General features: G+C 38.4%; 110 protein-coding genes, 5 tRNA genes and 1 other RNA gene (1 of these 116 running past the window's edge). 46 read left to right on the forward strand and 70 right to left on the reverse strand.

Annotated features, from left to right (window positions below):
* The 7 genes from IE867_RS02015 to IE867_RS14870 form a co-directional block, all read right to left on the reverse strand.
* On the reverse strand, positions 1-278 hold the beginning of the coding sequence (locus IE867_RS02015; protein ID WP_192483104.1) for an oligosaccharide flippase family protein. The gene continues 1,021 nt to the left of window position 1, outside the view; the window shows 278 of its 1,299 coding nt (coding positions 1-278); its start codon is at positions 276-278; its stop codon lies off the left edge, out of view.
* A 38-nt stretch (positions 279-316) separates the two neighbouring features.
* The gene (locus tag IE867_RS02020) at positions 317-1,297 is read right to left on the reverse strand and encodes an SDR family oxidoreductase (protein ID WP_192483105.1); all 981 of its coding nucleotides are present in this window, start codon (positions 1,295-1,297) and stop codon (positions 317-319) included.
* Between the two features lie 12 nt (positions 1,298-1,309).
* Positions 1,310-3,373 carry an acyltransferase family protein gene (locus IE867_RS02025; protein WP_192483106.1) on the reverse strand — a complete coding sequence of 688 codons (2,064 nt, stop codon included), beginning with the start codon at positions 3,371-3,373 and terminating at the stop codon, positions 1,310-1,312.
* A 12-nt stretch (positions 3,374-3,385) separates the two neighbouring features.
* The gene (locus IE867_RS02030) at positions 3,386-4,636 is read right to left on the reverse strand and encodes a nucleotide sugar dehydrogenase (RefSeq protein WP_192483107.1); all 1,251 of its coding nucleotides are present in this window, start codon (positions 4,634-4,636) and stop codon (positions 3,386-3,388) included.
* A gap of 266 nt (positions 4,637-4,902) precedes the next feature.
* Positions 4,903-5,187: a hypothetical protein gene (locus IE867_RS02035; protein WP_192483108.1), complete on the reverse strand. Its 285-nt coding sequence runs from the start codon at positions 5,185-5,187 to the stop codon at positions 4,903-4,905.
* Complete coding sequence (locus tag IE867_RS02040; RefSeq protein WP_203249613.1) at positions 5,184-5,507, reverse strand: nucleotidyltransferase domain-containing protein; 324 nt, start codon at positions 5,505-5,507, stop codon at positions 5,184-5,186. Before IE867_RS02040 ends, IE867_RS02035 begins: the two co-directional genes overlap by 4 nt.
* 39 nt (positions 5,508-5,546) lie before the next feature.
* Complete coding sequence (locus tag IE867_RS14870) at positions 5,547-7,220, reverse strand: ATP-binding protein (RefSeq protein WP_192483219.1); 1,674 nt, start codon at positions 7,218-7,220, stop codon at positions 5,547-5,549.
* 401 nt (positions 7,221-7,621) lie between these two features.
* Here IE867_RS14870 and trxB point away from each other — a divergent pair, with 401 nt between their 5' ends.
* A complete protein-coding gene (gene trxB, locus IE867_RS02050; protein WP_192483109.1) occupies positions 7,622-8,572 on the forward strand; it encodes a thioredoxin-disulfide reductase in 951 nt (316 codons plus the stop codon).
* 9 nt (positions 8,573-8,581) lie between these two features.
* Here the strand turns inward: trxB and IE867_RS02055 are convergent, their stop codons facing one another.
* The 4 genes from IE867_RS02055 to IE867_RS02070 form a co-directional block, all read right to left on the reverse strand.
* Positions 8,582-10,789, reverse strand: coding sequence for a RelA/SpoT family protein (locus IE867_RS02055; protein WP_192483110.1), 2,208 nt, complete (start codon positions 10,787-10,789; stop codon positions 8,582-8,584).
* Positions 10,790-10,946: 157 nt separating this feature from the next.
* Positions 10,947-11,296, reverse strand: an RNA gene (gene rnpB, locus IE867_RS02060) — RNase P RNA component class A.
* A 10-nt stretch (positions 11,297-11,306) separates the two neighbouring features.
* Complete coding sequence (locus IE867_RS02065; RefSeq protein ID WP_192483111.1) at positions 11,307-11,990, reverse strand: DNA-binding protein; 684 nt, start codon at positions 11,988-11,990, stop codon at positions 11,307-11,309.
* Positions 11,991-12,277: 287 nt separating this feature from the next.
* Entirely contained in the window at positions 12,278-13,462 is a 1,185-nt protein-coding gene (locus IE867_RS02070; RefSeq protein ID WP_225629921.1) for an amino acid permease, read from the reverse strand.
* 198 nt (positions 13,463-13,660) lie between these two features.
* Here IE867_RS02070 and IE867_RS02075 point away from each other — a divergent pair, with 198 nt between their 5' ends.
* Entirely contained in the window at positions 13,661-14,050 is a 390-nt protein-coding gene (locus IE867_RS02075; RefSeq protein WP_192483113.1) for an acyl-CoA thioesterase, read from the forward strand.
* A 133-nt stretch (positions 14,051-14,183) separates the two neighbouring features.
* Here the strand turns inward: IE867_RS02075 and tsaD are convergent, their stop codons facing one another.
* From tsaD to clcA, 3 genes are all read right to left on the reverse strand, one after another.
* The gene (gene tsaD / locus IE867_RS02080) at positions 14,184-15,197 is read right to left on the reverse strand and encodes a tRNA (adenosine(37)-N6)-threonylcarbamoyltransferase complex transferase subunit TsaD (protein ID WP_192483114.1); all 1,014 of its coding nucleotides are present in this window, start codon (positions 15,195-15,197) and stop codon (positions 14,184-14,186) included.
* Positions 15,194-15,418 (reverse strand): lipopolysaccharide assembly protein LapA domain-containing protein, encoded by a 225-nt coding sequence (locus IE867_RS02085; RefSeq protein ID WP_192483115.1) that lies wholly within the window; start codon positions 15,416-15,418, stop codon positions 15,194-15,196. Before IE867_RS02085 ends, tsaD begins: the two co-directional genes overlap by 4 nt.
* Positions 15,419-15,656: 238 nt before the next feature.
* Positions 15,657-17,012, reverse strand: a complete 1,356-nt coding sequence (gene clcA, locus IE867_RS02090) for a H(+)/Cl(-) exchange transporter ClcA (protein WP_192483116.1) — start codon at positions 17,010-17,012, stop codon at positions 15,657-15,659.
* Between the two features lie 736 nt (positions 17,013-17,748).
* Between clcA and IE867_RS02095 the strand changes: the two genes are divergently transcribed.
* The 5 genes from IE867_RS02095 (at position 17,749) to IE867_RS02115 (ending at position 24,803) form a co-directional block, all read left to right on the forward strand.
* On the forward strand, positions 17,749-20,472 hold the full coding sequence (locus IE867_RS02095; protein WP_192483117.1) for an Rne/Rng family ribonuclease: 2,724 nt from the start codon (positions 17,749-17,751) through the stop codon (positions 20,470-20,472).
* Positions 20,473-20,698: 226 nt separating this feature from the next.
* Positions 20,699-21,274: a tetratricopeptide repeat protein gene (locus IE867_RS02100; protein ID WP_225629922.1), complete on the forward strand. Its 576-nt coding sequence runs from the start codon at positions 20,699-20,701 to the stop codon at positions 21,272-21,274.
* Positions 21,275-21,297: 23 nt separating this feature from the next.
* Positions 21,298-22,698: a signal recognition particle protein gene (ffh, locus tag IE867_RS02105; protein ID WP_192483118.1), complete on the forward strand. Its 1,401-nt coding sequence runs from the start codon at positions 21,298-21,300 to the stop codon at positions 22,696-22,698.
* A gap of 134 nt (positions 22,699-22,832) precedes the next feature.
* Positions 22,833-24,047 carry an amino acid permease gene (locus IE867_RS02110; protein WP_192483119.1) on the forward strand — a complete coding sequence of 405 codons (1,215 nt, stop codon included), beginning with the start codon at positions 22,833-22,835 and terminating at the stop codon, positions 24,045-24,047.
* Between the two features lie 18 nt (positions 24,048-24,065).
* The gene (locus IE867_RS02115) at positions 24,066-24,803 is read left to right on the forward strand and encodes a 16S rRNA (uracil(1498)-N(3))-methyltransferase (protein ID WP_192483120.1); all 738 of its coding nucleotides are present in this window, start codon (positions 24,066-24,068) and stop codon (positions 24,801-24,803) included.
* Here IE867_RS02115 and IE867_RS02120 read toward each other — a convergent pair.
* From IE867_RS02120 to aroK, 7 genes are all read right to left on the reverse strand, one after another.
* Positions 24,797-28,708, reverse strand: a complete 3,912-nt coding sequence (locus IE867_RS02120; protein ID WP_192483121.1) for a YhdP family phospholipid transporter — start codon at positions 28,706-28,708, stop codon at positions 24,797-24,799. The two genes, IE867_RS02115 and IE867_RS02120, sit on opposite strands and share 7 nt — an antisense overlap.
* 25 nt (positions 28,709-28,733) lie before the next feature.
* Positions 28,734-30,212 carry a ribonuclease G gene (rng, locus tag IE867_RS02125; RefSeq protein ID WP_225629934.1) on the reverse strand — a complete coding sequence of 493 codons (1,479 nt, stop codon included), beginning with the start codon at positions 30,210-30,212 and terminating at the stop codon, positions 28,734-28,736.
* Between the two features lie 97 nt (positions 30,213-30,309).
* Complete coding sequence (locus tag IE867_RS02130; RefSeq protein ID WP_192483123.1) at positions 30,310-31,071, reverse strand: class I SAM-dependent methyltransferase; 762 nt, start codon at positions 31,069-31,071, stop codon at positions 30,310-30,312.
* A 104-nt stretch (positions 31,072-31,175) separates the two neighbouring features.
* Positions 31,176-32,174: a RelA/SpoT domain-containing protein gene (locus IE867_RS02135; protein WP_192483124.1), complete on the reverse strand. Its 999-nt coding sequence runs from the start codon at positions 32,172-32,174 to the stop codon at positions 31,176-31,178.
* 109 nt (positions 32,175-32,283) lie between these two features.
* Positions 32,284-32,370, reverse strand: a tRNA-Leu gene (locus tag IE867_RS02140).
* Positions 32,371-32,499: 129 nt separating this feature from the next.
* The gene (gene aroB, locus IE867_RS02145; protein ID WP_192483125.1) at positions 32,500-33,588 is read right to left on the reverse strand and encodes a 3-dehydroquinate synthase; all 1,089 of its coding nucleotides are present in this window, start codon (positions 33,586-33,588) and stop codon (positions 32,500-32,502) included.
* A complete protein-coding gene (gene aroK / locus IE867_RS02150) occupies positions 33,585-34,109 on the reverse strand; it encodes a shikimate kinase AroK (RefSeq protein ID WP_192483126.1) in 525 nt (174 codons plus the stop codon). The genes aroB and aroK overlap by 4 nt, the downstream gene beginning before the upstream one ends.
* 240 nt (positions 34,110-34,349) lie before the next feature.
* Here aroK and IE867_RS02155 point away from each other — a divergent pair, with 240 nt between their 5' ends.
* Both IE867_RS02155 and IE867_RS02160 read left to right on the forward strand, forming a co-directional pair.
* Positions 34,350-34,838, forward strand: coding sequence for a DUF2062 domain-containing protein (locus IE867_RS02155; RefSeq protein ID WP_192483127.1), 489 nt, complete (start codon positions 34,350-34,352; stop codon positions 34,836-34,838).
* 93 nt (positions 34,839-34,931) lie between these two features.
* Positions 34,932-36,305, forward strand: a complete 1,374-nt coding sequence (locus tag IE867_RS02160; RefSeq protein ID WP_192483128.1) for an O-antigen ligase family protein — start codon at positions 34,932-34,934, stop codon at positions 36,303-36,305.
* Here the strand turns inward: IE867_RS02160 and IE867_RS02165 are convergent.
* From IE867_RS02165 to IE867_RS02185, 5 genes are all read right to left on the reverse strand, one after another.
* Positions 36,302-36,745 carry a pilin gene (locus IE867_RS02165; protein WP_318779300.1) on the reverse strand — a complete coding sequence of 148 codons (444 nt, stop codon included), beginning with the start codon at positions 36,743-36,745 and terminating at the stop codon, positions 36,302-36,304. The genes IE867_RS02160 and IE867_RS02165 overlap by 4 nt on opposite strands.
* Before the next feature lie 221 nt (positions 36,746-36,966).
* A complete protein-coding gene (locus tag IE867_RS02170) occupies positions 36,967-37,668 on the reverse strand; it encodes a 1-aminocyclopropane-1-carboxylate deaminase (protein ID WP_192483129.1) in 702 nt (233 codons plus the stop codon).
* 197 nt (positions 37,669-37,865) lie between these two features.
* Positions 37,866-38,045 carry a rubredoxin gene (locus IE867_RS02175; RefSeq protein WP_119327587.1) on the reverse strand — a complete coding sequence of 60 codons (180 nt, stop codon included), beginning with the start codon at positions 38,043-38,045 and terminating at the stop codon, positions 37,866-37,868.
* Positions 38,046-38,145: 100 nt separating this feature from the next.
* Positions 38,146-39,060, reverse strand: a complete 915-nt coding sequence (locus IE867_RS02180; protein ID WP_192483130.1) for an acyltransferase — start codon at positions 39,058-39,060, stop codon at positions 38,146-38,148.
* 218 nt (positions 39,061-39,278) lie between these two features.
* A complete protein-coding gene (locus IE867_RS02185) occupies positions 39,279-41,384 on the reverse strand; it encodes a DNA internalization-related competence protein ComEC/Rec2 (RefSeq protein ID WP_192483131.1) in 2,106 nt (701 codons plus the stop codon).
* Between the two features lie 283 nt (positions 41,385-41,667).
* Here IE867_RS02185 and IE867_RS02190 point away from each other — a divergent pair, with 283 nt between their 5' ends.
* The 11 genes from IE867_RS02190 to nhaA all read left to right on the forward strand — a co-directional run bounded on the left by IE867_RS02190 (position 41,668) and on the right by nhaA (position 52,230).
* Entirely contained in the window at positions 41,668-42,828 is a 1,161-nt protein-coding gene (locus IE867_RS02190) for a saccharopine dehydrogenase family protein (protein WP_192483132.1), read from the forward strand.
* A gap of 153 nt (positions 42,829-42,981) precedes the next feature.
* The gene (gene amaB / locus IE867_RS02195; RefSeq protein ID WP_225629924.1) at positions 42,982-44,472 is read left to right on the forward strand and encodes an L-piperidine-6-carboxylate dehydrogenase; all 1,491 of its coding nucleotides are present in this window, start codon (positions 42,982-42,984) and stop codon (positions 44,470-44,472) included.
* Between the two features lie 10 nt (positions 44,473-44,482).
* Positions 44,483-45,286 carry a DUF1338 domain-containing protein gene (locus IE867_RS02200; protein ID WP_192483134.1) on the forward strand — a complete coding sequence of 268 codons (804 nt, stop codon included), beginning with the start codon at positions 44,483-44,485 and terminating at the stop codon, positions 45,284-45,286.
* Between the two features lie 8 nt (positions 45,287-45,294).
* Positions 45,295-46,575, forward strand: coding sequence for an aspartate aminotransferase family protein (locus IE867_RS02205; protein WP_192483135.1), 1,281 nt, complete (start codon positions 45,295-45,297; stop codon positions 46,573-46,575).
* Between the two features lie 194 nt (positions 46,576-46,769).
* Positions 46,770-46,846, forward strand: a tRNA-Arg gene (locus IE867_RS02210).
* 7 nt (positions 46,847-46,853) lie between these two features.
* Positions 46,854-46,928 (forward strand) — tRNA-Gly (locus tag IE867_RS02215).
* 119 nt (positions 46,929-47,047) lie between these two features.
* Positions 47,048-48,730 carry a TolC family protein gene (locus tag IE867_RS02220; RefSeq protein WP_192483136.1) on the forward strand — a complete coding sequence of 561 codons (1,683 nt, stop codon included), beginning with the start codon at positions 47,048-47,050 and terminating at the stop codon, positions 48,728-48,730.
* A gap of 80 nt (positions 48,731-48,810) precedes the next feature.
* A complete protein-coding gene (locus IE867_RS02225; RefSeq protein WP_192483137.1) occupies positions 48,811-49,983 on the forward strand; it encodes a D-alanyl-D-alanine carboxypeptidase family protein in 1,173 nt (390 codons plus the stop codon).
* Between the two features lie 63 nt (positions 49,984-50,046).
* A complete protein-coding gene (locus IE867_RS02230) occupies positions 50,047-50,322 on the forward strand; it encodes a DUF6812 domain-containing protein (RefSeq protein ID WP_192483138.1) in 276 nt (91 codons plus the stop codon).
* Between the two features lie 97 nt (positions 50,323-50,419).
* Positions 50,420-51,022 carry a TetR/AcrR family transcriptional regulator gene (locus IE867_RS02235; RefSeq protein WP_192483139.1) on the forward strand — a complete coding sequence of 201 codons (603 nt, stop codon included), beginning with the start codon at positions 50,420-50,422 and terminating at the stop codon, positions 51,020-51,022.
* 62 nt (positions 51,023-51,084) lie between these two features.
* Positions 51,085-52,230: a Na+/H+ antiporter NhaA gene (gene nhaA, locus IE867_RS02240; RefSeq protein ID WP_192483140.1), complete on the forward strand. Its 1,146-nt coding sequence runs from the start codon at positions 51,085-51,087 to the stop codon at positions 52,228-52,230.
* Positions 52,231-52,269: 39 nt separating this feature from the next.
* Here the strand turns inward: nhaA and IE867_RS02245 are convergent, their stop codons facing one another.
* Positions 52,270-53,562, reverse strand: coding sequence for an MATE family efflux transporter (locus IE867_RS02245; protein ID WP_192483141.1), 1,293 nt, complete (start codon positions 53,560-53,562; stop codon positions 52,270-52,272).
* Positions 53,563-53,577: 15 nt separating this feature from the next.
* A complete protein-coding gene (gene kdsA, locus IE867_RS02250; RefSeq protein WP_192483222.1) occupies positions 53,578-54,411 on the reverse strand; it encodes a 3-deoxy-8-phosphooctulonate synthase in 834 nt (277 codons plus the stop codon).
* Positions 54,412-54,552: 141 nt separating this feature from the next.
* Between kdsA and plsY the strand changes: the two genes are divergently transcribed.
* The 3 genes from plsY to holA are packed head-to-tail and all read left to right on the forward strand — an operon-like array spanning position 54,553 to position 56,962.
* A complete protein-coding gene (gene plsY, locus IE867_RS02255; protein ID WP_192483142.1) occupies positions 54,553-55,146 on the forward strand; it encodes a glycerol-3-phosphate 1-O-acyltransferase PlsY in 594 nt (197 codons plus the stop codon).
* Positions 55,139-55,957 carry a bifunctional DNA-formamidopyrimidine glycosylase/DNA-(apurinic or apyrimidinic site) lyase gene (gene mutM, locus IE867_RS02260; RefSeq protein ID WP_192483143.1) on the forward strand — a complete coding sequence of 273 codons (819 nt, stop codon included), beginning with the start codon at positions 55,139-55,141 and terminating at the stop codon, positions 55,955-55,957. Before plsY ends, mutM begins: the two co-directional genes overlap by 8 nt.
* A 12-nt stretch (positions 55,958-55,969) precedes the next feature.
* Positions 55,970-56,962, forward strand: a complete 993-nt coding sequence (gene holA, locus IE867_RS02265; RefSeq protein ID WP_192483144.1) for a DNA polymerase III subunit delta — start codon at positions 55,970-55,972, stop codon at positions 56,960-56,962.
* Between the two features lie 45 nt (positions 56,963-57,007).
* Here the strand turns inward: holA and argH are convergent, their stop codons facing one another.
* From argH to IE867_RS02320, 11 genes are all read right to left on the reverse strand, one after another.
* Complete coding sequence (argH, locus tag IE867_RS02270; RefSeq protein ID WP_203249610.1) at positions 57,008-58,432, reverse strand: argininosuccinate lyase; 1,425 nt, start codon at positions 58,430-58,432, stop codon at positions 57,008-57,010.
* Entirely contained in the window at positions 58,420-59,538 is a 1,119-nt protein-coding gene (locus IE867_RS02275; protein ID WP_225629925.1) for a M20/M25/M40 family metallo-hydrolase, read from the reverse strand. The genes argH and IE867_RS02275 overlap by 13 nt, the downstream gene beginning before the upstream one ends.
* A 17-nt stretch (positions 59,539-59,555) precedes the next feature.
* Entirely contained in the window at positions 59,556-60,356 is an 801-nt protein-coding gene (gene argB / locus IE867_RS02280) for an acetylglutamate kinase (protein ID WP_192483145.1), read from the reverse strand.
* Positions 60,343-61,356, reverse strand: a complete 1,014-nt coding sequence (locus IE867_RS02285) for a Rossmann-fold NAD(P)-binding domain-containing protein (protein ID WP_192483146.1) — start codon at positions 61,354-61,356, stop codon at positions 60,343-60,345. Before IE867_RS02285 ends, argB begins: the two co-directional genes overlap by 14 nt.
* Before the next feature lie 197 nt (positions 61,357-61,553).
* Positions 61,554-62,729 carry an aspartate aminotransferase family protein gene (locus IE867_RS02290; protein WP_192483147.1) on the reverse strand — a complete coding sequence of 392 codons (1,176 nt, stop codon included), beginning with the start codon at positions 62,727-62,729 and terminating at the stop codon, positions 61,554-61,556.
* 9 nt (positions 62,730-62,738) lie between these two features.
* Positions 62,739-63,710, reverse strand: coding sequence for an N-acetyl-gamma-glutamyl-phosphate reductase (argC, locus tag IE867_RS02295; RefSeq protein ID WP_192483148.1), 972 nt, complete (start codon positions 63,708-63,710; stop codon positions 62,739-62,741).
* Positions 63,711-63,716: 6 nt separating this feature from the next.
* Positions 63,717-65,591 (reverse strand): argininosuccinate synthase, encoded by a 1,875-nt coding sequence (argG, locus tag IE867_RS02300; protein ID WP_192483149.1) that lies wholly within the window; start codon positions 65,589-65,591, stop codon positions 63,717-63,719.
* 123 nt (positions 65,592-65,714) lie between these two features.
* Positions 65,715-67,391, reverse strand: coding sequence for an SGNH/GDSL hydrolase family protein (locus tag IE867_RS02305; RefSeq protein WP_192483150.1), 1,677 nt, complete (start codon positions 67,389-67,391; stop codon positions 65,715-65,717).
* 21 nt (positions 67,392-67,412) lie between these two features.
* Positions 67,413-68,750: an OmpP1/FadL family transporter gene (locus tag IE867_RS02310; protein WP_192483151.1), complete on the reverse strand. Its 1,338-nt coding sequence runs from the start codon at positions 68,748-68,750 to the stop codon at positions 67,413-67,415.
* Positions 68,751-68,965: 215 nt separating this feature from the next.
* Entirely contained in the window at positions 68,966-69,895 is a 930-nt protein-coding gene (locus IE867_RS02315; RefSeq protein WP_192483152.1) for a bile acid:sodium symporter family protein, read from the reverse strand.
* Positions 69,896-70,022: 127 nt separating this feature from the next.
* A tRNA-Met gene (locus tag IE867_RS02320) sits at positions 70,023-70,099 on the reverse strand.
* 245 nt (positions 70,100-70,344) lie between these two features.
* On the opposite strand from IE867_RS02320, the gene IE867_RS02325 reads away from it, so the two are divergent.
* The 6 genes from IE867_RS02325 to IE867_RS02350 all read left to right on the forward strand — a co-directional run bounded on the left by IE867_RS02325 (position 70,345) and on the right by IE867_RS02350 (position 77,171).
* Positions 70,345-71,160, forward strand: a complete 816-nt coding sequence (locus IE867_RS02325; protein WP_192483153.1) for a ProQ/FINO family protein — start codon at positions 70,345-70,347, stop codon at positions 71,158-71,160.
* 241 nt (positions 71,161-71,401) lie between these two features.
* Positions 71,402-72,643 carry a multidrug effflux MFS transporter gene (locus IE867_RS02330; protein ID WP_192483154.1) on the forward strand — a complete coding sequence of 414 codons (1,242 nt, stop codon included), beginning with the start codon at positions 71,402-71,404 and terminating at the stop codon, positions 72,641-72,643.
* 88 nt (positions 72,644-72,731) lie between these two features.
* Entirely contained in the window at positions 72,732-75,737 is a 3,006-nt protein-coding gene (locus IE867_RS02335; protein ID WP_192483155.1) for an FAD-binding and (Fe-S)-binding domain-containing protein, read from the forward strand.
* 103 nt (positions 75,738-75,840) lie between these two features.
* Positions 75,841-75,917, forward strand: a tRNA-Arg gene (locus IE867_RS02340).
* 157 nt (positions 75,918-76,074) lie between these two features.
* Positions 76,075-76,413 (forward strand): hypothetical protein, encoded by a 339-nt coding sequence (locus IE867_RS02345; RefSeq protein WP_192483156.1) that lies wholly within the window; start codon positions 76,075-76,077, stop codon positions 76,411-76,413.
* Positions 76,414-76,883: 470 nt separating this feature from the next.
* Positions 76,884-77,171, forward strand: coding sequence for a hypothetical protein (locus IE867_RS02350; RefSeq protein WP_192483157.1), 288 nt, complete (start codon positions 76,884-76,886; stop codon positions 77,169-77,171).
* 7 nt (positions 77,172-77,178) lie between these two features.
* Here the strand turns inward: IE867_RS02350 and IE867_RS02355 are convergent, their stop codons facing one another.
* The 26 genes from IE867_RS02355 to IE867_RS02480 form a co-directional block, all read right to left on the reverse strand.
* Positions 77,179-77,853 carry a hypothetical protein gene (locus IE867_RS02355; RefSeq protein ID WP_192483158.1) on the reverse strand — a complete coding sequence of 225 codons (675 nt, stop codon included), beginning with the start codon at positions 77,851-77,853 and terminating at the stop codon, positions 77,179-77,181.
* Between the two features lie 10 nt (positions 77,854-77,863).
* Positions 77,864-80,029 (reverse strand): hypothetical protein, encoded by a 2,166-nt coding sequence (locus IE867_RS02360; protein ID WP_192483159.1) that lies wholly within the window; start codon positions 80,027-80,029, stop codon positions 77,864-77,866.
* Positions 80,022-81,320, reverse strand: a complete 1,299-nt coding sequence (locus IE867_RS02365) for a hypothetical protein (protein WP_192483160.1) — start codon at positions 81,318-81,320, stop codon at positions 80,022-80,024. The genes IE867_RS02360 and IE867_RS02365 overlap by 8 nt, the downstream gene beginning before the upstream one ends.
* A gap of 5 nt (positions 81,321-81,325) precedes the next feature.
* On the reverse strand, positions 81,326-82,519 hold the full coding sequence (locus tag IE867_RS02370; RefSeq protein WP_192483161.1) for a hypothetical protein: 1,194 nt from the start codon (positions 82,517-82,519) through the stop codon (positions 81,326-81,328).
* Positions 82,520-82,522: 3 nt separating this feature from the next.
* Positions 82,523-82,879, reverse strand: a complete 357-nt coding sequence (locus IE867_RS02375; protein ID WP_192483162.1) for a GNAT family N-acetyltransferase — start codon at positions 82,877-82,879, stop codon at positions 82,523-82,525.
* Between the two features lie 16 nt (positions 82,880-82,895).
* Positions 82,896-83,609, reverse strand: coding sequence for a hypothetical protein (locus tag IE867_RS02380; protein ID WP_192483163.1), 714 nt, complete (start codon positions 83,607-83,609; stop codon positions 82,896-82,898).
* Positions 83,606-85,747, reverse strand: coding sequence for a hypothetical protein (locus IE867_RS02385; protein WP_192483164.1), 2,142 nt, complete (start codon positions 85,745-85,747; stop codon positions 83,606-83,608). Before IE867_RS02385 ends, IE867_RS02380 begins: the two co-directional genes overlap by 4 nt.
* 1 nt (position 85,748) lies before the next feature.
* Positions 85,749-86,432 carry a phage adaptor protein gene (locus IE867_RS02390; RefSeq protein WP_192483165.1) on the reverse strand — a complete coding sequence of 228 codons (684 nt, stop codon included), beginning with the start codon at positions 86,430-86,432 and terminating at the stop codon, positions 85,749-85,751.
* Between the two features lie 5 nt (positions 86,433-86,437).
* Positions 86,438-86,812 carry a hypothetical protein gene (locus IE867_RS02395; RefSeq protein ID WP_192483166.1) on the reverse strand — a complete coding sequence of 125 codons (375 nt, stop codon included), beginning with the start codon at positions 86,810-86,812 and terminating at the stop codon, positions 86,438-86,440.
* A 21-nt stretch (positions 86,813-86,833) separates the two neighbouring features.
* On the reverse strand, positions 86,834-87,937 hold the full coding sequence (locus IE867_RS02400; protein ID WP_192483167.1) for a phage capsid family protein: 1,104 nt from the start codon (positions 87,935-87,937) through the stop codon (positions 86,834-86,836).
* A gap of 288 nt (positions 87,938-88,225) precedes the next feature.
* Complete coding sequence (locus IE867_RS02405; protein ID WP_192483168.1) at positions 88,226-89,233, reverse strand: hypothetical protein; 1,008 nt, start codon at positions 89,231-89,233, stop codon at positions 88,226-88,228.
* A 30-nt stretch (positions 89,234-89,263) separates the two neighbouring features.
* Positions 89,264-89,686, reverse strand: a complete 423-nt coding sequence (locus IE867_RS02410; protein WP_192483169.1) for a hypothetical protein — start codon at positions 89,684-89,686, stop codon at positions 89,264-89,266.
* On the reverse strand, positions 89,686-91,515 hold the full coding sequence (locus IE867_RS02415) for a portal protein (RefSeq protein ID WP_192483170.1): 1,830 nt from the start codon (positions 91,513-91,515) through the stop codon (positions 89,686-89,688). The genes IE867_RS02410 and IE867_RS02415 overlap by 1 nt, the downstream gene beginning before the upstream one ends.
* A complete protein-coding gene (locus IE867_RS02420) occupies positions 91,515-91,697 on the reverse strand; it encodes a hypothetical protein (RefSeq protein WP_192483171.1) in 183 nt (60 codons plus the stop codon). The genes IE867_RS02415 and IE867_RS02420 overlap by 1 nt, the downstream gene beginning before the upstream one ends.
* Complete coding sequence (locus IE867_RS02425; protein ID WP_192483172.1) at positions 91,690-93,627, reverse strand: tail fiber domain-containing protein; 1,938 nt, start codon at positions 93,625-93,627, stop codon at positions 91,690-91,692. The genes IE867_RS02420 and IE867_RS02425 overlap by 8 nt, the downstream gene beginning before the upstream one ends.
* A gap of 3 nt (positions 93,628-93,630) precedes the next feature.
* Positions 93,631-94,680 (reverse strand): patatin-like phospholipase family protein, encoded by a 1,050-nt coding sequence (locus IE867_RS02430; RefSeq protein WP_192483173.1) that lies wholly within the window; start codon positions 94,678-94,680, stop codon positions 93,631-93,633.
* A gap of 591 nt (positions 94,681-95,271) precedes the next feature.
* Positions 95,272-95,613 carry a hypothetical protein gene (locus IE867_RS02435; RefSeq protein ID WP_192483174.1) on the reverse strand — a complete coding sequence of 114 codons (342 nt, stop codon included), beginning with the start codon at positions 95,611-95,613 and terminating at the stop codon, positions 95,272-95,274.
* Entirely contained in the window at positions 95,604-96,539 is a 936-nt protein-coding gene (locus tag IE867_RS02440; protein ID WP_203249608.1) for a DNA cytosine methyltransferase, read from the reverse strand. Before IE867_RS02440 ends, IE867_RS02435 begins: the two co-directional genes overlap by 10 nt.
* Positions 96,536-97,915: a terminase large subunit domain-containing protein gene (locus IE867_RS02445; RefSeq protein WP_192483175.1), complete on the reverse strand. Its 1,380-nt coding sequence runs from the start codon at positions 97,913-97,915 to the stop codon at positions 96,536-96,538. The genes IE867_RS02440 and IE867_RS02445 overlap by 4 nt, the downstream gene beginning before the upstream one ends.
* Positions 97,893-98,270 carry a hypothetical protein gene (locus IE867_RS02450; protein WP_192483176.1) on the reverse strand — a complete coding sequence of 126 codons (378 nt, stop codon included), beginning with the start codon at positions 98,268-98,270 and terminating at the stop codon, positions 97,893-97,895. The genes IE867_RS02445 and IE867_RS02450 overlap by 23 nt, the downstream gene beginning before the upstream one ends.
* Positions 98,271-98,376: 106 nt before the next feature.
* Positions 98,377-98,886, reverse strand: coding sequence for a single-stranded DNA-binding protein (locus IE867_RS02455; protein WP_192483177.1), 510 nt, complete (start codon positions 98,884-98,886; stop codon positions 98,377-98,379).
* Between the two features lie 3 nt (positions 98,887-98,889).
* Entirely contained in the window at positions 98,890-99,255 is a 366-nt protein-coding gene (locus IE867_RS02460) for a hypothetical protein (protein WP_192483178.1), read from the reverse strand.
* Positions 99,252-99,665, reverse strand: a complete 414-nt coding sequence (locus IE867_RS02465; RefSeq protein WP_192483179.1) for a VRR-NUC domain-containing protein — start codon at positions 99,663-99,665, stop codon at positions 99,252-99,254. Before IE867_RS02465 ends, IE867_RS02460 begins: the two co-directional genes overlap by 4 nt.
* Positions 99,666-99,744: 79 nt before the next feature.
* Complete coding sequence (locus tag IE867_RS02470) at positions 99,745-100,077, reverse strand: helix-turn-helix domain-containing protein (RefSeq protein WP_192483180.1); 333 nt, start codon at positions 100,075-100,077, stop codon at positions 99,745-99,747.
* Between the two features lie 32 nt (positions 100,078-100,109).
* Positions 100,110-101,768 (reverse strand): winged helix-turn-helix domain-containing protein, encoded by a 1,659-nt coding sequence (locus IE867_RS02475; RefSeq protein ID WP_192483181.1) that lies wholly within the window; start codon positions 101,766-101,768, stop codon positions 100,110-100,112.
* Between the two features lie 180 nt (positions 101,769-101,948).
* Complete coding sequence (locus IE867_RS02480) at positions 101,949-102,320, reverse strand: Cro/CI family transcriptional regulator (RefSeq protein ID WP_192483182.1); 372 nt, start codon at positions 102,318-102,320, stop codon at positions 101,949-101,951.
* 137 nt (positions 102,321-102,457) lie between these two features.
* Between IE867_RS02480 and IE867_RS02485 the strand changes: the two genes are divergently transcribed.
* The 3 genes from IE867_RS02485 (at position 102,458) to IE867_RS02495 (ending at position 104,374) form a co-directional block, all read left to right on the forward strand.
* Positions 102,458-103,120, forward strand: a complete 663-nt coding sequence (locus IE867_RS02485) for a LexA family transcriptional regulator (RefSeq protein ID WP_192483183.1) — start codon at positions 102,458-102,460, stop codon at positions 103,118-103,120.
* A 403-nt stretch (positions 103,121-103,523) separates the two neighbouring features.
* Positions 103,524-104,006 carry a hypothetical protein gene (locus tag IE867_RS02490; protein WP_192483184.1) on the forward strand — a complete coding sequence of 161 codons (483 nt, stop codon included), beginning with the start codon at positions 103,524-103,526 and terminating at the stop codon, positions 104,004-104,006.
* A gap of 23 nt (positions 104,007-104,029) precedes the next feature.
* Positions 104,030-104,374, forward strand: coding sequence for a hypothetical protein (locus tag IE867_RS02495; RefSeq protein WP_192483185.1), 345 nt, complete (start codon positions 104,030-104,032; stop codon positions 104,372-104,374).
* 46 nt (positions 104,375-104,420) lie between these two features.
* On the opposite strand, the gene IE867_RS02500 is transcribed toward IE867_RS02495, so the two are convergent.
* The 5 genes from IE867_RS02500 to IE867_RS02520 are packed head-to-tail and all read right to left on the reverse strand — an operon-like array spanning position 104,421 to position 106,315.
* The gene (locus tag IE867_RS02500) at positions 104,421-104,855 is read right to left on the reverse strand and encodes a DUF29 domain-containing protein (RefSeq protein WP_192483186.1); all 435 of its coding nucleotides are present in this window, start codon (positions 104,853-104,855) and stop codon (positions 104,421-104,423) included.
* A gap of 14 nt (positions 104,856-104,869) precedes the next feature.
* Entirely contained in the window at positions 104,870-105,307 is a 438-nt protein-coding gene (locus IE867_RS02505; protein ID WP_192483187.1) for a DUF29 domain-containing protein, read from the reverse strand.
* Positions 105,308-105,323: 16 nt separating this feature from the next.
* Entirely contained in the window at positions 105,324-105,758 is a 435-nt protein-coding gene (locus IE867_RS02510) for a DUF29 domain-containing protein (RefSeq protein WP_192483188.1), read from the reverse strand.
* Positions 105,759-105,778: 20 nt separating this feature from the next.
* Positions 105,779-106,039, reverse strand: coding sequence for a DUF2442 domain-containing protein (locus tag IE867_RS02515; RefSeq protein WP_192483189.1), 261 nt, complete (start codon positions 106,037-106,039; stop codon positions 105,779-105,781).
* 15 nt (positions 106,040-106,054) lie between these two features.
* Positions 106,055-106,315, reverse strand: coding sequence for a DUF4160 domain-containing protein (locus IE867_RS02520; RefSeq protein ID WP_192483190.1), 261 nt, complete (start codon positions 106,313-106,315; stop codon positions 106,055-106,057).
* Positions 106,316-106,459: 144 nt separating this feature from the next.
* Between IE867_RS02520 and IE867_RS02525 the strand changes: the two genes are divergently transcribed.
* The 14 genes from IE867_RS02525 (at position 106,460) to IE867_RS02590 (ending at position 113,320) form a co-directional block, all read left to right on the forward strand.
* A complete protein-coding gene (locus IE867_RS02525; RefSeq protein ID WP_192483191.1) occupies positions 106,460-106,822 on the forward strand; it encodes a type II toxin-antitoxin system RelE/ParE family toxin in 363 nt (120 codons plus the stop codon).
* A complete protein-coding gene (locus IE867_RS02530; RefSeq protein WP_192483192.1) occupies positions 106,809-107,105 on the forward strand; it encodes a helix-turn-helix domain-containing protein in 297 nt (98 codons plus the stop codon). Before IE867_RS02525 ends, IE867_RS02530 begins: the two co-directional genes overlap by 14 nt.
* A 235-nt stretch (positions 107,106-107,340) precedes the next feature.
* A complete protein-coding gene (locus IE867_RS14935; RefSeq protein WP_192483193.1) occupies positions 107,341-107,967 on the forward strand; it encodes a KilA-N domain-containing protein in 627 nt (208 codons plus the stop codon).
* 103 nt (positions 107,968-108,070) lie between these two features.
* Positions 108,071-108,277: a carbon storage regulator gene (locus tag IE867_RS02540; protein WP_192483194.1), complete on the forward strand. Its 207-nt coding sequence runs from the start codon at positions 108,071-108,073 to the stop codon at positions 108,275-108,277.
* Positions 108,270-108,461, forward strand: coding sequence for a hypothetical protein (locus IE867_RS02545; protein ID WP_192483195.1), 192 nt, complete (start codon positions 108,270-108,272; stop codon positions 108,459-108,461). Before IE867_RS02540 ends, IE867_RS02545 begins: the two co-directional genes overlap by 8 nt.
* A 1-nt stretch (position 108,462) precedes the next feature.
* Positions 108,463-109,344, forward strand: coding sequence for a DUF1351 domain-containing protein (locus IE867_RS02550; protein ID WP_192483196.1), 882 nt, complete (start codon positions 108,463-108,465; stop codon positions 109,342-109,344).
* A gap of 1 nt (position 109,345) precedes the next feature.
* Positions 109,346-110,023 (forward strand): lambda exonuclease family protein, encoded by a 678-nt coding sequence (locus IE867_RS02555; RefSeq protein WP_192483197.1) that lies wholly within the window; start codon positions 109,346-109,348, stop codon positions 110,021-110,023.
* Between the two features lies 1 nt (position 110,024).
* The gene (locus IE867_RS02560) at positions 110,025-110,927 is read left to right on the forward strand and encodes a RecT family recombinase (protein WP_192483198.1); all 903 of its coding nucleotides are present in this window, start codon (positions 110,025-110,027) and stop codon (positions 110,925-110,927) included.
* Between the two features lie 95 nt (positions 110,928-111,022).
* Positions 111,023-111,523 (forward strand): hypothetical protein, encoded by a 501-nt coding sequence (locus tag IE867_RS02565; RefSeq protein ID WP_192483199.1) that lies wholly within the window; start codon positions 111,023-111,025, stop codon positions 111,521-111,523.
* Between the two features lie 10 nt (positions 111,524-111,533).
* A complete protein-coding gene (locus tag IE867_RS02570) occupies positions 111,534-111,797 on the forward strand; it encodes a hypothetical protein (protein ID WP_192483200.1) in 264 nt (87 codons plus the stop codon).
* Positions 111,798-111,800: 3 nt separating this feature from the next.
* Positions 111,801-112,043: a hypothetical protein gene (locus IE867_RS02575; protein ID WP_192483201.1), complete on the forward strand. Its 243-nt coding sequence runs from the start codon at positions 111,801-111,803 to the stop codon at positions 112,041-112,043.
* Between the two features lie 10 nt (positions 112,044-112,053).
* On the forward strand, positions 112,054-112,608 hold the full coding sequence (locus tag IE867_RS02580; RefSeq protein WP_192483202.1) for a hypothetical protein: 555 nt from the start codon (positions 112,054-112,056) through the stop codon (positions 112,606-112,608).
* Positions 112,608-112,883 (forward strand): hypothetical protein, encoded by a 276-nt coding sequence (locus IE867_RS02585; RefSeq protein ID WP_192483203.1) that lies wholly within the window; start codon positions 112,608-112,610, stop codon positions 112,881-112,883. The genes IE867_RS02580 and IE867_RS02585 overlap by 1 nt, the downstream gene beginning before the upstream one ends.
* Positions 112,880-113,320, forward strand: coding sequence for a hypothetical protein (locus IE867_RS02590; protein WP_192483204.1), 441 nt, complete (start codon positions 112,880-112,882; stop codon positions 113,318-113,320). The genes IE867_RS02585 and IE867_RS02590 overlap by 4 nt, the downstream gene beginning before the upstream one ends.
* Positions 113,321-113,441: the final 121 nt, after the last annotated feature.

Genomic DNA, 113,441 nt, shown 5'->3' on the forward strand with positions numbered 1-113,441 from the left:
AACAGCATTATCGAAATTAAATGGGAGACAAAAAATTCTTTTGCAGTCAGTTTGGTATTTTTAATAAAATAAATTGCTGATCGCCCTAAACTCCAACCAAATAATAACCCAAAAGTAGATACTATGGAGTAAGCAACAGCATATTCACCTCTGCCATACACACCAAATTTTGCAACGGTAATAATTAAACCACATACTCCAACGAGCATACTGACATATTGCGCAGAAGAAGTTGCTGCAAATAGTTTTAGCTTGCTAAAAATTTGTTTGTTATACATTGCTTAACAACCCCGCTCTTACCCAAAATAACATAACATTATTTTGCAAATGAAGCTTTATACCACTCGATTGCCTCATCAATACCCTTCATGAAGTCATACTCAGGATCATAACCAAACATTTTTTTAGCTTTTGCTATATCGGCATTACTATGTTTAATATCTCCTGCTCGCTCAGGTCCAAAAATCGGCTTAATATCTTTATCCAAGGCTTGACATAAGACGTTATATAAATCAATCAAATATTCTCGACCACCATAAGCGATATTAAAGGCCTCTCCAGCATATTGACTGTCCGCAAAGCATGCCTTTAAATTTGCCTGAATCACGTTTTCAATGTATGTAAAATCTCGCGAATGCTTGCCATCACCATTAATCGTTGGCGCCTGATCATCAAGAAGCTGCTTAATAAACTTAGGAATAACTGCCGCATAAGCACCATCTGAATCTTGCCTTCTGCCAAAGACATTAAAGTAGCGCATACCATAAGTATCTAAACCATAAACTTTAGCATATAATCTAGCCCATTCTTCATTTGCTTTTTTAGTAAAGGCATAAGGAGACAAGACATTACCTTCCTTACCTTCGACTTTAGGCAAATGAGGCTCATCCCCATAAACAGACGAACTTGAGGCATAAATAAATTTCTTAACATTTGATTGCCTTGCGGCTTCCAGCATATTTAATGTCCCTTTGACATTAATATCTTCATACACCAAAGGCATTTCAATACTTCTTGGAACACTACCCCATGCTGCTTGGTGTAAGACATATTTAACATCTTCACAAGCATTTAGGCAAGTTTCAAGATTCCTTATATCACCTTGTATAAAGGTATAACTAGCATGGCTTTCAAATAATTTGACATTTTCTATTTTACCGGTTGATAGATTATCAAGACATCTAACTTGCACACCTATTTTAAGCAATGCTTCACACAAATTGGAGCCGATAAAACCCGCACCCCCCGTAACTAAAACAGTATCAGACGCTTTAAAAGGTAAATTTTTATATTTCATTGGTTTCCCATCCTATACATCATCATCTTGTAACTTTAGCTTATTACCAGAGGTAAAACCCATAATCCCTAATAACTCTTTCTTAACATGTCGAATAAAATAAATCGAACCTGCTTTTGATAGATGAGCACCGTCAGAATATAAAGGGGTTCCTTGATCATCAACATTAATACAAAATCCTTTCTTGCAAAAAATATTATATGGATTGATAAAATATACATTTTTATGTTTATTAGCATACTCTTGAAGAATGTGATTAACATTAATTGCCCCTAAGTTAGTAGAGGTTTCAAGCTGCTTAGATAAGCAACTATTAGATGTGAACCATTTTAAACGAGTTATGCATGTCATTACATTGTATTCCGACGCTCCTGGCACATCTCCTATTAACACCAACTTATGATCATTAAGCTTTTTTCTTAGTCTATCCAGAGCAGCTATAAATGGCTCATATTTACTATATGAATCCGTATTTTGAGCATCAATATTCCAACTTTTATGTGTCCTCAAATCACCAGCCAAACTAATCTGCTGGTTATACGATGCAGAATAAACCAATATAGAGTCTTGAGATTCATCTAATTTTTTAATTGCTTCAATATACCCAGTTTTAGCTGATTCATCAAAAAAAGTTTGATTGGCATCTAATCTTGTTACTCCGGGAAGCAATAATGAACTAGCATATATTCCCGCTCCTCCTCCAGAAACTGTAAATATAGTTAAATCATTTGGCTGACCAATTTCCTTAACCATCCCTTCATCAAGCATGCCGCTATGACTATCACCCATCATTACAATAGCAGGCGCTCTTGACTTTCCTTTGTGTATATAGCCACCGTCAAAACCAGCTCCACCCCAGTTTTCTTGATGGTATTTAGAAATATCATCAATATGACTTACTGCAATAGGTGCATTAGCCCTCCAAAGCCACCCTTTGCTATAAAATATAGAAGCTCCAAGAGATGTTAGTAATAAAATAATTGCAAGCCACCTTACTATCAAAGACACTTGCATCGGTTTGCTTTTAGGAATTGATCTTCTAAAAGGCTGTTCTACAAAGTAATACATTAATGCTGCAATTAAAATTGACAATAAAACAATCAGAAACTTAGTGTTTAAAGAAATTGAAAAAGCAAGACCCATATTCTCATTATATGTCTTAAAAAATACAATTAATGGCCAGTGAACCAAGTATAGAGAGTAGCTAATTAATCCTATAAACCGAATAGGCTTTACTCTAAAAATTAAACCCATGTATTTTGCTGAGCCAGCATATATTATTAATGCTGAGCCTATCGCAGGTAGCAAAGCATTATAACTTGGAAATAATGTTTCAGAATCATATATGAAAACAGGATATAAAATAAACACGATCCCAATAAGGCAAAGTACTTCTAGAATACTATTTTTCATGTCTTTTGAAAACTTGAGTAACCAAACAATAAATGCACCAATACAAAATTCAAAAGCTCTAAATTGAACTAAATAATATAATGCAGTTAGGTTTTTGTTTTGGTAAATCAAGTTTAGCATTAAGCTAATTATAAATAATCCTAACAATACACTTATAAAATGCTTTCTGAAAAATTTAAAAGTAATAAGCAATAAAATTGGCCAAAAAATATAAAACTGCTCTTCAACACCTAAAGACCATGTATGGAGAAGAGGATTAGACTGTGAAAAAATATCAAAGTAACCAGCTTGTCTATAAAAGAATATATTTGATACTGATAACGATGCTGTCGCTAGCGATCCACCAAAAACTTTAAATTTAGCTAAATTTAATAACCACACAGACAAAATAAAAGAAAATACTAGCATAAACATAAGGGCTGGCATTATTCTTCTGATTCTCCTGACATAGAAGTTCAAAAAGCTAAATTTATTTGTTGATTCAAGCTCTTTAACTATTATTTTTGTTATGAGAAATCCACTGATAACAAAAAAAACATCCACACCAATAAAGCCACCACTAAATAGACTGAAATCTAAGTGAATTAGTAAAACTGCTATGACAGCTAAAGCTCTTAAGCCATCTATATGCTTGTAATAATGCTGAGAATGCAGCTCGCTCATCTTAATAAGCACCTATAACCTAAATTTAGACGACTCTTTTTCATATATTGACTTAACATCAACTAATATATCGTGCTTTGGTAATCGCAGAATATCCTTATAAGGAGTATGCGCTACCGCAACAATGCAAGCATCATAATGCACATTCATCATTTCTTGTGTTGTTTTTAATTGGATGCCTTGGTACCGTTCAACTTCAACTGGATCAGCATAGGCATCATACACATCTACATTAATATGATAATCTTTAAGCTCATCAATTAAATCAAAAACTTTAGAATTTCTTATATCTGGACAATCTTCTTTGAATGTCACTCCAAGCAGAGCAACTTTAGCATTTTTAATCAGTTTTCCTTCACGAATCATCGACTTGACAACTTGCTCAGCCACATATTTTGCCATACCATCATTAATCCTACGGCCTGCTAATAAGACTTCTGGATGATATCCAAGTTTTTCTGCTTTATGCGTTAAATAATATGGATCCACACCAATACAATGCCCACCCACCAAGCCAGGATTAAGTCTCACAAAGTTCCATTTAGTAGCAGCAGCATCTAAGACTTCTTGTGTGTCTATGCCCATTAAATGGAAAATTTTAGATAACTCATTGACAAATGCAATGCCCAAGTCACGCTGTGAATTTTCAATGACTTTACTCGCTTCAGCCACCTTAATTGAACTTGCTTTATATACCCCCGCCTTAACAACAGAAGCATAAACATTCGCAACAATATCACAAACTTGAGGGGTTTGTCCTGAAACCACTTTTAGAATCTTAGTAAAGGTATGCTCTTTATCACCTGGGTTAATCCGTTCAGGTGAGTAGCCAACAAAAAAATCAACACCGCATTTCAAGCCTGATTCTTTCTCTAAAATAGGCGCGCAGTCTTCCTCTGTGGCACCTGGGTATACTGTTGACTCAAAAACAACAATATCACCCTTTTTAAGCGCCTGACCAATAGTCTTTGATGCACTTAAAAGTGGGGTCAAATCAGGTTTGTTAGCATCATCAATAGGCGTTGGAACAGCAACTATATGAAAATCAGCATTTTTTAAATCATTAATTTCATTGGTTAAAAGCAAATCCGCTAATTGCAACTCATCATCAGATACTTCAAGTGTCGCATCATGCCCTGCTTTTAAAGCTTCTATTCTCTTTTCATTAATATCAAAAGCCACAACCTGATGTTTCTGCCCAAAAGCAACTGCCACAGGCAAGCCAACATAACCTAAACCAACAACCGAAATCTTTCTATCCACTTTATCTCATGTCCAATGTTTATTTTGAGATTTATAAGTTACTCACTCTAAAACCGTCGCTAATCTTATAAGATATTTCAATAATTCTCAATTTTTAATTTTTAGTTTTTAATTCTTAATTCTCAATTTTTAATTCAATATCAAGCCTCACCCTGCAAAACGTGCACACGCTTTCATAAATTTCTGCAAGCATATCACTTTTGTGATAAATAAGATTAATGCTATCGACAACTTCAGGCATATTAAATGAATATTCATGCGCTATTTCATTTCTGGCTTCTCTTAGATAAGGTCTTTTTCTTCACATCTTCCTTTGCCAACGACAAAATAGCAGGAAAAATTTTAACTCCCATCGTATCCTGAAGCTTTAAGAAACGATAGATTAACCCATCAATAAAACTCAAAATGACATCATCTAATGATTGATAAGCCTCAACACTAAGCGGCATATAATCAGCGATGTATCTTTTAGCAGTCTCAATCTTTTCAATGTGCTTATTGCATTCATATATTTTTTCTTGAAATGTATTCAACACACTATTACCACTCATAGCTTAACACCTTTAGTTAATGCCTCTTGCTCAATCAACCTATTTTCATTTGTGGCAATAATAACATCTATTTTCTGCTCACCTATCAAGCTTTTCACGCTAACCAAAAAATCTATTTTCTTCTCAAGCAATTGATCACGCGGCAACGCTTTATTAGGTGCAATATATAAATCAATGTCACCTCCTTTTTTACTATCTTCAACCCTACTACCAAAAAGATAAATACTACCGCCACCAAAAACATCTAAAAATGAGCTTTTGATTGCCTTAATCTCATACTCTGTGAGCCTCACACCGACCTCCTCATTTTTAATTTTCAACACTCACCCTACGGGGTTAATTCATAATTCATCATTAATTTAAAACCTTTCCACTGCCAAATCAGCCATATTGCGCTGTTTGTCATCAAAACTCATCCCAATTAAATAAATTGGTTTATTATAAGACTCATATTTTTGTGCATATTGACGTGATTTAATCTGTGCAACAGCCTCTTTGGCATCACCATATCTCTGTAGTTTAAACTCAATAATCAGCACCTTATCGGGCATCACAAGTGTTAAATCAATTTTCCCATGATTTGTTACATCTTCAGCAATTAAATCATAGCCAAGTGCGGCTAAAAAACTATAGACAATACCGGCATAAAATCCTTCGCCTAATGCATCCTGCGAGGCTTGTATTCCGGCCCTTTGCTCCGTGCTCCGGACGTCACTCGGCGAAGAGCAGTACTCTTCGTTTTCCCGAGATGACCCCTCGTATCTCTCAATATCATTATTGCGATACCAATCATGTGGAATGCTTGCAAAGTGACTACAGATAATTTCACCTAAGCGCTCAAAATTATTTTTTTCAAAAGCGCTAATCATATGATCTATTACTTGATTTTTCTTACTGTCATTTGTCGCTATCATTGCCAGACTATTATTAAGACTATATTTGACCTCATAATTTGGATAGCTCAATAGGTAAGCAATGACATGCCCACGGAGAAACATTTCTTTAATCGTTAAGTATCCTGTCTGAAATAAAAGTGTTTCAATAGGCATATTATCGATATCAAAAGTTTTTAAGACATCCTCACCAACAATGGCATTTTCAAGATTAGGAATAAAATAGCGATACTTCTCAATCATTTTAATTAAAAAAGTCGGAGTTGCCGTTTCAAACCAGTAATTTTGGTAATGATAGCCTTCATCAATAAATAATAAAATATCAAAGGGATTATAAACTTTTTGCTTGTCACTTCCTGCAAAGTTATAACCATTATACCAACTTCTTAACAGATTTCTGTCAACATCACCCTGATCTAAATGCGCTTTAAAAGATACTTCAAGCTCTAATTGCGTATAACCACAAATATCAGCATATTTAGCATCTACAGTAATATCTTTTAGATTATTTAAGTCACTAAACAAACTCACTTTACTAAACTTTGAAACGCCAGTTAGCATCACAAACTTAATATATTCATCTTGCGCTTTAATGACACTATAGAAATTTTTCAAACGTTGGCGCATTGCTATGGCCAGGTCGCTATTATCAATATTATCTAAGATTGGTTTATCATATTCATCGATTAAAATAACCACTTGCTGATACTTATTGCCAAGTGTATTAATGAGATAAGAAAATTTGCTACTGATTTCACTATAAGATTGTTCAACATTATAACGCTTATAATACGTATCGAGAAATGTACTAATTTTCTCATCCAACAGTTGAGGGTTTGATATATTTCCTTCTCCAAAACTAAAATGTAATACAGGATAAATGACTTCCCAATCCCAATTTTTCTCAAGATGCAATCCTTTAAATAATTCCCTATTGCCTTGAAAAGCTTGCTTAATCGTATCAATTAATAATGACTTACCAAAACGTCTAGGACGCGATAGAAAATAACGCCCTGCACCTTTGTTCACCAGCTTATCAATATGTTTGGTTTTATCGATATAAACATAGTTTTCAGTAATAATTTTCTCAAAACTTGAGATACCAATTGGGAGTTTTTCATATTTTTGCCTTTTCCCTATTTAAGCGGTTCATCAATATCGCTAAGTGATAATAGTTTATATTCAACATCATATCCATCATAAAGCTTAACCAAGCGACTGATGGTTCTCCGCATAAACTCTATCTAACCTCGTCTGAATCATTTTCACCACCGCTTAAGCCATCATTAACACGGCTACCAAACAAATGCACAGGCACTTCGCCAAAGCTTTGAGAAATAAACCCTTTTCATTCGCTCAGATAACCTCATTGTTTAAGCACTCTTTTACCACTAATTTTATGCCAAAGCATTCTAATACAGCCTCGATATAAATATCATCACCTTCCCTACATCAACTAATTTCAAATCGGCAATAGCTTCCAGCGCGCTTTCCGTTTACCATGTTGTCGTTTGATTATTTGACATTATGGAGTAAAAAAGATGGCACAAAATCATCACAAACTTATTATTTTAGGATCAGGACCTGCTGGCTATACGGCAGCTATTTATGCCGCACGCGCTAATTTAAACCCCGTGATTATCACTGGCATGCAACCCGGTGGTCAATTAACCACAACAACCGACGTTGACAACTGGCCAGGTGAGGAAAATGGTATTCAAGGGCCTGAGCTTATGCAAAAGCTGCAAGCTCAAGCTGAGCGCTTTAATACTCAGATGATTTACGATCACATCAATCAAGTAGAGCTTAACAATCGCCCTTTCAAATTAATTGGGGATAATGGTCAATACAGCTGTGATGCGCTGATTATTGCCACAGGAGCAAGTGCCAAATACTTGGGACTTCCCTCTGAGGAAGCGTTTATGGGCAAAGGCGTTTCTGCATGTGCTACGTGTGATGGCTTTTTCTATCGCGGCAAAGATGTCGCAGTTATCGGAGGAGGTAACACCGCTGTTGAAGAGGCGCTTTATTTATCGAATATCGCTAAAACTGTGACATTAGTACATCGCCGTGATGAGCTACGAGCGGAGAAAATATTAATTGATCAAATCATGAAAAAATCTAAAGACGATAATATCCGCTTTGAATGGTTTCAAACCCTTGATGAAGTTTTAGGTAATGACGCGGGTGTAACTGGTATACGCATCAAAGATGTCAAATCAAATACTACCAAAGAGCTTGCGGTTGATGGCGTATTTATCGCCATTGGTCACACGCCAAATACACAGATCTTCAGTGATCAACTTCACATGGAAAATGGTTATATTACGGTTAAATCCGGTGTTACTGGCAATGCCACACAAACATCGATTGAAGGCGTTTATGCTGCAGGAGATGTGATGGATCATGTGTATAAACAAGCGGTTACTTCAGCGGGAACCGGTTGCATGGCAGCGCTAGATGCTGAGAAATATCTTGATGCACTTAAGTAAATAACAAAATTACGCAATCACACGCGTAACATTCTCAACATAAGCCGTTGAGCTCATCTTTTTAGCCAACGTATCTAAGGTTTGCATATCCGTCAAAATCAAGCTTAGTTTGATCGTTTTATGTTTATCTGAATGCGAAGGCTGCAATGCGGCAATCGTTATCTTTTCAATCGTTAAAATACTGGTAACTTCGTGTACCGCCTTTTCAACATCACTACAAATCAACAGCAAATCAACCTGATAACGTCTTAAGTCCTTTTTTCCCCATTGCACATCAAGCACCCGCTCAGGTGAGCTTAAGCTTAAACGCAAAAAGTTAGGGCACACCGCTCTATGCACCGTCACGCCTCGACCATGTGTTAAATAGCCAACAATATCGTCACCTTGTACCGGCTTGCAGCATCCTGCCATATGTGACAATAAATTATCAACACCATAAATTGTTAAATCTGTTTTGCGTGCATTGTCTTTTAAACTTTGTGTGACATTAACACTCTTAATCGCCACTTCTTCAACCGTTGGTTTTTCAATAAGCTTGTAATGCTCAACAATATAATTAACCACCTGATTAAAGCGCAGAGACCCCGTCTCAATTCCTGCATACAATGTTTCCTCATCTGCCATATTAAAATGTGAGGCAACTTCAGCATAATCAATTGACTTTAAGCGATGTTGTTTTAGTTCATCTAATAGGCGCTCGCGACCTAAGCTCGCATTTTGCTCTTTATTGAGCTGTTTAAACCAACGCGCCACACGTGCGCGAATTTTCGCTGAATGAATAAAACCACTACCGGCATTCGCCCAATCCAAACTGGGACTTGGCTCCTTGTGAGTGAGAATTTCAACCTTATCTCCAGTACTAAGCTTAGTTGTCAACGGCACAATCTTGCCATTGATTTTAGCCCCCTTGGTGCGATGCCCTATCATCGTATGCACCATATAAGCAAAATCAAGCACGGTAGATCCTAACTCCAGATCAATCACATCACCATTAGGTGTAAACACATACACTCGATTTCCGGCAAGCTCTTTCTTAAGCTCATCACTTTTTAACTCATCGGCAAGCTCAGTCTCCCAGTCAAGTAATGATCGCAACCAATTAACACGTGCTTCGTAACTTGGATCATGTTTAACTCCTTCTTTATAGCGCCAATGTGCCGCCACCCCCATTTCAGACTCATTGTGCATTTGATGTGTTCTAATCTGAATCTCTAGCGTTAAATGCTCAGGCCCATAGACAACGGTATGAACTGAGCGATAACCATTTGGCTTAGGTGTGGCAATATAATCAGCAAACTCACTGGCAATGGGCTCCCACAATTGATTAACAATACTCAAAGCACGATAACATTCATCAACCGAATCAACCAATACACGCATCGCTCGAATATCATATAGCTCATCAAGACTACGCTCTTTTTTGCGTAACTTGCGCCATATGCTATAAATGTGCTTCACCCGACCAGATAGCTCAAAGTGAATATTTTCTTTCTTAAGCTCAGTTGCAAGCATATCCATCGCATCATGAATATAGGCCTCACGCTGCAAGCGCTTCTTTTTTAATCCTCTGGCGATTTTCTTATATTCAACAGGATATAAACAAGCAAAAGCACGATCCTCAAGCTCCCATTTTGTCTTTGACAAGCCCAGACGATTTGCCAATGGTGCGTATATCTCAAGAATTTCCTTAGCAATTGTCTGCTTGTAGCTTTCCGTCCAGTTTTTAACCGCACGCATCGTACATACTCTATCTGCCAACTTAACCAACACGATGCGCACATCTTCAACAATGGTTAATAGCATCTTACGAAAGGTATCAATTTGCGCCTGATTAGGTTTGTCATTTTGCAATGCTCTAACTGCCGACATGGCTGTTGCACCATCAAGAATTTTCAACACCGCTTCACCACAAGACTCAAGTACAAGCTCAGGTGAAATTTTTTGATTATAATGAAGCTCAAATAACAATGCGGCGGCGACAGATTCCTCATCCGCCTGCAAATCAAAAAGCACTGCCGCCATTTCAACACCATAACCAAAACAAGTGCCACCATGCACCGAAGGCTCGTCAACACCGTATTGCGCTAAAATATCAATGGCGCCGGCAATCGTTGCTAAACGTTGTTTTGGATAAAAGTCTTCTAACAATGGTAACCATCTCTGAAAATCAATCAACCCTTCATCGGTTAAAGCATATTTGTCTGTTACTTGCACCATTCTTATCTATCCAAAAATCATCTTAAAAAAATCAAAAGTCCACACTTAGAATTTAAGCATGCACGATCAATAAAAGCTGTATTTAAGGATAACGAAAATCAGTAAAAAACCCTAGTGAAAGTATGATAAATATCAAACATCTTGCATTAGGTAAAAAATACTAAGTCAATCGATAAGCCGGGTTCTGTCGTGGACAGTCATTTATCTAGGCATTATGTCACCATAACGCTCAAGCAGCCTACCCGGTTGCAGCGCGAGCCACACTATTACAACCCTATTTGGCCTTGCTTCAGATGGGGTTTACCATGCCACTTTTGTTACCAAAAGCGCGGTGCGCTCTTACCACACCGTTTCACCCTTACCTATATAACAATACAGGCGGTCTGTTCTCTGTTGCACTTTCCGTAAGCTTACGCTTCCCAGGCGTTACCTGGCATCTTGCTCTTTGAAGCCCGGACTTTCCTCGTCCTACCACTTTTTGTAAGACGCGACTGTCTGATCAACTTAGCGGGCAGAATTATATACTTAACTGGCGACGAATGGCAATAATCTCTTGATCATAAGTTGTTTTCAAACGACTGAACTCGGTTTGCAATGCCAATAATTGCTCATTCGCCGTTTTTTGAAAATCACGCACTTCTTGATCACAGGTCATACGCGTATTAAGCAATTCATTCTGTGCTGTTTGATAGTGCTCTTGTGCTAACAAACGTGTACTTCTAATAATCGCTAATGCCTGAAAAAGCTTCTGGATAATCGCAGGCTCCGCCTTTAAACGCTCCGAAGTCAATGACTCGCGCGGAGCGATCGCCTCATAAGACTCATCAGAATTACCATTACCGATAAACTGCGTTCTTGAATAAGATTTTCTGTATTCGCTTTGCCCATGAGAGGATTGCTGTTGACGCATAGGCTTCTTTGATTTAAAGCCATTCATATCTGGTCTACGCAACGAAGAAGTGCCTGTATTTCTCGTATCATCGGATCTTGATTGTGAAAATTTAGGTCTTGCATTTTTATTTTCATGCATTAATTGCGCATTTTCTTTTTGCCACTTACCAAGAAGGACCGCGATCTGTGCATGCGTGCCCTTACCTAACTCGCGACGCACATATTCAAGTGTGACTTTGCGCCCCTCACGACTTAAGCGTTCAGCCACCGCAGCAAGTTCATCATAAGTTATCTGGTTATCTTCCGACATGAATTCCCTTAATTAAGATATTTCATATTTTTATTTTTTAAACTTTTTCTATTTCTTCTTACTTAGCATTTACTTTTAAGCTTACCTCAATTTCATCAAGGGTTTTGATATTCGAACATATATACTGCGCGCGCAGTATATAAACAATCCCGAAACGAGTCACCTAATCGCAAATGAAAAATGTACACCCATCTCATGCGCACAGTTTAGTTTTAGCAGAAAATCATTTTAAAGGTAAATGAAAACGGCTGAATTATGACTAAAAATATGCTCAAGCTCAAGAGAAATCATGCTAATACTGATAAAAGACCGATACTACTTAATATTTGCAACACAATAATAAATGCACCCAATAGGATCAATAATGATAAATATATTTTACTGGGTAGCGTATTGCGCCCCTCACGATTTCTTAATGACCATGCCATGCACGCCGGCAGTATAATTAGCAAAATACAAACAAAGATGCTGGCGTAGCCTAATGCAGCCAAAAAACCATTAACGAAAAAAACAGCGAATATTAATGGTGGCACATAGGTGATCACAAAGTTTAAAAGCTTTGCTTTGGTTGATCTCTTCAAGCGATAAGCATCTTGATTAAAATGAAATAATGCCAGAGTCACGCCAAGAAATGATGTTGTGACTGCAATATTGGAAAATCCAACAATAAAACCACTGGCCGCATGCACATTCAGTAGATGATGATACGCCTTACCTAAATCAACACCATGTGTCATGAGATATTTAAAACCATATTCACCCAAAACAGGAACAACACCTAAAGTAACAATAACCCATACCACATAGACGATAAATGGCACACTCGCACCAATGACAACAATGCGTTTTAACTCATGGTCATTTTTAAAATAATTACGAATCGTTGGAATCACAATATGAAACCCAAAAGAAGTGATTAAGATAGGAAAAGCATACCACGCATAGCCGATACCCATGCTTTGCGTGCTTAACAAACTGGTTTGCACATACGGCACGACGACCACAATAATCCCAATAAAACAAAGTGCTTTAAGAGTGAAAAATAGTTTATTTAGTTGGTCAACTGCTGATGTACCAAAATAAATAACCGCACCTAATATCACAGTAAATAACAGCGCCCCGTATCCATCCGAGTTACTTACACCTAGCACATATTGATCAAGCAGCCCACCACCCATCGCAATATACGCTGTGGTTAACGCATATAGCAATAATAGATAAGCCAGCCAATTGACAACTTGCCCAAAGCGTCCCAAAGTAGCAAACGCCATGGTATTTAAATCTGCCGTTAAGGGCTGACGCACATTAACTTCAACGATCAACAGTGCTGTTGCTAACATAATAATCCAGTTGATAAACAACAAGATCAACGCACTTTTAAAACCAACCGCAGCAACAGCATAAGGAATACCTAGCATTCCCGCGCCAATCGATGTACCGGCAATTAACAAAATACCCCCAAGTTTTTTCATCCTTGAAACCGTATGCGGTGTATGATTTTCCAACATATTTTTGAATCAAAAAATTAGCGAAGCTTCATCTTATCATCACCATTCAAAGTGACAACTAGTTTTCTTGTATAGTTTCATAATTCTCTATAGACGTGGATAAAAGCAACATGTTTTAATATCTATCGATATAGCGTTAATTCAAAGAAAACAAGAGACAAAATGTATAGTCAAACACTTAGCATCAAGGATGAACATATTGATTTTCAAGGGATTCTTGATGGATTATATTACCCGTATTATATGGAAAAAGTACGTCATGACTTTATGCGTGATGTCTTTGGTATAGATATCGTCAAAGCTGCCGATGAGGGCAAACTTTATTTATTAGCATCTTATGAGCTCAAATTTAAAAGCTCGCTTAAGAAGGGTGATCAAGTTGAAGTCACCTGTGAGCTTACGCCCATCAGCAACATCAAATTCGGGTTTTATCAAAAAATGCTTTGCAATGGCAAGGTTTGTGCTGAAGCGAACTTTATTGCCACATGCATTCCAGCAGCTGGAGGTCGTCCATTTGTGCCAGATGAAGTCAAAGAGGCATTGGCTCAATGATAATGAGACAATAAGCTTTTCCATCTAGACCGTCATTCACCTCGCCCCTTGCGGGAGAGCTCAGGCAGCTTATGCTGCGCGGGTGAGGGGTATTAAAACTCAACTTGAATTTCTAACAAACTTTAAAGCATCTTTAAAGGTTTAAAGGTGCTCTTGGTTTGACATTAATCACCATATCCTGATCAACAAAGCCATTTGCTAAACGATAAGCACCCGCTATGGCAATCATCGCCCCATTGTCTGTGCAATACGCCAAAGGCGGATAATAAACTTGCCAACGATTTTTAAGTGCCAACGCACTAAGTGCTGATCGCAATCCTTTGTTAGCGCTAACACCACCAGAAACAACTAAACTCTTCATACTGGTATGTTTTAATACACGCTTACATTTAATCACAATCGTATCAATTAGTGCCTCTTGAAATGCATAAGCAATGTCCGCTTTAATCTGCTGACTTTGATCCTGTTGCGCCTGCCAAGTATTAAGCACAGCTGTTTTCAGACCACTAAAACTAAAATCAAACCCAGGACGATCACACATCGGACGCGGGAAAGTAAAAACACCTGCTCGCCCTTGTTCAGCAAGTCTTGCCAAATGCGGACCACCAGGATAAGGCAATCCCAATAACTTAGCCGTTTTATCAAAAGCCTCACCTGCGGCATCATCAATCGACTCACCCAATAGCTCATATTGACCAAAGCGCTTAACTGCAATTAACTGTGTGTGCCCTCCTGAAACTAATAACGCCACATAAGGATACTCAGGTCTAGCCTCTTCACTTAATAATGGCGCCAATAAATGTCCTTCCAAGTGATGAATCGCAATTGCAGGAATATCGAGCATATAGCTTAATGTTTTGGCAAATGTTGCGCCAACCATTAGCGCGCCAACCAAACCTGGCATTGCCGTATAGGCAATCGCATCAATATCCTCGAGTGTCAGTCCTGAATGCGATAATGCTTCTTTAGTCAGTGGAATGAGTTTGGCCACATGATCACGCGAGGCAAGTTCAGGCACCACCCCACCATATTGCGCATGCAAATCAATCTGGCTGAACAATGCATTAGCAAGAAGTTTGTGTTTCGCGCCATCATAAATGGCAATGCCTGTTTCATCACATGATGTTTCAATGCCAAGGACAATCATTCCTTAACAGCCTTATCACGCAGTTTTCTTTTGCGTGACAATAACATCAAAATCATACCGATAACAAGCCCCAAAACAAAAGCTACCAACAGTAGTAATATCAACGGCAAATGAAACGTCCCAATCAAATAATTAAAGGTCACTTCCTGTGCATTCAATACTGCCAATGCCGCAACTAAAACAAATATAATCACTAAGATTATGTATCCCAATAAACGCATTATATCTCCTATAGCATATGCATTAATTCATGCCGTGCATGATAGTATATCTTTATGGGCGTATGCAATACGCCCCTACAAACTTCTTTATTTGTTCTAAACGATAGATGCACGCAGTTATCGCCATCTTTCCATTCTAGGCAACTTCAAACTTACGAACGTTGGCTGAGCGTCAGTCGAAGCCATTTCCCCCACCCTTCGACTTCGCTCAGGGGACGGCTCATAAATAGGATATTTTTCAACCTCCCCTCTTCTTAAACGACAGATAAAGTTTCTTACGTTTTGCCAACACAAGCGTTCGACTTAACAGCGTGCTATAAACAGGGCTTCCCCCCATAAAAATTGCAGCAATCGTTGCACTAAAACACGTAACAATCAATGGCAAGATCAGCGCATAATTCATCGTCATCTCAACAACAAGTACAATTCCTGTCAATGGCGCGCTAACCGTCGCGGTAAAAAGTGCACTCATGCCTGCAACAGCAAAAACTTGCGGATTGGTTATAAGACTCGGAAAAAGTGCATGTGCAACAATGCCGAAAAACATACCAAAAATGGTCCCCAATGCTAGCATGGGGGCAAATATCCCACCAGGCACACCCGTACCATAGCTAACCAATGTTGTAATAAAGCGCAAAACAAATAAAGCGATTAAGGCTGACAAAGCAATCTCACCATGCAATGCATCGGGCATGACTTTATAACCACCGCCAACCGCATGCGGCAAAAAGACAATGAGCAAACCCGTTGCCGCACCAATGAGAATGATCCACTTCCAAAAATCAAAGCTTGAACACTTAGCAAAGAAGTTCAATGAACGCACCAGATATTTATTAAACAAAACACCCAATGCACCAAAAATCGCACCAAAAACGACAAAAAGCCATAAACTTGACAAAGGTGGCGCGTTATATGCTGTCATATCGATATCCATCATCTGGCGAATGTTATAACCTCCAGTTTGCAACAATGCTTCAAGCAAAATATCGGCAACAACACAAGCAACAATCACTGTTTGCAATGATTGAAAGCTGTATTTGAATTGACGACGCATTTCTTCAATCACAAACAAAATCCCCGCCAAAGGCGCATTAAATGCGGTTGCAAGACCAGCGCCTGCACCTGCCGCGATAAGTACATGCGCATAATCATTATTCAATCGAAAGACACTTTTAACCAACTGACCAATCGCCCCACCCATTTGAATGGTGGGGCCTTCTCTTCCTAAGACAAGTCCACTTGATAAAGACATTACCCCACCGATAAACTTCGCAGGTAACACACGCCACCATCGAAGCTCGCGCACACCTTCAAGCGCTCCTTCAACCTCCTGGACGCCACTACCTGAAGCCTCAGGCACCATACGTCTGACAATAACTAGCGATAGAATCATAAACATGCTTGAGAAGAACATACTAAATAGGCAGAGTAAGACTAGATTATCTTGTAGCGCAGTAAAAGCTGCTTGCTGCCCTGCCAATATCCAATGGATACATAACTGAAAAAGTGCGCCAATACTCCCCACTAACACACCGACAATGGCACCATAAACGGTTGATCGCAATACATCTTTTGGGTAATGAACTTTATTCATCCTCATCCTTAAAGTGATTTATTTTTTCTATATCCTAGGCGTTAGCATAGAAACTCTTTAAGATTATTACAAGCATTCAACAATTTAACTTTCATTCACAGTGACCTTTTGCTAAAATACCGCTGTTTTTGCTCGATAGTTTTATAGCGCAATAACAAACAATAATTTGACATGGATTTTGACGATTGTACATCGACTGGGAGAAATCAATTGCGTTAGCGCAATTAGCCAATGACTCATTCATCTACATGACGCTTTGAATCCAACCGCACATAGTGTATTGACCTTTGAGTCTATGCTATGTGTTTTTAAAAGAAAGCATAAAATATGCAAAACAGATTTAGATGATTAATAACTGCAGTTATCTAAGACAACTGCAAGCAACCTTGGAGAATCTATTCACAAGGGCTGCACACATTAAACGTTAAATCACACAAAGGTATTAGGGCAAGGTTTAAGTGTCCTTAATTTGTGTAACCACTTATGACAAAGAGCATAAGTGACCATAGCAGAATATTTGCGTTTTTGGTCGCATAAGCACAAACGCAAGATGAGAAAACTATAGGAATCACAAAAAAGATGATTGTTTTTATAACAATAATAACAATAACAGCGTGCTTTTATTGGGTTTTAACTAGCCAGGCACGCACTTTATTTCATGCAAACACATCATCTACGCACTTAGCTTCATCCTTTGTACCTTTTAAACAACTTGAATTTAAAAGGATAACAACACATGAAAAAAATGTTAATCAATGCGCGTCAAGCAGAAGAAACGCGTATTGCAATCGTCGACAACGTTCAATTGATGGATTTAGACATCGAGAGTGTTGACAGAGAACAGAAAAAAGCCAATATCTACAAAGCAAAAATTTCACGCATTGAGCCAAGCTTAAATGCTGTTTTCGTTAATTATGGTGAAGATAAGAACGGTTTTTTGCCATTTAAAGAAATCTCCCCTGAATACTTCAAGAAGACAGCCAAAGACCAAGACACTCCGTTAAATGAGTTGCTTGATGTCGGTCAAGAGCTGATTGTGCAAATTGCAAAAGAAGAACGTGGTTCAAAAGGTGCGGCTTTAACAACTTTCATCACACTTGCTGGCTGCTATATGGTATTGATGCCAAATAATCCAAGTGCCGGTGGAATTTCTCGTCGCATTGAAGGTGATGAGCGTCAAAAACTCAAAGCACTTTTTGATTCTCTAACCATCCCTGCCAATATGGGCGTTATTATCCGCACAGCAGGTGTTGATCGCTCAGCTGATGAAATTCAAGCGGATCTTGATACTTTGACAACACTTTGGGATGCAATCAAACGTGTTTCATATCAGCGTAAAGCGCCTTTTTTAATTCACAAAGAAAGTGATATTACTATTCGTGCTATTCGTGATCACTTAAAAGAAGATATCAAAGAAATTATTATCGATGATGAGGAGTCTTACGAAGACCTTAAGCGCCAATTAAGCATGCTACGTCCTAGCTTTGTTGAGCGTTTGCAGCTTTATAAAAAAGATCTACCATTATTTAACGCTTTCCAAATTGAAAAGCAAATTGAAAGCGCGTTTAAACGTGAAGTGCAGCTGCCATCAGGTGGCTCAATCGTGATTGATACCACAGAAGCATTAACTGCAATCGATATTAACTCAGCACGTTCTACCAAAGGTGACAATATCGAAGAGACGGCTTTTGCGACAAACCTAGAAGCAGCTGAGGAAATCGCGCGACAATTACGTTTACGTGATCTTGGTGGTTTAATCGTTGTTGACTTTATTGATATGGCATTTTTCCCCAATCAAAAGGCAGTTGAGCAAAAGCTCGTTGATGCTCTATTCCATGATCGCGCACGCATCCAGATGACGCGCATTTCTAAGTTTGGTTTAGTTGAAATCTCGCGCCAGCGTTTACAAGCATCCCTTGGCGAGTCAGTAATGCACTCATGCCCACGTTGCGCAGGACACGGTTTTATTCGTTCAATCCCATCACTTGCTTTATCTATTTTACGCAATGTTCATGCAGAAGCCGTGCGTGATAAAACCAATGAGTTACGCGTACAATTACCCATTGATGTCGCAACATTCCTGCTAAACGAGAAGCGTGATGAATTAATGCAAATTGAAGAAGGTACTAGTACCAAGGTTACCTTAATTCCTAATGCCAACTTACAATCTCCACATTTCAGCGTGCAACGCATTTGGGGTGATGCTTATACGGCAAGTCGTCCAAGCTATGATTTGATTGAAGATAAAAAAGATGTTGAGCTTTATAAAACACCAAAACAGGATAAATCAAAGCAACCAGCGTTAAAATCTGCTGATTATAATCAGTCATCTAACAATAATGACAATAAAAAATCTGACAACAAGCCTCAAGCTACTAAAGAGATCCATAAAGAAGCCAAGCATAGCAAAGCTGAACCAAAAGGTTTTTGGGCAAAGCTAAGCGCTTTTTTCTTCAGCGATAAAGAAGACAGTAGTGAGCGTAATACACGCGATCAAAAACAATCACACAAATCTACGCAACCAAAGAAAGATCAACACAATAGATCTGATAATAAAAACAATGAGCGTAGTGAGCATCGTGGCAAATCTCAATCTCGTGACGGGCGTAATAATGATCGTGATAACAATCGTCGTGATAATCGCAACAACAATAGAAATCAGAATGGGAATAAGCCAAGTCACCAGCAACCAAGTGATGAACGTAATGATCATAACAATAAATCTGCTGATGCACGTCAAAATAGTGACAATCGCAGTGATCGCGGCAATAAGAATGATCGTAATGACCGAAATGACCGTAACAATCGTAATGATAGAAACGATAGAAATGATCGCGACAGAGGCAATAAAGGCAACCGTAACAATAATCGCAACAACCAGCGTCTACAAGTTCACCAAAGTGAAGAGATGGTCGATATTGCTGCACTAAAGAAAGATTCACCTGAAGCACAAAAAGCGGCAAAAGAAAAAGCGATTATGAAGACAATCTCAACCACACCTGAAGAGAAAATTTCAGTGATGGTTAAAGAGGTTTTAGCCGAAGTTACGACACTGACCAGTGATCAGGCTGTTCAGGTTGAAACACATGCTTCACAAACCCGCAAAGTTAAATACTTAAACTTTGAAGTAGTTGACACGCAAGCATTAACTGCTGAGATTGCCAAGGAAGAAAAACTTAAGCAACAAGAGCTTGCTAAACAAGCTAAAGAAACGCACGAGTCAACAGCTGAAGCTGAAGAAATTGGCATCATTATCGGTGAAACCACACTACAAAGTGATGGTAACACTACTAATGAGAGTAATGAGAACGAAGTTGAAACCGTTGCAGCAAATGATAATGACGACAGCAACAAGCAGGAAAAAAAACCACGTGCGCGCAAATCAGCGCGTAAACCTGCACACATGGAATATTCTCCTGCCGTTGATGTGAGCTCTCAAGGCTATATTACTAAAGCCTAATTCATTGGAGTTATGTACTTTAGAAATTAAAACACCCCGTCAGCCTACGGCTGCCACCCCTCTTACAAAGAGGGGAATTGGGCAAGGACTGGTATTATTCCCCTCTTTGTAAGAGGGGTGCCAAGCTTGCGAGGCGGGGTGTTGAAATAGACAAACTACGTGACCTCAATGCTTAAGATAATTACTTTCTTTTTAGATTGCGATAAAGTTTAACAAGTGAGGACAAATGATGATTAAGTTTAGATCTAAAGCACTTTTTATTGGTGGTATTTTATTAGCAAGTTTAAGCATTCAAACAGCAAACGCTTGTCTTTCCAAAGCCTATAACGATGCATATGCATTATTTAAGCATGGTCAATATAGCCAATCTGTGCCTGCCTTTACCAAACTCTACAATAACGGTTGCCCAACTTCTCCCTACTTTCTAGGGACTTATTACACCTACGGGATTGCCGTTAAACCTAATTATGATACAGCGATTAAATATTTTGATAAGTTCCTTGATAAGAAAAATCTGGCACAACCTCGCGACTATCGCGCCAATGCCTATCGTGCTTTGGCATTGATTTACAACACCAAAAATCAACCAGCAAAAGCTCATAATTATCTTGTTGACTCTGCCAAGCTAGGCAATACTGAGGCAATGTACTTATTAGGTCGATCATATATCGGCAAAGATCAACCGTATTATACAAAAACCGATCTTCACCAAGCCTTTATCTGGCTTAATAAAGCCGCTAATTATGGCAATATTTCCGCCATGAAACTCATCTATCAACATGAATTACAAAAAGATGCTTAAAGCATAATAAATAGGTAAAACATATGTTTAAAAGTTTATCCGAACGCTTAGGTGGCTCACTTGACAAACTCAAAGGTCAAGGTCGCTTAACCGAAGACAATATTAAAAGCGCCTTACGCGATGTGCGTATGGCGTTACTTGAGGCTGATGTCGCCCTACCCGTTGTTAAAGAGTTTATCAGTCGCATTCAAGAAGAAGCATTGGGTGAGAAAATTCGTACAAGTCTCACACCAGGGCAGACCTTTATTGCAATGGTTAAGAAAGAGCTTGAACGTACATTAGGTGAGAAAAATGAAACACTTAACTTAGGTGCTCAACCACCTGTTGTTATCTTAATGGCAGGTTTACAAGGCTCTGGTAAAACAACAACTACTGCAAAGCTTGCAAAACTCTTAAAAGAACGTCACGACAAAAAAGTTATGGTGGTTAGTGCCGATGTTTACCGACCAGCGGCGATTAAACAGCTACAAACTTTAGCTGAGTCTTTAGATATCAGCTTTTGCCCATCATCAGCTGATGAAAAACCTATTGATATTGCCGAGCGTGCATTGCAACTTGCCAAGCAACAAGTATGTGACGTTTTAATCCTTGATACCGCTGGGCGTTTGCATATTGATAATGAAATGATGGATGAGGTCAAAGCATTACATCATGCGATGAATCCAACAGAAACACTCTTTGTCGTTGATAGTATGACTGGTCAAGATGCGGCAAACACAGCCAAAGCATTTAATGATGCTTTGCCGTTAACCGGCGTTGTCCTGACTAAAGCCGATGGTGATGCCAGAGGCGGGGCTGCTCTTTCTATTCGTGAGATTACCGGCAAGCCGATTAAGTTTATCGGGATGGGTGAGAAGACCGATGCTTTAGAGCCTTTTCATCCAGATCGTATCGCTTCACGCATTTTAGGTATGGGCGATGTGCTTTCTTTAATCGAAGAAGTTGAGCACAAAGTCGATCAAAAAGAAGCCAAAGAGCTCGCAACAAAACTTAAAAAAGGGAAATCATTCACCTTAGAAGACTTTAAAAGTCAATTGCAACAAATGAAGAAAATGGGTGGTGTCGGCTCAATGCTAGATAAACTGCCAGGCATGGGTAGCATGTCTGCTAATCTTCAGGATAAAGTTAATGATAAGATGTTTGTACAAATGGAAGCAATCATTAACTCAATGACACCCTTTGAACGTCGCAAACCTGAATTTATCAAGTCATCACGTAAACTGCGTATTGCTAAAGGCTCTGGCACACAAGTGCAAGATATTAATCGTCTATTAAAGCAGTTTACACAAATGCAAAAGATGATGAAGAAAATCAGTGGCAAAGGCGGCATGGGCAAAATGATGGGCGCTATGCGCCAAATGAAGCAAATGAAAAACATGCCAGGCATGATGCCTCCTGGTGGCAAAGGTGGTAAGCTATTCTAAATAGCTTGTTTGACTCAACTTCATTTGATCAACTTCAAAAATAAATTATCTACTATTTTCACTTTTATGCAGCAGGAAAATCAGGTACTGTAACGTTTTAGTAATCAAAATGATCAATTTCTGGAAACTTTTTCATGGCAAATAACTCATTAGCAAAGCAGCTTGGCTGCATGATGATTGTCACCGGCACTGAAATCGGTGCTGGCATTTTAGCACTCCCTATTATCACCGCCAAGCTTGGCTTTATTATCAGTAGTATTGTGATGCTTATTGCGTGGGGCATTATGACCTATACTGCACTTTTAATTGCTGATATCTCGCTATCAATGCCAAAGGGTGCAAGCTTTGCCTCTATTGCTAAGCGCACATTAGGTTTACCCGGTGTTATCATCACTTGGATTTCATTTTTGCTCTTGATGTATTGTATTAGTGTAGCATATATCTCAGGTGCCGCTTCTGCTTTTAATTCATTACTGCCTAATATTTCCTCTAGCGCATGGTCATTAATCTTCGTTGTTGTTTTTGGTGCAATCGTCGTCGTTGGTACATCAGCTGTGGATGTTATCAATCGCATACTGCTCTCAGCTAAGCTTGTTTTTTTAGTACTTGTTTGTTTGATTTTTTTAAACTTCGTCGACTTTAGCAATTTAGCCGTTTCTCCAGTAGATTTGGTACCAACGTTATTAATTGCAATCCCAGTGATTATTACTTCTTTTACATCACATATTATTGTACCAACTTTAAGTGATTATCTTAATCAAGATGCTAAAGCATTATTTCGCGTGATTTTTATTGGCAGCATCATCCCGCTAATACTTTATTTCTTGTGGCTCATTGCAGTACTTGGTGTATTACCTTTGCATGGACCAATCAGTTTTATGAGCTCTATCTTTGATCACATGAGTGTTGATCAGGCGAATGTTGGTAATATCCTACATGCACTAAAAGAGAAAATCACCACAACAACTGCGAATATCAGCATGAACGTCTTTACCGATATCTCAGTGATGACATCATACTTAGGTGTTAGCTTGGCACTTTATCACTTTAATGTTGATAGTTATCGCTTAAACCGTCTACCTGCTCAATTTAAGACGCTTATCGCAATTATTCTTACTTTTATTATTCCACTCTTGGTTAATTTGCTTGACCCTAATCTGTTTATTAGTGCCATTGGTTATGTTGGTGTGTGTATTGCTGTTTTACTCTTAATGATGCCTGCCGTTATTGCCTATAAACTCAATAAGTCAGGGCATGTTTTCCATTATAAAATCAGTCAGTTCTCGCTATTGTGGCTTATCTCATTTATTGCTGGTATTGCCATTATTGTGATTCATTTTTCTGCCTAACCGTAAGCGAGTTATTATATGAGAATTTCTCGTGTATTTTACCCTGCGGTTTCTGCGCAATCCGCAATGATCACCCTTTCTACTGAAACAAGTCATTATCTTATTCGTGTATTAAGGTATAAACAGGGTCATCAAGTTATTTTATTTAATAATACTGATGGGCTTGAATACCTTGCTAAAATCAGTCATGCAGACCCTAAAAAAACAATACTTCAGATATTATCTAAAACTGAAAAGCACAATGATTCCCCCATTCATATTCATCTTTTTCAGGCACTGTCTAAGGGAGATAAGTTAGAAACAGTCATTCAAAAAGCCACCGAACTGGGCGTTAATGAACTCACGCCGATGTTGAGTGAACGCGTTGATTATAAGCTCAATCAAGACCGCATAGCGCATAAACTAGAGCATTGGCAGAAAATTGCCATAAGTGCCAGTGAGCAATCCGCCCGTGTATTTGTGCCTACAGTTAACACGCCTCAAGCTTTAGTTGATGCATTAACTATCGATGCGGATATGAAGCTATTCCTATCTCCTCATAGCAATGAAACAATTACCCGTCGCTATCAACAACAATCAAATGCTAAACGTTTTGCTATTTATATCGGTCCTGAGGGTGGTTTTAGTGATGATGAAGAGGTACTCGCCTTAAATAAAGGCTGTCACAGCATACGACTTGGCAAAAGAATACTACGCACAGAAACTGCACCTTTGGCAATTACCGCTATATTACAGGCTTTATGGGGTGACTACTGAACCTGTTTAAGACTTGGTTTATCCCAACTACCTGTCACATCAAAACTTACTAAACCAATATTTTTAAAGACGGTATTGCCTAAAAGTTTTGTACCTAAGTAAGTCGCAAAAGCCACAACAGGACCACCAATAGCACCTGCCACTGCCGCGGTTGTTCCAGAGAAATGCGGCTGATATTTAATGCGTTGGTTGAGTTGTTTATTGGTTATATCAACATTACCCGTTACCACCAAAGCAAAGCTAGGAGTATCAATAATGACTGAAGGATTGCTTTTTGCCAAACCATTATCAAGCGTATAAGCACCAATAATACTATTAAACGCCATGCCACGATGTTCAAAATCATCATAAGGCATAAATAAACGTTTGAAATATGAGTCCAGACTTAATAAACCAATATATTTAGCAATCCCTGAATCAACCGACAACACGACACCATTGAGTAAATCAGCTGTTGCTTTTCCTGAAATAGTCGAAACGTTTGGCATAAGGTCTGGCCAGCTTAATTGTACTTGGACATTGCCAGATCCGCCTTTTAAGAAATTATCATAGCCAAAATTATGCAGCATATCACCCCAATTTAATGAAAAGACATTGGCATGTACATAACTACCATACGAGGAAAGCTTCGCTGTCGCTAATAACTTGGCATTTGGATCATAGGCAGATAATACCGGGATCGATAACACCCCTCCTCTAACCGTTGTTGCCATTAGAAAATTTGGGATCGAGTAACCACCCACTTGCAAGTTGGTCAACTTGACATTCATATCGGGCGTTTTGCGCAACACATCAGATGTTAATAAGGTGTTTAACATCGTCATAACGTCAGTTTCATTGCTTGTATTATTTTCTTTTCTAGCTTCACCCCTCGTTTGTGGTAAAGCAAAAAACAAATTATCTGCACTGACTTCAATCGGTTCACTTAATGCATCAGGTACGCTGATAACCAATGATTTTTGTGCCTCTCCACGCACAATATAGTTTGTGTAATTATGCACGCTATTGGTTTGCAAAGTGATATTTTGGTAATTGCTCCCAAAAAAGTTTAACTGATCAATACTGAGCATCACTTTTGGCCGCAGTAACTGATTAAGCTGTCGATAAACGCAGTCATTATAATTTGCAACCACAAAGCATCCTGTTTGACTAAAGTTTTTATCAATTATCGGCACATCTAAGTGCAAGACCTGCTGCCATTGCTCTTTATTTGCTACATTTAGAATATCTGTACTACTGATACTTTGCATCGCATTGACTATCAACTGGCTACTTAACGTTGATAGCTGTCCATATAAGCCTACATCAGAGACAACACCCTTATCATTAACATTCATGCTTGCGCTTAGCTTGTCCTGGTGTTTGATATCCAATTTGTTACTGAGATACCATGAGACTGTCTTATTTGCTGATCGATTTTTTTGCCATGTACTTTTTAATAACAACGGGGTATATTCAAAACTTTTTTTCGTTAGTGGTTCACCTAAATTATTCTGCCAGCCCAGTAAGTTAGAATTCACTTGCAAAATACCTTCATTGATATTGCCTCTAATGGCAAATTCAAATGGCAACACACCTTGCATCACATGATATATCCCATGATCTAATTGCTCAGCACTGAACCTAGGTGAAAATGCGACAGATGCTCCACCTTCAAGGTTAATACTCGGATTGTCAAGATCAGCAACATCTACCATCCCCTTGACATTAAAAGGTATATTCATATTCAAAAATCCTGAAAGATTTTGAATTTTGAGCGTTTGATTATTAATCAGTACCTCGGCATTAACACCATAAAATGATTTAGATAACGGTTTTTTAATATCAACAACACCAGATTTAAGCTCAACTTTACCTGCAAAACGATCCTTTTTTGTATGATCACCCAAGGCAATGCCAATATTAAGCTTGGCATTAATGTCCCCTTGATACTGCGCATATTGATTAATTTGTTGTGCCAAGGTTCTATATTTCGTTTGCGCCAAATATGCATAGGCATGCTGGCTATTGGTCGCAACATCTGCATTAATACTGAAAGTCGCAGGCACATTAGGCGCAATATTATCAATCTTTAAGTCAACATTTTTGATTGGAATACCGGCTAAAAATCCCCGATTAACCTTAGCAGTAAATACCTCATTATCAAAATGTAAATCACCCATAATCTGGTGTGCTACACCTAAACCAAAATACGGTGACAAACTACCCTCTTGAATGGTCGCATCAATCTTAAATATGCCATCATGCTTAGGATATGGAATTTTGCGTGCAATGCCATTTATTGCAAAGTTGGCATCTAATTTTTTAGCGCCATATAAACATTGCATTAACCAATCATATAACGGCTTAGGAATTCCTTTTTGCGGCAAAAAGGCTTGATATTCAGTTGTGAGGTTTTTGCCACTTAACTTACCCTTAAGATCAAGACTAAAGTTTTTAGGATCAGTCAATGGCACATCAATAGCACCTTTACTCATGAAATGAATATTCGCATTCGTTAATGCCAGATCATCAACCACAAAGCGGATTTTTGAAGGTTCTTTGATGATATCTATATTTCCTTTAACTGCAATCTCTGGCCAATCTCGACTAAATATATGATTCTCTGCCATATCAAAACTTGGCGAGTCTATGATTAGTTTCACGTGGTTTTCACGCCACCAAACGTTGCCACTTAAACCTTTAAAGTCGACATGATGATCACTATTGGCAATACCTAGATCATTAAAATGCGCTTTTAATTGCATACCTTTTAAACTAAAGTCTTGCAAATCAAAGCTGAAACGCACATTGCTTAGCACACCAGAGAGCACAATGTTTTTACGCCAATCACTTTTTTCCATCTGCACTAATGACGAGAAATCTGCTAAATCAAGTCGTGGAATATTCATCACTAAACGGTGTTGATCTAATGAAAAAAGTGCAGATCTGAAGGTATATCGCTTATGATTCATGACAAAAGACAACGGATTAGCACCTAATACAAAGCGATTTTGATAACGAAACAATTGCAGATTAAACACAACATTACTAAATATTGACTCATCTAACTGACTGGTTTTAAACTCAGCTTTTGATAGCTCACCCATAATCATGACTGAGTCTAGTCCCTTGGTTGAGCTAACCACAGAAAATGCTAATTGATGATCAGTCAAATGTGATATTTTCACTTGTTTTGTCACGCCATCAATTAAAGTTGCTAAGATATTATGCTTATCATTTAAGGTACTATCAAAATAGTATTTATGCTCTTTGTTCTCAACAACCGAGACGATATCAATTTGCCCAAGCTTGGGCAGCATATTAGCCTTCTTCTGTGGTTGTAATGTTAAGCGTAAAACGCCTTTTGCTTGCGTTCTCTGCTGATAACTTGCATTAACTACAAGCTCTGCTAATGATTGAGTATTTTTAAGGATATCAACGCGCATATTCTGCAATTCGAGATTATTTTGTTGCAATAGATACCCCAAGATACTCGACCAGCGTCCACCGATTTCATCAATCTCTGCTACTGACAAGGATTGCAACATTCGATAATTAAAGGCCTTGTCACTGGAATAAAAGACAAGCTTGGGTTCTGCCACCGTGACATCTTTGGTGACAAAGCGCCAACTCATCAGTGACTGCCATGCATTAATATGCACCGTCATTCTAGGAATATTAAGAGAAAACCCTTTATCTTTAACCTTAACATCTTTGACCTCAATCACAGGATTGATGCCATGCCAACTGGCATACTCGACTTTTAAAGAGACGCTCGAGCCCGTTACCTTTGATAATACATCTTCAATCGAGCTTTGATACGCAGGCAGAAGTCTCAAAACACCATAGCCAACAACACAAGCAACAATTAGAAAAGTAGCAAATACTGAGCTTAACCATAATATAAATATTCTTCTTTTCATAAATTGCTGCTCATTAGGTCCATAACTACATTAGCACAATATCATACATTTCTTGAGCATAGCTTAATTCTGGCTGAAGTTTAACGGGTTTACCAATAATAATTTCTAATTCGCCTAAACCAAATGATTCATCATTTTGCAAAGCATCAATCACCGCGTTTGCAGCAACGATCAAAAAGCCATTGCTTTGATAAGCATTTGCCTCACGATTAATCTCGCGAAAAATCTCATAGCAAATACTTTGCACTGATTTAATACGCCCTTTTCCTTTGCACATTGGGCAAGGCTCACACAAAAACTGTGCCAAGCTTTCCTGTGTACGTTTGCGCGTCATTTCAACCAAACCGAGCTCTGACAAAGGTGAAAATGTCGTGCGCGCATAATCAAGCTCTAACGCCTTTTCAAGCGCCTCTAGCACTAGTGTTTTATGCTCTTCGTCTGACATATCAATAAAATCGACAATAATAATACCACCGAGATTTCTTAATCTTAACTGCCTTGTTAAAACCCGTACAGCCTCTAAATTAGTTTTAAAAATTGTCTCTTCAAGATTGACCATCCCAACATAACCACCGGTATTGACATCAATCGTTGTCATGGCTTCTGTTTGATCAATAACAATGTGCCCACCAGACTTTAATGGCACTTTACGCTCAAGCGCTCGTGATAACTCTTCTTCAACACCATACATGTCAAAGATTGGCGTGTTTGAGCTATATAACTCCAATTTCTCACGCACACCAGGCACAAATTTATCACTAAAGCGGCATAACTCACTATACATATCAATATTATCAATGCGAATGCGCTCAACCTTATCATTAGCAAAGTCTCTTAACGCACGCATAACAAGACTTAAATCTTGATAAACAACGCCCGGCTTTGTCACGGTACTGGCTGAATCAACGACGTCTTGCCATAAGTTTTGCAAGAAATTAATATCTTTTCTAAGCTCCTCAGAGGATAAACTTTCGGCAACCGTGCGAATGATAAACCCGCGTGGGTAGTCCGAACCAATTGCTTCTTTCATCACTTGTTGTAATCGATCACGCTCCTCCTCAGATTCAATGCGCAAAGAGATACCAATATGGTCTAAGTCTGGCATATGTACTAAATAGCGCGATGCTAATGACAAATGCGCACTTAAGCGTGCACCCTTGCTGCCTAATGGATCTTTAAGCACTTGCACCAAGATGCTCTGCCCTTCTCTCAACCAATGACGCACATCAGCTTCTTTGCTGTTTAAATCAATGCCAGCGCTTTCATCTGAGGCAATAGGCATAACATCCGAAACATGCAAAAATCCCGAACGTTCAAGTCCTATATCAACAAATGCAGCCTGCATTCCAGGTAAAACACGTGTGATTTTCCCTTTATAAATATTACCAACAATACCGCGCTGATTCTCACGCTCGAAATGCACTTCCTGCAACACACCATTTTCAATTACGGCAACCCGCTTTTCGTGTGCTGCTATATTCATTAAAATCTCTGCTTTTATCATAACAGCCACTACCAAAATCCAAATAATTTATTCATAAAACAGTTTACTGGATTTAACTCGCTGCAGCAGTAGTTTTTACGGTGTTTTTGAGAGTTTACTACTTAACTTTGATTGCAACCATACGTAAGCGCACATAATCAGCATACCACTGACCATCTTGATATTGTGTGCCTTTTGCCAACGATTCAACCTCACTTAAATAATCTTCATGACTATCATCTGAAATCTGACTTAAGACATCATTGCGAAACATCTTCACCCAATTGCGTAATCCCTCATCCGTTTGCAGTAAGGTTGGACGATCAAAATGAACAGCAAAACTCACACGAAAACCGTTATTTTCAAGTAATGTCGCATATTCAGCAATTGATGGATAGAAATTAAAAGCACTGAACTTTGTTACGCCATATGACTTAGCTGCGGCCTCAATCGCAGTCAGCACGTTATTAACATTGCCTTTACCACCCATCTCAAAAACAAAGCGTCCATTGGGTTTTAGCACTTCGTTGATATTTTTAATCACCGCATCGGCATTGTGCATCCAGTGAAGGGCTGCATTAGAAAAAACAGCATCAAAACTTTCCTTAGCAAAAGGAAAAGCTAGTTCGGCATTGTGCTGTGTAAACTCAACATGTGGATAATCTTTATTTGCCTGATCAACCATTGACTGCGCAAAATCAACACCATAGACCTTGTGACTTCTTTTGGAAATTTCATGACTTAACTCACCATTGCCACAGCCTAAGTCTAATATGACTTCATTTTGTTGAGGCGCCAGTAACTCAACCACTTCATAACCATAGTTAGTAACAAAATTATGTTGTGTTGTATAACGCTTAACATCCCATTGTGTTGTCATTGTTTTATCCTCAATTGACCGTCTGAGGTTTCATTATTATGAATAACATAAGATTCGTCAAAAATGACAAGCAAACTTCCTTATAAGATTTAGCCCAACAACCTTCACCTTTTGATGGTTTGCTTTGCCAGCCTAATAAACTCATGGCTATCGGCAAAGTAATTTGGATAAGCTTTCTTAAGCTCCTTCAGAGGTTGCGCATTAATTAAAACAATATCTGTGTTTCGATCATCATTAAATTGTTTCTCAAGAGCTAAATAAGTTTCAACTGCCCTTTGATAACCATTTTTTGTAAAAGGCTGAATTTTAATTTCTTGATCTTGCAAAATAAGTAAATAATACTCGCCAATACTTGGTGCTTTTTTGTCTATAAATTGTGTTGTTACTCTATATTTTGATAAAGTAGCTAGTGCATTAAGTTCATTGTCAAGTTTAATTATTTGATCAACATTATCATCACCAAACAATCCCGTAGAAGGCAATTGCTCCATTTTGGCAAACTCATCTGATACTCGAGCAAAAAACTCTAACCATTTTTCATTACCTGCACTTGCTTTTAACATCTCTCGATTAAAAAGTCCTACAATTTCCACAGCAGTTGCCCAAGCATGCTGCACCTTTGTTCTTAATTGAACCTCTACCGTCAAACCTTTATATTTAGCATTTTCTTCTTTTGTTGGATTATATTTATAGCTTAAGTGCAGACTTCTATAACCTGATTTCTTTGGCGAGTCAAAGTAGTTCTTCTCAACTTTCATTACCTTTTTTACAAGTTCCTTAGCAAGCACTAATACTTGTTCTTTATTTGCTAAGACACATCGACAACCACCTATATCTTGCATTCTACTGAGTTGCATTTTCAAGTAGCGCTGCAGCTTTGCAGTAATCGAAGGCGTTCGTTTAAGTCTTTGACTCAAAATAGCACCTTTATCCAAAGCCTTAGCTTTATGTTTCAGAAGTTTATAGGCAACACTTAGTGGCTGTGCATGCATTGCCCTCCAGTTAGATAGTGCTTGTAAAGCTTCATCTGTTACATGATCTCTAAGGATTTTTCCTGCCTTATCAGCTTGGCTTTTTGAGATTGTTTGTTCATCTGTAACCATAACATCCTGACTTTACTGATAATATAAAATTCTTTCAGCCATTATGACAGTAAATAACAAATAGTCTAACGGCATAATAGATATTCAGCATTTTAATTTAGAAAATCTTTGGTACCAGAGGCCGGACTCGAACCGGCACAGTGTTGCCACCGGTGGATTTTGAATCCACTGCGTCTACCAATTTCGCCACTCTGGCACACAAACTTGTGTGAATGATAAATTGAACTTCTCGTATCGCGAGAACAGGTGCTATTCTAGCTAAAGGACATCTGATGTCAAACACTATTTAAGCTTTTATAATAATTTATGATGAATCAAGATAAGCTTAATCAAAATAGCTTGAAAGAAAGTCTGATAAATAATTTTCTGAAATTGATTTATCTACTTTTGCCTGACCAATCGCATCTAACAAAATAAGTGTAATACCTGCTGTGGTATTTTTCTTATCACGCAACATTGCTGCGATAAACTGTGTCTGACTCAATCCTTTTGGTAACACCACTGGCAATGAGAAGCATTGAAGTAGTGCGCGTATTCTTTTAACAACTGATTCATCAACAAATTCTAAAGTTTGTGATAACTCGGCAGCCATTACCATGCCAATAGCAACCGCTTCACCATGCTTCAACCCTTGATAGTTTTGACAACACTCAATGGCATGTCCAAAGGTGTGCCCAAGATTTAAAAGTGCGCGCACACCCGTTCTTTCTTCTTCATCAAGACTGACCACATACGCTTTAAGTTCGCAGCTTTTAGCAATGGCATAGATTAATGCATTTGGATCATGCGCTATTAATAACTGAGTATTTTGCTCAAGCCATGCAAAGAAATCCGCATCAATAATACAACCATATTTAATCACTTCTGCCATGCCTGCGGCAAATTCACGTTGAGGTAAAGTTTTTAAAAATTGTGTTGATGTCATCACCAATTGTGGTTGGAAAAAAGCACCAATCATATTCTTACCCAATGGGTGATTAATCGCTGTTTTACCGCCTACAGACGAATCTACTTGTGACAATAAAGTCGTTGGAATCTGAATCACATTGGTACCACGCTGATAGGTAGCCGCTGCAAAGCCTGTAATATCACCGATAACACCACCACCTAATGCGATAAGCACGCAGTTACGCGTGTAATTACGCTCAAGCAAATGTTGATAGATCACATTTAAAGAATCACTGTTTTTATGCGCTTCACCATCGGCTAAAATACAATGCGCATATTTAAAACATTCACCTTTAATGACTTCATCCAATTGTGATAAATACAAATTAGCAATTGTGACATTAGTGACAATCAGTACTTCTTTGTTTTTGATATAGGGAATAAGCTTCGTAAAGTTAATATCAGGCGAAATCATAACAGGGTAACTTGACTTACCCTTTGGGGAAACGAGAACCTCGGTGATCACACCGCCTCTTCCATTAATAGATTGGTGATTTTTTGCACCACATTGCGCACAGTCGTTTCACTTGTCTCAATGGTAATATCGGCAATCTCTCGATATAATGGTTCACGCTCTGCCATTAATTTTTTCAGTTGTGCTTCCTTATCATCGACTTGTAATAATGGACGCTTTTTATCTTTGGCTGTACGTTCTAATTGTTGCTCAATTGAGGCTTGTAAATAAACCACTTTGCCACGCGATGACAACAGCGTTCTGTTCTCAGGCAAAATAATCGCACCACCACCAGTAGCCAAAACAATACCTTGACGAGTTGCTAAATCACCGAGCACTTCTTGCTCTCTTTTTCTAAAACCGTCTTCGCCCTCAATATCAAAAATCCAATCAATATCAACGCCACAACGTTGCTCAATCTCACGATCTGAATCGACAAAGTCAAGCTTAAGCTCACTTGCTAATTGACGACCTATTGTACTCTTGCCAGCACCAACTGGCCCAATCAAGAAAACATTTTGAGTAATAATCATTTTTCTCTACATTACGTTAATATGTTTAACACATAGACCCACAACACGATCATAACTTTGCATGATCCACTTCAAAAAACCAAAACAAAATACACAAAAAAGTCATTTTAAGCAAGATCTTTTGCACTAAAGACATCTTGCTATGGCTGATAGATTTTTTATTTTTTTGCCAGTGCTCAACAGCTTTTATCATCACTTTTTGCTATGATTTCTAAAGGTTATTAGTACTGGAAAGAAATCGTGAAGCGCAAATGGCTGCCTAGCAAAGAGGAATTGAAAGAACATAAATGGTTGCGCTTTTTACACAAACACATGCACCATAATTTCTTATGGCAATTTGATAAAAGCAGTGTCAGCAAAGCCTGCGTTATTGGTGGTTTTATGTGTATGATGCCAATGCCATTTCAAATGGTGCCTGCTGCCATTTTGGCACTTTTTTTGCGTGCTAACTTGATTATTGCCGTTGCATTAGTATGGATCAGCAACCCAATCACTATGCTGCCGATGATGTATGGTGCCTATCTATTTGGCTGTTTCATTCTAGGCAAGACACCACTGTTTCATGAGGATAACTTTGCGTGGCATCAGATGATTACGCATATTCATAGTATTTTTACACCGTTAATTACCGGATGCGTGATTATCGGCTTGATCCTTGGAGTCATATTGGCAAGCATTAGTTGGTTTGGATTTGCTTTGTTTAAAGCCAAAAATAATAAACATAATTAAAGTAACCGTACCCTGAGCGTAAGTCGAAGGGTACACTTAGGTAATGGATTAGAAATAACAACAAATAAGGATATAAGACAGGAAATATACAATATGCTAAACAAAAAGTTTCTTTCATCCAATAACACTGAGCATTTTATCTATGGTGTGATGCTTATTGGACTCATTATGGTCTTTTGGAATCCGATTGGCATGATGAAAATCTCAATGGAAAACACATTAATGCTCTATGTTTGGCGTGGGATTACCGCACTTTTTTGTTGGATTGTAATTTTGATTTTATTTACCGCAAGTCGTGACGCACGAAATGGCATTTTAGCCACATTTAATGCGCTTTCCACTTGGATCAAAAGTCTGATCATATTGTTCTTTTGCATTGGCATTATCTCAGCAAGCTTGGCGTTTCATCCAGCAACTGCCTTTAAAGGCATATCAATCGATATCACACTACTACTGAGTGTGCTATTCTTAGCGCATTACTTTAGTCGATTTCCAGATCATGTTCGCTGGCTTATTGGCGCTGTGATTGTTTGCGCTATTAGCTACTTGTTTGTGCTTATACTCAATGTGTTACTGGCGCACTTTTATTTCCCACCAAAAATCGCACAATTTAACTTTCCTGAGTTTTTTTTGCGTCAATTTAACTTTGCTAATCCGCGATTTTTTGATCATTTTGCCAGTTGGTTTTTGCCCATTTTATGCTTGCCGTTATTAAGTCACAATTATAGTCGTGCATTTAAAGTATTAAGCTTCATTGCCATGGCGTCTCTGTGGCTTGTTATTATCGCACATAGCTCACGTGCTTTAATTCTCGAGTATATTATTATCACGATTGTGCTTGGTGTTTTAAATCATAAAATACTGATACGTTTTCTTGGTTGGCAAGTCTTGGCAGTTATTATTGGTGCCCTACTGTTTTATTTGGTTCAAAATATTGTTGGTGGTGAAACGGTACTCGCACGCAATATTTTTGCCAATCAAGATCGCTGGAGCTTATGGGCGAAATCATTAGCATTAGCAGCACACCACCCACTACTTGGTGTCGGTGAGTTAAACGCGCTATATTATCTAAAAGACTATCCGCATAATATTATCCTAACCATTGCCTGCCAATGGGGCGTTATTGGACTGATGTGTTTTCTACTCGTGGGTTTGCGTGCTTTTCGTCGCGCATGTGAATATATGCAAAGCTATAAACAGTCGGCTTTATATTTTGTTGCCTTTGCGAGTGTGTTGGCAGGGATGACCCATGCATTGGTCAGTAATCTCTTCAAATTACAATTAAGCCAATTTAGCTTAGTCTTTGCCATGGGGCTGTTACTCTCCTTTATGCAAAAGCTTATGAAAGATCATCAAAAAAATAAAAATAACACGCAAAAAAAATGCCATCTAGTATTGATGGCACTTTGTTTTATATTGATTATTTTATTATTTATAATACCGTTTTTATACCAAACGGCTATTTAGAACTCAGCACAAACATCTGCCACAGTTGCACTATCAACAGTCGTTGCACAAGTCCACGTTACACCATTTGAAGCTGGAACTGGGGTTAATGAAACAGTGCTTCCACTTAAAACTGTGCCTGCTTCGCTATTGAAAGTATATGTAATTACGCCAGTACCTGAAGCCAATGCTACAGATCCATACTTACCGTCTTTATCACTTCCACCTGTTGTAAAGGTTGTAGGCAACGTTCCTCCATTTGTATTAATCTGTTCAGCCACATATGTTTTATCAGATCCTAGGAAAGAATACGCTTCAGATAATCTTGCACGCTCTGTATAACTGGTATACATTGGAATCGCAATGGCGGTTAAAATCGCAATAATCGCAATCACAATTAATAATTCAATTAACGAGAAACCTTTTTGTTTTCTCATTTTTTTAATTTGCTTAATGTCCATAACTATTCTCCTCTTTAATTTTTATCTTTTTTCTTTTATGTTGGTTGGGGGGGCACAATAAACGCTTGAGCTTTTTGTATTAGAAAGCTAGCTCACAGTTGCTTTTTGTGCAAGTACGTTATCGAAAAAAATAGTGTTTTTTAGGTTTAAGTTAGCAAAAAACGAAATAAGCTAATCTAATGTGCGAGATTAGCCATAAGCCATTAACAACAACAGCCTAATTATTGCACAGACAATCGATCATAGCGTTTAAGCATACTCTCATTACCACTGACACCTCCACAGTGCAAATAGATAATAGGTTGAGGTAACTCATGATAAGACTCGAGCATCACTTGCCATGTTAATGGGTCATACAATAGATCAAACTCAATGCCTGTTTGTTCCTTAAGTTTATCATACATTGCCAAATGCTCAGGATAGCAAGTCCCGAAATGATACTTCTTTAAGGATGATAATATTGTTGGTAAACGCCATTTTCCTTGAGATAATTCATTCATCTGCTCATATAAATAATCCTTATCCCCAACACAAGGTACGGTATAAATTTGATAAGCCTGCTCGATATATTGCTGTAAATATAATGCGCTCACCCCCGTACCGGAAGCAATGACAATACTCGCTTGGCTTATGTTGCGTGATTTAAGATAATCATTAATTTCCTTGGCACATAGTCTTAATCCTTCCTCAGCACCTCTATCTGCACCACCTTGAGCTAAAAACAAGGTATCTGGATCTTCTTTATAATGACTTTTGACATGTGCCAAAGTTAATGCTTGATCAACAATATGTGTCTTCATTCCTAGTGACAATGCCGCTTTATAATTGCCAAAGGGCATACTTCTCAGTGTCTTAGGCAGTGGTTTTAACCAATAGTCGAATGACAATTCATGCAAAGCACAAAATTGCGCTACTGCCAACATGTAATTGGATTGCGCACCACCAAAGGATACGATCTTGTTGATGTGTGGGTTACGCTTGATATATTTGATAAGCCAATAAAGCTTATAAGCCTTATTACCTGAGAACAGCGGATGAATTAAATCATCGCGTTTAATAATAAATGCTAAGCCATCAACCTCGACTTCCTCGAAGATTGGCTTATTGAAATGGATAATGATCAGATCTCCATCATCTCAAAGTCTTCTTTACCGACGCCACAGTCAGGACACTCAAAGTCATCAGGAACATCTTCCCACTTGGTGCCTGGATGGATACCATCTTCTGGCCAGCCTTCTGCCTCATCGTAAATCCAACCACAAACCACACACATATATCTTTTGTATTCTAACTCTGACATTTCTTGACTCTTTTCTTGATTTTTTTCTTGGCTCTTTGGCTCACTGATTAACATTCTGACACCTTATAATAGCAGGTTCGTCCAAATTATGGCGCACATATTACTGTTTTGTCTGGTCAATGTTAAGTGATTTATCTTCTAATATTTTGCTCATCATGACATCATTTTGCTGCCATAACTCATTAATCCACGCTTGAAAGTCCTTCTTTGCTGCATCATCTTGATAATAATTTTGATACGGAATATCCTTTGGCTCAATCAGTTCAATATGAATATGCACTTCATTAATAACACCACATAAAAAGTCCCAAAAACTTGGGCGATTTTCAGGGTAAACAATCGTCACATTTAAAACCCCTTTGATCTTATCACCCAAGACATCTAAAGCAAGTGCGACACCTCCAGCTTTAGGTTGTAATAAATGCTTAAATTGCTTGCCACCTTTGACATGCTTTTGCGGGGTAAAACGCGTACCCTCAACAAAGTTAACAACCGATACATGGCGATTTTTAAAGCGCTGACAAGCACGCCTTGTCTCAAGCAAGTCTTGACCTTTTTTCTCAGGATGTTTTTTAAGATAGTGTTTTGAATAACGTTTCATTAACGGGAAATCCAATGCCCAGCAGGCAATGCCAATGATTGGCACATAGATAAGCTCTTTTTTCATAAAGAACTTAGCAAAGGGAATTTTATTTAAAAACACTTGTTGCAATACGACAATATCAAGCCAGCTTTGATGATTGCTTAAAATCAAATACGAACGACACATACTAAAATCTTGATAACCACTGACAATATATTTTGTTGGCAAAAGACATAAACTGACTTTGTTATTAATTGTCATCCATGACGTTGCCAAGAACATTAACACTTTTCCCACCGTATTTTGCCATGCCTTTTGCGGAATTAATTTCAACAATGACAATATAATCACCGGGACCCCAAAAATAATCGTATTAATGATCAACAATAGCAACAGCACAACCCCAACTGCAATATGCCATATTCTTTTCACACCTACTCTCCAGTTTTTTATTTTAGTTTTGTTTTATCTGGAGCCCCACATTTTTTCTATTTCAACACCCCGCCTCACAAGTTCGGCACCCCTCTTTCTAAGAGAGGAATATAAAATCACCATTGCCCAATTCCCCTCTTTGCAAGAGGGGTGGCAGTCGCAGACTGACGGGGTGTTTCTAAATCATAGTTTTTTAAAAAATGCGTAACTCCAATTATTTATTCTTCTTCAGTTTTATTTGTTTCTATCACTAGCTCGCCATTATCTTTAAATATAGCCGTGATTGCACCATTTTGTGCGGTATTTAATATTTTTATATTTGCAGCTTGATAATTTTGCACCACTTCACTGTGTGGGTGTTTAAAGCCATCATGCTTACCACTGCTAAAAATCACATATTTTGGACTCACCACTTCAATAAAGTCTTTAGATGACGAACTTGAGCTACCATGGTGCGGTGCAAGCAAAATCGTTGATGGCAGTAATGTACGATGGTTATTAAGTAGATGACGTTCAGCTGTTTTGTAAATATCCCCCGTTAACAAAACGGATTGATTATTAAAACTTACCTTTAACACACAAGAACCATTGTTACCTTTAAGGTGATTGACAGTCAGAAATTGAAACCTGACACCATGAACTTGCCACTGTAAACCCTCTTGACAAATTTTTGCATCTACTTTGCCTATTTTCTCATTACTAAATACTCTAGTGACTGTAAATTCATTAAGCACATGCTCCAAACCACCGCTGTGATCTTTATCTTTGTGGCTGATGATAAGTGTGTCAATATGATTGATACCTTGATGTTTAAGGTAAGGAATAAGGGTGTGTTTAGCGATAATAAATTTCTTACCATTGCCACCTGCGGTGTCATAGACAACAACGGTTTCTGGCGTTTGAATCACAATTGCCATCCCTTGTCCAACATCAAGCACGGTCATTTTAAAAACCACATCTGAAGACAAGCGTTCTTTTTGAAAAACTGGCAGAAAGAGTGCAATACTTAATACACGTAAATACCATGGCAAAGGAAAAAGTAGCAAAGTTAAGCCAATAACTGCGCCAATAACTGCTAACATTGAGATGCTATGCCAATAAAAGAACAACATCTCAACAGGTAGAAGGTTAAGCCATAGCACCAAAAACTTAATCAAATAAGCGCTAATAAACCAGAGATTTATACCGAATAATGATAACACTAGGTTAATAAACAAACTCGGCACCACTAAAAAGCTCACCCACGGAATTGCAACTAGATTAGCAATAACGCCAACCATACTAAAACCCTGAAACCAGAAAATAGTCAGTGGAATTAATAGAATCATTAATAATAATTGAATCAAAAGATAACGCTTAAATTTAGTGAGTGATAATAAGCTGCGATTAATGACAATCAAAAAGAAAACTGCCATAAACGACAGCCAAAATCCAGGTTCAAATAACGATAAAGGCTGCCATAGCGCGATAATAACGCCTGCCATAAGTAATAAATAAAAGCTATTGATCTTGCGATTAATAAAAAGCCCAATAGAAAAAACAAGCACCATGATAAAAGCGCGCTCCGTAGGAATCGCAAAACCGGCTAAAAGACTATAACCAAAGGCACTGATAGCAGCAGCAATCAACCCTGCCTTTTGCGCTGGCAACCACTGACATAAACGCACTGAGCATGACCATAAAGCTCGTAACAAACAAAAAGCAAATAATGCAATCATACCAATATGAAGTCCTGATATTGCAATCAAGTGAGATGTACCTGTTTGCTGAAAAAGGCGCTTATCATCAAGCGTAAGTTCATTTTTATTGCCAATTAATAAGGCACTGGCTAGTGCCCGTAACTGTATGTTTTTAATGGCTTTTTGCAGTATGCGTTCAATCCGATAACGCAAGCGCTCAACAAAATAGCGATAATCTATCCCGCGAAATTGTGCTTTTTCAGTTGTATTGACATAACCCACCGCCTTAACTTGCTGACGTTTAAGCCAATTGGCATAGTTAAAAACCCCTGGATTACTAAAGCCTTTTGCCATTTGCAACTTAGCATGCAAGCGCCAACGCGAACCTGGCGTTAACTGCCATGGCCGTAAATTTTTATTTGGATAAACACTCAAGCGAATCAAACCGTCCTTTGTCGCAAATAGAAACTTGCTAACCGCCTTATCACGATCAACCAAACTAGCAACAACACCTTCGATCACAATTTTTTTATTTAACTGATTCTCAGGATACTTCTGCGTATATCCATAAAGCACCCAAAACCCATGCATTGCGATAAGCAATAACAACAGAATGATTAAAGAAAGCCCCAAGTCTCTACGCATAAAAAAGTTCAAATAACAAACAATGTTCTTAGCATAGTGAAGATATAGCGCTTTTACGAAAAAAGCGTGTTAAATTTTGCTGAATTTTGATTGCAACAATACTATCAATATGTAAAATAACTCCATTATTTAGGTATCATTAATAACTATTTCAGCGAAAAGGATGCGCTCAAATGAAACTTATTAACTAAAAAGCATGAAAACATGCCTATCTTTAAAATTAAGATAAGCAACGTAAATAAACGAAGTAAAAAAAGTGAAAGAAAGTAAAAGGAGGATTCTAATGATCAATATACTTATATTTGGCAGTGGTAGAGTAGGTTTACTTACAGGTGCAATGCTTGCATCAAGTGGTGACTATCATGTGCATATTGCTGATATTCAAGCTGATAGAAAGCCTTTAACCCTTGGTAAGCACGCTCACAATCTAACGCACTGCGTATTAGACATTATGAAGGAAGACAATGTTAAAGCATATATCAAAGAGCACAACATCACGGCACTAGCCGCAGCTTTGCCTTACTTTTTAACCAAAAAAGTAGCTGAAATGGCGAAAGCTTGTGATACTAACTATTTTGATCTAACTGAAGATGTTGAAACAACAAAATATGTTGAGATACTTTCACAAAATAGTGACAAAGTTTTTGCCCCGCAATGCGGATTGGCTCCTGGCTTTATAAGTGTTGTTACGAATGATCTTGTTAAGCTTTTTGATGAAGCTGAAACGGTCAAGATGCGTGTAGGTGCGTTACCTGTTAATATCAGTCATCCACTGCAATATGCACTGACTTGGTCAACCGAAGGCTTGATAAATGAATATGTCAAGCCATGTGAAGCGATTGAAGATTTCAAAAATGTCACGATCGATCCACTTGATGATCTTGAGACAATTAAAATTGATGGGCTAACGTATGAAGCATTTAATACCTCAGGCGGTATTGGCTCACTCAAAGACACCTATAAGGGCAAGGTACGTAATATCAACTACAAAAGTGTGCGTTACCCAGGACACTGTGAGAAATTACGCTTTCTAATTAACGATCTTAAGCTTAAAGACAAGCAAGCGCTTTTATGTGAGATATTCAACAATGCCATTCCACGCGTTGAAGACGATGTTGTCTTGGTCTATGTCTCTGTTGAAGGTACAATTAATGGCGTTTATAGTGAACGTCATTTTGCTAAGAAATACCACTCACAAGAAGCCTTTGGACAACAGTGGAGCGCACTGCAATTAACAACAGCCTGCGGTCTATGTGTCACTATTGACCTTGCATTAAAACAAGCGCATTTTAAAGCAGGTTTTGCTAAGCAAGAAGATATTACCTTAGCACAAATGATGGATAATCGCTTTGGGCATTACTATCGCTATAATTTTTTGGATAACTGCGCTGACAACCCAAAGCCTGAGCTTGGTACTAATCCAAGTAAAAGAGAATATATCTAAAGTAATGAGCCAAGAATAAATTGAATGTTAATTACCTCTCACCCTTACAGAGCGATCGCACAAGGAAAGAGGTACTAGCTAATGCAACTTATTTATACACTATTACTAAATGACCTAAATTAAATCAACGGAGAACATAATACAATGACTTGCATGACAAGCTACACAGAACAACTAAGCCAATACGCTGCCAAGCACAACACTGGTGAATATATTGAAAGCTTTAACCCTGCCAATAATAAACTATTGGCTAAGGTGCCAAGCTTAGGTGTTTCACACCTGCAGCAAACAATTAGTGAAGCGCAAGATGCTTTCATTAAGTGGCGCAAGATCCCAGCGCCACAACGCGCAGAACTAGTACGTTTAATTGGTGAAGAGCTAAGAAAGCATAAAGACCAATTAGGCAGTCTTGTATCCCTTGAAATGGGTAAATCCAAGCAAGAAGGTGACGGTGAAGTTCAAGAGATGATTGATATGGCGGATTTTGCCGTTGGTCAAGCACGCATGCTGTATGGCAAATCAATGCATTCAGAGCGCCCAGATCATCGCATGTTTGAACAATGGCACCCGCTTGGTGTTGTCGGTGTGATCTCAGCGTATAACTTCCCTGTTGCTGTTTGGTCATGGAATGCCTTTATTGCCGCAATTTGTGGTAATACAGTTGTTTGGAATCCATCGCCAAAAACACCACTTTGTGCCTTAGCAATTCAAGAAATTTGTGATCGCGTGACCAAAGCACATAACTTCCCAAATGTTTTTACTTCTGTGGTTTCAAAGAGTGTTGATGTTTCTAAAGCACTGGTTGCTGATGAGCGCATAGCACTAATGTCTTTCACAGGTTCAACTGCCGTGGGACGCGAGGTTGGTGCAAGTGTTGCCAAGCGCTTTGGTAAATCACTGCTTGAATTAGGTGGTAACAATGCCGCAATCATTGATGAGTCTGCTGATTTAAAATTAGCAATTCCTGCCGTTGTCTTTGGTGCAGTTGGTACAGCGGGTCAACGCTGTACTTCACTCCGTCGTTTACTTGTGCACAAGAGCATCTATCAAGATGTTATTAAACGCCTACAAAATGCTTACAAGCAAATCACTGTTGGTGATCCACTAGATACTAACAACCTTATGGGCCCTTTGATTGATCAAAATCTTGTTGGGATTTATCAAAAAGCAGTTGCTCGCGCTAAAGAGTTAGGTGGTAATATCCTTTTTGGTGGCAATGTGATTAATAAGCCAGGCAACTATGTCGAGCCAACAGTTATCGAAGCTCAACCTGACTGGGATATTGTTAACCAAGAAAACTTCTGCCCTATTTTATTTGTGATGCCATTTGATGATATTGAGCACGCAATTAAAATTAATAATCAAGTGGATCATGGCTTATCATCTGCCATTTTCACACAACGTATTGACCATTCTGAGCAATTTTTATCATATGCCGGCAGTGATTGTGGTATTGCCAATGTCAATATTGGCACATCGGGCGCTGAAATTGGTGGCGCTTTTGGTGGCGAGAAACACACCGGTGGCGGGCGTGAAGCTGGATCTGACGCATGGAAAGCCTACATGCGTCGTCAAACCGTTACCATGAATTGGAGCAAGGACTTACCCCTTGCACAAGGAATCAAATTTTCACTTACAGAGTAGGAGAATAACCATGTCACAGATCGCAATTTTAGAAGACTTATGGCAGCAATATATTGAAGCCAATCCTCATGTGCAGAAAATTTATGATCTTTTTTGTGATCATAATGCACAAGTCATCAATGACCATATTGCACTACGCACGATTAATGACCCGCGCATTAATCTTGAAGTATTAGCCAAACCTTTTATTGCTGAAGGCTATTTTGAAAATGGTGATTATCATTTTGAAGCTAAAAAACTTTACGCTAAGCACTATGAGCAAAAAGATCCAACACAGCCTAAAGTGTTTATCAGCCAATTGTTGCTTGAACAATTAAGTCCATTTGCACAACAAACCATTAAAGAATGCATTGATCAAATCCCACAAGACTTGCTTGATAATCCTCAAAATCTATTGCTATCAGGAAACTCTTGGGGCAAACCAAGTCATGAGATTTACCAAAAATTATTAACTGAGTCTGAATATGCGGCATGGTTCTATGTCTTTGGGTTTAGAGCAAATCACTTTACCGTTTTCATCAATGCATTAGATCAATTTAGCGAAGTCCATGAAGTCAATACTTTCCTTAAAAATCACGGTTTTGATTTAAATAGCTCAGGTGGTGAAGTCAAAGGAACACCACGCGATTTGCTTGAGCAATCAAGTACTAAATCAGGCATGATTAAGGTTGAGTTTACTGAAGGCGAAAAGGAAATTCCATGCTGCTATTATGAATTTGCTAAACGCTACCCAGATCACACAGGTAAACTTTATCAAGGATTTGTGGCAGCTTCTGCTGATAAAATCTTTGAAAGCACTAATGTCAACGCATAATCGAGGTTATGATGAATAACGAATCATTATGGCAGCTGCGTGAAAGCGAAGTTCCTCAGGCACTTGGTAATAATACCAAGCTATGTGTTAAAAAGGCACAAGGTGCGACCTTAACAGATGTTGAGGGTAAGATTTATATCGACTTTGCCGCAGGTATTGGTGCTATGAACGTTGGGCACAATCATCCGAAAATCGTTGAAGCGATCACCAAGCAAGCACATGAATTTATCCAGCCATGCTTTCATGTGATGATTCATGCGCCTTACGTAAAGCTTGCACAAGCCTTAAATACCTCAACGCCTAGTGACTTTGCAAAGCAAACGATGCTTTGCAATAGTGGTGCTGAAGCAGTTGAAAATGCGATTAAAATCGCGCGCTTCTCCACAAAACGCCAAGCCGTGCTTTGCTTTGATGGCGCTTTTCATGGTCGCACGTTTATGAGCATGTCTTTAACTGCTAAAGTCAAACCTTATAAACAAGGATTTGGTGAGCTTTTTAATAACATCTATCGTCTGCCCTACCCTGATACACATTGTAATCTTAGTCACTTTAAATCATTGATCAATGATTTAATCGTGAATCAAGTTGCGTTAGAGGATATTGCTGCAATCATTATCGAACCTGAGCTTGGCGAGGGTGGATTTATTCCGGCAAGTATTGAAGCTATGCAATATTTGCGTCACCTTTGCGATGAGCATGGTATTGTAATGATTGCTGATGAAATCCAAAGTGGCTTTTGCCGCACGGGTAAGCTTTTTGCGATGGAACATTATCATTGCGCACCCGATATTTTAGTGATGGGTAAATCACTGGCTTCAGGCTTACCATTAAGTGCACTAACCATTAAAAAATCTCTGCTTAAAGATATGCCCACGGCATCCTTGGGTGGTACTAATTCAGGTAACCCTATTGCTTGTGCCGCAGCGCTTGCTTCTCTTGAAATATTTAAAGAAGAAAATCTTGCTGATCAAGCTATGCATCTTGGCCAAGTATTACGCGACTTTTTCAATAAGCATAAAAAAACCTGTGAGTTTATTGGTGATATCAGAGGGCTTGGCGCGATGATTGGTATTGAGTTTATTGATCATAACAATCAACCCAACCCAATGATGCTCAAGCGCTTTATTGATCAGTCATTACATCATGGATTGATTTTATTAAGCTCAGGCAGTCACAAGCATGTTTTACGGCTATTGTGTCCTTTGAACATTAGTAAGCATGAACTAACAGAAGCACTTAACATTATGAGCAAAGTGTTCAATGAACTACGTTTAGTGACGCAAGTTTAAACAGCAATGATCAACAATAAGACAGCGTCTAATCTTAAAGCCAAAAAAGCGAAATATTTTTTAATTTATCCTTAGTTTGACATTGACAGGGATTCTGCAAAGCACTATCATGCATCTCGTTTTCACGGATAGGTGCGACATGGGTGCGATAAACTAATTAAGCGCTATCATGCACCTCGTTGAAAACTCAATACGCACCCGTAGCTCAGCTGGATAGAGTACCTGGCTACGAACCAGGCGGTCGGAGGTTCGAATCCTTCCGGGTGCGCCATATTCAAGCGGGAATAGCTCAGTGGTAGAGCACAACCTTGCCAAGGTTGGGGTCGCGAGTTCGAACCTCGTTTCCCGCTCCAATCGAGTACAAAAAATAATTTTATCTCCTAAATATTTGCTTTTTAAAAATTATCAACTAGCTTTCTAATTAAGCAAAACTTATACGCCCCGCATTCAGCATCTATGAGTGGAGATAATTATGGATAATAAAGCGAAGAATAAACTAACTCGATCAATCAAACTATTGCCAATGGCAGTTGCAGCATTAGTTATAACTGGTTGTAGCATCACACCAAAAGCAATTGATCATGAAACACAATTGAATAATACCTATAAAGGTTTACATGATGCGCTCAATGCACAGCAGCCGATCAATCATAAGATCACATTATCTGAAGCCATTGCGCGCACATTGAAATATAACCTTGATCACAAAGTGCAACAAGCACAATTAATGCTTGAATCAGGCAATTTAAAAGCAGCCTATATGGAAATGCTGCCAGCGCTTAATGCCAGTGTTGATTATAGCTTTAGAAATAATGACCTAATCCAAAACTTAGTTAATTCAGATGGACAGGTGGTTTCAGGCGAGCAAAGTTTCACTCCACGTGAGGTGATTAATCAATCATATGGTCTGCAATGGAGCTTGTTAGACCTTGGTTTAAGCTACACTAGAGCGCAGCAACAAGCCAATCGTGTTATGATTGCCGAAGAAGAGCGTCGTAAAATCACTCAACAACTTATTCAAGAAGTTGTATCAGCATACTGGAAAGCATGGACAGCACAAACGATGATCTCTGAAGTAAACCGCTTTAAAGAAAAGGCTGAGTTAGCACTCAAACGCTCTAAAGAAGCCGCAAGTAGCAAAGCAAATACGCCACAGATTGAGCTTGATTATCAACAAGTACTTATTAAAGCCATTCGTAAAATCAATCAATTAAATGCGCAAATTGCCGATGCAAAAGCAACCTTAGCACGGTTAATGAATGCCTCTTTGGATAGTAAATTTGAGCTAACCAATCCAGGCACGGATCTCGCACAATTACCAGACATTAATCCACAGTTTGCAAAAATGGATACCTTGGCATTGATTTATCGCCCTGAACTACGTCAAGCATCATATCAAGCAGAGATTGCCCGAAAAGGCATTCAAGCAGCGATTATTAATATGTTGCCTGGCATTGATTTTAACTTTGGTTATAACGCCACCAATAATGAATTTATGAAAAACCAATATTGGTTAGGTGGCAATATTGGTGCTTCTTTGAATTTGATTCAAACGGTATTAACAGGCCCTTACGCCATTAACCTTGCCAATGAAACGCATAGTTTTGAGCAGCTAAAACAAATCGCAACAACAATTACCGTATTAACACAAGTGCGTGTTGCCTATACCAACTATTTATTATGGCAGGAAGATGCGCACTATGCAGTACAAGAAGCCAAAGTATCCATGTCATTATTTGAACATGCTGAAAAGCTTGAAAAAGCCAATCAAGGTAATGAACAAATCACTATTCGCCGCGGTATTGAAGCGATTTCTGCACAGTTTGATAAGGATGTCACCTTAGCGCGCGCGCATGAGGCACTGTCTAAACTCTATCAATCGATCGGTTTAGATATTATGCCAGCTGAGGCACGCAATATGCCATTAGCTGAGCTTGAGAAGAAAGTATCAACCGTACTCAAAGCACAAAGCCAAGGTGAATTTAATCGTGAGATTAATAAAGCATATGATGATATTAAGCCAACTTTAGATAAGATCAAGGCACAAATGCTCGCCGAAGAAAAAGAAAAAACAGTCAACAACAAGGCGAGTAAAACCACTACTTCACCTGCATCAAGCACATCACCAAACACAGCAAAAGAAAATACAAAATAAGCTTTCGCTATAAGCGCTTGAAATAGCTAAAGCTCATTGCTATCTTTCTAGCATTGTCATAAGAAATGGAAATATCTCTAATGCAACTAACCCACTTTAAAAAAATACTCTTAAGTAGCTTTATCGCTACATTTGCCTTTACTAGCACACCATCACTTTCATTTGCTAATACGCTAGGCGCCCCCCCTGTTATTATTATCAAACCTCATCCGGTTCAACTAAATGCTGCTAGTTGGTTATTGATGGATTTTGAAACTGGCGACATCATCACTGATCACAATATGCATGAAAGGCGCGCACCAGCAAGCCTGACCAAAATCATGACGGCTTATATTATTGCTGGAGAGCTTAAACAAGGCACACTTAAACTTGATCAACAGATTAAGATCAGTGAAAAAGCATCTAAAACACCTGGCTCTAAGATGTTTATTAATCAGGGCTCACGTGTTAGTGTTGATGATTTATTAAAGGGGATGATTATACAATCTGGTAATGATGCAACCGTTGCATTAACTGAGTTTATCGCAGGTTCTGACACTAACTTTGTGCGACTTATGAATAAAACGGCCAAAGCACTTGGCATGAAAGATACGCATTTTGCTACGGTTGATGGACTACCAGGCGATGATCAGTATACCACCGCCTACGATATGGCGATTTTAGCACGTAATTTTATTGAGCATTACCCTCAGGTTTATAAACTTTATTCTGAAAAAACGTTTATGTTTAATGGCATTGTTCAACACAATCGCAACAAACTACTACGTACATTCAAAGGAACTGATGGGATCAAAACAGGTTATACCAAAAAAGCAGGTTATAATTTGGTTGCCTCTGCTGTGCAAAACAATCAACGCTATATTAGTGTGATCCTTGGCTCACCTAGCGCCCATGTGCGCGAGCAGGAATCTGAAAAGCTCTTAAATTTCGGTTTTAGTAAATTCGTTGATCAACTACTTTATAGTAAAGATCATGTTATCTCACTTGATAACACCGCTATTACCGATGCAGCTAAAGATGCTACGTTAACAGTAATTGGCAAAGATGACATCACCAAAACGATCCCAAAATCTTTTGTTAACCATTTAAGCCAAAAAGTTGTGCTATTACCAGGACTTAAGGCGCCTATTGATAAAGGACAAAAAGTTGGCACACTCATCATTAGTGCAGGTGATTATGAGGTTATTGAGGTTCCTGTTTATGCTAATAATGCGATTGAGCGTGCGGGATTCTTTAGTCGCTGGTTTGGTTAATCTCGCTTTTTTGTCACAATATTCTATACTCTAGTTACCTAAATTTGGATCAAGGATGAAAGAATGCCATTTTATTACAATGCTGCAGATTCTAAAAATAGCGCGCGTGATTTTATTGCAGTAACGATTTATACCAACAAATATATCATTAAAGGTGAAATATCTGTGCGTGTAGGTGTACGCTTAACCGATCACATCAATAGTGAAACCAGTGGCAAATTTATTGCACTACGCAATGCAAAAATCTATCAAGATATAAATAACGAGCCTGCTAGTGAGTGTAAATTTATGAATATTAATCTAGAAAACATCCTCTTCTTGCACCCTGATGATGAATAACTTTGTAACAATGGTATACAAAACCTAGTCAAGAAACTCTGTAAAATAGTTTGTGTGCGGTATATAATGCTCGAGCATTGAAATAAGGAGCTCACGCGTGACAGAGAAGCAAAAAGGTCAAAAAAAAATCGTAAATGCTGCCAAGAAACTATTTGTAAAGAAGGGCTTTGATGGTACATCTCTACGCGATATTGCAGACAAAGCACAAGTCCCTGTCTCACTAATTTATCACTACTTTGAGAACAAGGTTCATTTATGGCAAGAGGTTAAAATGAGCCTCTTGATCGATAGTGGTTGGATGGGTGATCACCATCTTGATAAAGATCGTAATTTTGCTGAATTTCTAGAATACTTCATCAATATGCGCTTGCAATTATTATATGCCAACCCTGATATTGTAAGACTCTTTGACTGGCAACGACTTGAAAGTGGCAAAAACCAACTCTTTGGCTTGGGTAATGCACCCAAAAATGGCAACTGGAAAACACTTTTAGACTACTTGCAGATTTATCGCGAAAAAGGTCAAGTTACCGATGCACTTAGCGATGAAGCGGTGACGAGCATGGTATTTGGCTTGATTTTAGGGCCTTTTGTACGCACCGGACAAGCTTACTTTAAAAACAAGGATGAATACGCCATATATAAAGAGGTGATCACAACAACACTTATTCAAACACTTGCTGCAAAGCACATTGAGTAATTTGTAAAACACTCTAACATAACAGTAATTTAATTAAGTAAAAAAGAAGGGGAAATATATTTATGAGCAAAGAGAGAAAGCTCAGCATTGAAGTTATTGGCGGTATTATCTTATTCACCGCAGCAGTTGCCGCCATTGTTGTTAATAACTCATGGCTTAGCCCGTATTATCATATGTTAGAAACGGTTTATGCCGGCGTATCTATTGGTAACTTTGCTTTACAGAAGAATCTCGTTCATTGGATTAATGATGGATTTATGGCGCTTTATTTCTTATTGGTTGGCTTGGAAATAAAACGTGAATTCGTTGGCGGCACACTGTCTAGCAAATCCAATATTATTATTCCTGCCATTGTTGCTTTGTTTGGTTTATTAGTGCCTGCACTTATCTACTTTCTAATCAATCAGCATAATCCAAACTATATCGATGGTTGGGCAATCCCAACAGCTACTGACATTGCCTTCACTTTAGGCATATTGGCTCTCCTTGGTTCGCGTATTCCGACATCGCTTAAAATACTTGTAACTACAATTGCCATCTTTGATGATATTGCTGCTATTGCGATTATCGCTGCATTTTATACCAGCAACTTATCTCTTATCTCATTGTTTGCCGCTTTAATCTGTATTGTCGTACTTATTTGCATGAATCGCTTAGGCGTAAGAAAACTTGCTCCATTTATGATTGTTGGTGTCATTATGTGGTTATGTGTTTTACAATCAGGTGTCCACGCCACCCTTGCCGGTGTTGCTTTGGCACTCACCATTCCACATACTGAAAAAAACTCTCCCCTATTGAAACTAGAGCATGGTTTAAATCCTTGGATTATCTTTATGGTTTTACCACTATTTGCCTTTGCCAACGCAGGCATTAGCTTTAGCGGCATGAGTTTATCACACCTGTTTCATCCGGTATCACTTGGGATCATCTTGGGATTATTCTTAGGAAAACAAATCGGAATATTTATCAGTCTTTATCTCTTTAGTAAAACGAAATACTTCACCATTGGACGCCAACTATCAGTGCCTCAGCTTTACGGTATTAGCTTAGTTTGTGGTATTGGTTTTACTATGAGTTTATTTATCGGCACACTTGCCTTTAGCACACCTGATCTTATGAACATGGTCAAAGTTGGTGTTTTAGTAGGTTCATTAATCTCTGGACTTGTCGGCTATCTTGTACTTAGAAAGTGTTGCAAACCCACATAAGATAATAGCTAGAATGTTACCGTCAGTAACTTTCAAGAATTACTTTAAGCGCTTTATTAGTGGCACACCTAATGTTATTGCTCGATAAATAAAAAATAACAAATATGCAAGCCATAATCCAACATTGCCAAATGCCCATAATACAGCGACACTTAACAAATATAAAACCATGGATGCAATCATTGCATTACGCATAATCGTTGTTTTAAGCAGACCAACAAACACACCATCTAACCAAAAACTAAATACCGCGATTAATGGGAATATAATTGAGAAAATAACATAGTGCTCAGCTGTCTGGCGGACACTTGCAATAGAGGTTAACAAATCAAATACCCACGGGTAAACACAGGCATAAATCAAAACAAACAGTAAACTAAAAGCAATAGAGTAACTCAGCGTATATAACAAAGTACGTTTTAATGTGCTTTTATCATTTTGCCCAACATTTTCACCAACAAGCGTTTCTGTTGCATTGGCTAAAGCATCCAAAAAAAGTGCTAACAACATCGCAAATTCAATCAGCAAAGTATTTGCAGCAAGCACCTCTTGACCCATATGTGCTGAGAACACAAAGAATGAGTTAATACAGACCTGCAAACACAAAGAGCGTATGAAAATATCACCATTGACTGACATAAATGCTTGATAAGCTCGCCAATTAAATTGATTGCGATGTATTAACTTCTTCAATGAAACCTTGTTATCTTTGGCGATTCTAATGCTAAAAAACAATGCAAATATACAACTTAAGGCTTGTGACCACACCACAGAATAGGCAATGCCCTTAATATCTAAATGCAGTAACTTAACAAAAATAAGACTCAACAAAATACCTGAGATGCTTGTAATAAGTGCCATCAAGAAAGCAAGCTTTGCCCGTTGTAGCGCAATAAAAAAGCCAAGTAAGACATAATTAATAAAGACAAACAACAAAGCATAAATGGTGATATTAAAGTATTCACTAAATAGCTTGGTTACGGCTTGATTCATCGACAATATTGCTAATGCCAAATCATAAATAATACCTTGAAACACAATCAATATAAACGCCAATATCATCGCGACAATAAGCGCCTTTACTAACCAGTCAAAGATCTTATTAAAATCTCTCTTACCGTATTGCTGCGCAATAACACCCGTTGTACTCATTCGCAAGAAGTAAAACAATGCACTGATAAAAGTGATGACTGAAACACCTAAAGCACTGGCTGCCAGATAACTACTAGCATGCAGATTACCCATCAATGCCGAATTAACAATACCACATAATGGCAGACTAATATTGGCAAGGATTAAAGGAAGCGACAGCTGAATGATTTTCTTATGCACAATCAGCCACGTTGATTAAAGTGTATTTTCTAATAGAGGTTGTGATTTAACAACACGGTCAATCTGTTGAAGTTGCATTAATAATGACTTCATTTTTTGAATTGGTAACGCATTTGGTCCATCACTTAAAGCCTTAGCTGGATCTGGATGTGTTTCCATAAATATGCCTGAAATCCCCGCTGCGACTGCCGCACGAGCCAATACTGGTACAAACTCACGCTGCCCGCCTGAGACATTACCCTGTCCACCTGGCAACTGTACCGAATGTGTTGCATCATAGACCACAGGACAACCTGTTTCACGCATAACCGCTAATGAGCGCATATCTGAAACCAGATTGTTATAACCAAAGCTTGCACCTCTTTCACATGCCATCACTTGCTTATTGCCTGTTGATTTGGCTTTCTCCATCACCTGCTTCATATCCCAAGGTGCTAAGAATTGCCCTTTTTTAATATTAACGGGCAAGCCTTGCTCGCAAACTCTTACAATAAAGTTTGTCTGACGACATAAAAAAGCAGGTGTTTGCAATACATCGACAACACTTGCAACCTCTGACAATGGTGTATCTTCATGTACATCTGTTAATATCGGAACCTTAATTTCCTTTTTAACTTTCGCTAAAATCTCAAGTCCTTTATCAATACCAGGACCTCTGAAGCTATTAATCGATGAGCGATTGGCTTTATCAAAAGAAGATTTATAAATAAACGAAATACCTAACTCATCGGTTAATTCTTTGAGATAACCTGCTGTATCCATTGCTAGCGCCTCTGATTCAATAACACAAGGTCCCGCAATTAAAAAAAATGGCTTATCCATCCCTACTTCAAAGTCTAATAATTTCATCATATGATCCAATTTGGCTAAAACTTGAAGTAGTTTAATGTGCACGAACCTAAATAGGAAGGGCTTTCTTAAATGAAGGCTTGACTTAATACTCAAAAATTCAGACACTCATGGGCAGTTTAAATCATACTGTACACAATTATGCTATTTATTTTAATGCTTATCATTGGCTACTTATTTGGTTCAATTAATAGTGCCATTATCACCTGTAAACTCATGGGTTTACCTTCACCGCGCAGTATTGGTTCAGGCAATCCAGGAGCGACTAATGTCTTGCGTCTAGGAGGCAAAAAGGCTGCAGCAATCACGCTTTTAGGTGACGCTCTGAAAGGCTTAATTCCTGTACTCATTGCTCATGCTTTATACTTAAGCGCAACGGAGACTGGTTATATCGCACTTCTTGCCGTTATTGGTCATATATTTCCTGTGTTCTTTGGCTTTAAAGGTGGCAAAGGCGTTGCCACTTTAATTGGTGTCATTCTTGGGTTTTATTGGTTGATTGGTATTATCTTTCTTGCCACATGGCTCATATGCGCTTTAATTACCAAATACTCTTCACTCTCTGCATTAATTGCGACGATTGTCTCTGCTATTTGTGTGATTTTCATCTTTAATTTTAATACCGCACTACCATTTATCATTATTGCTGTTATTGTCATCTTAAGACATCACGAGAATATTAAGCGTTTAATCAATGGCAGCGAAAGCAAAATAGGTCAAAAGAAAAATGCCTGAATTACCTGAAGTCGAGACGGTTAAAAACGGTCTTAGCTTATATTGCTTAAAACGCAAAATCATCAGCGCTCATACTTATATTGATAAACTACGCTATCCCCTAGATCCTAAGCTTAGTGATAAAGTAACCAACCAATGCATTCATGATATATCAAGACGTGGTAAGCATTTGATTATCACCTTAGATGATTATGCATTGATTATTCATCTTGGCATGTCTGGCGTATTGCAAATCATTGATAACAATGCCTATCAGCATAAAAAACATGACCATATTGTCTTACAGCTCGATGATGGTCAGACGATCTTTTACCATGATCCACGTCGCTTTGGTTATTGGGATATTACCGACAGTGATCCTTTGGCACATAAATGCTTTTTAAACTACGGTCCTGAGCCTTTAACACAACACTTCAATAGTCGCTATTTGCAACGCGCACTTAACGCACGCACACAAGCGATAAAAAGTGTGATTATGGATAACAAAATCGTGGTTGGTGTTGGCAATATCTATGCTTGTGAAAGTTTGTTTAAAGCAGGCATTTCACCATTGAAACCTGCCAGCACCTTAACAAAAAATGAAATCAGCAAGCTTATCGACGCCATTAAATCCACCTTATTGCAAGCGATTAAAGCCGGTGGCACCACCTTGAAAGACTATAAGAATGCCACGGGCAAACCCGGCTATTTTGCCCAATCTTTAGCAGTTTATGGACAAAAAGACAAAGCATGCCAGATCTGTTCAACTATTATTTCATCAATTGTCATCAATCAACGCAACACCTTCTATTGCCCACAATGTCAACCATAAGGGAAAAGAATAATGATCAAAGCAACGAACTACCTAGAAGCATTAAAAGCCATTGCAAAAAAAGATTTCCCTTGTTATATCATTACTGGCAAAGAACCTTATCAAAAAAACAAACTCATTGAACAAATCAATGCCAAATATAAAGCACAAAATTTTGAGATTCTGCGCACACAAATCATCAATCAGCAATATGATTTTTTACAAAGCAATTTCAATAGCTTTAGTCTGTTTGCCGAAGAGCGTTTATTGCAACTCACGATTACTAAAGCACCTGATAAGAATGCGCAAAAACTGCTCGTTGAATGCCTTAACAACATCTCACAAAGTGATCGTTTTTTATTGATTTTTGATGATCTGACAAGTGCACAACAAAAAACAAAATGGTTTCAATCGATTGTACAAAAAGCACTATATGTTCAAGTATGGCCAGTTAGCATTCAAGAATCGATTAAACTCATTAAGCTTGAGCTTGGCTCTCTAAATAAACCGATTACATTAACCGAAGATGCCTTGATGCTCTTAGCACAAAAAACCGAAGGCAATCTCTTTGCTGCTAATCAAATGATTAGCTTACTACAACATCAACCGCAAACGCATTTTGATGATAAGGCACTTACTGAGTATTTATCCAATGCGATGAATTACGATGTATTTGATCTGGCACAAAGCCTTATCGAACAAAATATGAATCGCTCACTGGTGATATTGCAGCATCTGTTCAAAGAGCGTGTTGAGAATGCCATTATTCTTTGGGCAATTCTCAAAGAGCTACGCATTTGCTATAACCTAAGCACGCAAACGCCACAACAGCAACAACAGACCTTTATGCGCAATAATATCTGGAAAACACGCCAAGCGCCTTATGCACGGCTATCTAAGAAATTTAGCAAACAACATTATGCCAAGCTTTTTAATCAATGCTTTGCCATTGACTTACTCGTTAAAGGAATCGAGCAAGGTGATGCAGAACAAGCATTGACTGAATTAGTATGTCAATTATACTAAAATATCGCAGCAGCTGTAGACGTTTAGCCACAATCTAACAGTTGCCTATGCCTCAATCTCAGAGATTGCCTTTTTGACATTTGCAATGGATGTGCCGCCTATTGCTGTTTTGCTATTCACTGCTGAGTCAATGCTTAATACTTGATAGACATCGTTATCAATCATCACTGAAAAACGTTGAAATTCAGAAAGTGTTAAGTCGATTAATGATTTATTTTCACTTAAGGCATAGGCGGTAATTTCTCCAACGATATGATGTGCTTTTCTAAAGGCAATACCTTTTTTAGCCAAATAATCAGCCAGTTCCGTTGCCACACAAAAACTGCCATCATAGTTTTTATCTCTATTTACCACTAAGCTTTCAACCGTTATCGTTGTTACTTGCAACAAGTCAACTACGGTATCAACGGCTGCAAAAAGTGCTTCTTTATCCTCTTGCAAATCTTTGTTATACCCCGATGGTAAGGCTTTAACAGTTGCTAATAATGCAACTAAATAGCCATTTAAGCGTCCCGCTTTGCCACGAACCAACTCCATCGCATCTGGGTTTTTCTTCTGTGGCATGAGTGATGAACCCGTTGTGACTAAATCACTCATTTCAACCAAGCCAAACTCCGTCGTTGAATAGATAATCATATCCTCAGCAAAGCGACTCAAATGCGCCCCAATAAGGCTAATCGCAGCTAATAGTTCAATAATGTAATCGCGATCACTGACTGCATCCAAGCTATTTTGGGCAATCTCATCAAACCCCAACGCATCTGCCATTTTCTGGCGATCTAATGCCCACGCATTGCCCGCAATCGCCCCCATGCCTAGTGGTGAGATATTAACACGCTTCTTAATATCGACAAGTCTCGCATAATCGCGTTTCAACATCTCATAAAAGGATAAGAAATAATGCCCCCATGTAATCGGTTGCGCCTGTTGCAAATGAGTATAGCCCATGACAAATACATCAACATTTGCTTTAGCTTGCGCGACAAAAGCCGCTTGTAAAGATTTGATCAGATCACATAAATGCTCAATATGCTCAAGCACCCATAACCTTGTCGCGCAAGAGACTTGTTCATTGCGGGATCTTCCCGTATTAGCTTTATAGGCAAGATCACCTATTTTACCCACTAGTGATTGCTCTACAAAGGTATGAATATCTTCAACATCATCATTGATTGCCTGCTGAATAAGATACGGATTATTATCAACCTCATATTCGATCTCTGCTAAGGCTTGATGCAACGCCTTCAATTCGTTATCTGATAAAACATTGATATCGCACAGTGCTTCAGTAAATGCTTTTGTCGCTTTGATATCATAGGGGAAAAGCCGATAATCAAAACTCAATGATTCATTAAAGCGTACAAACAAAGGGTTGTTGTCCTCACTAAAACGCCCACCCCAGAGTTTTTGTTTTCTTTGCACTTCTAAGTCATTACCTTGTTGCATTAATTTATCTGTTATTTCTGCCATGGCTTATCCTTTAATTCATTAAAAAATGTGATAAAAAATAGAACGCCCTCGTTGATTTGCTCTACATAAATAAATTCATCGGCACTGTGGGAGCGCTTTGAGTCTCCTGGTGAGAACTTAACACTTGGGCAATTAACAATCGCTTGATCTGACGTCGTTGGTGAGCCATAGCTATTAATACCCTTTGCTAATAATGCTTGCATTAACGGATGCTCAAGTGGCGTTTTACTGGCTTTAATGCGTAGTGATCTAGGTGTGATTTCTGATGACATATATTGACGCATAATGTGCAGTACATCCTCATTACCATAGGCATCAGTCGATCTAACATCAACAACAAAATGACATTTTTCAGGGACGACATTGTGCTTTACTCCTGCTTCAATCATCGTCACACTCATTTTCACATCACCCAATGTCTCTGAAGTTTGTGCAAACTGATAACTGTTAAGCCAATTGATATCATCAACAGCTTTTAATATCGCATTATCTCCCTCATCGCGTGCAGCATGTCCTGTCTTGCCATGGGCGACACAATCGCAAACCATTAAGCCCTTTTCGCTAATCGCAAGCTCCATGCTCGTTGGCTCACCAACGATTGCAAAATCAATAGCATCAAAAAAGGTTAGCGCCAACTCGGCACCATTTTTGCCTGAAACCTCTTCTTCTGCAGCCGCACATAATAATAGATTAAAAGGAAGATCTGCCCTTTCATAAAAATAACTAAAAGTAGCTATCATACTCACCAAAGCGCCACCGGCATCATTGGCTCCCAAGCCATATAATTTACCATCAATAATTTCAGCACTATAAGGATCACGCGTGTAGCTCTTGCTCGGTGGCACGGTATCGTGATGGGAAATCAATAAAACGGATGGTTTATTATCATCAAAATATTTATTCTTAGCACACACATTATTGCCAACTAAGGTGCTAGTAATACCACGTTCAAACAGCCATTGTTGAATAAATGCCGCAGTTTGTACCTCGTCTTTTGAAATCGATGGGATTTCAATCAAACACTTGAGCAATGCCAAGGCCTCTGCTTGTTTATGTGCTATATCTTCAATCAATACATCAGAATGCATACTTATACTATTTGTCATTAATTAATACCCTTAAATTAGAATAACTGTATTGTCGTGACTTTTGCTTTCTCACCTTGCAAGGTACGCGCAATATTATCCGCATTACTAATCACCACTTGATTAACGTTAGAGGCTAGCGCATCAAAGCAATTCTCAAGCTTAACCAACATGCCTTGTTGGACCTTGCCTTTTGATATTAAATGTTGGTAGGCATGTAAATCTAAGGTTTCAATCAATGAATCGGGATTGGCAATCTCCTCATAAACCCCTGACAAATCCATACAATAATATAGATTGACCTGATATTGATGCGCCAAGGCTTTTGCGATTTCATATGCCACTGTGTCGGCATTGGTATTTAAAAGCTGCCCACTACCATCATGGGTGATTGGTGCAATGACAGGTAAAAAACCATTATTGATCAAATCAATTAATACATTACGATTAACTGCTTTAACATCACCAACAAAACCAAAGTCATGCATTTGAGTTCCGCGTTTGTTGCTTAATAGCAAATTAGCATCAACACCACTTAAGCCCAATGCATTAACATCATAAGCTTGCAACTTAGCCACCATCTGTTTATTGATGATTCCGGCTAACACCATTGTGACAAGATCTAATGATGCTTGATCAGTCACGCGCCGGCCATTAATAAAGGTAGATTCAACACCTAGACGCTTCGCTAATTGACTGACCTGATCGCCACCGCCATGCACGATAACACATGGATCACTTTGCTGCGAAAGAGCGTGCAATAGCGTATTGAGCTTATTTTCATCATCAATCACACGCCCACCTAATTTGATGATATTAAGCGTTTTATTCAACTTCATTGGCATAGACCTTTTCATTTAATAATGGTGCCTTTGACGTTTGTAATTTCAATGTTTTGACAAGTTCGGATAACACATATTGCACGGCATAGAGACGATTCTCAGCTTGTTCGATAACAATTGAGCATTCAGAATCAAGCACATCATCAGCAATCACTAAGTTACGTCTGACGGGTAAGCAATGCATAACCTTGGCATTAGGGGCATTTTTTAGCTTTTCTTGAGTAATCATCCATTTGTCATCGGTATTGATCACCTTGCCGTATTCTTTAGTGCTTGACCAATTTTTAACATAGATAAAATCAGCATCTTTAAACGCCTCATCTTGATCATATACCACTTGAGCATCACCGATAAATTCTGAATCCAGTTCATAACCTTCAGGATGTGTCACTACAAAGTCATAATCCATCAGTTGCATACCCTCAGCAAACGAATTTGCTACCGCATGTGGCAAGGGATTAACATGTGGCGCCCAGCTTAGCACGACTTTTGTTTTTTTTAGTTTTTTTGATTTTTTATACTCTTCAATCGTTAATATATCGGCCAGACTCTGCAAAGGATGACGCAAGGCTGATTCTAAATTCACTATTGGGCAATCCGTATATTTTTTAAATGCGCTAAAGATTTGCTCTTGATAATCTTGCTCTTTGTCATTGAGCTTGGCAAATGAGCGAATTGCGACAATGTCACAATAGCTTGCAATGACTTGAGCGGCCTCTTTGATATGCTCAGGTTTATCGGCATTCATCACCACACCTTCGTTAAATTCCAGTGCCCAACCATTATTCACATCAATTGGCAACACGTTTAAACCAATATTTTGTGCCGCCTTTATCGTTGAGATTTTAGTGCGTAAACTTGGATTTAAAAAAATAATGCCTAAAGTTTTATGTGCACCTAATTTATCATTCGCATGTGGATTCTGCTTAATCTCAATACATGATTGAATCGCTTCTTGGATATTATCAATATCCTTAATACTTAAATACTGCTGCATGTTTTTTCACTCCTAGAAACTGTGTTTCTTTTATCTTATAAACTTTCTGTTGCTGAGCATTAGTCAAAGCCATTATATTTACGTTGGCTAAGCGTTAGTCGAAGCCTTTATAAATGTTACCCCTCACCCGCGCAGCCCAAGCTGCACGAGCAATCCCGCAAGGGGAGAGGTGATAACTGGTGAACATTATCATCATGCTAATCTTCGACTTCGTTCAAGGTGCGGTTAACATTTTTAGATGAGCACTCAGCTTCAATCACTTCTTTTAATGCCAAAATAAATGCATCAATATGTGATTGCTGAATAGTTAGTGCAGGCAGTAAACGCATCACTTGCCCCGCTTGAGCAACACCTGTAAATATATGCTTTTGCTTTAAAAGTGCATTGCGAACTGCTTTACAATCTAAGCTAAATTCAATACCTAGCATAAGCCCACGACCACGCACGGTTATTACTTCAGGGATTTGTAGTAATTGCTCTTTTAAATATGCCCCTTGTTGCTTGGCATTATCAACAAGTGCTTCATCGTCAATAACTTCAAGCACAGCTAACATCGCAGCACAGGCAAGATAACTACCACCAAAGGTTGTGCCTAACATGTTTTTCAATACTGGAATATCATCTTTGATCAACACACCACCAACAGGAAAGCCATTACCCGCCCCCTTGGCAAAGGTAATTAAATCCGGTTCAATACCCGATTGCCGGAAACTAAAAAACGCTCCTGTGCGTCCAAAGCCAGATTGAATCTCATCAACAATCAACTTTGCATCATACTCTTGACACAAACCACTTGCCATCTGTAGAAAATGTATATCCGGCTCATAGATACCGGCAATGCCTTGAACTCCTTCGACAATTACCGAAGCCACATCATTATCCATCGCTTCTTTCAACGCATCTATATCATTTAATGGCACACTAATAACTTGAAAACCATTTGAAAAAGGTGATTGAATGGCAGGATTATCAGTAACCGCCAAGGCAAGATTTGTGCGCCCATGAAAGCTATTATTAATGCTAATGATCTTGTTGCGCTTGGTGACAACACCAGCAAGTTTAAGCGCATTTTCTACCGCTTCTGCTCCTGAATTGACTAAAAACAACTGGTAATTATGACAACCACTTAATTGTGCCAGTTTATCTGCCAGATGTTGCTGCATCGGCATCTCAACACTATTGGAATAAAAGCCGATATGTTGCAACTGTTGCGTGATTCTTTCAATATAATGCGGGTGACTATGCCCAATTGAGATCACCGCATGCCCACCATATAGATCCAGATATTGTTGAGCATTTTCATCCCAAACATATAAATCTTGAGCTTTATTTAATGCAATGGGATAACGATCGTATACTTCATATAAATTCATAAAACCACCTTAAAAAACACTGGCTTTGAGGGACAAACCTAACTCACAAGGCAAGTCAAACATCAGATTCATATTTTGTAGAGCTTGCCCTGAAGCCCCTTTAATCAAATTATCAATGACACTGACAACATGCAGATACTCACCATGTTTTTTCACGGATAATAAACAAGCATTGGTATTAACAACCATTTTTAAATCTGGCTCATGATCAAGTACTTTGACAAATGTACTTTGCTCGTAAAATGATTGCAAAATTTGTTGTGCCTTTATTTCAGTGAGATCTGACTTAAAATAAATCGAGGCAAAAATACCACGACTAAAATTCCCTCGCATTGGCACAAATAATATTTGATTGTTTGAAGATAATTTCAATGCCTGTTTAATTTCAATCAGATGCTGATGTGAAAAGGCTTTATAGACAGACATATTATTAGTACGCCAGCTAAAGTGGGAAGTCCTACTGGGCATCACACCGGCACCTGTTGAGCCAGTAATGGCATTGATATGAACATCTCCATTAACATAATTGCCAAAAGGCATTAGCGCCAGAATAATAGCCGTGGCAAAGCAACCAGGATTGGCAATATTAGATGCAACTGCAATCTCACTTTGCTTAATATCCGCCAAACCATAGAGAAACGCTGGATTTGCCTGAGTATCTCGATGATCCTGACTTAAATCAATTATCTTGGTATCTGCTTTGAATTGAAGCTGTTTAAGTGCCTCCTTAGCTTGCCCATGCCCTACACATAAAAACACGACATCAACATTATAATTTATCTCTCTATCGAATACGCGTTTATTATCAATCAAATAGAAATCATGATGTGTTTTGGCGATTAACTCACCGGCTTTTGAGGTACTATGTATAAACTGAATATCCACTTGCGGGTGATATGTCAGTAGTCGTAATAGCTCACCAGCGGTATAACCCGCACCGCCTAAAATTCCAACCTTTATTTTGTTATTATGCTCAACCATAGAACCTCACCCTGTCACCGCTGTTTTGATTGAGCTTAATTGCGTTGTTTTGACTGATTTATCTTTACTCTGCAATTGATAATAAGCGGCCAGTTGTGTGCTCATCACTTTAGTAAATCCTTTGACGTCATCACCAGTGAAACTTGCATTCTCCTCACCATATTTAGCATGTTGCGCCTGCATTAAATCATGCTCAGATTGTATACCCAACAGTACGAAATGAAGTGGATAAAGCTTCACAAACACATCCCCTGTGACCTTTGCTTGAGTCGATAATAACAAAGCCTCAATATCACGCGCTGCCGGATCAAGAAATTGTCCTTCATGTACCATCTCAGCATAGGTATCACTTAGACTCGTTTTAATTTTAAGCTGTGCTTTAGTCAGTACATGTTTTTCCAATAAGTGATGTGCCTTGATCAGGATCAAAGGTGCAGGCGCTTCAAAGCCAACACGCCCCTTGATATTGATAATGGTGTCACCAACATGAATGTCACGACCAATACCATATTGGCTAGCAATATCATTAAGCTTTTGAATTACTTGAATTGAATTTGATAACTCGTCATTTAAAGCAATTGGCTCACCATTAATAAAGGTAATCTTTAACGTTTCTTCTCTATCTTGCGCTTTAACCATCTTAGTTGTCCAAGCCTCATCTTTTAAGTATAAATCTGAACTCAAGGTCTCAACACCGCCAACAGAGGTACCCCATAAACCTTTATTGATCGAATAGTTTTTGCTACTTTCGCTGCAACTTACACCTGAATTAATTAAATATTCTTGCGTTGCCGCACGTGATAATTTCAAATCACGAATGGGTGTGATGATTTGAGCTTGTGGAGATAATATATGAAACATCAGATCAAAGCGCACTTGATCATTGCCTGCTCCCGTGCAGCCATGTGCAATCTTAGTGATACCCATAGCATTTGCTACCTTAGCAATCGTCATTGCTTGAAAAGCACGCTCAGCACTGACTGATAAAGGATAACAGTTATTTTTAAGTGCATTAGCAAAGATCAGAAACTTAACACACTCCTGATAAAAGTCTTTTGTGACGTCAATGCTTTGATGCGTTTTTGCACCCAACTGATAAGCTCTGCGTTCAATCTGTGCTAACTCAATCTGAGTAAAACCACCCGTATTAACCGTCACAGTATGCACTTCTAGATCTTGCTCCTGCTGTAAATACTTAACACAAAAACTTGTATCCAAACCTCCACTAAATGCGACAATAACTTTCATTGATTGCTCCCTTTTATTATCTTTATTATCTTGATTCTTTTGTAATACACCTTGCTCTTGCTGTTCACTTTGCTCTTTTTGCTTTTGTTTTCTTTGCGGATCGTACAGCATCCCTGTGCATAAACAATTTTGATATTCTTTAGCTTGTAAAATAGCGAAGTTCACACAACTCATACATCCTTGCCAAAATGTCTTATCCGTTGTTAAGCCAGTAAAAGCAGCCGGCTCATAACCCAATTCATAATTGATACGCATCACCTGCGGATTGGTCGTTAACCCAAAGATCTTAGCATTAGGATAATATTCACGCGCTAACATAAACGCTTTTGATTTCAAGGCTTTGGATAAACCTAAGTTTCGATATTCTGGAAAAACAATTAAACCTGAATTAGACACATAAGACTTATCTTGCCATGACTCGATATAACAAAAGCCTATAATTTGATTAAGCAGACGATCAATCGCAATCACTGCGTGTTTTGAACGTATTTTCTCTTGCAAATAGTTCACACTGCGCTTGGCAATGCCGGTCTTTCTTTGCTTAGCACTTTCTTCAATCTGTGCGGCAATTACATGGGCAAAATGGCAATGCGTACTATTGGCAATAACGATGTCGACATGGCTTAGCTTCATCTAGGTAATTTCTATTAATCCAAACGAAGCTCAACGATAGCAAAGCCTTGATGATAGATAAAATTCATTTTTTATATGTTTTGATGAATTTAATTCATCAAAACATGGTTTTCCATTAGTGAATTAATTAAAAGCTTCCATTGCTTTAGCGATTTTTGCAGCAATCACTTGATGTGTTTCTGCTGTTGGATGTACTGTGTCTTCAAATAAATGTTTTTTGTTATCAGCTTGTGGTATACACAATAGTGCAGAATTAGTGAGCGCTGCCAATGGATCCGTCTTTGTAACAGGTGCTTGCTTACATGCAGGTGTTGTTGTGTCATCAAATTGATAATTTTTGCCCAACGCAGACATCTCATAATTTGCAACCATATCATTCATTAAATTAAAGACATCCACTGGTACAATTTTAATACTTGAATCCTGCTTTTGTAATGCGCCTAACATATTACTCAATGCCGTATTGTAAGCAACAGATAGCTTCTCTAAAGCTGTCTGCTGATTATTCTCAATTGCCATTGGTGTTAGCCCTATGTTTGGCAATAGTAATACCACAAACTTCTTAGCACCATGTTCTGCAAGGTATTTGACATCATAGGCAATATCACCTGCTGCTTGCGTCATGACTTGTGCAGCCTCTGCTGCTGTTGGATGTTTTTCCACCTCTAGGAATAAGTTATTGGCACCACCCCATAAAATATAGACTTTGTCTGGATCTGCATGCTTTAATGGCTGCTGTGACAAGTAGCTATCTATTTGATTATAGTTTTCAAGTTGATCATAAACAGGCTGCAAGCTTTCATTTGGGCTTTGCGCTTTAGGGCAACTATAAGCAGGTTGACCATTCACTTGTGGAATAGGGCCAATCGGTGAAGGCATATATAAAGGAACATTTCCAGGTGGAAGTAATTGAGGATTAAGCTGTCCTAATACTGTAAACATCGCTTGTGGCAAAATAAGCCCAATCCCTGCACACGTTGTTGTTGCGCCACCTTGGGCATAATTATTACCTGCTAAGCCTTTACTTTCTGTATCAATTGATAAATGGAATCCTCCTAATGATTGATTAATTATCTTATGCCACGCAGGGTATGCCACCTTTATTGGCTGCATATAGTGACTGTTATTAGGTAACGCCGTTGCACTTGATGCCCCAACCAACTTAGCCAAATCAGTAACCCAAACATTACCACCTGGCGTGGTATAGGTTGTTGATTTATCAGTTGATGTTCCTGGGACTTTTGGCCATGCAGGCAAACTGTGTAAAAACACATGCAACCCTTTGACCAAAGCAGCTAGCTGATCTTGCACACCTGCATCTGACAAACTATCGCCAAATACAACAAAGTCTTGCCCTTTAACGCCTGTGATATTAATGGTTTGTGTTGTGCCGCCAACATTGATGGTTAAAGTATCTTTTTGATTATATTGCGCATCTGAAGTTGGTGCATAGCTCAAACTAAATTGACAACTTTGACCATTACTAATAGCTTGCGCACATGATCCAAGATTAACAGTAAACCCAGCATTTGGATTAGATTGTGTGACACTCACCTGATATGCATTTGACTGACCGACTGCACCTATGCTTTGATCGCCAACACTTACAGTGAACTCTTTTTGATTATTTTGATTAATATCCGCATGGATCACATTATCCGTCGGTGAGCTAACATTAACAGCAACACCAGCGCTGTCACCACCACCTCCGCCACCACAGGCAGATAATAGCATTGCTGCGGTCAATAGACTGATTTTTTTCCACGCTTTCTTAGATTGCGAAAACTTTATGTTCATCATCTTTTTACCTTTTTATTAATATTAGAATTTATATCTCAATGCCAAACCAAAGATATCGGCAAACCCGCGATAATCAGCAGATACTTTATTTTGCTCAATATTTGGAACATGTGTATTTGAACCAGTATACTCCGTGACATTAATACTTTGATTAAGCATGAAAATATGCTCATAAACCGCATCAATTGAGAAGTGATCATTGACATGATACGTGCCACCAAGTGTTACCCAAATGCGATTAGTATCCGGCATTCTTGCATCTCTTGTTTGTGACACGGTTGGTGTTTGATCATATGCTACACCCGTTCTTACCGACCAATGTGGGGTAATCTTATAATCCGTACCTAATGAGAATAACCAGCTATTTTTCCAGCCTAACTGTATCGTTGATGAGGTTGAATAGCCTCCCGGTGTGTCAATGGTAAGCTTATCCAAAGTACTCCACATCGTATACTGCACAGTGCCTCTGACTTGCCATTTTGACGTAATATCTTGAGTAATACCAAAGTTAATCACACCAGGGGTTCTAAATGAAGTCGAGGCATCAGAAATATAGCTATTATAAGGTGCCCCTGGTGTTATTGGCGTACTACCTGTTGGCAGTAACCATTGGTTGCCTGTACCTTCAATATTCATCTTAACTGGCGTGCGATAACTCAAACCAAAATAGGTCGCTTTCACTGGGTGAAACATCACACCAAAAATTCCACCAACGCCCCAGCCATTGCCACTAATATTCGTCGCTTGATTTGTAGGCGTTGCCAGTTCGCCATCATAGTTTGAAAACTCAGCGCTGGCATATTGGATTTGTAATCCTGCGGCAATCGAGATCTCTGGAATAATATTAAAGGCAATCTCAGGTGTTAGATTAACGACTTCAATTGATGTTTTCTGTGCGGCATAGCGCACAACTGAATTATCATCATAATTTGTCGTCATGCCCCACGGTGCGGTTAACGCCACACCTGCTGCTAGTCGATCATTTATACGCCATGCACCATATAAGTTAGGTACTAACGCGCCCTCAACCACACTATTTTGTGATGATGCACCTGATACAGGATCATCTGCAAAAGGAATCGTACTGTAATGTACACCATGACTGGCTTGTGCATTGGTCATTTTCACACTAGGTAAGATATAGCTGCCACCGATGTAAACGCTATTATCCTTAACAAATCCCAAGTTGGCTGGGTTATTAAAAATACTACTGACATCATCTGGACTTGCAGCACTTCCTGCCATTGCCATCCCTTGCAAGTAAACACTATTCTCATTGACCTGAAAGCCTGCTGCTTCAGCCTGACAAGTCATGGCAAAAGCCACTGCCAAAAATGACAGCTTGTGTAATTTTCTCATATTTTCCCCTCTTTCAACAAAATGCTCTCACATATGTATTTAATCTACATATCAAACAAGGGGATTGTACTGAATCTTGCTGTTCAGTCAAATCGATACAGGCATAATCAGGATAAAAAGAGCTCAGAAATACAACATATCCGTTTTTCTGGGTAATTTATCTACTGTTTAGATCAAGTCAAAACCATTATATGCTGCACTTGCACATCAATGTTTTATTGATTTCTACTGGGCTTTTTGATGCCTGATAACACACTCACCAATATGGGGCCTGCAATATTCTGCCATACAGCGTAAAGTGTCCCCGCAATAGCTGCTAATTTACCAAAAAACAAAATCGCAATCACAATCCCTAAGCCAACATCAAGAATACTAAACTCAAATAATAGGGCAAGCGCGCTTTTGTGATCTAGGCTAAATATTTTCCCTAAGACATAGCCAACAATAGATGCTAATGCATGTAGTAAAACAATAGCAACACATAGTTTCAAAGACACATACCATAGCACTTCTTTGTTTAGTGCAACCACAACCATCACAACAATAACAATCGTTATAATTGCAAGTGATGAAAGCTTATTTAAGATGTGTGGCTTTAATGCGATAAAACGCTGAAAAATAATGCCTGCCACTATTGGCAGTACCACAATCATCAAAGTGGTTGTTACAATACCAACCCAAGGAATTGTTACTGTTTTATGCAAAAATAAATACAATATTAATGGCATAATAATAGGTGCCAATAGCGTTGTAACCAATGTAAGACTGACAGTTAGTGCTAGATTTGCTTTGGATAATAATGACATCACATTAGACGCCGTTCCTCCAGGGCACGCGCCGACAATCACAAGACCAATTAATGCATAATTATCTAACTGAAGTAGTCGCCCAATAGTATAAGCGATCAGTGCGGTAACAAAAGATTTCAACACAATTATCAGTATGAAGCGTCCCTTGATATCAGCAATCTGTTGCATATCTTTAAGAGACACATTAATACCCACCAAAAACATAATAATCCCTAGGAACAAAGGGATGAATACTTTTAAAGGAGTGAAAATACTCGGCAAGCATAGTGCCAGTAATGCCCCGCATATCACAAAAATAGAAAACGACTTAATCATGGCGTAATTGTTTAACTTCATGTTTTTACCCTACTAAATGGCAACCCAAAACAAGGTGATAGTCTCTCAATAAAAAAAGCGTATCACAAGTTGCTATTTGTAATTGTCTGAAGGATAATCAAAGGAGACAAAAATTAAACTTTGAAAGTGGTAGCTACGACTGGACTTGAACCAGTGACCCCAGCATTATGAATGCTGTGCTCTAACCAACTGAGCTACGTAGCCACGACAGGGAGGAATATTAGCAAGATTGGTTTTGTTGTCAATGATTTTTTTTATTTTTATCCCCGCACCTGCAAAAATAGCTGATAGATACTGTTTTTTGCTGGGATTGTGTCTATAATGTCCGCCTTATTGCTACAGCAAGATTGACTAAAGCGCGATTTCATCACTGCGCTTATCTCTTAATATCAGTTGTCGCAATAATGTATAAACAAAATACGAATAAACATAAAGTAGGAACATTTTAGATGTCTGATGGTAGAAATAAACTTAATGATTTTTCATTATTAAAATCATTGGTCGATGGCAAAAGCATAAAAGACAAAACAGATCGTTTACGTAAAGCACACGCGGCAAAACTCAATGAAACGGGTGATGCCAAAGCGACACGTTCAACGCCTAGACCAAGCACTGCTACCAAGCAAGCTCCTCAGACAAGACAAGAGCGTGTCAACCAGCCACGCACACCATTTCGCATGCCACAATATGGTCAAAAGCAACATGAAGAGCTTGTGGTTGATATGCCTGATGCTCAGGAAGATGAGCTGATCATTGAAATTGATCTACAAAAAGAGCTCTATAAAGAAGAGCAGCGCTTGTTTAAATGGCTTTGTGCACGCTTTCCAAAGTGCTTCAATCCACGCGATAAGCGCCCATTGAAAATCGGCATAAGCGATGATATTGAAATCATTTATTATAACGAGCATTTTGCACCGATTGACCAATATGTTCTAAAAAAAGTGATTAAACGCTATGTTGGCGACACCCGTTATCAACGTTCAGTGCTTGAGCATAAGCAGCGCTTCAATCTTTATGGCAAGCCAGTTGAAAGCTTTAGTGATGATCATATTGCTTATGCTAAACAGCGTTTAGATGAAATTGCTGAGAAAGCTTACTTACGTTCTCAAGGCATTGATATTAAAACATATTATCAACAAAAACGTGAACAAGAGCAGCAAGAAATTCAAGAAGAACAAGAAAAGCAAGCTTCAGAGCAAACTGAAAACTCCAATCAGGCAACTGATAGTGAAGCGCAAACTAATGATACAAAAACAAACTCATAAGTTTTATCTTTCTCTTTAATACTCAAGCGGCAAGCGTTCTACTCTATACCGCTCACAAACCACTTCACAATATTTCATATCACACCATTAAAGACTCACCACATACTCCATCACAAACCATTAAGCACCGTAAAATGGTTTAGTGGGTATATCTTTTTGCAAGCTTTGCTTGTACTCAATTGAACACTTGATCAATACATGATAAATTGTACATATGTTCTATTTATTATGGCTGTATCTTATGACTAATGGTAATATTTCATCGGGCAAGTCCAGTATTTTGCTATTGAGCATTGTTAGCGTATTGCTTGGCTGTAGCTATTTTATGGCATCAGACATGTATGTCCCAAGCCTACCTAACATGAGTCATGCGCTATCTACAAGTTCAAATATGGCACGCATGACAATTGCGGTATTTTTGATTGCTTTAGCCTTATCTCAACTTTTTTATGGCCCCGCCTCTGATAAGTTTGGTCGCAAAAGAATTATTTTTATTGGTGCTAGTATTTATTTAATTGGCAGTTTAATCTGTATGCTCTCTTGGAATATTTATGTATTGATCATTGGCCGAGTTATTCAAGGGGCAGGAACAGGTGCTTTGTTATCATTATCTCGCGTGATTGTTCAAGACTCGGTAGATAAGGATAAATTTATTCATATTGTCGGTTGGTTAAGTCTCTTTTTCATGCTTGCTCCAGCAGGTGCACCAGTACTTGGAGGGGTAATTGAAACTTACTTTAATTGGCGTATCAGTTTTCTTGTCATGTTCATACTTGTTGTTATAACCACTTTAATTGTTGCTACACGCATGCAAGAAACTCACCCACCACACAAGAGAAACACTAATGCCTTAGTCCCTAAACAATTATTCACAAATTATCTTGAAATATTAAAACATGCGCCTTTTGTAATATATACCTTTTGTATGGTTGCAGGGTTTTCTGGCATTGTTGGTTTTTACACTGTTGGGCCCTTTATCCTCATTAACAAGTATGGCATGACTCCACAGAACTTTGGATTCCTATCCATTGCGATCATTGGTTGTGCCTTTATTGCTCGCTTATATATGTCAATCATCTCACTTAAGAAATTCGGTGCAATAAAAACACTTTTTCAAGGCTTATGTTTAATGGTGCTAGCAAGCACTATTTTACTTGTAAGTTCAATTTTAGGATTTGCAGATGAAAAAACACTGATTATTTGCGTTATGCTTTATGCTATGGGTAGCAGTATCGTAGGACCAACTGTTGTTGGTGTTGCACTTTCCTTCTTTAGCCATAAAGCAGGTGCTGCTAATGCTGTTTATGGGTTCTTGCAGATGTTTGGGTTGTTTCTAGTAAGCTCAGTTGCCGCAATCATTCCTGCCGAAATTTTTGCTTATGCGCTGATTATTTTTGTCATGTCCTTTGCTGCTTTAATGTTTTTGAGCATTCTCACCTTTAAACAACACACCTCATCACTTCATAAGACAATCTGTGCTTAATGCATAATTCTTAATACATAGACTTGACAATCAAAAGGGCTTGGTCGGATACTAGTGCGATATAAAAAAACACATATACCATTACGTGATGTTGCCTATTCTTGACAAGTTTTCCACTGAACACGCCCACTGCAAAACGTTTACAAATGAGCTACTAACTTCAGGCTTTAAAGGTGATATACAGTATGATTATGCCACCCGCGTCAGTAGCTCAATTGATAATAGTATTTATCAAATTGTGCCCGAACTCGTCCTTTTTCCTAAAGAGCATGCTGATATTCTCAAGATTTTCACCTTGGCAAATAGCAACGCCTTTCAAGAACTTAAGTTTAGCGCGCGTGGTGCTGGCACTGGCACCAATGGCCAATCGCTAACTTCTGGCATTATTATTGATACCAGTCGCTATATGAATAATATTTTAGAGATTAATCTAAAAGAAAATTATGTTTTAGTGGAACCCGGCGTCGTCCTCGATCAGCTTAATGAAATGCTGGCGCCACACAAAGTGTTTTTCGCACCTAATTTATCACCAAGTAATCGCGCTACCATTGGTGGCATGGCAAGTACCGATGCTTGCGGTAAAGGCTCGCGCATCTATGGGCGCACCAGTGAACACTTATTAGAATTAGAATGCGTATTAAGTGATGGTGAGGGCGTGTCATTTGAAACAATAGATGCCAATAATCTTGATACACTTATTGATGAGCATTCTAGACGTAACTCTCTATTGACTCAAATCTATCAATCAGTTGCAACTGAAGTGATTAACCAATATGACAAGATCACTGCCCAATTTCCAAAACTTGACAGATTCATGACGGGATATAATCTTGCTAAGTGTTATGATCCACAAGCACATAGTGTCAATCTTAATTATCTGATTTCAGGCGCTGAAGGCACGTTGGCATTTATTACTAAGCTTAAGTTAAAACTCACTGCTATCCCAAGCCACAAGGTCCTATTTGCCATTAGCTATAGTAATTTTGACTTGGCATTACGCGATGCTAAAAACCTATTGAGCCTAAACCCTGCAGCGATTGAAACCATTGATGATAACATTTTGAAACTTGCCAAAGAAGATGAGATTTACCCGCAAATTCGTCCTATGCTTGAAGTGCATACCAATCATGATATTGCTGCTATTAATCTGATTGAGTTTATTGCCCATAGCGATGAAGAACTAAGTGCTAAAACTCAACAAGCGAAAGAACATCTGAACACGCAAGAACGCAGCTTCTATCTTGCGACTGATAAAGATGAAATGGCTGTATTATGGGAGCTTCGCAAAAAAGGAGTGGGCTTATTAGGTGCCATGAAAGGTGCGAAAAAGCCAATTCCATTTATGGAGGATACCGCTGTTCCACCGGAAAACCTTGCTGATTATATTGTTGAACTAAGAGCACTTTTGGATAGTTATAATCTACGCTATGGGATGTTTGGACATGTTGATGTTGGCTGCTTGCATATGCGCCCTGCTTTGGATATGAATGACCCGAAAGATCAAGCGTTGGTTGTTAAATTAACCAAAGAGGTTAATGATCTTGTTAAAAAGTACGGTGGCGTTTATTGGTCAGAACATGGCAAAGGCTTTAGAAGCGAATATGTCAAAGACTACTTTGGTGATGAGTTACATACTTCTTTGCAAAAAATCAAAAAAGCATTTGATCCGTATAATAAACTAAATCCAGGTAAAATTGTTGTGCCTTTTGCCAGCAATGACGAACTGGTCAAAGTCAACGGTCCCTTTCGTGGCACCGAAGACGCTAAGGTTGATAGTGGCACCCAAAAGCTTTTCTCAGGCGCATTTGATTGCAATGGTAATGCCGCTTGCTTAAATTACCATCCTGATCAAGTGATGTGCCCATCGGCCAAAATTTCACATAACTGGGTTTACTCACCCAAAGGACGTACCGCACTTTTACGTGAATGGTTAAAGCAACTTGCTGAAAAAGACTATCAACCCAATCCATTTTCTACTGCTGCATCCCATAAAAAACAAAACGTCAATAAGAATGACTTCTCTTACGAAGTCTATCAATCACTTGATAAATGCTTAGGCTGCAAAGCATGTGCCACAGCTTGCCCAATCAAGGTTGATGTGCCGACAATGAAACCGATGTTTTTAGCAGAATATCATAAGCGCTACAAGCGCCCTTTAAAGGATTATGCGATTAAATATGTCGAACAAACGGCTAAATGGCAAAGCTTAAGCCCAACGTTTATAAACTCAGTACAGTCCGCACCCTTTATAAAGACATGGATAAACAATAAACTTAAGCTTGTTGACGCCCCTTTGCTCTCTAAAGAAACCTTAAAAGCAGGGCTTAAAAAACGTAATGCGCCAAGATTTAGCATTGGAAATTTAAAAACACAACAAGCAATCAACCCTCACAAAACAGTTTGTATTGTTCAAGATGCATTTACCAGTTTCTATAACGCTGAGGTTGTCTTGGCAGTCTATGACTTATTAACTAAGCTTGAATTTTCTGTCTTTGTGCTGCCGTTTTATGAAAATGGTAAAGCTGCACACGTTAAAGGGTTCTTGACTTACTTCCACAAAAAGGCTGCACGCGCTACTGCCTTTTATAATCAAATTGCTCGTTTAAATGTCCCACTGATTGGCATTGATCCGAGCATGACCTTGGTTTATCGTGATGAATATCGTATGGTGTTAAAAGACCAAGTACAGTTTAAAGTTGAGCTATTACAAGAATGGCTTGTTAAACAGCCACCAACCATTAATATTACAACCACAGAGCACACGACAACATTATCTTTACTAGGCCACTGCTCAGAGCGCGCACTTGCTGCAGTATCAATGCTTCACTGGCAGAAAATTTTTAAAGCGTTTGGTGCCAAGCTTATAATTGAAAAAGTTGGTTGTTGTGGTATGGCTGGTACTTTTGGACATGAAAAAGATAATCTTACATTATCCAAAGAGATTTATGCTTCAAGCTGGCAAAAGAAAATAGAATTGGGGAATCAGAACAAGCAATATCTTGCAACGGGCTTCTCTTGTCGCTGTCAGGTTAAACGTTTTAGCAATAAACAACTACAGCACCCTGCCGTTCACCTTCTGGAGTTAATCAATTAATCTAAAAAATTAAAATCAGCGAATTCGAGCATATGTTACTGGATTTTAATGTCGATTTTTGCTAACTTCACAGCCCTACAACATTATTAGCTCGCATAGTTCTGCACCCGTAGCTCAGCTGGATAGAGCGTTGGCCTCCGGAGCCAAAGGTCGGACGTTCAAATCGTCTCGGGTGCGCCACCATGAAACCCACATAAAATATAGTTTATTTTCCATGGTACCGACATCAATGACGGTAGCAAAAATAAATCTTGGGGTGAATATGGGGCATATTTTCTTTTTAAATTCGATTGCTCTGTGTAAAATGCATCAAACTAAATGATAATGCACCAACATAATGACAGTAAAAAATGGCGCACTGCTCATTACTTCAATAATTTGTGTAATACTTATTGTTTATGCATATTTCATAACTAAAAATTATTTAACGCTGAGCGCTCAAGTTGAAGCACTAACAAATAGACAAAACACATTAATTGACATCGGCATGACAAGCAATACGTTTTTAACGAGCGGACTGCTCGACTTAGAAAAAAAGTTTTTAAACAACAGCTATTTACTACGTGATGCGGATAACAGCGTGCTTATAGATATGAAAACAATCTGTGAGCAAAAAAACGGTGTCAATTGTGTTCATAATAATAACGGGGAGTTGGAATTTGTCGGCAATAACTAAACGTCATCCCATCATAACCACAATTTTAATCATTCTCATTGTATTAGCAATCAGCGGGTGCAGCTTAATAAGCAATAGCCCCAACGTGATATTGACTAAAGACGCAAACACAGTAGCGGTTCATAATCTAACCGCAATTGAGTATTGCAACGTAAACAGCAATCCCAATTACTTATATGTTGATTCAAAGTTTTATACAACGAACTACGATTTATTCATGTATATAAACCAGATTAATGTTGATTTACTACGCTATAAAATATGCTTTGAAGCATTGAAAAAATACAACCTTGAGGTTGTTGAACTGATAAAAAAACAAAGGATTTAAAACAATGTTTCATGTACACACACTATTTAAGTGTCCTCACTGCAACTCTGTCTTTTTTGCAGACGTAAGGATTCGGGTTTTTTGCAAAAATTGCAACAGCCGTCTGCATGATAAAGTCTAATATAAAAATGAGGATATTTACATGCAGGATACAGCAAAAAATAATATAAACGAATATGGCCCCAAGTCTTTTGTGCATAACGGTAAAAAGTACCGCACTATGGTATCGTTTGAAATAGAAAACAATTTAATGCATGGCATCATGGCGCGAATGCGCAAAAAGCTTAAAAATATTTTGTCATTATCAGAAATTGCGCAGTATTGCTTAGTGCATCATGCAAATAAAAAGAAGAAGCAAAATAAAATATATGATCCGTATCGCGATTTAACACAGTCTGGGATCCATGTGCTCTATCGCGCATGGCGATAAATCTATATCAATTTAAAGAATAACTTGTATTAGTATTGCAAATTAGTTCAGAATCGGAAGCAATAACAAGCTTATTGCTCACGTTGCCTTCTTCATCTGTGTACTCAGTAACAATAAATGATGCGTCAACTATTTCAACATGGTTTAAAGGTTTCTGGTGAACAGAATGGCTGCTCCTGTGTGTGTTAATCATTAGATCGGAAAAACTATCAATATCCGATTCTTGATCAATCTCTGTCATACTCTCAATTGACTCGCATAGTTTTTTAGGGCTAACGCTGTATATGTAGTTATACATTCGATTTTGATTTTGTGGTTTGCGCTTTTCGCATACCTCATAACAATAGCTCAAATCTTTTTGTGCTGCGTTATTACTCGTTGATATCGCTTCTGTTTGTGCTGCGTTATTATTTGTTGGCATTGCTTCTGTTTGTGTTTCCCATGTGTTAACTCTTTTTTCTATGCTATCGGTTTGGCTGTCAGCATCTAAATAAGCGGGCTTTGGTAGCTCAACTGCTTGTGTGCTAGATGTGCTTTTGTTACACCCGCTAACAGAAAATGAGGCTAAAACCACGGCTAAAATCATCCCAACAATAACAACAGCAAAGCATAGCAATAAACAGTCATCTTTTGTTATTCTGCGCAATTCTGTCTTAAACTTAGTTATAATTTTTTTAATCATATTTTACTGTTTATACCTCTTCGTTGTTTCTTTGTTCTGATTCTTCAAAGCCTTTTGCTATGTCTCGAACACCCAGTCCATAGCGTGATTTAAATCGATTATTAAACTTTTTAGCTTCTTCACTGGTCGGATTCAGTGCAAAACTGTAAGCACGTTTTAGCGCTTCTTTATCAGATACAAATTTAGCTGTGAAAACGGTGCCCACTGTTGCCGTTGCACTTTTCATTGCGCTCTTAAAGTCGGCAAACACTGCCAGCATCCCACCAAACATTTTAAAAACAGCGACCTTTTCAGCCGTTGGCGTTTCGCCCAGTTTATTTTTTGATGCTTGAGCGCGTGACGATAGCAAAACAATATCTTCTAGCATTTGCTTATTTTCTGGATTGCTCAAAATAGCGTCTAGCTTTTCTCTATTTTTCGGCTTGTTCGCTTCTCTTACAATCGCATGGAATTTGCCACCTATGTCTACATTGCCAATCTTTGATTCGTCAAAAATCTTGTCAAACTGCTCGCGGTCAGCAACGGTTTTATAGTGTGCATCTGCTTTTTTAAGTGCGGCCAGGTACTCCGGGTTTTGCTCGCCATATTTCTCTAAATCACGAACAATTGCTGCGCGTATGTCTTTTAACTCGTTATTCACAAAGCGCATAGATTTTTCGCGCTCAGTCATCGTTGCGGGGTTCTTAGCGTTCCAGTTTATCTTCTCATTAAGCGCTACCTTTGCATCGTGTAGACTTTCAATGTATTGCTGATCATTAACGCTATTTTTAGCAAAACGCTTCTCCCAACGCTCAATATCACGTTTTAATAGTGAAGCCCCTTCTTTCGGTATCAAGCTTTTATCAATATTGTTTTTGATCTTTTCAAAAGTTTTAAGCGTCTCATTAGCTCGGATTTTATCGTTTACTTTTTGTTCTGTTTCTTTGTATTCATATGTGCGTTGCTTATCTTGCCCGCTTTGCTGCTCAGCTTTTGCCCCTTGCTTTTTGCCCCTTATGACTTCAACGTCATCATAGCCTATTTTGTTTTTGTCATAGCCTATTTTGTTTGTTTGGTTCTCTATGCGATTATCAGCACCATTAAATGGGATTTGTTCCTTTTCTTGCACTGTGGCTTTGGCTTTATCGCTATAATTAACATCCCATTCAGTCGTTTTAGTGCTTTTCTTCAAGTGCGCTTTAGCTTCATCATATAACGCGTTGATTTGCTCTTGATCACGTTCGGGACCTATGTTTTTTGCTAGCCTGTTTTTAGCTTCAAGTATGCTATTTTCGGCATCCTTGACATTGTTTTTTAGTTTATCTCCAAGGCCAAGCGGCATTTTATCCGTTACTTTGGTCATGTGCGAAGCTAGTGTATTATCTGTAACATAAGACAAAGGCGCATCAACTTTTAGGCGTTCTGCCGCATCAATAACATCTTCATTTAACGCCCCTTTTTGCTCAGTGAAAGTGTTCGCTTTTGGCGCTCTAACACCCGCCATTTCTTTAAGCGAAGCAAACCTTTTTGGCGCACCTACGCCAACGGCAAGTTCAGCTCCCGCGCCTGCAAGTTTATTATCAGTCATATTTTCAACAGCTTGCCCAGTAGCCCCCATTCCTCCGGCTATCATAGCATCATATTTGTTAGTGCTACCCAGATAAGGCGCGGCTTTCTGTAGCATCTTCGATCCGGTTTTAGCTAACGCCCCCGCAGCACCTCCGCCAGTAGCCATTGATGTAGCATATTCGGCACCCTTGAAAATAGGGTTATTATCAGTAAATTTTGACTCGCCATCTGTGTAGCTGTCAATCGCCTCGCCAACCATGTCACTTGGGTATTTTCCGTAAGGAATATTTAAGTTCGGGGTGGCAGCCCCTTCCTCTTGAAATTTATTTGTTTGCGCATTCATCCCTGCCACTAATAAATTCCCAACAGCAACGGGGATATCTGCAATTCCTACGATTCCCTTTAAAATAGGCTTAGAATAGGTTAAAACCGTATTAATAATTGCGTTTTTAGTTTCTTCTGGCAATTCTTGCGCTAGATCGGACTCTTGGGGTTGTTGTAATGGCTGATCGTCAGCATAGCCGCCAAACTCCGCAAAAGGATCATCGCTCAGTCCTTCGCTTACATCATCAGCATAGCCGCCAAATTCCTCGAATGGGTCTTGTGAAAAGTCTTTTTTTTTAACCATTGTAAATCATCTCTAACAAGTCAGGATTGAACTTTGAGGCAGGAATATTACCGATTTTCCCAGTTGCTTTGTGTCTAACTTTGATCATACTATCACCCGCTTGACCGTGTTTTATTCTTTTAACGTCTTTATTGATGCGATTAACCTCGTCACTGTAACGCTTTAAATAGTTGTTTGTTTGATTCATGAAAGCTTTGTAAGTCATACCAAGGTTAGGCGTAGAATCAAAGATCATTTTATCGACTTGTTGATTTGCACTACTACCTAAGCCCTTAACACCATCAATTGCTAAGTCAGACTGTAGTTTATACATTTCGCTCACAGCATCCGCAAAGCCTTTTGCCTCAGTTCTGCCAACAATGTTTCTGGCAACTTTTTGCGAAATAGCATCACGTAAACTAGGATCTTTTTGACCTTTCAATTGTGAAACAAGCATTTCACTATTGAAAATCTCTGGGTATTTTTCGGCTATATCTTGCATGCGCTCAATGGTGTTGATCGCTTTTTCTGCATGATGCCCTTGCTGTTGAATCTCCGGCAACTTGGTTTGCTCAATCTTCGCTTGTTGCTTAGCGGATTCGAGGCTGTAAGCATGACTCGGATCGTATCTTTTACGATTTAAATCGATTTCCGACTCTCGTAAGTTTTGATCTTTATTTTTCTGCTGATACTTTGCATAATCTGGGTTTTGATTAAACTTGTATTCTGAAATATCGAAAATTTCAGGCAAACCAGTTTCCCCGTTCTTATATATAATAGAATTGCCGTTATCAGTCGTCCCAATATATTGATCATTAGCTCCAGTCAAATCTTTATAATTACTAAACATTGTTTGATAAAAGTTCTCGCGCACTTCTGGGGATAAGTCTTCAAAATTAGCACCATTTTCTTGTGACAGTTTTGTCATTTTTGAAGTAAATAAATCACTTAAAACTTGTTTGTTCTGCTCTTGCAAAGAGAACTGCTCGTTTTGTGCTTGAGCGCTTGCATTTACTGCTGAGAGATAGTCCATGACTTTATTGAATTTTTCAAGCTCTTTGCCTCTCTGTTGCGCGCTTGCGCCCATAGCGCCACCTGAAAATCCACGCAAAAAAGCCTTAGCTGTTGCTCCATGCCCTCTAGCGTTTCTGCCCTGTAAATCATCTGCTAGCTTATTAGCTGTATTTCCAAGTATATCCGCGCGGTTTGGTACTCCATTCCCGGCATCATACTTCGATTTTGCCAGTTGATAGCTAAACATGTCGCGTTGCAAGTCTCTGCTATTAGCCCTGTTTATGTTTTTTGCTTTCATAAGAACTAGATCCTATTTTGTTGCCAGTTAATGTAAGGTGCGCCAGTGCTTGTCCTTGATCTTTGCGGCGTTCTGTTTGCGTTAGCTTTTGATCTAGCGCCACCAGTTGCCATCCCCGCAGCTCCTGCCCATCCTCCAAGATACATACCGAGCAATCCAACACCAAGATTTGCCGCTGATTGTTGGGCTGTTGGGCCTCTTGCATTAAATTGCTCTAATTGTTGTCCATACGTTAAATTTGCACGATTAAGCGCATTATTATAATTCTGATTTATTGCATTTTGCTGAGCATTAAACTGATCCAATGCAAGTCCTGGGGCTTGTGACCCCATCGCTACATTTTGATCTATCCCACGCAAATTTAAACCTGTTTGTAGTTGTGCCAAATTATTATTTATGAGTGACTGAGTCTGGGCGTTACTATCTGCAATCCTTTGTCTTTTTAGGTCATTTGCTGTCACAGCTTGACTCAATCTTTGCTGTCTGTCTGTTTCCCTCAAGCCATATCCCTGCAACTGTCTATTAAGTCGCTGATCTGCTAAATCCTCACCGTAGGCACGTGCATTTAAATCTGCTTGCTGTCTTGCTAGCACTTCTTCACGTGCTAATTGTGCGCGTAAGTCATTGCCCGCAGAACTACTAAAATGCCCACGTTGAGCTAGATTATTTTCTTGATCGATATTAATTCTTCTTATTTCCTCATTAACAAGATTGTTTTGTATTTGTCTAAAACTATCAATTTCCTGTTCTATATTTCCTAAATTACCGACTGTACTTAAATCTCTTATTCTCTCATCATCCAAACTTGCAAATGCATTAATTACAGGTTGATAATCAGCTATAGCTTCTGGCTCTCTTTGATATAGTGCGTTGAGATTGCCAAGCGCACTGCTTATTAATGTGCCTGCTTGCGAATAAAATTGATCTTCTTCAGGTGTTCTAGGGAGTCTGCTGATAACCCTTTGTTTTTTACCATCTGCTCCTGTTGTAAATATAGACTGAACACCGGCTATTTCGTCTATAACGTCAATCATTTCTTCCATTTTTAACTCAGGGGTCGGGGCCTCTGGAATTTCCGGAGGTGCGGGGGGATCATCTCCTTTTTGCATCTCACGGTAAACGCGCCCACCTAGCGATGGTGCCCAACCTGTTAGCCTACCCATGATGGATGGTGTGGTTTTTCTATTAACTTTCCCCATTATTTATAACTCCTTTTTATACCAACTTTCGCCATTATGATCGTATAAATATTGCATACCGAAACGATGGCATAATTTAATCATGCTTTGATATTGTGTTGCTAAAAATACAGTCCCAAAGCCTAATAGTTTAGGAAAGTTCAATAATTGCTTGCACGTAGTCTTAGTTAAAACCCCGTGTTTGAAATTCTCAAAAATTAGCAATGTCATCTCACCCGCTGTTTTTGATATTTTTTTGATCCCGAAAATTCCGGCAGTTTCTTCGCCTTTTCTAATTAAAAAATACTCAGCATCTTTGTGATAATATGAGTTTGCATAATCATTTATGAGTGCTTTATCAACAGCAACAAAATCTAACATAGTATCCTATCAATTTTTATTTATATTTAACCCAAAAAACAATAGTCCCGTTGTAAATGGCACCCTGAGCCAATGGCCATAATTGGAAGTGATTTGCTGGATTTACTATTGTTGTCGTTGAATTAACAGGTAATGCAAAAACGGGTTTCCAATTTTCGTGATCAATGTCAGGGTATGCATCTCTTAACATACTTATATATATCCCCATAGAAAGCGTATTTCCCGGATTAAAAAATTCCGATGTCCATGAGACATAAGTGGTTAGAACTGCCCTACCGAATCCGGTTTGACTAAAAAACCTCTGGAAAACAGTGTCATTTATTTCATATTTTCCGACCGTGTCATTCGCAATTTTGGCGCTAGTCACTGCATTATTCGCAATTTTGGTGTTCGTCACTGCATAGGTTGCAATATGCGTAGATTGAACTGCGCTTGTACCTAGTATGTTGGCATCGACTTTCTTCCAAGAAATAACCGGATTTTGCGCATCCCCATTCGTGGTTGCCACTTTGTTTATGTTTGCGGGATTGTTTGCCCCTGGCAAAACACCCGCTGTTGCGTTATCAACCAATGTTTTCATGTTGTTAAGACTATCTATGCAATAGTTTATCTCTGAGTCTAGCGTCTCGGCTGAAATCGGTTGCTTTGTCTCAGTGCGTATTTTAAAACGCTCACTATTTTTTAACGCTGCTGCCGCGTAAGGTAAATCTGGTCTTTTGTATGTTGTCATCGCTCGACCCTTCCATATAAAGTTATTTTTTTGATCACTAAAGGCGAATTGTACTGCTGCCCATAGGCGCTAATAAAAAACGAGCTTGCAACGAACTTTAATCTCTTTTTATTTGCTAGATAAGGTATTGCAAGCCGCAAACCTTCGTCATCGCTATTGTCTAAATCAGGATCATTTACGCGCAGCGCAATCTTATCTATCACATCGCCGCGCATATCCATTTTGTAGACGGATTCTAAATTGAATTGTTTTTTTAAGTCGCCAAAAATGACAAGATTAAAGCTGTTATTTTCGTTCAGCGTAAAGCTTGATGTATATTCGGCATCTAGCTCGTAGCGCTTACATGCAAATCGCTTTTTTGAGTTTTGAACGACAGGTGTCGTCCAGTTAAATAAAATTGGTTGGCCATTGTCATTATATACTTTTTCTGTTCCGTCACTGCCATCAGCATAAATCAAAATATTATTATTTTGTGTTACGTACAAAGCGCTAGAATCTGCGTTTAAAGTACCTGAAAATTTAAAAGCACCAGAAAATAAACACCAACTAATATTATCGTCAGCATAATAGCCAACTACAGAGTCATTTTGACCAATTTTAAAACCAAAGAACCCACCTTTTTTATAGTTGAATGCTTTGCAAGCCCAATAATTTCTGTTGCTTGTTAGTGACAGTATGTATCTATTCACAATAGGATCGAGCGCGCTAACCTTGTTAATCATCGCTTTGTGCGCAACGCTCTCATTGGTTGTTAAACGCATAATTCCATTCTGTGAAATGAAATATAAGTCACCGTTTATGGTTTCTTTAAGTTCTCCATGTGCGATTCCCGCATCTAGCGTTGACTCCCATACAAAGTTATTTACGTCTGTAGGGTTTTTGCCAGTCCATACTTGCGTCTTGCTTCTGCCAAAAAAAACCAACTTATCAGATACTGAGGAAATAGCTTCAATACAATCGGGCTTCCCCTGCTTGTAACTAATATCAATATAAGGAATAGTACCTGTAGACTCATCAACAAAATTCAGCGTTTCCGGTGAATGTGAATAATATATTATCATTGAGTCTTTTCTAAAAGAGTTTTGCACTCTACCTTCTGATAAACCCCATATCCTGTTATGTGCAACAAATAAACTGCTGAATCTTGGCAAGTTAACAGTATAAAAGATTTTTACAGCTTTGCCTGTTAACACTGGGAAATCGGTTGTTGAAGTGATCGTGACAGTTTTTGTTGTAGTATTATTTGAGGTTAAAGTAATTACGCCAATATGCTCTACATTATCAACGTAAAGCGTTATTTTACTTAATAAATCTACTGCATAACCTAAAATATTATTGTCATATTTATAAGTTGCTTGCTTTATATCTGTTGAACGCTTAAACACTTTAGCATCAGGGTGTCCTAAATGATCTTGCTGCACATCAAGGCTTGAGCCATCCCACCTTCTAACGCGATTTATTCCGTTGCAAATTAATAAGTAATTTTTAAAGGTAACGGCTCGGGGTATCGTTCCTGCATCTAGTATATTGTTTTCAATTAGCGTGATTGCATTCGTGCTATAGTCATATAAATAAAGCTTTATTACTTGGTAGTAAGTCCCTTCATCTGGAGGACCGAACCCTAATTGCCCCTCTGTGTTAGGAAATGTACTAGAATCAAATGTTATTTTGTAGTTACCATCTGCTGCAGCTTCATTTTTTCTTATATATGCACGAATCGTCTCTGGCGTGTTATCAAGACTATATAAAACTTTAATTTTTGTCTCAGGCAAATACTTATGAGGGGCTGAAGTGACAAAAGTAAAATCCTGAGGGGCGAAGCTTGAGCTACCATTGACATCAAAACTTGTATCTTTCTCAAATTCAACAGAACACAAAATAAGCTGCTTAATCTGATTAGTTGGGTTTATATAAGAAAATGTGCTGATAATTTCAGCATCAAGGGGAATGGGATTGCTTCCGCTTATTTCTATGCTTTTTGTTCCAAATCTAACGCTGCCACTGCCTAACGGTGATGGCAAAATATTTTGTAAATAATAGCTGTTTGCTACAGTCAAACTTTGATGATCAATGTTTTGATTCATGCCGTTTTGCGGCATTGGAATCTCGATAACGTCATATTGATTGCTTGAAAACATATTATATTTCGCTGTATGTAGATATTACACCATTGCCCGACAACGTGTTGAAGTAGTTCAATAATTCACCTTTGCCGCGCTCATATTTGATTAAAGATGCATTGATTTCATCTTTATTTTTCAAGCCACCTTCTGATTGATACATGTAGTAAGCCGCCCCATCGACTAAAAGTTGATGGAAAGTAGGCGGATAAGGCACCGCATCTTCATAAGTTGTTAATTCAAGTGGCGTAGGATTTTTAATGTACGTTAAAACTAAAGAACAGCCCGCGGGGTAAGTGTTAAGGTATGGGTAAATGTACGCAGACGCATTGTTATAATACCAGTAAGCGGGTTTATCTATTTTTTCAAGCAGAGGATCGGTTTCAAATATTTGTGATACGCTTGTTTGCTTGAGCTTAGTCACCCCGCCAGAGTCTTTGTAGTACACCCCAGTGATAGCATGTGAGTTTTTTTGAAAGAAACTGCCAATCCAACCTTTTGCTGTTAATACAACGTTCGCGGTGTCTGAATTATATTCGATAACTGTCGCTGAAACGTAAGGGTTAAATAAAGCGGTTATTCTGAATAGCTCAAAATGCACAATATTTAGATACTTTAGAAAAATTTGTTTCTCTGCTGTATCTACAGAATCCAACCCAACGCTTAAAAGCGTTAGGCGGTCGATCATTTCAGAAACATTCATGCGCTTTATGCGCCCTGAATAAGCAAAGTAATGCGAACGGTGCTATTGATTGCAACGGCAACCCCTGCGGTCGCGTTTGTCCCAGTCGTTGTATCTGGCACTGTGATTTTTATTGTCTTTTTATCTGTTGTATCTAAAAAAACAATGTTCGCTTGATGACTTACAACTTTACCATTCGCATCGTGAATGCTGAAGTTTTGCACTCCTAGGACTTTCCCCGCACCATCCCAAACAAATAAGGGTTTGGTTTCTGTTGATGCAACAGCTTGTGTTTTGACATCAAAAACAAGTAACTGCACATCTTTACCATTGGTAATTGAAGATGCCGCAAGCGCTGTATCAACATCGGCTTTAGTGCCTGAACCATATCTAACAATCATTTTATAAACTCCTATATTTGATTAAGCTGTGCGCACGAATGAATGGATAATACCGCGCTCAACTAGGTTTGCAGTATTTTGGAAGCTTGGGAACATCATTGCTTTTTGCCCGCGAATTTCGCAAGCTGCCATAGCAACGTTAAGGTTAAAATCTCTTTGTTCCATTTCAAACCAAGGACGTTGCGCCCATGCTAAGCCAAACGCTTGAGCACCTAGGAATAGATTCCATGCGGCTGTCTGTGTATTTGTCACACGATAGCGAGCAAGCTCAGGGCACTCATAAACCATGACCCCTTCAACAGTGCCGCGATAACGCGCACCGCTCAAGCCCTCTGGTTGATCTGCTGATTGAATAACACCACGATAAACAAAGTCGCTCCAAGCCGGATCGCCCGCAAGTGATTTATAGCTAGCAGGATCCATTAAGTAAACGTAAGTCTCTTCAGGGAATCCACGCTTAGACTTTAATTCGATTGGTTTTATCTTAGCTTCAGCCTCATAAGTAGTGCCACCATTTATTGCTAGGCTTTTTAAATCGCGTAAATGTTGAACAGATAAACCATCGCCTGCATGTGTTGCGTCTCCGCTCATAGTGCCTACAGCAGTATAAATTGAGGCATTATGTGCTTGGGTACCGTATATAACACGATTTGCACCTGGTCCATCACCGCCAGTTGCCGAGTTGTAAAGCCCAGTAGTTGCAGCATCAAAAATGCCTTTAACCAGGTTACGCTTTTGCGCGTTGATCAATAGCGGGCGCATCATCTCATAAATGTCGATTGGTGTGTATTTTTTAGTTAACGGCACACCCATTAACACATCTACAAAGCGTAGCAAGTTTAATTTAATCTCATCTTCAAAGACTTGTATTTGCTGCTCAGCACCCGCAGCTTGGTTATAACCAACCACAGGTGTTTCGTAGTTCAAGTCTTTTCTAAATGGCACACGATAGCTTAAGCCTTCACCGTTGCCAGTTTCAAATACTTGGATTGCATCGCTTGCGGATGTACCCATGAAAACAGTTAGCGGGGTAAGCCCTAAATACTCTTCAAAATATTGTTGACGAATTTTAAACGGAATAAGCGCATTATCATACGCATTGGGAGTTGCGGCAGTATAAGCCATGACAAAAACCTCTAGTCTTTAATTAAACAAATTTAGTTTTAAGTAAATCCGTTTTGATCAAAGCTAAGAAATTAGTCACGCTTTAAAAGTTAATGGCTGTGCCGACTTTAAGCTATGTTAATTTCGTCTTTTTACAAAAACGTTGCGATTATAGGCAGCCTTTAAAAAGGTAATTGCTTATATCACTGGTGCTAGGGTGACAATAAGGAAGATCCAAGGAAACATAAACCAATTAAATCTACACCCTAGCGAGTTAATTATACCGTTTCTGTGATGAAAAAAAACATGTTATCGTAGAATTTTGCCTTGTCTTGAGCGATTGAAAATTCCGCTCATTGATGTATCACGCGCTGAATGATCCGATGGTGACGAAGAACCCGCGGGCAACACGTATTTATTGCCGCCTATATAGTCGCTGTTTTCTTTAAGCTTCTCTATTTCTTTTTCAAGCTTTGAGATTTTCTTCTCTTTCTGATCAAGCTGATCTTGAAATTTAAGTTTAAGGGCTTTAACGCCCCCTGTCTCGTTCAAGTCTTTGTAAACATCCTCATAATAATCAGCGCCAACAGCAAGCATTTTTTTAGTTAGCTGCACAGGGTCATTGATTTCGCTTAGCTGATCTAAAAAATAGTTTAACTCGTCTTCATTGGCAAACTTAACAAAGTGATCTAACGCCTTAATTTTGTCGTCTAACATATCGTCACTAACATATTTGCGCATGTTTTCAATCTCAGAGAAAAACACGTTCTCATAATAAGCAAGCGGGTTATTACTGTCATATGTTTGTTGTGTCGCACTCTCAGGCGGTTGTTCTTGCACAATATATTGCAATAACTCTTGCGCCTCTGTATCAGTGAGCGCGCCTTCTTGTACATAAGCGCTTATTTTGTTTTCAAAAGCACGTAGTTTTTGACTAAGCGAATGACCCCATTTTTGTGATTCACGCAATGATTTTTCTAACTTATCAACAGCACTCGTTGTTTTTTCGCTTTTTTCGTCTTTCTCGCTTTTATCACCATTCCCAGATTGCTCAGCTTGCTCACTTGCATTGCTCTCATCTTCTGAGTTGCTTTGCTCACCATCTACGTCACTATCTGATTTAGTTTCGCTTTTAGGTGGCTTTTTAGCGCTTTCCTCGGCTTTTTTTGCACTTTGCTTATCAACTGCTTTATTTTCGGTTTTATCGTCAACAGCAGCTTCTGTGTTCGCTTCTTCTCCTGCCTCCGCTGCTCTCTGCTTAAACTTATCAAGCAAGTTGCGCATTGGTTCGCTTTGTTCTATTTCTTGATTTTCCATATTTACCTTATTTACCCTATTTGATTATTATTAAAACTCTGAAAGGATGATGTCATCTGTTGCCGTATTGCCATCAATCGTAAGTGGTGGACTTAAGCCAGACTGCTGATTCGTTTCGCGATATGACAAAATAAACGTGATCTTGTTATCTGAAAAATCAACATAACCGACAATCGCATCGAATGATTCTAAATAAATATTGCTGTATTTTATCAGCTCAACCGTCTCATTTGCTTTTATCTCAAGACGCGAAAACAAGGGGACTTCAACGCTACCCGCTGCATAGTTTTTCAGTAAATTGATATTTAGCTTTGCGCTGTGTGATGTAGCATTGACGGCTAAAATGCTATCAATAATACAGTTGTTTGCGCTAGTAAATAGCTCACCATATGAGCCATTAAGCGTTGCTTCAGTGCTTTTGTATTGTATATAGGGATAATCACTTGAAAGCATCACATGCCACCCATAGGTTGTTGATTCTGCATGGCTTGCTCTGGTACCCCAATTTGTGAGGGTACCATCTCTTGCTGTTGTTGAGCAAATAAGCCCTGCACGTCTTGCGCTAAGTTTTCATAATCGCGAACGCCTAAGCGCTTTAATAGCTGCGGTGATTGCATAAGCATTGCCGCATTCGGTGTGCTTAAGAGCTTCTCTAGCACTATCTGCTGTTCATGTACTGAGCTTTCAAAGTCTGGGACTTCTTCGACATAGATAGACAATGGCAAGGTGCGGATATCATTAAACACGATTTTTTTGCCATCGACATCACGCACTAAGTTCAAAATAATCGTTTCTTTTTCTTCATCAGTCAGTATATGCGACTCGGTGCAGTATTCACCACTGCCTTGAATCAGGTTCAACATCATGCGCGCTTCGCGCTTCTTCATCATTTTAAGATTATCAAAAGCAAACACTTGGTTACGCACACTGTTGATCTGTCTATGCTGAATTGCTATCCCGCTTTGTGCGTTTGTTTCTTTGCCTAGCGCCTCGTCATAAATACCAGAAACTTGCTGCATTTCTTGATCGCCACGGTTAAGCATCTCAAACTGCCCAGGGGCTAGACTTTGATTAGATTCTATGTCAAAACGCGCCCCTGGATTAACAGCTATTGCTGTCGCAGGGTTTTTCATTATCTGCGCAACTTGCTGTTCTGTTAAATTCACAGCGCCTCTGTCATAAATAACACGGAATGAATTAAGATTGTGCACAAGCTTTGTGCGTCTGTAGTTCATCTCGCGTTGTATGTCTTTCATTACAGAAATCCAACCATCGGGCACCCCATCACTAAAGCGCCTTGTCCAAATGCAGGGGATATAAGTAAAATCTGGCATGTTGGGCAAATTCGGCTGCAATGGGGCATATTCTAGCAAGATATCATCAGTAAACATCACGCGCATGGTTTGCGATGCTTGTTTTTCGACAATATCACTTTTGTTTTCAGATAACGCGATTGCTTCGTCTTCGTTGAATGTCTGAAAACTTCGACCCTCTTTATCAATGCCAATATATGATGTTTTACTTTCTTTGTACTGTACTTCGATAATCTTGACGCGGTTGCCGTTATATTCACCGCTGCCATTGCTATAGCTATCATAGCTATTGTGTTGGCGTTGTTCTAGCTCACCGCTATAACTGCCGTATGCGCTAGCCCCTTTCTCTGCACCACCAAAAACGGAATCAAAGTAGCTAGCATGTTTATGCCACAAGTCTTTCGCTTTCTCTATACTGATCCAACGGACACGGCACACAAAACTCATATTTTCAAAATTAGGGCTTAAGTCATCAGGATCGAACAGGATGTTCATTGGGTTAACGTATTCGTAGTTAATTTCGCCTGTTTCTGGCGATTTAAATAAGTTACTCCAACCTATGCCTGTCACTAACGTATCACGAAACTTCAAAGATGACTTATAAGGGATATCTTGGTTTTCTTGTATAGCATAACCTAGATGCGAAACAGCTAATGATAGCTTGTCGTCATCTCCTTTGCCTGAATGACTACGAAAAGCAACCCTAAAACGTGTTTGCACCTCCATCCCAGACATATAGTTGACTAGGTTTTTGATTTTGTTAACTGTTACAGGCGATTGCCCACGCTCTGAAAGCTCAGCGATAACTTCGGCAGGCCATTGCCCTGTGCCGTCATAAAAGCCATAATCCTCACGTGCTTTTTTTCTAAAAGCGATAGTCGAAGGATGGCTATTAGCATACTCAAAGTAATTGCGCGCTTTTTGCAGTGCTGCTTCTTGTTTAGTCGTCATTGTTTTTAATATGCGCATTACGACTCCAGTAAATCCTTCATAATTGATAAATTACTTCCTATGTCTTTTATAATGTTTTTTAATATTTCAATCTCTGCTATATCTGCTTTTTCTTTAACCATAATACTCTGGTATTGATTAAAAAATTGGAAATCAACATTACATGCAGCCATACATTTTAGTATCTGTCTTTTATTCATCATCATCCTCTTTGCATTCTTCTTTTTTATTATTCTTTTCAAGAAAACTTCCTTTAATGTTAGAAATTTCTCTCTCCAATCTTTCAACGTCATTAATTAAAATTTGTAATCTTGCTGCGACTAAATCATGGAAGTGAGTTTTTGCAACAGTTGGAGTGCAAACTTTTTTGCCGTATATGAAAACCTCTTCATACGGCTCAAGTTGTTCAATAACTTCCTTGTTAAGAGATGTTACTATTGCGCAATCGTTTTCAACACTATCAACAATACAAGTAAAAAATCCATGTTTTGTATGCACCCATAAGTCATCACCTACTTGAAACTGTGTGAGTTTTGATTTTAATACGACCTTTTCTATTGAAAGCGTATTTAAAACAACACTTTTACACATAACATTCGCAGCGTAGTCATAGACGTTATTGTCTACCAAATGGGGAAATACTTCGCATAGCTCTTCCGCTATATATCCGATATATGCACCATGGCCGTCCATACTCGGGTCTTTGTATTCATAGCTAACAAAGTTTACCCTGCTGAAATCTTTTTTAAGCCTTTTTTCAAAAGTATTAATGCTTCCAGTTATCTTTTTTTTGTTAATTGAAGAAAATGCATGAAATTCATTCGCTGCTATTCTTAACGTAGTATACAAACCGTAGTTGTTATTCCCCGTGTAAGTCCCGGTTGATCCACTCGGATTTAAATAACCGAATGTTTGCGATGTATAGATACTTGAAGATGTAATAGTAATACGATCATTAAATGTTGATGTCCCAGACACATTAATGTTACTAATATTTGCGGTGCCTACGTCTGTAATATTTTGATTATTGAAGCTCACGCTCGCGGTCGGTGCTGATATTTCGTTTAGTTTTGGCGTTGTGATGTTTTTCCATGTGCCGTTGTAAATTTCTACTATAGCTGTATCTGTATTATAGCGTATCATGCCTGCAAAAGAACCAGCCGGACGCTCTGCCGTGGTGCCTCTTGGAATAGTTATAGCGCCAGTGCCCGGCATCGTGGGATCATTAGGAATTGATATTGTGCCAGTATCAGTGATTGTTCCGCCAGTTAATCCTTGCCCCGCTGTTACTGAGGTCACGGTGCCAAAGGTATCAGCAAGCCATTGGCTGCCGTCATACTGCTCATTAACACCCAGTGTTGTATTAAATCTTTGCATACCCGCAACAGGACTAACTGGGCGCTGTGCTGTGGTGCCAGTCGGTACTTTCAAGGACTCATTGCCATAAAAGTAAGGATTATCGACTAAACCTATTGCTAGTTTGTCGGGCACCCCAAAAACTGTATTGATTGAAATCTGGTTAGCAGTACCCACTAGCCCAGTTAATGCAACTTTCCAAGTGCCTGTTCCGTCCCACTGTTCAAAGCTGTATGTTTCGTTGTTGTATCTTTGCATCCCCCAATTAGGCGTTGACGGTCTTTGAGCTGTTGAGCCAACGGGCAGTTGTAAATATCCAGTGCCATTGACTGTTACATCACCCGGCAACGTTGGATTGTTAGCGAACGTAACGTTAATTGGATTTTGGATTGAGTCATTTCCGATAACATCGCCTGTTATATCGATTGTTTGAGCAGGGCTTATATAGTCTGTCTCTGCTAGCGCTCTAGATATCGTGCCTCCTGAGTGCATCAACAAACCATCTTCAATATCGCTAAGGCCTTGAGCGTTGGGATGATGTGGGGTGCTGTGTGTTAAAATTAAATTTTGATTTTTTATAAGATCATGCATGTTTTTTAAGTGTTCAACATCGATTTTGACATCTAATAACTTAAAAGACTGAATGGGTCTATTGTCAAAGTCACCGAACCAAATAGCCCCGTCTTCTAACTCAGGCAATTGATTATCACTGGCTAGCTCGCCAGTAAAAGGCGATATAAAAAAATCTAAGTTGCTATTATTCGTTGTTTTCATCGACTAAACCGCGTTTAAATGTGTTATAAAATTGGCAATATCTACGGCATCGGTATCATATTGATTATTTGCATACGTTGAGAGATTAGCTAGATTGCTTGCGTCTGGGTTATCCATTGCATCATCTTCACCCGCGCCAAAAGTATAATTGAATTGATATAGATTAATATCAAAATAAGGATAGCTTGAATCAAAAGCGATCTGATCACTAGCCGCACGTTGTGGACCTGGTATAAATATTTTACTTAACGCATACTGCATCAACTGCACGTTGTAAGAAGCATACGAACCCACATCAGTTGTAAAACCCTCAGGTTTGACACCAGTGCCAACACTCAAAATATTGAAGCGCCTTGCGTTAGGGTATAAGCGTTTTGCAACTGAAAAAGCTGTTTCTACAGGATTGTTTTGAAAAACACCACCATCCGTATAAGAATGCCCACCAAACGTATGAATGGGGAAATAAATAGGTGCAGCACTTGTTGCAAGTCCAACATCTACAGCTTTTTCACTCGCCCCCATTAAAAACGGCTCATGCCCTGTTATATTGCTAAATAATACTGGCTTACTCTCGTCTACATCGTAAGAAGTGATGATTACTTTGCCGGGCAAATCTGATAACAGCGTAGTTGAACCTACAGCGTTTTCTAGCTCTGACTGTAACGTCGTGTTTTGATACATCGACTTAAGCGTGATGCCGTTATACGTGTAATCATAGCCAGAAATCAAGCCACCAAGTTCGATCCCCATCAATACAGCACCCATATATTGATCACGGCTAACAACATGAGGTGCAAACGTACCGTATCCGAAAATATTTGCCCCATATGTATCAAATAGATCAAGCATATACTGTGGGCTTTTGCCATAAGCATAGCCCAACGCTTGAATGCCGCCTATCGATGTTCCTGAAATAATATCAAATGTGTTATAAAGCTGATTAGCATTAATGCCCGCTTCAATACAGAAACGCTTTAAAAAAGTAGCTGATAAATAGCCCCTAATTCCACCGCCATGCAAATTCAATATATTAACTGTCTCAGGTGCTGCCATCGTTTCAAATCAAGAAAAAATCAAACTAGATCAATTATAAAGCAGTATGTGATACTTTAGCAAATTTATGCCTTTCTTTAACCTTTAGACGCTGCAACGGAGAAATGTTGAGAGGGAGGGACGCAGCGCCTGTTGTCATAATATGTTTTAGTCGCGATGCTGTAAATGTTTATTTCGAGTATTTAAGCGAGAACCAAAAAACAGTTGCATATCGTCTCATGTGGTTCGAGTAAGTATTTTTGAATGGTACATTCGAGTGTACAACTTTAACTTAAAAAGCAGGGTGGGCAAATCTTTCGTTTGTCAACGGGGCAAATCAAAATGTACCCTCTTTGCCCTAGGGGAGAAATAAGAAAACACCCCTCTTAAAAGCCTTGTATAATATGGTTTTAAGCTATACTTTTCGCTAAGTTAAAATGTACCCTCTTTACCCCTGTTTTGCCCCTGTTTTCCTATGGAAAATGGTGTAATAATTTATTTTCTCTAAACATGCCTCAAAGCCTTTTAAAATATAGGTTTAAATATACGTACTACCTATATTAATTCGTTACATTACCTAGTTTTTTTTATTTCTCGATAATGCCCATGTTTTTAAGCACGACCCGCACGTCTCATCTTTTTGAAAGTTGCAAAATTCATGCTGCAAAAATCAAACTCATCTAGGTACTCTTCATATTGCTGTCGGGTTGTTTTATCCGTTACAAAATCAATAATTTTAATTTCAAAAACAACATCGCCCTTGATAACTTTGCCATCATGACTGCCACCATTAAAAAACTGACTGATATCGTCTTTGTTGAACGTGATTTCATCGCCTGTCACTTCGTCAACGCATTCATAGCCCAATAAACACGTTCTGTAGTCTGTATCAAAAACGCATACAATGCCATCTTGGTCTTTTAGCGCAAACTTTGTGAGTAAGGTTAGGTGCATTTGTTTAAATTGCTAAATATATGAGCTATTACATCAACTGTAAATGAATTGCCTATGGCTTTATAGCGCTGTGTATTGCTGATTGATGCCGTATATCCCTTTGGCAGTGTTTGCAATGCTTCGCATTCTGTTGGGGTTAATTTGCGATATTGCAAATCATCTGGAAAGCAAAGAACGTTATCTTTTTGCACCGTTGTTAGTGTGTTTGTTTTGTAGTCTGCGCGTAGTTCTAAGCGTTGCTCAGTCATCCCCGCAACTCTGCTCTTGTGATCTTGTCTAATACCGTCAACCAAATACCTACCACGAATAGCACCACAAAATACCAATTGTCGCCTATGCTTTGCGAAGTATTGTTTTAAATTACCGCCTTTAAAGTAATTAGCATCAATGCAGTAGCTTTTGCTTTTATCAACTATGCCATGTTCAATAACGTCATGCAGGCATATTTTTTTATCTTCTGGCTGTGTTACGCGCGGGATGTTAGTCCAATACTTTCTAATTCTGTTTTGCGCACTAACCAAGGCGCTATTGATTGTTATCGGTTCAACGCCAAGATGCTCACTGATAATTGCCTCATACTCTTTTTTCATGCGAACATTCTCAAATAAAAAATAGCAGTCGTTATTCTCTTTGAGAACGCGGACAAATTCAAAAAACAGCTTACTCCTATGATCTTCAAAATTTAATTGCTTGCCCGCAAAGCTGAAGCCTTGGCAAGGCGATCCTCCTACAATCAGATCATAATCACTGCCCTTGACTTGTGTAATGCAGCCAAGCTGTTTCGTATCTGGATAATTGCTTTGTGTTACTTTTATCGCGTACTTATCCACTTCACTTGCGTGATATAGTGAATATCTTATACCCGCTCGATTTAAAGCAACCTGTGCGCAACTTATGCCGTCAAATAATGATAAAACTTTCATCATCCCGCCATCCAACTGTTGCTGTTTTGCCCTTGGTAGCTGCGCATATGATAGCGCTGCTGCATTTCTACAGATTGAGCAACGCCCATCCCCGAAACAACAAGATAGCGCATGCAGTCCATTAAATGGTCATTACCTTTTTTAATGATCCCTTTTTCGTCTCTGTTGTACATTCTAAATTCTCTTAACGTTTGCGTTAATGTTGTAAAGATTTTAAGCTTGCCGTTTTGAAAACGTGTCAAAGTATCCATGACACCTTTTTCTTTTGAGTTGATCGCTTTACTTAAGTTATGCAAGCCCGATTGTCGATAAAGCGTTGCTATCGCCTCACCGTCTTTCTGTGATGACTGTTCGCCCGCAGGGTCATAAACCCCCGGTATTTTATCGGCACCCATCTGTATCAGCTCATACGTGTGTTGCTGCGGTGTACGCTCTGCAACGTAGTATTCTGCTGTTAAGTACATCACATCGTTGTCGCGGTCAATCGCAGCAAATAGTGCCGCTGTTGGGTTAGTCCACCCAAAGTCAAGCGCATAAACTTTTGCCCAATGTGCCGGAATAGCAAAAGGCTGCACTGTTACCGCATCTTCAAAGACTGGATAGACTAAGCCGCTGCCCATGCTTGGGATTCCTTTTTCTCTGGCTTCTCGTTCGATGGGGTTTAATGATTTGAGGATTAACTCTTTTTCATGATCGAGCAAATGCGGATTGTCAGCCCATGAGGCCATGATGTAAAACTTATCATCGATTACCTGGCCTTCGGCTTTGCCTTCTGTAAACTGCAACACAAGCTCAGTAACGCCAAGCAATGGTGTCATCGTTAATACTAATATGCCTTGATTATCGATATCTGTAGACATCGTACGCATAAGTGACTCGACATAAATATCGCGTGGCGGTTCTTCATCTAAGTGAACTAAATCAAGTTTGGCAGCTTGAAACTTCTTGCGCCCTTGTTCATATGACTTGAATGTTAGCTCTGATACGCCACCAGAAATATGCTTCACTTTGTACGTGTGCTTTAGTCTATCAATGCCGATGATCAAATCTTCTGCGATAACGTCTAAATAGCCCTGCTCTAATACTTCAGCGGTCAAGGCATTGGTTACACTTGCCGCCCATGCTTTGATCGGACGATTAAAACGCTTGCCACCCCACCATTGCGGATAATAGCCTGTTAAATGCATGGCGCACTCAGCAATCCCACCGAATGTTTTGCCCGTCCTGTTTCCTGCCAAAAAAAGCCGCTCTTTAGCATTCTTGCCCGCTACATGAAATAACAATTGTTTCTTGTGTGGCTTGTAATCTAAAAAGTGTTTTTTTATGTGAAGATTTGCTGCTTTGATAATGCTGTCATCAGTTATTTTTAGCTGCTGCATTCTTTGCGATTTCTCTTATTTGTAGTGCTTGCTCATTTGTTAACGTCAACGTGGTTTCGTTCTGTTCTTCATCCTCGAACTTATCACGCTGTTTTAGCATCTGTTTGCCTAGCCAAATCAAGAGTGTGGGGTTTTTTTCTGCGGCCGTCCATTGCATGCGTCTTAAGCTTACTCTGCCGCCATCTCTCTTTTTCTCATATACCTCGGAAAAACTCTCACCATAGGTTTTTTTACACCATCTTGTTAATGTTTTATCCGTAACATCAAGCACATTGCATATTTCTTCTTGTGTGCATTGTATACTGCACATACTCTCGAACTGTTTTTTATTAATTTCTTTCTTTGGTCTAGCCATTTTCAATTACCTCACAATAAAAACGCCTATGAATAAATACAGCGCAACCATGATAACGAATATCAAAAGCGGTGCGCCAAGGTCTTTTATTTTACTTTTCATGAAGTTAAAAAGGCGGTAAATCATCATCGTCAAAATCCTCGTAACTTGGTGGCGGTTGTGTTGGTACTGTTTTGCCTTTGGCTTTAGCGTACTCATTAACTTTGCCAGTGTTGGTTGAACTGAGATAATCTTGTGCAGTTGTATTGTCCGCACTTGGGCGCTGTGGCTCTGTTTGTGCGCTAGACAATAATTGAAACTCTGTTGCAATGACTTTTGTTGTGTAGCGGTCTTGTCCGTTTTTATCTTGCCATTTTTGGGTGTTTATACGACCTTCGACATAAAGCTTTGAGCCTTTTTGTACATACTGCCCGATGGTTTCTGCTTGCTTCCCAAAAAAGGTTATATTGTGCCATTCTGTGACATCGATATGTTGCCCAGTTTGCTTGTCTTTGTAGCCGTCATTCGTTGCTATGCTTAAATTAACAACAGCGACCCCAGAGGGCATGTAACGCACCTCAGGATCGCCCCCCGCAAAACCAAGTATAATTACTTTATTTACCGTGCCTTTCGCCATATTTTAATTACTCTCAATCAATTGTTTTAATTCATCAATGGGCATCCATTGGTCAATCAACGTTGTTTCTATTTCAATCATATGCTTGTATATGTTTGGCGTTTGATACGTTGCAAAAAATAACTTATCGCCCACGGCACACAATACGCGCTGCCCATCTTCTGGGCGTTGCTTCTTGCCATTTATCCAAGGCGATTTTTTCGGCTGTTTTTTCTGCTTGCGTTCTTTAGATTGGTTTTCGATCATGTAGTATTTTTGGATAACACTGTTTGGGACTGCTAACCATTGTATACTGTCAAAGCAGTTCTGCAAAATTAACGCTCTAATCTTGCGCGCAGCCTGCCAATCGTTTGAATAATCTATGTTCACCCAATCATATACTTGTCGATTTCTTTTATCGCCTCATCTGCACCATGACATACAACGGCTTTATAGCCTTGCATGTTGAGGTAGTTTATCCAACCCAACTGGCTTTCAGATACTTTGCCGCCACTTTTAGCTTTCATTTCAATGTAAAGCCCTGCATGTCTATTCACTACTGGGATGACCAAATCAGGCACACCTTTCGCCATACCTAGACGTTTAAGCTTGTTAACAACACCGAAAACAATACTCGCTAATGCACTGTTTTGACGCGCTAAAAATGATAGCTTTTGCTCATTGGGTACGTGATAATGGGCTATGCGTTTTGCAACCAAATAATCAACTACTGTCATTTGCTCTTGCTCTTCATTTGCGACTGGTTTTCTATTTGCTTTCTTTGTTCTTTTTATAAACATCTATTTAAAGCCTATTTTTAAGCCCGTGACGCGATTTTATTTCAACATCGTGTGTTTGTCTAATTGCATGACTGATCGTTTAATTTTGACCGCTTAGCGCTTTATTAATCTTGCCTTTTGATCTAATCAATTGCACCCTTTCCTTTTGGTAGCGTTTAAGCTCGGAAATTTTGATATTATAACTTTTGCCCCTTTTGCCCTTGTTGACCGGATTCAATAAACCAGACTTGATCGCATTGCGCAGTACGTTATCCGTTAAACCAGAAAGCCTTGCCGCTTCGTTGATATCAACTATCACGTCTTCATGCAATGTTACCAGTGTCTCAACAGCACCACGCAAGCTTGCAATCTCTTGCGTTAGCGCGTCAATGTCGTTTACTGTTATCAAGTCTAGTGTTTTTCTTTCCATCATAATTTTACCTCTTTTTTAAACACCGCAAAAATTCATTTCAGTTTTTCTTTACCCTGAGCAGTTAAGTGATAACCGCCTGTTTTTTTTGAGCCGATAAAATCTATCAGCCCTAAATCTTTTAGTTTTTTCATATGCCGTTTAACCGTATTAATTGATTTGGTTAAGGTTTCTGAATAATAGTTTTTGGTTTGCCCTTGATGCTTCTGAATCAATGCAAGCATTTCATTTAACGCTTGCTCATTCCTGCTTGATTTCTTCGGCTTTTCTTTCTGCTCTCTAAACTGAGCAGGGATTTCAAGTCTTAACGTTGGGTCATAGTCCAAACCTTTGCGCGCGTTGTAGTCATGCAGCCAACCAATCAGCACTCTGGGACATATAATTTGATCTCCTGCTAATGTCGCAAACGTCTCATGCAATAACTCTGTTTGGTAGGCTGCTACTAAGGTTTCAACTCTCCATGAGATATGCTTATCAAAAACAAATGCCCCATTGATCTCTTTGCTATCTTCAAGCATTTCATTCCAACAGATTTCCCATGTGCTGAAGTGATCGACTTTTTTGGCTGTCTTTGCTTTTTCGCTTATCAGATACGCTTGATACTCTGGTGAGTTCTTTAACGTCCTGTGCAAGTATGCCCCCACGTTCTTAACTCGACCTGCTTTATGCTCAAACTCAACAAAATCAATTTTGCTTGCGATAAACGGATCACTTAGCGCTTGCCTGAATTTCAAAATCTGTGGCACGTGAAAACCAATCTTTCTTAACCTAATACCTAATTCATCAAAAACAGAAAGATCAGAAAAATCAGAATCAGAATCGTTAGGCTTAAGTTTTACCGTCTCGCTAAATTCTTCTCGAACGGCTGTGGCTGATTCATGATTTATTTTTTTCTTTATGTATTTAGGTATATAGGTGTCAACCGTGAGACTATTTATTTTTAAAAAGTGACCCATTAAATTTGGATTTATAGCTGCACATGAATAGCTAGAAACACCATATAATAAGGGTTTAGCCTGCCCAAACGCATACGATCTATGCATAAAAGTCTCAAAATCGTAAAAGGTGTCAATCCTGAGACTATTTATTTTTAAAAAGTGACCCATTAAATAGGATATTTTAGGCTGTAAATCTTGGGTTAATTTATACCATTGACCTATTGGAAGCCTTGATTTTAAAAGGTTTCCAAGGTTTTGGCATTGTTTAATGTCCCAAATTGCATTTAATGGGTCACTTTCATTTAATGGGTCACTTTCATTTAATGGGTCACTTTCATTTAATGGGTCACTTTCATTTAATGGGTCACTTTCATTTAATGGGTCACTTTCATTTAATGGGTCACTTTCATTTATTAACTCGATTGGTTCAGATTTTATGCAATCTTCAGGGATGCCGTATTTGTTAACGCGATATATCTTGTATGTAGTCCAATTTGCACGCCCACGCTTAGATTCTTTATCAAGCCATCCAAGATCACGCAATCGATTTGTTGCACGTGATATATTTCGAGGCAATACTTTTGTGGTTTTAGATATTTCTTGTCTACTTACCTTGACTGTGACAGGTCCCGACTTCTCTGAATAGCGCCCATTGCTTAGCAAAAACGTATATACACGAATTTCCACACGTGTGACTCTACTATCATAGGTAAATTCTGTGGGCGTATTTGCAAATTGATAGGACGCTTTAGACATTCGTTAAGCACCCTTGTGATTCGGACGGTATAACATATTGAGGGGGATCCTTTTTGTTGAAAAAAGTAAAAAAATCCAAATCATTACGCATCCACACCCGACAACCGTCCGTTATTATCGGGATAGGTTAGCACAATGACTTTATAAAATTGTAATGTTTTTACTTTCCCGTTAAATATATTAGTCTTTCGGTAACTCGTGACTTATTTTTCTTAAAAAGGTGTATAATTCTGGCGTTGATATCTGTTTATGTGTTTTTGTATTTAGCCCTGTTTTCTCTAGCAACATCTTGCCGCGAACGCCCAACTTGTAGAGCTTCAAAATTTTGTCTTTATGCTGCATGAGCTTCTTATGAGCTTCTGCAAAACTTCTTCTTTGCTGCGGTCCGTTGTAGTCTGCTTTGAGTTCACCGTTGGTTATTCGCTCAATCTCAAACTGCTTGATCAGCGGTGGAAACTCGCCCCATGTAGTGATTGATGAAGTTGCTATCTGCAAAGCTTTTGCTGTGGCTATTTGTGATCCGTAGTATTCTATTACTTCTTTAGTTTTCATCTGTATTTCCTCTTTGTTTTGACCTTAAGTTAATAATTTCAAACTCCATTTTCAAATAAATCTAACTTGCTTCAATATACGTGTCAATTTTTTTTATATAAAAAATAATGCTATAATTAAGTTAAAATATTGATGGGATGGATAAAAACATGAGCGATCACATAGACTTATTTATGGAAAGGATGACGGAGCTAGGACTGCGGCAAGTCGATATTGCTGATCATTTAGAGATTCCCCCAGGCACTGTCTCCGTCTGGTTTAATAAAAGGTCATACCCAAGTGGCGCTATACTTATAAGACTGCTTGATTATCTTAAGCTAGCTATTATTGATGGGAGCATTGTTAAACTCAACGAACACGGCTTAAAAGTGAATAACTATGTTCAAGTAAAACTATTAACTTTTGAGCAAGCGGCCAACATCACAAAAAATACTTTTTCTCACTGCGATGAATTTATACAAGTTGAAAAGCAACATGTTAAAAGTAATTCAAGCTTTGCGATTAAAATGCTAGGCGATACAATGAAATGCGTAGGGCACAAGCTAAGTATTGCGCACAACGATATTTTAATATGTGATTATAGCAAGGAGCGCTCCCCCAAAATTGGCGACCTAGTAATCACAAGAATAAATAATGCGGCATGCGTTAGGATTTATGCCGGAGATCATCAAAACCCACTGTTTACCGTTTTAAATCTCTCTTACACCCAGTACAGCGGCATGACAACCTCGGCAAATGCAGCGACGGTCATTGCTACGGTTCACAGTGTACAACCCGCCATAAAAAAATTAATAGATTAATTGCATCTTAATGTATCAAAAAATAATAACTAAATATTAAATAATATTTTATGGAATCATAGTTTTATTTCGGCTAGGTTCTGTCTGTAATGCAGTGTACAATCAAATGGTTTCATATGTAACGCAAGATGGAATCAGCAAGGATTTAGCCATATGCCAACAGCAATAATGATCATTATAATACTTTACTACTGCTCAGGCTGTTTTTTTAGTTACTTATTATTCGTATATGGCAAAAAAATGCGGGCAGATCAACTAACACATGTTTTAAGGAAGCACCTTGGCTTATATCGCTATTTTAGCTTGCGGAATATTAAACGCATTCTTCTGGTTGTTTTTACTCTGTTGAGTTGGATCGGATATATTATCTTATTTATCATTTATGAATATTTGAGGAGTAAAGATGCTATATAACCTTCACACACTCTACAAAGCAATAGGTTGCGCTATTATTTTTGATAAAGAACGCGAGAAATTTTGGGCTAAAGGTAGGCAAGGCTATACGCATTTATTAAGTGATACGCTTGGCTTTTATTCTGTTGCTGTAGCTGAGGAAATAGCTAGCGATTCACGCAAAGGCGCAGCAGAACAGCATCAAATAGTATTATACCCTTACGTAGTTTCTTTTATGCTCGATATGCCAACAAACCCAGAACTATCAGGCAAAGGCGTTTTGATTTTTGCACAAAGTGCTTTGAAAGCACGGTCATCAATGCTTACAAGATATGGCACTGAGTGGGCGTTTGCATATGAGCTAGATGACTTTATGAGTGATTATAAAGAATATTGGATGCTAGCAAAGTCTAATTTTGAAATAGTCGATGCATGGGCGGTTGTGTCTAATTTTGAAATAGTCGATGCTTGGGCGGTTGTTGATTTGAAATAAAACATTACAGTGAGGGGCTTGCTATGAATAAAAAAAATAAAGATAACGAACCACCGATGTTCGAAGAATTTAGAGAAATACTTCTCTTTATATCTGTTTTATCAGTCATTGTTTTTATTATTGCTTTCATAGTTAAAATAATAATTTTGCTTTTTACTTTTGTTATAGATGGAAATTTTGGTGATAGTTTTTTATCTTGGCAGCTCGTATTTTCACCATTATTGATTACGGTAATATGTTTTATACTCAGCTTAGCTTCCTCTCTTTTTGACTTTTTAACTAAAAAGTTATCTTCAACCTTACAGATTCTCTCGTTTTTTGTATTAATGTATATAATGATGTTCGTATCAAAATGGTGGAATGGCTAACTTATTAGTAAACAACTTAAAGCAAAATACTCATTGACCACTTGAATCAAGGCAAATAGTCCTCACTCAATAATTGCTCTGGTGTGTAGGGTTGATTAACTGGAAAATAAGACTCACTTAAACCTGTTTCATTAGAAGCCATCACAACCGCTTTTTTATAAGCTTTCAATAATAACTCTTCAAAATAGTGTTTTAAACTTGGGCTATCATCTATTAAAAAACCGATATCAATACGCTGAGTTTTAATCGTTTTTTCCCAACTTTTTGATCTCATTTCTGGCTGATATTGCCACTTAAGCAAATGCATAATTAACACAGCTAAACGATTCCTTAATTCCTGCCTTTCTTTTGCACTCATCCCCTCTAGTTCCTCCATTAAATGTTCAGTATCTAGTTGATCAAAAGCCCTATTTTTTAATAAGCGAATAGTTTCAACTGTCCAAGCATGAAAATCTTTACTATATAAACTTTGTGGTCTCATGTCTTACCTCCAAATTAGGGTAAATAATTATCGTCTAGTAGCTGATCTAGTGTATATGGTAAAATCTGCGGCAAGTCTTTCGTTTGCAAACCTGTATCAGTCAATACGATTTTAATCGCGTCACTGTGTGTTTTATCATTGCTAAGTAAATCGCTTAGCTTTGGTTTTAAGCTTGGACTATCGGCAAGTAGTAACTCAATTTGTGTGCGTTGCTCTCTGATCGTACCTAGCCAACTACTACAACGTTGTGTCGGCTGATATTGCCATTTTAACAAGTGCGCAATTAATACAATCAATCTGCTTACAAGTTCGCGATAATCACGCTTTGCCATGCTCTCTACCTCATCTGCTAAATGCTCTAAGTCCACCGTATCAAAACGCCCTGTTTTTATTGCTTTGGCTGTCTCTATCGCCCAAACGTAAAAATCAGTATTATATAAATTGGGGTTCATGCGCTACCTCCTTCAATCAAGGTAAATAAGTATCATCTAATAATTGCTCTAATGTGTAAGGTAAATCTGCGGGGAGCTTTGACTCTTCTAAATCTGTCTCGCTGATAGCTTTAAGCTTTGCGTAGTCGTATGCTTCGTGTGCATCCTCCTCAACAAACATATTAATGCTCGGCATTTCTTGGAGTAAATGCTTAATTCTTAAGCGGTACTTTTTAATATTTAATCTAAATGCTTTACATTGATCCTCTGGAGTGTATTGCCACCTTAGTAAATGTAACATTAAAGTCTCTAATTTACTTTGTAGCTCTCTGCGCTCTTGCCTACCAATACCCTCTAATTCCTCAATTAAGTTCTCAGTGTCTAATTGATCAAAAGCTTTATTTTTAAGCGTTCTTATAGTGTCTGCTAACCATGCATAGAAATCGCGCTCATATAAGCTTTGTGGTCTCATGTTTCACCTTCCTTACATCATTAATCTAAAAGCCATTGCCCATTTTGTTTGATTTCTTGATACATCACATCAGGCGGTAAATCTAAGCCATTTTCCCAAGTAACAGTTCCTACTTCTCTATCGATGAATACGCTCTCGAAAGCTTTGTCATTTTCAAGTGTCTTAAATACACCTCTAAATCTTGAAGGCTTAAAAATAATCTGCCCACTTAAGCCATCTTCAAAAAAAACTTCAAGTGTATGCCTTGAAGCAACTTTTACATTAATCGGATCTTTCCACATAGTATCTGCTCCTTATTATCTCAAAGGCTCTATTTTCATTGGCTGTTTGTCGCTTTGGCATAACTGCCAATTTTGCATTAATTCTTTTTGGTGAATTTCTGCCCATGCCAATACTAACCTTTCTTGCTTCTTTGGCAGTTCACCTGCTATTATCGTTATGTCTAGTATGCTAATTGCACATTTAAAATCACCATATCGCACATGAAAATGTGGCGGGTTATGTTCATCCCAAAACATACTTATAATAATCCCGAAAAATCTACTAATTGTCGGCATGCTCTTAACCCTAAAATATCATCATGTTTTACATAATGTCATTATACATCATAAAAACCATAAAAAACAAATTTTAAAATACCCTGTTGGGGTTTGTGCTTTTATGTGCTATAGTAGATCATATCTGAGTTTGGAATGCTTAACATGACTATATGGCAAACAATTATTGAAACAAAAACATTTAGCAAAACGTCAAAAAGCATAGCTGATGAAGACACAATAGAAGATATGTTGGAGTATATAGCTAAAACGCCACTTGCTGGAGATATTATTGAAGGCACTGGCGGTTGTAGAAAAATAAGGTGGCAGCGCAATAAAAGCATGGGCAAAAGCGGTGGAATGAGAACCATATACTATTTTTATAATCACAGCATGCCTATATATATGCTATTAGCGTATGCAAAAAATCAACGAGACAACATATCGCAAGAAACTAAAAATATTTTAAAATCGATGGTTAATGATTTAATAAAATCACACAAAGGAGAAGAAAATGAGCAATATTGACATCAATGATCTTCTTCAACAGTCGGCAAGAGAAGCTGTTGAAATTGCTAATGGTAACGCTAAAGGCGATACACATAGGTTTCTAGTTAAAAACGGGATCGATGTTATTAGCATTAGAAAAAAATTAAATATGAGCCGCGCCAAATTTTCAGAAATATATGGCTTAAAAGTTAGAACCGTAGAAAAGTGGGAGCAAGAAAAAAATAAAATGGATGCTACTGCTATATCTTATCTAACGGCAATTGCTAATGACCCCGACGGAATAAAAAAAGCATTATCATAAAAAAACACATCAAAACAATTGACATTCAAATAAACTTACTTTAGCATCAACGGCGGGTGTCACAACCCTTACTAGCGTTAAGCCGACGTTAAAGGCGTTCAATGAGTGAAGTCTATCCCGAGTTTCGGGCGGCAGCATGAATACAATACCTTTAACGGAAATAGTGCTGAATCCTTCTAGTATGGATTGTGAACCGCCCGGATTATTTTTCACAAAAAAATACTAGGAGTCTACGATGGACACAATCAATAATGTAAGCGCTTTAACAATATCTACAACAGAAGATGGTTTGTTCTCTCTCAATGATTTACACAAAATGTCAGGTGGCGAAGATAAAAACTCTCCGCGCCATTTCCTGAGAAATAAGATCATTAAGGAATTGTGTGCGGCGATTGAAAGGCAAAATGGGGGAATTCCCCCATTTAGAAAAACATCTGGAGTTAAAGGCGGCACGTTTGCTTGTAAAGAACTTGTGTACGCCTACGCAATGTGGATTAGTCCGCTTTTTCACCTTGCAGTCATCAAGGCATTTGATGAACATCAACAATTGAAAAGTGCGAATGTTTTCGCAATGGTTAAATCTGAAAGCAAGCGCGAACTTGAGCAATTCAAAACTGAAAAAGAAAAGGAAATCGCTGAGTTAAAAGCAAAGCAAACGCTGCCACAATTATCAACGGCACAATATAGCGGTTATACATTCACGGTAGACAGTAAAAATAAAAAGTGTAAAGACATCATAGATTGCTATCAGGAATTGTTATCTACTATGCCTGAAGCATTAAGCTACATAAAAAATCAGATCGAGCGCATGTTGTGTGAAATACAAACGCATCAATCTGTTTTAGATAAGCTAAAGAAATAACCCCCACCCCACATATTCGAAAATCAATCTTTTGTGTAGCGCCTTTCCATTACAAAAAAAGACGCTACTGGGATCCCCCTTTCGGGGCAAGGAGTATATTACTATGTTATTGCTAACACGTAAAGCAAATCAATGTATTATCATCAATGATGATATTGTGATCAAAATTTGTGACATATCACGCGGTCAGGTTAAAATTGGTATTAAAGCACCTCAAGACGTTAAAATAATGCGTCAAGAACTACACCCGCTCTATAACCGCAGTGCCTTTTATCAACAATTCGACTTTGGAGCATATCAATATGACTAAAATCCCTAGCAAGAAACACAACGTCAGTCAGCACTTTAATGAGTATATAGCGTTTAAATATCAGTTATTAAATAAATTGGGCGGGTTACTAACTAAGGCCAGGCAACAAGAAAATATAACCCCTTGTGAGATTCTGGCGTTATTCCCAAGTGTTATAGAGGGTGAGTTAAAAGAGGTGAACTAACATGCAAGAATTAATAGTTAAACATAAATTTGATCTTGATGACAATATGGACGCTGTAAAAGCATCAATTCAAGAAGCAATTAAGAAGTATGATGTTGTTGTCACTGATGATAGCGTAAAAGATGCAAAGCAAATGATGGCTAACATCAACAAAGATAAAAAGTCTTTCAGTGATAAATACAAGGATTTTCTTGGTATTATTGAAAAGCCGATTAAATCTTTTAAAGAAAGATGTAAAGACATTGAATCACTATATGACGATGCGCGCAATCGCTTAAAAGTTCAAGTTGATAAGTATGAGGTTGAAAAACTTGAACGTATTAAATTTATTGTATCTGAATATCGCAATATTTTATGTGACGAAAAAAGCATTGACCACAGAGCGATAACTATCGATGACTTGATAATGCTTACAGCAGTAACATCTAGTAACACTGTTTCAGCAAAAACAAAACAGGCGATTGAACAGCGTGTTGCTGTTGTTGATGCTGAGATTTTACGTGCGAAATTAGAAGCTGAGGAGAAGGCTAAGCGCGATAGAGAAATAGCAGAAAAAGCACGTATTGAAGCTGAAGAAAAAGCAAAACAGCGTGAGATTGAACAAGCTAAGCAATTTGAGATTGAAAAGCAAAGATCTGTTGAGAAAGCACGAAAAGACGCTTTAAAAGAAACTACTACAGAGGGAGCGTCAACTTATCAAACTTATGAAGAAAAGCCAAAAAGCGAACCTGTTATTACTGAAGATGGCAGGCGTATTTTTACTATTACCGCAACTTTTGAAATAAAGGCTCCTGCTGATATTCCAACTAATACTATAAAAGCAAGATTTGATGGAATGTTTAAAAAGATTGGCGTTGATTCAGTAAGTATTGAGGTTGAATGACATGTTAGAGCTTAACTACTCAGACTTAGAAGAATACTTGCCGCCAGATCTTGTTAAAAAGCCAAAGTACAAAATACATAATTTTGAACAGAACAGCGAAGAATGGTTTGCTTGCAGGCTCGGAAAATTAACGGCCTCAAACATGCAAATAATAATGGGCGATGGCGATACGCGCGAAGCGATTATACAAAGCAAAGCTGCTGAGGTATTGACTGGTGTTTTAGACGATTCACAGCACTTTAAGAGCAAAGACATGGTAAGAGGTAATGAATTAGAAGATGATGCACGTATGCGCTATTCTGAAGTGTATAGCGTTGAAGTTGAAACATTTGGCTTTATTGAGCTTGATGAGTTCGTAGGTGTTAGCCCGGATGGTTTGTCTAAAAATGGTGGACTCGAAATAAAATGCCCAAATAATAAAAACTACTTAAATCAGATCGTCAATGGTGAACGTGAGATATTAGAACTCTACAAAACCCAATGCCAAATGTCGATATGGGTAGCTGAACGTGAATGGTGGGATTACGTGATATACAATCCAAACTTTAGTCATGATATTCACCGTTGGCGCATCTATCGTGACGACTTATATATTGAACGCATTAAACAAGCTGTTGAAAGAGCTAAAGCAGACATTGCTAAATATATCGTTAAATTTAATAAAGCAATAGGAGCATAAAATGGAAAGTCAAGTAACTACAACCCCAGAACACTATGCAGTAAATACATCTAGCATTGTATTTAATTCTGAAAAGATGAATAACATAATGGCTATGGCTGAAATGATGTCAAAAGGTATTTCGACAGTGCCTAAGCATTTGCAGAAAAACCCTGCTGATTGCATGGCTGTTATTATACAAGCTACACAATGGGGAATGAATCCGTTTGCTGTTGCTCAAAAGACGCATTTGGTTAATGGCGCGCTTGGCTATGAAGCACAACTCGTTAATGCAGTTATTCAGTCATCAGGACTTATTGATGGAATGTTTTGTTATGAATATGAAGGAGAGGGGAATAATCTTTGTTGTCGCGTTGGTGCTAAGATTAAAAAAACTGGGGAAATGGTATGGGGTGAATTTTTAAGTATGTCTAACGTTAAGGTCAGAAACTCCCCTCTTTGGTCGACAAACCCTAAGCAACAATTAGGCTATTTGCAAGTTAAGAACTGGGCAAGACTATATGCACCTGGTGCAATATTAGGCGTTTATACTGATGACGAAATTGAAAGCTACAAAGAACCCAAAGACATCACCCCGAAAGATCATAAAACTACTACTGCTAAAGCTTACGCTAATATGATTGAGCAAAAGAATGATGTTAAGACTGATAGCCAAATAGTTGATAGTAATCAAGATGAAGCTGTGCTAAAACAATTCAAAATTAATCTACATAAATTAGGAATTGATACACCTGAGCAATACACCGCTTTCCTTAAACATGCCGATATTGATGATAAGTGTGTGGAGCTATTAGAAAGTTTAAACAATAATACCGGACTTTTAGGTGCTGTTTATGACGAATTTAAATCACATCAAGACAGTGAAGGCATAATATACAACCATGATGAAGCTAATGCCCTATAGTCTGTAATGATAAAGTGAAACAACATAATACAAACTAATATAGTTAACCACTGATTTAAAAAGTATAATTCACAATATATTTTAAGGGGATTCTAATGCTTGGAATTTTAAATAAATGCGTAGAAGTTAATAACATTAGTTCGCTTGGTAATTTATTAAATAAATTTGACTTAAAAATCAAACAAAATGAAATAAAGAAAGAACATGCTTGCGCATATATAAATATTAATGCTTTGCCGATCTCTTATACGCTTCAAAATCTTCTACGCTCATATTTTGGTGACGCGGTTAGCATTGTTGAAATCAAAGAAAAAAAGAAAACTAAAATAAATCACGTTGTGCCATTGGAGGTGTTTAAAAAAATAAACCTTATAGAATTGAGGGCAATGCCGCTAGTTGGTTGTTTTGCATTCAAACACTTAGTAATTTTTTATATCGAACATGGGCTAATCACTAGCAAAGATTTAAAAGAAATGGCTAGGTATTATAAATACAAGCGTTACACGAAAGAAAAACAAGCGCTTGATAATATTGCTAATAAATATCAACAAAAAAACAAAGCAAAAAACATTAATCAATATTTAATCAAACTATGAGGCTAAAGCAATGATTATACAAGATTTAGTTAGAAGATGTAGTAAAAGCGGGCAAAATATAGCTGTTTATGCTTCAAGCATTGAAGAGAAATACAATAATGATGCTTATGATCGTTTTAACGAGATAGCAACAAAAGCAATACGGCAAATTATTGAAGAGAACCTCCCCGCATTGCTTGCTAAGCAAGAAAACAAAGAAATGCTCATCACTTTTGCTATTAATGATAAAAACGAAAGCTCATTTAGTCTTGAGTCAAATTTTAATAAAATTTAATCAATGAAAACCAACCCCCTACAGAAAAAACACGATGCAGTAATCGCCATTGGCGTGAATAGCGATGCTGTATTAATAAAGCTTCTTAGCGAAGAACACTGGCTTATAGATCATATGGCTTGGAGTGGTGACGAATTAAACGATATTACATTTAATGATGCACCCGGTCTTTACTATGCAGATATAACCATCGATGAACACGGCTTAATTTATGACAATTTGAAGCAAATAAAAACTAAATTTTAAAAGGATCACTATGAAAAACGAGATAAAAGAAAAATTAAAGGAAATTGTAAAAAGGCTTGATATGTTAAGCTTTATGAAACATGACATAAGAACACATACTTGTGATGAAACAAAGATGCAAATCATAGATAGCGCTTTGAATGCTGCTAATGTTTGTGAAGAACATAAAAAATACATTTTTGAAACAAATGATATTGAAGGTGCATCGCTACAGGCAGTTGTAGCTATTGATTTACAACGGCATAAAATTTTTGTTGATTTATGCGATTTATATGACGCTAACAGCCCAAGTGATGATGTTTTTAATCAATCGCAATTAGAGGTAATACAGGTCGGCTTGACTTATTTTCTAATATGCTTGTTAAAACAGTTAGCTCGAAATCCTGAAATACTCAAAGGAAATAATTTTGATCAGTCAATTGAGGATCTGTTATCAAAGCCGAATGATGAAATGGATTTCATTGTCAAGACTACAGAAATGGCTGTTGACGAGATATTCAATAACAAAAGCAGAAAAATAAGCAATCTATATAAATATGCTAAAAAACAAAAGGGAAACAGCTAATGGAAAACGCTAAACTCACTGAAGAAGAAAAAAAGGCAATTGACGTTTTGGGGCGCTGTGGTTCTGCTATTTTATCTGGTTTTATATTGAATACAGACATTGAAAAAACCAGTCTACTCATAAGCATGATCAATGAACAACCAATTGCCGAAAGGCGCAACCTTGCCGTACAGCTAGCAAATAATTTTATAAAAGATTTTATAAACGATTCACTTGAACATGCTACTGATGAATTTAAACGCTATTTGCATATGATAATTGATGATATGAAATGACCAGTATTAAATGTAGCATAAATGCTTTTGTTGTGTTTGTTTTGGTTGCACTTGGTGCTTATAGCAATGAATCAATTTTCACCTTAACGCCTGAGTTATCATATTACAGCTACCGTGAACCAAGCGTTATGAAAATTACTGGTCCTGGTCTTGGGCTAGATTGTTGCTATCAATATATTGATAAAAACAAAGTAACATTTTTGATACATGCACGTGCTAATTTTATCAATGGTACATATGATGGACGAACCCAAACAGGGGACAAACTCATAAATAACAATGATAACAGTTGCATACTAGAAACAGCGCCAAAGCTTGGTTATGTTTTGACGTGGCAAGAAAGCAATATTAATATAACCCCTTATACTGGTGTAGGTTATCGCTATTTAAACAATGACACCAGTGTAAAAAATGGTGGTTACTTGCGCGTTTATTGAACGACAATTATCTTTGCCGGTTAACGACAACTACAATTGCCGCTTAAACCACCCTAATTTAGCATGGTTTTATCTTCAGTTACAATATTAATATTTTGCTTATTATCTGTTCTTGCTTTTT

The sequence above is a fragment of the Cysteiniphilum marinum genome (assembly GCF_014857925.1).
GTDB classification, from domain to species: Bacteria; Pseudomonadota; Gammaproteobacteria; order Francisellales; family Francisellaceae; genus Caedibacter; species Caedibacter marinus.

Excerpts from the sequence above, each read along its gene's own strand:
- IE867_RS02020 (WP_192483105.1), bottom strand. The coding sequence starts at position 1,297 with ATGAAATATAAAAATTTACCTTTTAAAGCGTCTGATACTGTTTTAGTT.
- IE867_RS02025 (WP_192483106.1), bottom strand. The coding sequence starts at position 3,373 with ATGAGCGAGCTGCATTCTCAGCATTATTACAAGCATATAGATGGCTTA.
- IE867_RS02035 (WP_192483108.1), bottom strand. The coding sequence starts at position 5,187 with ATGAGTGGTAATAGTGTGTTGAATACATTTCAAGAAAAAATATATGAA.
- trxB (WP_192483109.1), top strand. The coding sequence starts at position 7,622 with ATGGCACAAAATCATCACAAACTTATTATTTTAGGATCAGGACCTGCT.
- IE867_RS02055 (WP_192483110.1), bottom strand. The coding sequence starts at position 10,789 with ATGGTGCAAGTAACAGACAAATATGCTTTAACCGATGAAGGGTTGATT.
- IE867_RS02065 (WP_192483111.1), bottom strand. The coding sequence starts at position 11,990 with ATGTCGGAAGATAACCAGATAACTTATGATGAACTTGCTGCGGTGGCT.
- IE867_RS02070 (WP_225629921.1), bottom strand. The coding sequence starts at position 13,462 with ATGAAAAAACTTGGGGGTATTTTGTTAATTGCCGGTACATCGATTGGC.
- IE867_RS02075 (WP_192483113.1), top strand. The coding sequence starts at position 13,661 with ATGTATAGTCAAACACTTAGCATCAAGGATGAACATATTGATTTTCAA.
- tsaD (WP_192483114.1), bottom strand. The coding sequence starts at position 15,197 with ATGATTGTCCTTGGCATTGAAACATCATGTGATGAAACAGGCATTGCC.
- IE867_RS02085 (WP_192483115.1), bottom strand. The coding sequence starts at position 15,418 with ATGCGTTTATTGGGATACATAATCTTAGTGATTATATTTGTTTTAGTT.
- clcA (WP_192483116.1), bottom strand. The coding sequence starts at position 17,012 with ATGAATAAAGTTCATTACCCAAAAGATGTATTGCGATCAACCGTTTAT.
- IE867_RS02095 (WP_192483117.1), top strand. The coding sequence starts at position 17,749 with ATGAAAAAAATGTTAATCAATGCGCGTCAAGCAGAAGAAACGCGTATT.
- IE867_RS02100 (WP_225629922.1), top strand. The coding sequence starts at position 20,699 with ATGATGATTAAGTTTAGATCTAAAGCACTTTTTATTGGTGGTATTTTA.
- ffh (WP_192483118.1), top strand. The coding sequence starts at position 21,298 with ATGTTTAAAAGTTTATCCGAACGCTTAGGTGGCTCACTTGACAAACTC.
- IE867_RS02110 (WP_192483119.1), top strand. The coding sequence starts at position 22,833 with ATGGCAAATAACTCATTAGCAAAGCAGCTTGGCTGCATGATGATTGTC.
- IE867_RS02115 (WP_192483120.1), top strand. The coding sequence starts at position 24,066 with ATGAGAATTTCTCGTGTATTTTACCCTGCGGTTTCTGCGCAATCCGCA.
- IE867_RS02120 (WP_192483121.1), bottom strand. The coding sequence starts at position 28,708 with ATGAAAAGAAGAATATTTATATTATGGTTAAGCTCAGTATTTGCTACT.
- rng (WP_225629934.1), bottom strand. The coding sequence starts at position 30,212 with ATGATAAAAGCAGAGATTTTAATGAATATAGCAGCACACGAAAAGCGG.
- IE867_RS02130 (WP_192483123.1), bottom strand. The coding sequence starts at position 31,071 with ATGACAACACAATGGGATGTTAAGCGTTATACAACACAACATAATTTT.
- IE867_RS02135 (WP_192483124.1), bottom strand. The coding sequence starts at position 32,174 with ATGGTTACAGATGAACAAACAATCTCAAAAAGCCAAGCTGATAAGGCA.
- aroK (WP_192483126.1), bottom strand. The coding sequence starts at position 34,109 with ATGATTATTACTCAAAATGTTTTCTTGATTGGGCCAGTTGGTGCTGGC.
- IE867_RS02160 (WP_192483128.1), top strand. The coding sequence starts at position 34,932 with ATGCTAAACAAAAAGTTTCTTTCATCCAATAACACTGAGCATTTTATC.
- IE867_RS02165 (WP_318779300.1), bottom strand. The coding sequence starts at position 36,745 with ATGGACATTAAGCAAATTAAAAAAATGAGAAAACAAAAAGGTTTCTCG.
- IE867_RS02170 (WP_192483129.1), bottom strand. The coding sequence starts at position 37,668 with ATGTTGGCAGTAGCGCAATTTTGTGCTTTGCATGAATTGTCATTCGAC.
- IE867_RS02175 (WP_119327587.1), bottom strand. The coding sequence starts at position 38,045 with ATGTCAGAGTTAGAATACAAAAGATATATGTGTGTGGTTTGTGGTTGG.
- IE867_RS02185 (WP_192483131.1), bottom strand. The coding sequence starts at position 41,384 with ATGCGTAGAGACTTGGGGCTTTCTTTAATCATTCTGTTGTTATTGCTT.
- IE867_RS02190 (WP_192483132.1), top strand. The coding sequence starts at position 41,668 with ATGATCAATATACTTATATTTGGCAGTGGTAGAGTAGGTTTACTTACA.
- amaB (WP_225629924.1), top strand. The coding sequence starts at position 42,982 with ATGACAAGCTACACAGAACAACTAAGCCAATACGCTGCCAAGCACAAC.
- IE867_RS02200 (WP_192483134.1), top strand. The coding sequence starts at position 44,483 with ATGTCACAGATCGCAATTTTAGAAGACTTATGGCAGCAATATATTGAA.
- IE867_RS02205 (WP_192483135.1), top strand. The coding sequence starts at position 45,295 with ATGATGAATAACGAATCATTATGGCAGCTGCGTGAAAGCGAAGTTCCT.
- IE867_RS02220 (WP_192483136.1), top strand. The coding sequence starts at position 47,048 with ATGGATAATAAAGCGAAGAATAAACTAACTCGATCAATCAAACTATTG.
- IE867_RS02225 (WP_192483137.1), top strand. The coding sequence starts at position 48,811 with ATGCAACTAACCCACTTTAAAAAAATACTCTTAAGTAGCTTTATCGCT.
- IE867_RS02230 (WP_192483138.1), top strand. The coding sequence starts at position 50,047 with ATGCCATTTTATTACAATGCTGCAGATTCTAAAAATAGCGCGCGTGAT.
- nhaA (WP_192483140.1), top strand. The coding sequence starts at position 51,085 with ATGAGCAAAGAGAGAAAGCTCAGCATTGAAGTTATTGGCGGTATTATC.
- kdsA (WP_192483222.1), bottom strand. The coding sequence starts at position 54,411 with ATGAAATTATTAGACTTTGAAGTAGGGATGGATAAGCCATTTTTTTTA.
- plsY (WP_192483142.1), top strand. The coding sequence starts at position 54,553 with ATGCTATTTATTTTAATGCTTATCATTGGCTACTTATTTGGTTCAATT.
- mutM (WP_192483143.1), top strand. The coding sequence starts at position 55,139 with ATGCCTGAATTACCTGAAGTCGAGACGGTTAAAAACGGTCTTAGCTTA.
- holA (WP_192483144.1), top strand. The coding sequence starts at position 55,970 with ATGATCAAAGCAACGAACTACCTAGAAGCATTAAAAGCCATTGCAAAA.
- argH (WP_203249610.1), bottom strand. The coding sequence starts at position 58,432 with ATGGCAGAAATAACAGATAAATTAATGCAACAAGGTAATGACTTAGAA.
- IE867_RS02275 (WP_225629925.1), bottom strand. The coding sequence starts at position 59,538 with ATGACAAATAGTATAAGTATGCATTCTGATGTATTGATTGAAGATATA.
- argB (WP_192483145.1), bottom strand. The coding sequence starts at position 60,356 with ATGAAGTTGAATAAAACGCTTAATATCATCAAATTAGGTGGGCGTGTG.
- IE867_RS02285 (WP_192483146.1), bottom strand. The coding sequence starts at position 61,356 with ATGCAGCAGTATTTAAGTATTAAGGATATTGATAATATCCAAGAAGCG.
- IE867_RS02290 (WP_192483147.1), bottom strand. The coding sequence starts at position 62,729 with ATGAATTTATATGAAGTATACGATCGTTATCCCATTGCATTAAATAAA.
- argC (WP_192483148.1), bottom strand. The coding sequence starts at position 63,710 with ATGGTTGAGCATAATAACAAAATAAAGGTTGGAATTTTAGGCGGTGCG.
- argG (WP_192483149.1), bottom strand. The coding sequence starts at position 65,591 with ATGAAGCTAAGCCATGTCGACATCGTTATTGCCAATAGTACGCATTGC.
- IE867_RS02305 (WP_192483150.1), bottom strand. The coding sequence starts at position 67,391 with ATGATGAACATAAAGTTTTCGCAATCTAAGAAAGCGTGGAAAAAAATC.
- IE867_RS02310 (WP_192483151.1), bottom strand. The coding sequence starts at position 68,750 with ATGAGAAAATTACACAAGCTGTCATTTTTGGCAGTGGCTTTTGCCATG.
- IE867_RS02315 (WP_192483152.1), bottom strand. The coding sequence starts at position 69,895 with ATGAAGTTAAACAATTACGCCATGATTAAGTCGTTTTCTATTTTTGTG.
- IE867_RS02325 (WP_192483153.1), top strand. The coding sequence starts at position 70,345 with ATGTCTGATGGTAGAAATAAACTTAATGATTTTTCATTATTAAAATCA.
- IE867_RS02330 (WP_192483154.1), top strand. The coding sequence starts at position 71,402 with ATGACTAATGGTAATATTTCATCGGGCAAGTCCAGTATTTTGCTATTG.
- IE867_RS02335 (WP_192483155.1), top strand. The coding sequence starts at position 72,732 with ATGTTGCCTATTCTTGACAAGTTTTCCACTGAACACGCCCACTGCAAA.
- IE867_RS02345 (WP_192483156.1), top strand. The coding sequence starts at position 76,075 with ATGACAGTAAAAAATGGCGCACTGCTCATTACTTCAATAATTTGTGTA.
- IE867_RS02350 (WP_192483157.1), top strand. The coding sequence starts at position 76,884 with ATGCAGGATACAGCAAAAAATAATATAAACGAATATGGCCCCAAGTCT.
- IE867_RS02355 (WP_192483158.1), bottom strand. The coding sequence starts at position 77,853 with ATGATTAAAAAAATTATAACTAAGTTTAAGACAGAATTGCGCAGAATA.
- IE867_RS02360 (WP_192483159.1), bottom strand. The coding sequence starts at position 80,029 with ATGGTTAAAAAAAAAGACTTTTCACAAGACCCATTCGAGGAATTTGGC.
- IE867_RS02365 (WP_192483160.1), bottom strand. The coding sequence starts at position 81,320 with ATGAAAGCAAAAAACATAAACAGGGCTAATAGCAGAGACTTGCAACGC.
- IE867_RS02370 (WP_192483161.1), bottom strand. The coding sequence starts at position 82,519 with ATGGGGAAAGTTAATAGAAAAACCACACCATCCATCATGGGTAGGCTA.
- IE867_RS02375 (WP_192483162.1), bottom strand. The coding sequence starts at position 82,879 with ATGTTAGATTTTGTTGCTGTTGATAAAGCACTCATAAATGATTATGCA.
- IE867_RS02380 (WP_192483163.1), bottom strand. The coding sequence starts at position 83,609 with ATGACAACATACAAAAGACCAGATTTACCTTACGCGGCAGCAGCGTTA.
- IE867_RS02385 (WP_192483164.1), bottom strand. The coding sequence starts at position 85,747 with ATGTTTTCAAGCAATCAATATGACGTTATCGAGATTCCAATGCCGCAA.
- IE867_RS02390 (WP_192483165.1), bottom strand. The coding sequence starts at position 86,432 with ATGAATGTTTCTGAAATGATCGACCGCCTAACGCTTTTAAGCGTTGGG.
- IE867_RS02395 (WP_192483166.1), bottom strand. The coding sequence starts at position 86,812 with ATGATTGTTAGATATGGTTCAGGCACTAAAGCCGATGTTGATACAGCG.
- IE867_RS02400 (WP_192483167.1), bottom strand. The coding sequence starts at position 87,937 with ATGGCTTATACTGCCGCAACTCCCAATGCGTATGATAATGCGCTTATT.
- IE867_RS02405 (WP_192483168.1), bottom strand. The coding sequence starts at position 89,233 with ATGGAAAATCAAGAAATAGAACAAAGCGAACCAATGCGCAACTTGCTT.
- IE867_RS02410 (WP_192483169.1), bottom strand. The coding sequence starts at position 89,686 with ATGCTTTCAAGTGATTATCCCTATATACAATACAAAAGCACTGAAGCA.
- IE867_RS02415 (WP_192483170.1), bottom strand. The coding sequence starts at position 91,515 with ATGCGCATATTAAAAACAATGACGACTAAACAAGAAGCAGCACTGCAA.
- IE867_RS02420 (WP_192483171.1), bottom strand. The coding sequence starts at position 91,697 with ATGAATAAAAGACAGATACTAAAATGTATGGCTGCATGTAATGTTGAT.
- IE867_RS02425 (WP_192483172.1), bottom strand. The coding sequence starts at position 93,627 with ATGAAAACAACGAATAATAGCAACTTAGATTTTTTTATATCGCCTTTT.
- IE867_RS02430 (WP_192483173.1), bottom strand. The coding sequence starts at position 94,680 with ATGGCAGCACCTGAGACAGTTAATATATTGAATTTGCATGGCGGTGGA.
- IE867_RS02435 (WP_192483174.1), bottom strand. The coding sequence starts at position 95,613 with ATGCACCTAACCTTACTCACAAAGTTTGCGCTAAAAGACCAAGATGGC.
- IE867_RS02440 (WP_203249608.1), bottom strand. The coding sequence starts at position 96,539 with ATGATGAAAGTTTTATCATTATTTGACGGCATAAGTTGCGCACAGGTT.
- IE867_RS02445 (WP_192483175.1), bottom strand. The coding sequence starts at position 97,915 with ATGCAGCAGCTAAAAATAACTGATGACAGCATTATCAAAGCAGCAAAT.
- IE867_RS02450 (WP_192483176.1), bottom strand. The coding sequence starts at position 98,270 with ATGGCTAGACCAAAGAAAGAAATTAATAAAAAACAGTTCGAGAGTATG.
- IE867_RS02455 (WP_192483177.1), bottom strand. The coding sequence starts at position 98,886 with ATGGCGAAAGGCACGGTAAATAAAGTAATTATACTTGGTTTTGCGGGG.
- IE867_RS02465 (WP_192483179.1), bottom strand. The coding sequence starts at position 99,665 with ATGTTTATAAAAAGAACAAAGAAAGCAAATAGAAAACCAGTCGCAAAT.
- IE867_RS02470 (WP_192483180.1), bottom strand. The coding sequence starts at position 100,077 with ATGATGGAAAGAAAAACACTAGACTTGATAACAGTAAACGACATTGAC.
- IE867_RS02475 (WP_192483181.1), bottom strand. The coding sequence starts at position 101,768 with ATGTCTAAAGCGTCCTATCAATTTGCAAATACGCCCACAGAATTTACC.
- IE867_RS02480 (WP_192483182.1), bottom strand. The coding sequence starts at position 102,320 with ATGAAAACTAAAGAAGTAATAGAATACTACGGATCACAAATAGCCACA.
- IE867_RS02485 (WP_192483183.1), top strand. The coding sequence starts at position 102,458 with ATGGATAAAAACATGAGCGATCACATAGACTTATTTATGGAAAGGATG.
- IE867_RS02490 (WP_192483184.1), top strand. The coding sequence starts at position 103,524 with ATGCTATATAACCTTCACACACTCTACAAAGCAATAGGTTGCGCTATT.
- IE867_RS02495 (WP_192483185.1), top strand. The coding sequence starts at position 104,030 with ATGAATAAAAAAAATAAAGATAACGAACCACCGATGTTCGAAGAATTT.
- IE867_RS02500 (WP_192483186.1), bottom strand. The coding sequence starts at position 104,855 with ATGAGACCACAAAGTTTATATAGTAAAGATTTTCATGCTTGGACAGTT.
- IE867_RS02505 (WP_192483187.1), bottom strand. The coding sequence starts at position 105,307 with ATGAACCCCAATTTATATAATACTGATTTTTACGTTTGGGCGATAGAG.
- IE867_RS02510 (WP_192483188.1), bottom strand. The coding sequence starts at position 105,758 with ATGAGACCACAAAGCTTATATGAGCGCGATTTCTATGCATGGTTAGCA.
- IE867_RS02515 (WP_192483189.1), bottom strand. The coding sequence starts at position 106,039 with ATGTGGAAAGATCCGATTAATGTAAAAGTTGCTTCAAGGCATACACTT.
- IE867_RS02520 (WP_192483190.1), bottom strand. The coding sequence starts at position 106,315 with ATGCCGACAATTAGTAGATTTTTCGGGATTATTATAAGTATGTTTTGG.
- IE867_RS02525 (WP_192483191.1), top strand. The coding sequence starts at position 106,460 with ATGACTATATGGCAAACAATTATTGAAACAAAAACATTTAGCAAAACG.
- IE867_RS02530 (WP_192483192.1), top strand. The coding sequence starts at position 106,809 with ATGAGCAATATTGACATCAATGATCTTCTTCAACAGTCGGCAAGAGAA.
- IE867_RS14935 (WP_192483193.1), top strand. The coding sequence starts at position 107,341 with ATGGACACAATCAATAATGTAAGCGCTTTAACAATATCTACAACAGAA.
- IE867_RS02540 (WP_192483194.1), top strand. The coding sequence starts at position 108,071 with ATGTTATTGCTAACACGTAAAGCAAATCAATGTATTATCATCAATGAT.
- IE867_RS02545 (WP_192483195.1), top strand. The coding sequence starts at position 108,270 with ATGACTAAAATCCCTAGCAAGAAACACAACGTCAGTCAGCACTTTAAT.
- IE867_RS02550 (WP_192483196.1), top strand. The coding sequence starts at position 108,463 with ATGCAAGAATTAATAGTTAAACATAAATTTGATCTTGATGACAATATG.
- IE867_RS02555 (WP_192483197.1), top strand. The coding sequence starts at position 109,346 with ATGTTAGAGCTTAACTACTCAGACTTAGAAGAATACTTGCCGCCAGAT.
- IE867_RS02560 (WP_192483198.1), top strand. The coding sequence starts at position 110,025 with ATGGAAAGTCAAGTAACTACAACCCCAGAACACTATGCAGTAAATACA.
- IE867_RS02565 (WP_192483199.1), top strand. The coding sequence starts at position 111,023 with ATGCTTGGAATTTTAAATAAATGCGTAGAAGTTAATAACATTAGTTCG.
- IE867_RS02570 (WP_192483200.1), top strand. The coding sequence starts at position 111,534 with ATGATTATACAAGATTTAGTTAGAAGATGTAGTAAAAGCGGGCAAAAT.
- IE867_RS02575 (WP_192483201.1), top strand. The coding sequence starts at position 111,801 with ATGAAAACCAACCCCCTACAGAAAAAACACGATGCAGTAATCGCCATT.
- IE867_RS02580 (WP_192483202.1), top strand. The coding sequence starts at position 112,054 with ATGAAAAACGAGATAAAAGAAAAATTAAAGGAAATTGTAAAAAGGCTT.
- IE867_RS02585 (WP_192483203.1), top strand. The coding sequence starts at position 112,608 with ATGGAAAACGCTAAACTCACTGAAGAAGAAAAAAAGGCAATTGACGTT.
- IE867_RS02590 (WP_192483204.1), top strand. The coding sequence starts at position 112,880 with ATGACCAGTATTAAATGTAGCATAAATGCTTTTGTTGTGTTTGTTTTG.